Below are 115343 nucleotides of genomic sequence, written 5' to 3' on the forward strand. Positions count from 1 at the left end.
CCCAACCAGGATGACCGCGGCACCCACGTTAATGTTGGCGGCGCCGGTGTCGTAGAAGGTGCGCCTAACCGCGAAAACGCGGTGCGCTTCCTTGAGTACCTGGCTTCCGACACCGCCCAGGAAATCTTTGCCTCTGGCAACAACGAGTTCCCGGTGGTTGAAGGCATCAAGAAAGACCCAGTCCTGGAATCCTGGGGCAACTTCAAAACAGATGACGTCAACATCAGCGTACTAGGTGAGAACAACCCTGAAGCGATCCGCATTTTTGATCGCGTCGGCTGGCGTTAAGTGATTTAACGCGTACTAAAAACCCCCGCAGCGTAGCTGCGGGGGTTTTGCGTTATAGCGCGTCTAAACAGGCGAGCACGGGGGACTGCAGGGGGCGGCCATCTTCCTGGATATAGAGGCTACGAACCCGGCTTGCTGGCAGCTCTAAGGGCACGTGGCTGACAATAACCACGATCCCATCCCTTGTACGGCGCGCAAGGCTAGCAACCACTTGCTGCCGTGTCATGGCATCCAGCCCGGCTAATGGCTCGTCAAGCAGTAGAATCGGCCGTCGCGCCAGCAGCACACGCCCCAGGGCGATACGCCGCGCCTGCCCGCCGGAAACGGCAGCACCATACTCACCCAAAGGCGTCTCCAGGCCCTGGGGCAAGTCGCGTGCCCACGCGCCCAGCGCCAGATCGTCGAGAATGCTCCATAGCTCGCTATCGCTGGCATCGCGGTCACCGAGGCGTAGGTTTTCCGCCAGGCTCATATCAAACAAGTCCCACTGCTGGGGCAGGTAGCCAACGATACGGTGAAACGACCACTGCTCAATAGAGTGGCCGTTAAGGCAACACTCCCCGCTAAGCGGCACCAGCTCGCCGGCCAACACCTGCAACAGGGTCGATTTCCCGCAACCTGAGGGGCCATGCACACAAAGTATTTCACCGCTCTGCAACGCCAGACTAATACGCTGCGGCCCCACCAGTGCACCGGGCAGGCTGGCGGTTAATTGGTTGACGTTGAGATGCCAAGCAGGCGGTGTGGTGTCAGCGAACTCAATGCCAGCTTGCCCCCTTGGCGCTACCTCCACCAGGGCATTGAGACGATCCCGTGCGGCAAGGCTCGCCCCCAAGGCTAGAAAACTGTTGGCCAGCGGCGCCAAAATCTCCCCTAATGCCAGGATCGCCAATACCGCGGCTAACAGCATCGGCACCGTCAAATGGCTAGTCGCCAATAGCCCTTCTGCCTGCCATAGCACGCCCACAATGGCGCCTCCCAACGCTACCTGCTGCAACGCGATGGTCAGGCTAGCCAGCAACTGCTGCCGCTCCTGGTGGGCCAGATAGTCGGCATCGTGATTTTTCACGCGTTGCGCCATATCCGCCCAACGCCCCCACAACACCAACGAGGTAATCGCTGCCAAAGGCTCAATCAGTGCCACCCGACGATGCTCGGCAAACTCAGCCCTCTGGCGGGCCTGACCCATACCGCGCCATAACGCCAGTAACGGCAGCCCCAGCCAGGCTAACATTAACCCCGGCGCGGCGGCCCAAAGTAGGGTTTCACTCAACCAGTAAAGGCCAGCCATAACGACCATCACCATTAGCCCGGCCCAGCCCCAGGGCAGCAGTGCTCGCAAGACTACCTGATCAAGCTGGTCGATATCACTGACCAGCCGATGCATGGTACTGGCCGTGCCGTAGTGCGATGAACGGGAAGCCGGCTGTAAAGGCGTTTGTCCCAATGCCATAAAAAGCCGACAACGCAGGTCTTTTAGCAACCCCAGGGCGGCATCGTGGGAGGCTAGGCGCTCACCATAGCGCCCGGCCGTGCGAACGATGGCACACAGACGAATCAAAGCCGCGGGACGAAAATAGTCGAAGCCGAAGGCGCTCGCTGTCACCGTTCCGGCCACCGCCGCGGCGGTAATAAACCAACCTGAAATGGCCAGCAAGCCGATAACGGCCAGCAGCGTGGCGGCGCCCAGCAAGAACGCCAGCGACCAACCGCCGCGCCGAAGCAACAGCAAATCACGCAGCCGGATAGTGGGAGGTTGTTCCGCGGAGGAGGTCTTGTTTAGCCGCAGCATGCCATGGCCTCTCTTGATGTCAGCTCTATTGTACGGTCGACCCATTCCAACCCCGCCGACTCGTGACTGACGATAATCACGCTACGCCCGAGGCTAAGCTTTCCAATCAATGCATTGAGTTGCCAGGCGGCATCCGGATCGAGATGGGCCGTGGGCTCATCGAATAGCCATAGCGCGGCATCCCGAAGCAGTAACTGCGCCAACCCCAGCCGTTGTAGCTGGCCACCGGAAAGCCCCTGCCCGCGCTCACCCAACTGCGTGGCAAGCCCATTACCACGAACCAGAATTGGCCAAAGTCCGACCTGGGTGAGCACTTCAATAAGCTCTGCATCAGATTTGTCTGGGGCCGCCAAACGCAGATTCTCCGCAATGCTGCCAGACTGTATCGGCGGTTGCTGACTAAGGTAGCCAAGCTGGCGTTGCCAGGCGTCGCGAGGCCATTGGGAAAGTTCACAACCCTTCGCCTTGAGGCTGCCCTGGTAGGCGGTAAACCCCAGCAGCGCTTGTAAAAGACTCGACTTGCCCGCACCACTCTCGCCCTGCACCAACAGCCGTTCGCCCGCGGCCAGCGTCAGATTAAGCGGCGCCAGCCGAAGCCGCCCGCCCTCACCGCTAACGCTTAACTCGCGGCATTCAACAGCAAGAGACTCACCGCTTACCGCTGTTGGAGAGAGCGGCAACCCTTGGGGCTGCCAAGTATCCGCTTCCAGCAGCGGCGACAACGCCTGCATGGCGCCCAGCGCTTCGGCACGGGCATGATAATCGCTGCCCAATTGGCGTAGCGGCGCATAGAACTCGGGCGCCAGCAGCAAAATAAACAGCGCTCCCTGATACGGCACCGGAACGTCTGCTTTCGCCCAGGGCAATAGGCCAAGCAAGCCCAAGCCAAGATAGAGCGCCACCAGGGCAATCGCCAGCGCGGCAAAAAACTCCAGCACCGCGCTAGATAGAAAGGCCAGTCTAAGCACCCGCATGGTACGCCCACGGTAGGCGTCACTTGCCTGGGCGACCTTGGCCTCCGCCTGGTCGGTCGCCCCCATGCGCTGCAGCGTCGCCATCCCTCGAACCAGGTCGAGAAAGCGGCCACCCATACGCGCCAGCGCCGTGAACTGCTGCTGACTGGCACCCGCAGCGGCACGGCCCACAAGGATCATAAACAGCGGCACCAAGGGTGCGGTCATCAGCATTAATCCCGCGGCCAACGGGCTATGCAACGCCACCACCGCCGCGATCAGGCAGGGAACGACAACGGCCAGCAGACTCTGTACCCGATAGCGACTAATGTAGCCGTCCAGGGCGTCCACCTGCTCCAGCACCTGAGTGGCCAAGGCACCATCGCTGCCAAATTGGCGCCTCACCGGCCCAAGACGGCCAAGTTGCGTTAATAACTGGCTGCGTAAGGCGACACGGGCATGCCGACTGGCTTGGCGAGATACCCCTTCACGGCCGGCGTGGAGCAAAGGGCGGAGCACCATGCACACTGCCAGCCCTGCTAACCATGCCGACGGGTGGCCCAGCGACTCCCGGCCCTGCCAGAGCAGTAACCAGTGATGGAACAGTGCCGCCAGCAGCCAACTCTGGGTAATCAGCAGTACCACGCCGATCAGCGCAAGCAGTGTGGCGCCCCGCAACCACCAGCGTTGCGGGGCCAGGCAGCGGTTCAGCCGCTGCCCCGGGTCAATAACGTCAGTCGCTCCGCTCATGCTCGGCTTCGCCTTCATAACCATTCACTTCAAGCCGCATGGCGATAAGAACAGTGACGACAGCTGCCAGCGTGACACCCAAAATCCAGGCGAAATACCACATAGGATCATCTCCTCAGTAAAGTGCTTTGTCGTTATCACGAATAAACTGCTCATTTAGGCGACCGCGCATGACCCAATAACTCCAGGCGGTATAGAGCAATATCAACGGCACGAAGATACACACCACCACAAACATGATCTTGAGCGTCAGCTCACTCGCCGTGGCATCCCACATGGTGAGGCTATGATTAGGGTTGAGTGTCGACGGCATCACGAAAGGGAACATCGTCACGCCAGTGGTGACCACCACCATGGCCATAGCAATGGCCGAACTGGTAAATGCCAGCGCATGCCGCCCCAGTTTCATGGTCAACGAGCAGAGCACAAAACCCAATACGCCTACTATCGGCAGTAGCCATAACAGCGGGAAGCGGCTGTAGTTGGTCATCCAACCGCCAACACTGACCGTGACGATTTTGCCAGTGGTATCGTTGTAGCCCTGGGTGTCGATCACGCTGGCCACCTGGTAGCCATCAACGCCCCATAGCAGCCAGACCCCACCCAGCACGAACAGTGCCGCGCACACCAATGCGGTGAGGCTGCCGATGGCCGCACTCCGCCTGCGTAGCTCACCCTCGGTTTTGAGCTGCAGCCAGGCCGCGCCGTGGGTGACAAACATCAGCAGGCTCAACAGCCCGGCCAACAGCGCAAACGGATTCAATAGCCCCAGTAAGCCGCCCTGATACTCCAAACGCAGATAGTCATCGAACTGGAAGGGAACGCCCTGGAGAAGATTGCCAAAGGCGACACCAAAGATCAGCGCAGGAACGGCGGAGCCGATCGTCAGCCCCCAGTCCCAGCGACTGCGCCAGGTGGGGTTGTCCAACTTGGAGCGGTAATCAAACGCTAAGGGGCGCAGGAAAAGCGCGAACAGCGTCAACATCAAAGCGAAATAGAAGCCGTTGAAAGCGGTTGCGCAAACCGGCGGCCAGGCAGCGAACAGTGCGCCCCCGGCGGTCACCAGCCAGACCTGGTTGCCGTCCCAGTGAGGCGCCATGGAGTTGATCATCACCCGACGTTCAAGATCGTTGCGGCCAACGACCTTAAGCAAGGTGGCAACGCCCATATCAAATCCATCGGTGACCGCGAAGCCGATCAACAGCACACCGATCAGCACCCACCAGACAAACCTAAGTGTTTCGTAGTCCATCATCATGCCTCCCGTGGCGGGGTGGAAATTAGGTAGCCGGAATCGGCTTCATCATCCAGGTAACCGCTACCGGAAGGCCCCTTGCGGGCAAAGTGCTGCATCAACCACATTTCGATGATGACGAAGGTGGTGTAAAGGATGCCAATGGCAATCAGGGTAGTGAGCACCTGCTCAGCAGTCAGACTGGAAATAGCCAGGTGCACCGGGAGGATCTCGCCGATGGCCCACGGCTGACGGCCGTACTCAGCCACGAACCAGCCCGCTTCACAGGCGATCCAGGGCAGCGGCAGGCTGAATAGCGCAAAGCGCAGTAACCAAGGGGACGTCTCAGGCTGACGGCGCAGGCTATGCCAGAGGGCCAGGGCAAACAGCAGCAGCATGCTAAAGCCAGCGGCTACCATGGCCCGAAAAGACCAGAACAGCGGCCAAACCTTGGGAATCGACGCCTCTACGGCCTGGTTAATCTCGGCGGCCGTCGCATTGGCCACATCGTCGCTATAGGCGCTAAGCAGCAGCCCATAGCCGAGATCGCTGCGCACCTGCTCGAACCGGGCCTGATCCCCTTCGCGCTCTTCACCGCTGCGCAGGCGCTGCATAAGGGCATAGGCTTCCTGGCCGTTGACGATGCGTTCGCGGTGCTCCGCCTTAAGCTCGCGGATCCCCATCACTTCGGTATCCAGCGAGCGCGTAGCGATCAAGCCCATCACGCCAGGTATCTTGATGGCTAGGTCGGTGCGCTGTTCAGCCTCATTGGGCAGCCCAAACAGGGTAAAGGCGGCCGGAGCGGGATGGGTTTGCCATTCGGCCTCGATGGCGGCCAGTTTGACCTTTTGGACGTCTCCCAGCTCATAACCAGACTCGTCGCCCAGAACAATCACCGACAGTACACTAGCCAAGCCAAAGGCAGACGCAATCGTGAAGCTGCGCCGGGCAAAGGCGATCTCGCGACCCTTGAGCAGGTACCAGCTTGAAATCGCCAGCACGAAAACCGCGCCGGTGACGTAGCCCGCCGACACGGTATGCACGAATTTGACTTGGGCAACGGGGTTGAGCAGCACTTCAGCAAAGCTGGTCAACTCCATACGCATGGTGGCAAGGTTGAGCTCTGACCCCACGGGATGCTGCATCCAGCCATTGGCCACCAGAATCCACAGGGCCGACATATTGGTCGCCAACGCCATCAACCAGGTAACCGCCAGATGTTTCTCTTTTGACAGACGATCCCAGCCGAAAAAGAACAGCCCGACCAGGGTCGACTCAAGGAAGAACGCCATCAAGGCTTCTATCGCCAGCGGCGCGCCGAAGATATCGCCGACATAATGAGAGTAGTACGACCAGTTGGTGCCGAACTGAAACTCCATAGCGATGCCGGTGGTTACCCCCAACGCAAAGTTAATACCGAACAGCTTGCCCCAGAACTTGGTCATCTGACGATAGATGGTCTTACCGGTCATCACATAGACCGTCTCCATAATCGCCAGCAGTATCGATAGCCCTAGCGTTAAAGGTACAAACAGGAAATGCACCATCGCCGTAAAGGCGAACTGCAACCTGGATAATTCAACAATGTCCATGAGTGACTCCCGATGGATAGCGTAAACACACCCTTCGCCCCACCGGGAAGCCACTGACTGGCGCTCACCCAGGCAAAGGCGATGGGTATAAGGTTATGCCTCCACCCGAGCCAAAATTTTGATCCTGGTCAATTCCTTATCTATGCATGGTGCGGTTGCGACAAAATGCCCTTATCACCTGGCTAGTGCGCCTCATCCCAGTTCGCGCCGCTTTCCGCTTCGACAATCAGCGGCACTTTCAACTCCGCCGCGCCCTGCATGCGTTTTTGCACTTGCTCGATAAACGCTTCGACCTGCTTCTCGGCCACTTCAAACACCAGCTCATCGTGCACCTGCATCACCATCAGCGCATCGAACTCGCCTTCCGCTAACCACGCATCCACGTCGATCATCGCCTGCTTGATGATATCGGCGGCCGTGCCCTGCATCGGCGCGTTAATCGCGGTGCGCTCTGCGCCTTGGCGACGGTTACGGTTCTGCGAATGGATTTCCGGCAGGTAGAGCCGCCGACCCAGCACGGTTTCGACAAAGCCATCTTCACCTGCCTGGGAGCGAATACGCTCCATATAACGGGCCACGCCGGGATAGCGGTCAAAGTAGCGATCAATATAGGTTTGTGCCTGATTGCGCTCGATATGCAGCTGGCGCGACAGCCCCCAGGCACTCATGCCGTAGATCAAGCCGAAGTTGATCGCTTTGGCACTACGTCGCTGGTCGCCAGAGACCTTATCAAGGGAGGTGCCAAACACTTCTGCCGCCGTGGCGGTGTGGATATCGCGTCCTTCGGCAAAGGCTTCCAGCAGCCCTTTATCTTCGGAAAGGTGCGCCATAATACGCAGCTCAATCTGCGAGTAGTCAGCGGCGACAATGCGGTAGCCGGGGCGGGCGATAAACGCCTGACGAATCTTGCGCCCCTCTTCGGTACGAATAGGAATATTTTGTAAGTTCGGGTCCGACGACGACAGCCGCCCGGTGGCGGTGACCGCCTGGTGGTAGCTGGTGTGCACCCGGCCAGTGGCTTTATTGAGCAGCCTAGGCAACTTATCGGTATAGGTGGACTTAAGCTTGGCCAGCCCCCGGTGCTGCATAATCACCTTGGGCAGTGGGTAATCCAGCGCCAGCTCTTCCAGCACACCTTCCGCGGTAGAGGGCGCACCTTTGGGCGTTTTCTTAAGCACTGGGATCTTCTGCTCTTCAAACAGAATCTGGCCTAGTTGCTTGGGTGAGCCCAAATTAAATTCCCGCCCGGCCAGTTCAAACGCTTCGCGCTCTAGCTCGCCAATACGCTTTTCTAACTGCTGGCTCTGCTTGTGCAGTAGATCCGCATCCACCGCCACCCCATTACGCTCAATGCGCGAGAGCACTTTGATCAGCGGCAGTTCGATATTATCCAGCACTTCGGCCAAGCGCCCCTCGTTTTCGACCTGTGGGCGTAGCGTTTGCTGCAGCCGTAGGGTGATATCGACATCTTCGCAGGCGTAAGGCGCCGCCTGTTCCAGGGCAATCTGGTTAAAGGTCAGCTGCTTGGCGCCCTTACCGGCAATCTCTTCAAAGGAGATGGTCTTTTCGCCCAAATACTTCAGCGCCAGCGAGTCCATATCGTGGCGGGTGGCCGTGGAGTTGAGCACGTACGACGCCAACATGGTGTCGGCAAACGGGCCCGCCACTGAGATGGCGTAGTTGGCCAGCACCGAAATATCGTATTTGAGGTTCTGGCCAATCTTGGTTTTGGTCGGGTCTTCCAGCAGCGGCTTTAGCGCCGCCAGCACCGTTTTGCGGTCAAGTTGCTGGGGGGCATCCAGATAGTCGTGGGCCAGCGGAATATAGGCCGCCTCCCCCGCTTCCAGCGACAAGCCGACGCCGACGATTTCTGCATCCATATAGTTGAGGCTGGTGGTTTCCAAATCAAAACAGAAGCGCTCGGCGTTTTGTAGCCTATCCAGCCAGCGCTCAAAGTCTGCCTGTTCGAGGATGACATGATCTTCACGGGCGGCGCTCCCATTGGCAGGAGCCTCCGTGCCCTCGGGCTCGCTATCGTCAGCGCTGGCAGGGACAGGTTCGCCGCCTTTCACATCATCTACGCCTTCATCTTTGCCTTCCAGCAGCTCACCTAGCCACTGCCGGAACTCCATCTCTTTATACAGCGTGACCAGCGCTTCGCGGTCGGGATGAGCGATATCCAGGTCATCCAGGCCCACCGGCAAATCGCAATCGACCTTGATGGTCGCTAACTGATACGAAAGGAAGGCCTGATCGCGATGCTCTTCAAGTTTCTTGGGCAGCGTTTTTGCGCCCCGAAAAGTAAGCGTTTTGACCCGTTCTAAATCGCTATAAATGGTCTCCAGGCCGCCGCCCATGCCTTGCAGTAGACCAATCGCAGTCTTTTCACCCACGCCGGGCACGCCAGGAATGTTATCGACCTTGTCGCCCATCAGGGCGAGAAAATCGATAATCAGCGCAGGGGGCAGGCCGAACTTATCCTCCACGCCCCCCTCGTCCAGGGTTTCATCCTTCATGGTGTTGACCAGCGTGATATGGGCATTGACCAGTTGCGCCATATCCTTGTCGCCGGTGGAAATGACCGCATCGCGCCCTGCTTGGGTGGCGTGGTGGGCCAGGGTGCCAATCACATCATCCGCCTCCACCCCTTCAATGCACAGCAGCGGCAGGCCCAGCGCTTTCACACAGGCGTGCAGCGGCGCAATTTGGCTGCGCAGGTCATCGGGCATGGGGGGGCGGTGGGCTTTGTAGTCGCTGTACATCTCATCGCGGAAGGTTTTGCCCGGCGCGTCGAAAACCACCGCCATGGGGCTTTCGGGGTAATCCTTAATCAGCCGCTTGAGCATATTCAACACGCCCTTCACCGCGCCTGTCGGCTGACCACTGGAGGTCGTTAGCGGCGGTAGCGCATGAAAGGCACGGTAAAGATAGGAGGAGCCATCGACGAGGACGATCGGAGCGCGAGCCATAACCAAGTTCCTAAAGAGAGTCATAAAAAAATAAGTGCTAAAAAGAGTTACTCACATGATACCCGCTGCGCAGGCGGCCTGCAGAGTCAAACTCTATTCTGTTATCACAACAACGCTGCCAACTCAGCGACCAAGCCGCTACAATAATGGGCTTAGCAACCTGGGCGAGACTCTCATGGCTGTATTTACCCCGCTTAGCGACGCACAGGTCGCCGCGTTTTTAGAAAAATTTGATGTTGGCAGTTTCGTTTCCCTACAGGGGGTGGCGAGCGGCACCGAAAACTCGACGTTTTTTGTCACCACTGACCGCCGCGAGCTGGTGTTAACCCTGTTCGAACAGGGCGAGCATGAAGAGCTGCCGTTCTTTGTCGAACTGCTCGACTATTTAGACGAGCACCGCCTGCCGGTGCCCGGCACGATTCATGACCGCGAAGGCGTTGCCCTGCATAGCCTGGAAGGTAAACCGGCGCTGCTGTTTCCACGCCTGCCCGGCCGTCATCCGGAAGCGCCCAACTTGGCTCAGTGCCACGCCCTGGGCGATACCCTGGGCCGCCTGCACGTGGTTTCAAAACGCTTTCCCGGCCACCGTCCGAATCCGCGGGATATCAACTGGCTGCATGTGATGCACCACAAGGTGCTGAGCTATCTAAGCCCAGCAGATCAAACCTTGATGAAGGATGAAGTCGACGATTTTGAGGGCGCCTTTATTCAGCACAATGAGCTGCCGCAAGGCGCTCTGCACGGCGACCTTTTCCGCGACAATACCCTCTTTGAGGGTGATCAGTTGGGCGGTATTATCGACTTTTATAACGGTTGCACCGGCGATCTGCTGTTCGACCTGGCGATTGTAATCAACGACTGGGCTTCCAACGACGACGGCACGCTTAACGCAGAGCGCTATGACACGCTATTGAGCGCCTATCTGGCACGCCGACCATTAACGGCGGATGAGCGCGAGCTATGGCCCACCATGCTGCGCATGACGGCGCTGCGTTATTGGTTATCACGTCTGCTGGTGGTTTACGTTGACCCGCCAGCGCATGATTTAACGCCCCACGACCCGGAGCGTTTCCGTACTATTTTAACCGCGCGCATTGCCCACGGTGCGCTGCCGCTGCCTGAGGTAACTGCATGAGTGTGACGGCCACTACTAGCCCTGCGTTGCGTGCTCGGCGCACCTGGAATATCGATCAATGGGGCAGCGGCTACTTTGATGTCGATGACCACGGCCAAGCCCTTGTCCGCCCGCTGGGTAGCGATGCAGAAGGCCCGGCGCTTCCGCTGAGTGCGCTGGTGCGTCAACTACAAAGCGCCGGGCTACGCCTGCCGGTACTGGTGCGCTTTAGCGATATTCTCCATGACCGGGTCGAACAGCTGTGTGGCGCCTTTGATGCCGCCATGAGTGATTGCGACTATCAAGGTGGTTACACCGCCGTTTACCCCATCAAAGTGAATCAACAGCGCCGCGTAGTGGAAGAAATTCTGGCCACCGCCGAGCGCGGGAGTGGCCGCGTGGGGCTAGAAGCGGGCAGCAAGCCGGAGTTGCTGGCGGTGCTGGCGCTTTCCGATGGCGGCTCCTCGCTAATCGTTTGTAATGGCTACAAAGACCGCGAGTACGTGCGTCTGGCGCTGCTGGGGGAGAAGCTCGGCCATAAGGTTTATTTGGTGGTCGAGAAGCTCTCAGAGCTGCAGATGATCCTGGAAGAGGCCCGCGAACTCGACGTTACCCCGCGTATTGGCCTGCGCGCCCGCCTTGCCTCGGTGGGCAAAGGCAAATGGCAGAATACCGGCGGTGAAAAATCCAAGTTCGGGCTGACCGCCAGCCAGATTCTCGAGGTGGTCGACACCCTTCGTCGCGAGGACGCGCTGGAAAGCCTGCAACTGGTGCACTTCCACTTGGGCTCGCAGATCGCCAACATCCGCGATATCCAGCGTGGCCTGCGCGAGTGCGCCCGTTTCTATCAAAACCTGATGCAGCTGGGCGCGCCCATCGATACCGTGGACGTTGGCGGCGGCTTAGGAATCGATTACGAAGGCACCCGCTCGCGCAGCTTCTGCTCGGCCAACTACTCGATGCGCGAATACGCGCGCAATGTCGTCAGTGCCTTTGCCCAGCTATGCCAAGAGGCCGACCTGCCCCAGCCGCATCTGATCAGCGAGTCCGGCCGCGCGCTAACCGCCCACCACGCGGTGCTAATCACCAACGTAATTGGCGAAGAGCGTATTGATAACACGCCGCCTGAACGCTATTCGCTAGGAAAGGGCCAAGAAGAGAAACAGGAAGATGCCCAAGTAGAGCTTTTCTGGCGGGTGTTTGAGCAGTTGGCAACGCACCAAGAGCCACGCATGCTGGTGGAAGCCTGGCACGACCTGCTTCAGGCGGTCAGCGAACTGCAGGACCGTTTTGTCATGGGCCTGAGTGACATTACCGCCCGCGCGGAAGGCGAGCGTGTCTACATGGCTGCCTGCGCGAGGCTGCGTACCCAACTTGACACCCGTAACCGTGCCCACCGAGAGATCATGGACGAGCTAGCGGAGAAGCTGGCCGACAAGCTGTTCGTCAACTTCTCCCTGTTCCAATCGGTGCCTGACGTGTGGGGCATCGAGCAGATATTCCCGGTGCTGCCCCTTAGCGGGCTGGATCAAGCGCCAACGCGTCGAGCAGTGATTCAGGATATCACCTGCGACTCCGATGGCCGCATCGACAGCTATGTCGATGGCCAGGGCGTGGAGAGCACCCTGCCTCTGCCCGAGTGGGCATCTGATGACGAGCGTTGGTTAGGGTTCTTTCTGGTAGGTGCCTATCAGGAAATTCTTGGCGATTTACACAATTTGTTCGGCGATACCGACTCTGTCGATGCCGCGCTTAATGCCGATGGCGAGTGGACGCTCTCCAACCCGCTAGCGGGTGATTCAGTGGCGCAGGTGCTTGCCTACGTCAACTTCAATGCCAACGTGCTTAAGCAAAAGCTCACCGACCAGTTAGCCGCCAGCGGCTTTACGGCCGATGAACAAGCCCGCTTTGCGGCAAGCTTGAGCGAAGGGCTGGAAGGCTATACGTATCTTGAGTAACGCGGCTTGAGCCACTTGGCCCTAGCGAACGTTTTTGTCGGCTAAAACAAGAAACGCCACCCTGATTACGGGGTGGCGTTTTCTTTGATCGTCACAATTTACAATAACCTTGGTGATCGCGTACTCAACATATACCTCGAGGGTCTCGCAACTCGTTTAACTACTCGACTACGCTGGTTTCGATTTTCAAACCACCAGTCAAGGTTAAGCACAGTGACGAGCCGCGAACGAGTTTTCCAACGCCTGAAGGCGTACCGGTCAAAATGACATCACCCGGTTCAAGGGTAAAGTGGCGGCTCATTTCGGCCACCAAGGACGGGATAGCAAAAATCATATCAGCCCCCTCGCCGTGCTGGCGCTCTTCACCATCAATCTCAAGCGTGAAAGCCAGCGCATTCCAATTGGGCACCCGGCTTAATGGCAAAAACGACGAAAGCGGGCAGGCGCCATCAAAGGCTTTGGCGATTTCCCAAGGATGCCCCTTCTCTTTAAGCGTCGTCTGCACATCACGTAGGGTTAAATCCATGGCCAAGCCGATACCGACAATCGCCCTTTCGGCTTCATCCATAGTGGCATGGGTTAAGGTTTCGCCCACTAACAGAGCAAGCTCTGCTTCATAATGAACATCGCCCCGTGAAAATGGTGGATCCAAGGGCTTGCTTAGATCCACGACGCTGGTGGCCGGCTTAATAAACAGCAACGGCTCTGTAGGAACCGGATTATCCAACTCTTTCGCATGGTCGGCATAATTACGGCCGATGCAGACAACTTTGCCCAACGCGTGGGGAAACTCCTGGCCATCGGTGAACTGTAGAACAAAACGCATGGCGGGTATTCTCCTTCTCATTATGCGTGCCGCATTCGCAACGACAGGCGCAACAGTTTACCCCACCTAGACGAAGGTTCCACAACCTTCAGCCAGCAATTTGTTTCCCCACCATTCGTTAGCGATACTGCTGCGCCTGCTGGTCAAGGCTGTGAGCCAAGAAGTCAGGACGCTGCTTAGCTGCCGCATAGGGCGCTTCACAACGGTTATCGCGACGATTAAAAACAAAGAACACGTTGCTACGTGGGTCAGGCGAAAGATTGGCATTCGACGCATGTAGCGTATTGCAATCGAACAGCAGCAAGCCGCCCGCTTTACCCTTCGGCGCTTCAATACCGTGTTCAGCCACTAGCTCGGTTAGCGCTTCCGGGCTTGGTACGCCCACTTCCTGCGCTTTCAGCGAGCTTTTGTGGTTATCCTCTGGCGTTTCCCCCAGGCACGGCACAAACTTGTTGTGTGAACCGGGAATCAGCATTAACGGCCCGTTGAACTCGTGGTTGTCGGTCAAGATTAGCGAAGCACTCACTGCATGCATCGCCGGCATGCCATCTTCCGCGTGCCAGGTTTCAAAATCGGAGTGCCAGTTAAAGCCCTTACCGGCAAACCCCGGCTTATAATTGATCCGCGACTGATGCACATAGGGGTCATCGCCAATAATTTGACGCGCAGCGCCCGCTACCCGCTCGTCGCTGGCCAGTTCACCTAAGCGTTCAGAGAGGAAATGCACCGCAAAGAGTGAGCGGATTTCCTGGCTTTCTGGCTCTGTCACGCTGAATTCTTTATTGCGGTACTCATCGTTACTCATCAGCGCCGTCATTTCTTGACGTAGCTCATCAAGCTCCGCGCCTTCAATGAGGTTGGGAATAAACAGAAACCCTTTGCGCTCGAACTCATCAAGCTGCGCTTGGCTTAAGGGGCCGGAAAGCTGACGACCTTTCACGACCGCTTCTTGACGCGGCAGCCAGCTGGTTGCAGAGATGGTTTCAGGCGTGGTGGCCAAGCGCGACGGGTAGGCATCCTGGACCTGTTTGCTTTGGACCTGTTTGCTTTCAGCCTGGGCGCGCTGAGCTTCTGTTGTGCGCTGAACACTAGGGGAATCCGCCATTTCGCTATATTGCTTATGGGCGTTTACCGCATTTAGCGGTGTGCTTTTGACTGTCATCTAATCCACTCCTTGTATGATTAGGTTTCAGATCGAATGATGTTGCAGGGCACAGCGTAGACAAACAAAATCAGCATGCAAGGGTTAATAACGTTTTTCATAACGTGTGTTACGTGAAAAAAATTGAAGCTTTTTTATCTGCGTTTATCTGTGCTAGTTAAACCTTCTACGAATGCCTAGAAGCGACTAATAACTTCTTATCTGCTCCATAAAAATCATCAAGATTATAAACTTCTTCATCAGCACCCCACTAAATACTAAAGAATACATTTCTTACATAAACGGGCTCAGCCACCATATTTGTAAAAACTAGCTCACAGCCAGCGCTTAAACGTTAGAAAAAATAAGTGGGCAAAAACCACCCAGATTAAAAAAGTGCTTCTTTAAAAAAACACCAACACCAATTCATAGTAGCCTTTAATCATATTAATACACTTATTCAAAAACAAGAAAATTCAAAAAAAGTGAAGATGCCCATAAATTATACTTTCATCGAACCCAGTGCACTCTGCCAATAACTCTGGCTCTAATAGTTTAACAGTATTACGACTTTTCCTAATTAGCTTTTTTTGTTCTAAAGCAGTCATGCACCTGCTAACGTGAACGCTTGTGATACCTAACAGCTCGCCTACCACCTCTTGAGTAATAGGAAAAGAAAACACATTTGAATCAATCAGCTTTTTGAAATTATATCTTGCATATATTTCAAGCAAAAAATGCGCAACGCGCTCTTCAGCCTTATGGTGAGTACAACTTCTAAGCCTTTCAATAGTAATATTGTCATTCACCATGATATAAGAAACGACAGCTCTTTTTATATCTGCATTTTCTTTAAATAAATCATGCACTTCGTTAACAGAAACTTTATCTAATTGACAGTTCTGCAACCCCAGTATTGTAATATCATGATTATCGAAAAAGCTTTCTCGCAAGCCAACAATATCGCCCGGCATGTAGACATTACATATATCTTCCCCATGACTTTTAAAAGTATGGCACAAGCTTACCCAGCCTTGTTTTACAATAAATATTTCTGCCCTTCCTTGACACAACGAGTATAACTTATAGTTTCTTTTCAACTCCATATTTTTGACATTTACACGCGACAAAATCTCTAAAGATTCAGACCCAACCTCTGCATAATGGCTGAGTATATTGCCAAGATTAATGTCCTTGGTTTGCAAGCCTGTCACGCTGGGTAACTGAGCATAATGGTCGCTCCCTTTAAAAACTTCACTGTGCATATCAATTGCATTGCTCATCTTCTCTACACTCCTTTGTAGTTAGACAAAACCTATTTCGCAAAGAAAAACCTTACAATCTACGTACATATAAAAAGTTAACCGAGAGGTAGAATAATAGTTAACACGTCGCGTTTCCACAAGCTCAGCCACCATTTTTAAAAGTCATTTCTTAACATACGTTAACTCTCATTGCATAAAAATTAGCAGGCTAAATAAAATATTAGCATAGGGTTATAACGTGTAAATATAAGTTATTATTGATATTTATTAAATATAAAAATAGCCGAGCCAGTTATAACATATGTTATTAATAATGAAAGAAATGATTTTGAAGCTCTATAATCCTTATGCACTTTTTTAAAGTTAATTAGTGCTTCATTACGTCATTATTTTATTGCTACTGTTAACTTTCAAGGACGTCACCATGCAAAGGAATATTTTCATAGTAGCCTTAGAAGATAAGCAAAAGCCATGCTTGAAACGTTGCGCCAGTCAAAAGAGCTGGAGATACACGGCCTGCTCACGGTCGATACAGCGGTTGAAGCAGAAAAGTTCTCTTTTAACGAAGTGCTGGAATCCGCAAGAGAAGAACTCGCTAGCTATCCAGGCACCGTAGACGCCATTATTGCACAATGGGACTTTCCTACCAGTGTTTTAGTCCCCATTCTATGCAAAGAGTATGGAATCCCCTTACCTTCTGTGACCAGTGTTTTAAAGTGCGAGCATAAACTCTGGAGCCGAATAAAGCAGCAAAAAGTTATTCCAGAAGTAGTGCCTCGCTTTTGCGGCGTTGACCCCTTTTCAGAAACGCCATTTGATCAAGTCACCTTAAACTATCCCTTCTGGATTAAGCCTGTAAAAGCTTTTTCCTCCCACCTTGGCTTTAAAATTGAGAATTTCGAGCAGTTTGAAGCAGCGATAGAAGAGATAAGAGAAAATATTAACCAGCTAGGCGATCCATTTAATGAGGCGCTGGAATACGCTGATAGCCCGGAAGAAATTAAGCAATTAGGTGGCAATGCTTGTATCACAGAGGAAATTATCAGTGGTGTACAAGGCGCCCCTGAAGGCACCATGTTTCAAGGTGAATTCAGGTCTTAAAAGCTAATTTTTGAACTAATAGCCAGGCTCACAAGCCGTTGCTTTCACACCTCGCCGCCCGAGTACATCCTTAAAGGGCGGCGTAGTTTTTAAGCCTATTCAGTGAGCGTTTCAAGATACGCCGTTATATCCCTGGCGTCCTGCTCCGTGACCTCCAGGTCTGGCATCGCAGTAAGAGGGTCCACTTGGGTGGGATCACGAAGCCAACGCACCCTATTATCGTTGTTATTGGAAAGCACCCCTGCGATGTAGCGGCGCTCTCCCATTCCCGCCAAAGGTGGACTAACATCGGCTTGTGGCCCAACTAACCCTGGAATCCGCTGGCAGGCAATACAGGCATAACCATACATCGCCAGGCGCCCTCGTTCGGCATTGGGAAACTTGACGCCTATCGCCAACCACCGCTTGTTACCGCGATTGACCCTTGGGCCAGCAGCATCCATGGTGATACAGCTCAGTAATGGCAACCAGTGCTGGGCCATAAAAGCGGCGGCGTCTCACCCGAGGGCGGCCAAGCTGCGGCATGCGTAGCCAGATACAGGCTGATCGGGAAAAATTTTCTGTAGTGTCTATCCTTACCAATGTGCTGCTATTTAGGAGGTGTAATGGGGGAGTTCGACAGTAGCCTTGCTTATCTGCTGCCTTGGGAATTCTCCCCTAGCTGGACTCTCGCCTGCCTCGCTAGCGCAGGTCTCTATTTCCGCGGCCTGCTTCATCGGCGGCGCTGTGGTCTGCATGAAGGATTCTGGCGCCCTTTCGCCTTTTTCTTGGGTATCGTGGCTATTTATACGGTGTCTCAGACACATTTCGATTATTTAGCGCAATACATGTTTTTCGTCCACCGCGGCCAGCATCTAGTGCTGCATCATTTAGCGCCATTTCTGATCGCCTTATCGGCCCCGCTGGCAATACTCACCGCAGGCATACCGCATCGGGTGAGAAATTTGCCAACGGTTACTTTCGCTGCGCAGATGCTCAGGCCTGGTTATCGACTTTTGCAGCAACCGGTAATCGCTCCACTGCTGTTCGTGGGCCTGATCTACTTCTGGTTAATTCCCCAGGTTCATTTCGACGCGATGCTGAGTCATCGTCTCTACCAGTTGATGAACTGGAGCATGCTGGTTGATGGGCTACTCTTCTGGTGGTTAATACTCGATTCCCGTTGGCCCGCAAATGGCGGGCTCAGCTATGGCGTACGCATTACCCTGTTGCTTGCCGTGGTGCCGCCCCAGATGTTGCTGGGCGCCTACCTCACCTTCAGCCATAACGTGCTGTTTGACGTGTATGCCGTTTGTGGTCGTGCTTGGCCACTGGCACCATTAACGGACCAGCGGCTCGGCGGCCTGATCACCTGGATCCCAGCGACCATGATGAGTGTGCTGGCGGTGTTGATCATTATCGGCCGTTTGCTCGGTAAACGTTCGTCCATGTATCGCTATGGATAACGCTATGTATAAAACAGGATGCAAGACCGCGCTGTTGTCAGGAATGCTATGGCTGGTCGGCTGTTCTGACCCAAGCTGGCAGACCAAGGATATCTCCGGGCTTATGCCACCATTGGATTTCGAGCTAATCAGTGAAGAAGCCCGCTCGGTCACTGAAGCCGACTATGCTGGTAATGTCACCCTGCTCTTCTTCGGATTTACTCATTGCCCGCATATTTGCCCCACCACCCTGGCAAATCTGGCAGCGATCTCGCAGGAATTGGGGGAAGAGGCCCAAAACGATTTGCGAATACTGTTTGTGTCTGTCGACCCTAACCGCGACGACCCCGCCAAGTTGCGAGAGTATACCGACGCATTCGGCCCTGAGTTCACCGGCTTGACCGGTGATGAAGAGGCTTTACAGGCCCTGACGCGCCGCTACCGCGTCACGTACGGTTATGGTGAGAAAGACGAGGCTGGCAATTATGATGTATCGCACTCCAACGCCGTCTTCGCTTTCGACCGTGATGGCGACGCTCAGTTGCTGATTCGCGAAGATGACCCTAAAGAGGCGGTGATGGCCGACCTGAGCCGCCTTCTAGCGCATTGAACGGCGTTGCAGCAGCCAGCCGGGCATTCCATCATTGAATCGGCTGGCAGAAAAAACCCCAGCATTATAGCTGGGGAATGGGCTTTGCTCTGATGGGAGAAAGAGCAAAAAAGCGATGTCTCAAAAGCTAGGCCTTAGCAAAAGCTAAGTCTTAGCGCGCAAATCATCATCCTTATCACGCGCTAAAAATTGCTGAGTAGTATCGTCCAAGTGCTTACTCAGCCAATCGGCCATGGCTATTTCTTCCTGAAGAATCTCTTTACAAACTTGGGAGACCTCAGGTTGTGACGCCATATCAGCCGCTTTGATAATGGCTTTATAACTAGCTATCTCAAAATTTTCGAACGCGTAACTCGCAATACCACCTTTCACCACCTCATCTTCCGCCATCATACCGCCCACTGCTTGGCCAAAGGCGGTTAATTCAGCGCCCATATCTTTGAACGTGGAGGTATCAGCGCCCAAGAGCGTTAAGCAGTGTTCAAGCTTTTGCGATTGGTTCTTGGTTTCTTCAATGTGCTCTTCAATACGCTTTTGCAGTTGCGGATAATGCTCTAAGCGATGTGCTTGGGATTGCAGCATTTTCTCCGCTTGCTTCTCCATTGCATGCGCATCTCGAAGCCAATCTACCAAGTGTTTGCTTTCCATTGCAGACTCTCCTTTTTAAACCTACGCGTTCATATGCTTACATTCGTTTAGCTAGCTAAACTCAGATTTGCTCTTTTTGAGCGCCTGAGCCTGGCTTAGCATTACCAAGTTTTGCTTCCTGACCTTCAGGGGCAGGTTGATTGACGACAGAATACTCACTCTTACCATCTAGAGAGGGGCCTTCAGCCCACCGACCTTTCGGTGCTTCTTTGTCGAGCAGCGTATTCAGGTAGTAGTAGGAGTGTTGCATATTCTCATGATCTTCAGGCGTCGAGTTGGGAATAGGCAACTGCGATTTCATACCGCCCATCTCTTCAATAACAGCTAACCACTGCTGCTGATGGTAAGTATCGCGGGCAATGAGGAAAGATAAGAAATCTTTCATGCCGTGGTCATCAGTCCAGTTATATAAGCGCGAGGCAAGTACCCTGCCGCCAGCTTCCGCGGTGGCGTTTGCCAACATATCAGCGCCGATATTACCGGTTGCATAAACATGGCTCATATCAAACGGTACGCCATTGGCGTTGACCGGCATAGCGGACAGGCCAGAGGATAATAAATGGCGTGGATTGGCACCGCCTAGAATGGCATTCATGACTGGGTCTTTCGCAGTGGCTTCCTGATAAGAAACCGGCGCCCCTTCTAAATTAAGCGCAACCGCGTGCCCCAACATCTCGATATGCGATAACTCTTCTGTCGCTGTCGACATCAGCATGTCACGAATACGATCATCGCCACGCGCGCCCATTGCCTGGAAAAAATACTGCATCGCAACGCGGATTTCGCCTTCGATACCCCCAATGGCCTGCTGAAGCAGCATCGCAAACTCAGGGTTAGGCTTATCGACTTTCACTGGATACTGCAATTTTGCGGAATGATGAAACATAGGTTGCACTCCTTGTAGGTAGACTGTCAGGAATTCCTTTCCCTGACAGTATGCTTAAGGCTCTTCCTTAAGTATGTTGGTAGCTTCCAATGCGATAACCATTAAGGGTTCCCTCCCTTGTTGGTTAACTTCCTCTCATCCTTGAGCCTTTTCTAATCGAGCAATATGGAGAATAGTCACCAAGCTGAGCACTTCAAGCTATCTGAACTTTAAATAGTCCTTTTTAATATTTATCAAAAAAACCGCTTAAAATAAATCAAACACAAACGGCATTTAAACTTTTTTTAAAATACGGCTTAAAAACAAAAAATATTTAACAACATACGTTATAAAACAACTATTTATCAGCAAAACTAATTAGTTATTTTTTTAGCTTTATAATAGCGTTACTGAAAGGGTGACTGCTCACCCACTGGAACAATAACCGGAAAGCCACCACTGCTTCTGTCAGCTCACCAATGTAAAATATTAACGCTTCCCTTGAGGGAGCATGACGGGGAGGGGCGAGTAGCAATAAAATTGTAGAAAATCTTCTACTTATGTTAAAGATAACTTTTACTTACCCAGCAGCTGGACGCCACACCCACCTAATGCCTACAGTATTTTAGGTATGATTACATGCTCGCAACTAGTATTTAACTCCTCTTAAATATTTGTAATGGTTGATTTATAGGTTTGAACAGTAACGTATATTGCTTCAGATGGGGTAGTTGACTAACAGAGCACATTTACCACTATATTGGCTGTTTAGCTTGCGCCAGTTTATAGAGAGAGTTTTGACGTTTATGTAAAGCCGTAGGTAGCAGCACCGTCTCCTTTCTGCCTGTTACCACCACCAAAGAAGGCCCCTTAATTTCAAACATTTTTTAATAACGGTTACCTAAACTAACCACCACGGTATGAGATAGGAGGTCAGGGATGACACAAGAAGTCAGCGACTTCATCATTGATAGGCTGAAACAGTGGAAGGTATCGCATATTTTCGGCTATTCCGGGGACGGTAATAATGGATTGATGGGCGCGCTCAATCGCGCTGACGACTCGATTACCTTTGTGCAGCCACGGCATGAGGAAATGGCAGCGTTCATGGCTTGTGGCTATGCAAAATATACCGGCGAGGTGGGCGTTTGCATGGCTACCTCCGGGCCGGGCGCGATACATCTACTTAACGGCCTTTACGACGCTAAAAAAGATCACATACCGGTCGTCGCTATCGTAGGCCAGCAGGCCCGCACAGCGTTAGGTGGTGAATACCAGCAAGAAGTGGACTTGGTCTCTTTATTTAAGGATGTGGCAGGTGATTTTGTACACCTGGCGACTAGCCCTGGGCAGGTTCGTCATTTGATTGATCGCGCCATGCGCATCGCCGCCGGTGAACGTACCGTTACCGCCATTGTGGTACCCAATGACTTACAGTCTCAAAAAGCGGTTGAGATCCCCGCACATGCCCATGGCACCGTTCACTCTGGCGTGGGTTATACGTCCGCCAACGTGATACCCGACGAGCACTCCCTGGCCCATGCGGCAGACATACTCAACGCCGGGGAGCGAGTGGCTATTTTAGTCGGCGCGGGGGCTAGAGGTGCCGAGAGAGAAGTTGAAGAAGTTGCCACCCGCCTCGGCGCCGGTGTTGCTAAAGCCTTGCTGGGGCGAGATGTGCTGCCTGATGATCTTCCTTACGTAACAGGCTCGATTGGGCTGCTAGGCACCAACCCCAGTTGGACACTCATGGCAGAGTGCGACACGTTATTGATGATTGGCTCTAGCTTCCCCTATTCGGAGTTTTTACCGTCCGAGGGCCAAGCAAGCGGCGTGCAGATTGATATCGAACCCCGCATGTTGAGCATGCGTTACCCCATGGACGTCAACCTCACCGGCGATACTCGCCTGACGCTCCAGGCCCTGATCCCTCTGCTAACGCATAAAAGTAATCGTGATTGGCAGCAGGCGATTGAAGCCGATGTCGCCGAATGGTGGGAGCTGCTGCGTGAACGCGCGATGTGTGACGCACACCCCATCAACCCACAACGCGTGTTTTGGGAAGCCTCACAGCGCTTGCCCGACAGGTGCCTGCTCAGCTGTGACTCCGGCTCGGCTACCAATTGGTATGCGCGCGATCTTAAGTTTCGTACCGGTATGCGCGGCTCGGTTTCCGGCGGCCTGGCAACCATGGGAAACGCGGTGCCCTACGCCATCGCAGCCAAATTTGCTTATCCTGAGCGTGTTTCAATCGCTTTTGTGGGCGACGGTGCCATGCAAATGAGCGGCAATGCTGAACTGCTCACTATTGGTAAATATTGGAAACGCTGGGATGATCCACGGCTCATTGTCATCGTCCTTAATAACCGCGATCTTAACCAGGTTACCTGGGAAATGCGTGTTCAGGATGGCGACCCTAAATATGAAGCATCACAGGACTTGCCTGACTTTTCCTACGCGCAGTATGCCGACTTGGTTGGCTTGAAAGGCATTGAAGTAACCGATCCAGAGCAGATTGGTAGCGCCTGGGATCAGGCCATTGCCAATCACTGCCCCACCGTTATTGATTTTCATACAGATCCTGACATTCCCCCCATTCCACCTCATATTTCCAAACAACAGGCAAAGGCCTATATGTCAGCAATGCTGCATGGGGATCCGGATGCTCTGGAGACGATCAAAGCGTCTTTAAAACAGTTCTCGAAGAGCTTTATTGCTAAAGCGCCTCATCTCAGGAGGCATTAATGGGGTAGAAGGCGCCGCCATGGGCTCAAAGCATTAGGCAAGCCGGCGCGCACGCCGCCAAACTTAAAAAATGCGCTGCAAGAAAACCGTTAGTCAGCATTTCTTAGGACCATTGATATAAATCTTACGGCGACATTATCCAGGAGGGAAATCATGAACCGTCAATCCACTGATAAGCGCGAAGAGCGTCAGAAGGCCAAGCAACTGCTAGATAAGGACATGCCTACTGACAATCAGCAAGCTGGGCATGAAGGCTCCCATCATGAAGAGCCCCAGCCCTTTCGACCCGACGAAAACGTCGATAATCAGAAAGCTGATAAAAACTCTTCACCAAGCCATAACACCTCTCTTGAGGCAGCCCCTTTTTCTGGCGCACAGCTGGCGAAGGAGAAAAAAGCGCATAAAGACAATATTGATAAAAAAACAGATGAGGTCGATCCAAAGAGCAGCGAATAGCCTCGATCTCAGTCGAGCATTGAGCCTTTCTTGACCGCTATGGTTACGTTTACCTGATGAGGTAGTTACCGTGAAAAATCCAGTTTATGATGATAAGCAACAGCTTATCGGCCACTTTATTAAAGATAAGTACCTAAAGCGGGTAGCGCTTGAAGCCAGCGATGGCAATACCTACAGCGTGCCTAATCAGGAATTAACCCGCCAAGACGAGCACTGGGTGCTAGCAAAGCCATTGAGTGAATTCGTAAAGCTCAATGCTTTTCGCAAGCAACAGGAACATGTCGATGAAATGAGCGATGAAAGCTTCCCGGCCAGCGATCCGCCGGATTTTACGCTCGGGAAGAATGACCCTAATTAGCAGAGGCGCCCCATCAGTTGTGATTAACGGCTAACGGGCACTTACTTTAGCTGAACTAAATAAACATTAATTACCATTAAGGCATTGACGCTGCCTAGCCGTTATCGCTGGGCAGCGTCAATGTTATCAGGGAGTTCGCTATGAAAACCAAAAAAGGGAAAGGCTTTTTTGGGTCTCAGCGCGCACTTTTAATCGTTGTATTAGGCGTATTGTTAGCGCTGGCCTTACCAGGGTGCCGCTATCCCCAAGACATAGAACATACGATGGAACGACTCCAAGGAGGGGCGCTGGAAGTCGGATTGACTGAAAACCCGCCTTGGGTGATCCGCCGTGAAGACGGCCCTGCTGGCCTGGAACCAGACATCATCCGCTCATTGGCGGAACGGCTTAATGCAGAAATCCGCTGGCATTGGGGCAGTGAAGATAGGTTGCTAGCCGCTCTGCAGCATCGTCAACTTGACCTGGTAATAGGGGGATTAACGAATAGCTCCCGCCTGAGCCAACAAGCGGCGCTGACCCGCCCCTATTATCAAAGCCGCTATACCGTCGGTTTTCCGTCAGGGATACCGTTGCCCACTTCGCTAGAGGGTCTTGAAGTCGCTATTCCTCCTGTTAATCATATGTATACAGCCCTTAAAGAAAGAAATGCCAAGCCGATCAAAGTTGCCAATATCACCCGTGCCGAGGGACCCGTTGCCGGGCCTACTTGGTGGTTATCGGCGCACGGGTTGGTAGCCGGCCCCTGGGAGATCATTACCGATAAGCAGGTAATGGCGCTGCCCAAAGGTGAGAACGCTTGGATGCTGGCATTGCAACGCCACCTTAATGGCTACTCCAACATTGAGCAGCGACTGCAGCAACTGGAGGCGACGCAATGAAAGTAAGGCAAGCGTATCAACTGCCCCCTGATAAACAGAAAGACCTTGATTACCTCGTGCGGCTTGAATGGTGGAACCTGGGGTTTCGCATTTCCATCGTCGGCGTACTGGCTTTAGTGCTAGGCAGTAGTCAGGCCATGCGAGTAGCTTGGTTTGAAGACATGCTCTCTTTAATTCCTCCTATCGCTTTTCTGGTCGCCATGCGTTATCGCAACCGAGCGCCTAATGAAGTCTTTCCCTATGGCTATCAGCGAGCTACCAGTATCGCTTTTCTCTGTGCAGCCACGGCGTTGGCGCTACTCGGCAGTATCCTGCTGCTTGATTCGCTGCTGAAGCTCGCCAAAATGGAGCACCCCAGCATTGGCGCCGTCGAGTTCTTCGGCACTACTTTCTGGATGGGGTGGTTAATGATTGGTGCGCTGATTTATAGCGTCATCCCACCGGTCATCATCGGCCATTTACAGATGAAAGCCGCTAAAAAAGTGCATGAAAAAACGGTGTTTGTGGATGGCAAGATGAGTAAGGCGGATTGGATGACGGGGCTTGCCGCTATCGCAGGAATCGTCGGCGTTGGCGCTGGCCTATGGTGGGCGGATGCGTTGGCAGGTGCGCTTATCGCGCTTGATGTCACCAAGGATGGCGTGACTAATGTGAAGGAGGCTGTGGGTGACCTTCTCGACCGAAGACCCCGTTTTACTTCTAAAGCTGAGCCGGAACACCTTGCTGAAGAGCTGGAAGAACAATTATGTGCCATGGGGTGGGTCGCCAGTGCCGCCGTGCGCTTACGTGAGGAAGGGCACATCTTTAGCGGAGAAGCGTTTGTGGTGCCCCATAGCGATGAGAATTTGGCTCAACACTTACGCGACGCTGCTCAGTTTTTAAACCATTACGATTGGCGTATTTATGAAGTAGTGGTGACGGCTTGGCCCAGCGAAAACTGAATCGAATCGCCGATATTGTAAAGCTTTTCACCATTAACGAAATCCCGAGACGAGATACCCTGACCGGGTTCATTTATGCTCACATTACTTAGTGATATGTCGCTAACTGCCGCTTTTGCACTGCTCAGCGTTTGCGCAGTCGTTATTGGCATCATTGGCACCCGGCTTGCGCGGATTGTCGACGACCTCGCTGATCGTACCGGATTAGGTGAGGCGATAGCTGGTGCTGTCTTACTTGGGATGGCTACCTCACTATCAGGCATTGTGGTATCGGTCTCTTCCGCCTGGACCGACAAACCTGAACTGGCAATGAGTAATGCGCTGGGTGGTATCGCTGTTCAAACGCTATTTTTAACAATCGCTGATATGGTATATCGGCGCGCTAATCTCGAACACGCCGCTGCCTCCCTTGGCAACCTGATTCAAGGCGCCCTACTGCTGTGCTTACTCAGTCTGTTGCTGTTAGGTCGCTTTACGCCCGAATGGACTTTCTGGCAGGTACACCCCATCACACCGCTGTTATTTATTGCTTACCTGTTTGGGCTCAAGCTGGTTAAAAATGCCCAAACCCGCCCGATGTGGTCCCCGACTCGTACGCGTGAGACACGTGAAGACCAGCCCGATGAGTCGCCTGGAAAGCTAACGCTGGTGCGGTTATGGCTGCTGTTTTTGGGTCTCGCGCTTATGATCGGCATTACCGGCTGGCTACTGGAACGAAGCGCTACGGTGATTGCGGCAGAAACCGGCCTTAGCCAGGCGGCTGTCGGTGTCCTGCTGACTTCGATAGTGACATCACTACCTGAGCTGGTAACGACGGTCGCGGCGGTGCGCCGTGGGGCGCTAACACTCGCGGTGGCAGGGATTATCGGCGGCAATGCGTTTGATACCCTGTTTGCCGCCGCATCAGATGTGGCTTACCGAGGCGGCTCGATTTACCACGTTATTCCCGATCAGGTAATGTTATGGGTTGCTCTCTCGGTGTTAATGACAGGGGTATTAATGCTTGGCCTGCTGCATCGCCAAGAGCAAGGACCTGGCCGTATTGGCTTTGAAAGCATGGTCATCATCGGCCTCTACTTGGCGGGAATAGCCACATTAATGGTGAACTAGCCGCCGCAAGGTAGCGGCACATTTATATCTAAGGAGCATTGGTAGTGATTGGAAGCACGTTAATGGGGGTCATAGGCACCTTACTTATTTTGCTGGTGGTTTACGACGCTATTCGCACCACATTATCGGTATCCAGTTCCGGCCCACTGACTAACCGGTTGGTCAGTGGACTATGGTTTATGCTACTAGGTATTCATCGTCGGCGAAAAAGCCATACCATGTTGTCCTCTACGGGCCCATGGATAACAATGGCACTACTGCTGACATGGTTTCTAGTTGCTTGGCTGGGTTGGTTTTTACTGTTTTGTAGTTCACCGCAGGCCGTGGTGCTGTCTTCTTCAAACGCCACCGCCAGCTTAGTTGAGCGCGCCTACTATACGGGCTATACCCTCACAACGTTGGGCTATGGTGACTTTGTTGCCGGTAATGATAATTGGCGTCTTCCACCTGTTTTGGCTGCAGCTAACGGCTTTTTCCTTTTTACGCTATCGATTACTTATATTTTGAATATCATCACCAATGTTATTCAAAAACGCCAAACGTCCCTGACCATTAGCGCACTGGGCGAAAATCCACAGCAAATACTTGCGTCTACAAGCGGCGACGGAAAATTTGCAACATTAGTTAGCCAACTCCAGCCGTTACAACAGTCCATCAGTACCTTAGGCCAGCAACATTTAGCCTATCCAATCCTGCACTATTATCACAGTGAGACCAGTAGCAAAGCGCTTTCGCTAGCCATAGCACGCTTATACCAAGCCATTGCCATTGCCTGCTTTGCCAGCGCCAGACTAGACCCCACTTCGCGTGAGCAGTTATTGATCACACGAAAAGCAATTGAGCACTTTCTGGATACGCTTGGCAGTGCGTTCATTCACCCTAGCCAACATATCCCTGATATTCCTGCGTTTAAGGGCTATGCCGACTTACCAGGCGTCGAGACATCGAACATCGAGATCCAGGACTATTTAGCCTCACTACCCTACCAGAAAATATTGGTGGCCTACGTTCATAAGGACGGTTGGCAGTGGCAGGATGTATGGCAAACAGAGAATGGAAGGTGTGCTTAGCGCATGCAGCGACTGAAATGAAATCGATGATCATAGGGTGGACAGCCCGATAAGTTATCTACCTAACCAAGCAAAACCCAAATACACCGCCACCTGAATAAGGAGTATTGCGTTGATTCGGCAGCTAACGCTTTACGTATTGATCAGTATTCTCTTTGTCGCCGCTGGCTGCTCATCGACGACATTTGGTAACCACGAGACAATGGAGGCCCCGGGTGAATCGTTAATCAATACGTATTGGAAGCTGGTGAGGCTTGATGGCGTGCCGGTCATCGCCCAAGAGAACTTTCGAGAAGCCCACATGGTGCTGCACCAAGATGCTTCGCGCTTAGCAGGTGCCACCGGCTGTAATACGCTAATGGGCAGCTATCAAGTAGAGAACGAACACATTGCGTTCAACCAAGTCGCCACCACCAAAAGAGCCTGCCCGGCGCCTCAAATGGAAACTGAACGCAATTTTCTAGCCGCCCTCAAACAGGCAACCGCATGGCGTGTGGAGGGCGCAAGGCTTGTACTATCGGGTGATAACAATGAACCGTTGGCTAGCTTTGAAGCGGTGCATCTTTATTAACATATTGTTGGTAATTCGAAGCGCCGTTTTGCAGTACTGATGATGTTTCCGATTTCGATGTGCTCAAGGGGTAACGTTGGCAACACCGAGTGCCTCTTGCTTAGTTCATGTATAAAAAAGCATAAAATCTATGCATATCGGAGCTAACATACAAAGGAAAAAGCCCTTTTCTTTGCATGTGAAACTGCCAATGAATAGCAGCAACCTTTGCGTATTTCCATGCCCCTCAATCGATGACCGAATACTTTACAAGCTGACACAGAGTATTCAAACACACTTACGCCCACATCATTAGCGCCATAAAGCGCGTCCTGCCTCGCTGGTTTAGTGATACTGGCTGGCCATATGAAAACTCCCTATAATTACTAACTGTATACCACTTTATAAATATTTGGTGACGCCATGATGACGCTTATCAATATCGATCACCATACGCTTGCACGGCTGGCAAACGAACGCTCAATGCAAGACACGGTGGCGGTGGGTCAGCCCGGCGGATGGTTCGTTGAGGTGGATCTGAACGGCACAAAGGGCAGGCTAGTGTCTCGACGTGGAGCTGTACGAGTATTCAGCCGTTTTGAGACACTGGCGCGCTACTTGAAACAGCTTGGCATTGATCATTTCAGTGTTAACGCTGAGCATTACGACGCCACACCAACACGCTCAAGACCTGACGCTGCCAACCGCTTAACCCGCACACATGAGGCCGCTGAACACGATGCTTGGTTTAGAAAGCAGGTGGCCACCGCACTGGCAGAAGCTGACAGCCCTAATGCTGAATGGATTGATCACGCGCCTGCCATGGCAACGCTACGCCAGAGAATCAAGGAAGAAAGTGCAAAACGAGAGCTAAATGCAGATTAAATGGCTTAGAAGCGCATTTAACGACCTCAAAAGCATCGCTGATTATATTGCGCTTGATAGCCCCACCGCCGCGCTGGCGATGATCGATACAATCGAACGCATGACAGATGGATTAGCCGAACACCCCAAGCGAGGCCGTGATGGCCGACTGCCAGGAACACGTGAGCTAGTGATACCTGGGACCGCTTATATCAGCGTTTACCGCTTTAAACCCGACTGTGTTGAAATTCTTCGCGTGTTGCACAGCGCTCAAAACTGGCCTCCTATCGAATGATTTTAGATCGCTGTCTCGGCGATTAGACAGTAGCAGGCCCTACATGAAGTTGTTGGAAACAATGACAGCTACCAAAGCGCACCATTACTTTCCCCAAATGCTCCAAGTATTTGAGAAAGAGACATTGCCCAAGGATGCCACCGCGCCGTCGCTCGCTTCGCGTTGGTCTCTCTTGCTGGTGAATACGCTACTACCTGGGTGGCAACGGGCAGGCCTTCCAATACCGCATGGAATGCGGCCAAGGCTTGTTTTGCTGCTTGGCTGGCGGAACGAGGCGGTGCTGGCAACCAGGAAGAAAGCAAGGTGTTAGATTCGCTCTACCATCTGATTGAAACCCATGGTGAAGCGCGATTCTCTCGCCTGAATGTCGATTATTAGCAGGACTGCCACGCCCCGCGCTCCGTTAACAAATTGGGCTATAGACGTACCGAAACCTTTGTCAGCGGTACCGAGTTACGCACCGTCACCACGTATTACATCACCCCGGCAGCATGGACCAAGGAAGTATAGGGCCGCCCTGGACTTCCAACCGCACGGCAAGCAAACAAGGTGCTGAAGGCCCAGGATGGGTTGCAGCACGACCATGAAGGCAAAACGTCAATCAAGGTGCCCGGCATCAATGGCGGCTCAGCACGTTATGACGTGTTCACTGACGAAGGACTCTATAGGGTTCAAGGGGCGGCTAATGATGAAGAGGAAGCCAAGGCGGCTTTATCTAATCAGCACAGAGACTGGTTGACAAATACTCATTATCGCCATATATTTTGGTTGACAAATCTCAAAATAAGCCAGGAAATCACATGACCTCATCACATCCTTCTGCTTTCTACGCCGAACTTACAGATGACCGCTTAACGACCATTGCAGAGCTATTGCTAGACATCAGGTTCAACACTCGAAGAGAGCTAAACTCCGATTTTGATGACTCATACACTCGTGAAACTGCTACCTTTGGGCGATCACGCAATGCCCTTATTCAGCTTTGCCAAAGCAAGCGATTCGATTGGCTGAAATTGGCAAGTCCTGGCATGGATGTAACCTTCTTTATTGGAAACGTTCCTTGTCGTTTTTTCCGGGATGATCCCGAAACCCCTTCCAAAAAGGGTTTCTTTCGACGCAACCAAGTAGACGATTTATTTGCTGGTGACGACCAGCAGCCAGTCATGTGGCGCTTCATTGTAGAGCGTGCAATGACCGAAGAAGATGAAGATCGTGCTTTCTTTATAGGCTACAACGAATATCAAGAAGAGGTAAGTAATTGGGCGTATGCCACTAGCGCTACCATTCTACATTCAGTCGACAAAGAAACACCCCCTGCTACTGTGCTTCTGCCAGCTGATGTTGATGTTCTTGATGATGCAGATAGCGGTGAAGAAGCCGATAATATTCCATTTCAACAAAGGCGTTCTAATGACGCTCTCGATGAGTAATAACGATGAGCTTTATTTTTGATGGATCATCTTTAAGATTAGCACGGATATTTAATGACTTTGCCTTGGAAGAGGTTGCTGAGAAGGTTGGTAAAACACGCCAGTACTTGCATAAGCTCGAGACGGGCCAAAGTTCGCCCACGCCAGAATTATCCGAGTCTCTAGCTCATGCTCTGTATGTTCTACCTAATTTTTTCAGCAAAAAAGAGTACCGACTGAACGAAGATCAGTTTCATTTCCGGAAGTTATTCACAACTAAAAACAGTATCAAACAGGTCGCCATTGCTCGAGGGGAAATGATGCACCTGCTTATCAAGGAGCTTGAGAAAGAGCTAAAATTTCCACCTGTTAACATCCCTAGCTTTCAAAACATTGTGAGAAATGATGATATTGAACAAATAGCTGAGACCTGTAGAAAGCACTGGGGGTTAGGTTTAGCACCTATAAATAATATGACTCGCTTAGCAGAGAACATAGGAGCAATTGTCACCAATTTTAATGTCGTATCGAAAGAGGTCGATGCTTTATCTGTTTCTGTTGAACGCCCTTTTATTGTGCGAAATACAGCAAAAGAAAGTGTGTGTAGACAGCGTTTTGATATTGCTCATGAAATTGGGCATTTGGTAATGCACGAGGGCGTTGTTACCGGCGACAGGACAACAGAAAACCAAGCTAATCGGTTTGCAAGTGCTTTATTACTTCCAAGGCCAATGATGCTTAAGCTATACCCTCGCCCAAACGGAAACAGGCTTGATTGGAAGGGAATGAGAGAGTTTAAGCTAAACTGGAAAGTCAGTAAAGCTGCTATATTATATAGAGCTAAGCAACTTGATCTTATAACAGAGTCACAGTACAAAACAGGTGTGATCACTCTTAGAAAATATGGCGAAACCCAGGGTGAAAAGGAAGATCATCTAATAGCATCTGAGCCACCAGAACTATTAGAAAAATCATTAAGAGTTTTGTTACAGAAGAAGAATCTTGGCTTTTCTGAAATTGCCGAAAAGTTGAATGTGCAGCCAATTTTCATTCAGGAAGTCACAGGACTTAGCTTAAGAGAAACCTCAAAAAAACCAACCCTGATGCTAGTACAGTAAAAAAGTTGCATGATATTAATCATCATGCAATCACTATCTATTCGTACTTTCTTAGTGTATTGTTGACTATTTGCTCAGCCTCGTAACACACTGGTGGCTGAGCATTCTTCTCTAGAAGCTAGCAACCTTTTTCTCAACTGACGACATAAATTCGATGGCATTACCAACTAATCTTTATTAAAGTATTTTTCTATTTTTACCACTAGAAATAGATAGAATACCATGCTCACTAAAGAGCAATAATAAAATTTATTTTTATAATAGGAAATCGTTTGCATTATTAAGATAACAGCCCCTCATTGCCGAAGTTGGCATAGTAACCCGCCCGTCTTAAGATGTATCGAAGAGAACCGGGTTACTACTGCATCAACACCGTATACCGCTAGCCGATGGCGACTTGGTAAGCATGGGCGACTTTAAGCACGGTCGCTTCATCCCAGCGTCTACCCACTAATTGCATACCTACGGGCAAGCCCTCCGAAAAACCGACCGGGACGCTCATGGCCGGATGACCACTGACATCAAACGGGGCCGTGTTGTGCAGGTTGCTAAGCGCACCAGCAAGTGTGCTATTAAGACTTTTATCAGCCGGTCTCTTTACCGCTTTCATAGCGGTGGTAGGCATGATTAACAAGTCATATTCCTGCAGAGCGTTGTCATAATCGCGCGCGAGACGCCTACCGATATTCTGGGCTTTACCATAGTAGTGGCGATTGTACTGTTCAGACATGTAGTGCCCGGCGAGGACCGTCATCTTTACTGTGTCGCTAAAGTCATGACCACGAGCGCGGCGAGCCCTGCCGTAAAAGTCCATAAGCTGTGTGCTGTAATGCCCCCGCCAGTTTGTGCCGTAACCATCGCCCCTGACCATGAGTTCGGTGGCGCCCTCAAAGGCAATCGCACTCCACAGTGCAAGCCCGTCGTTATGCATGGGTACCGATACCTCCGTGGCACGAGCGCCGACTTTTTCCAGCACGCTGATGGCTTCTTTAACGGCGGCGTCCACGTCAGATTCACTGACCCCGGCAATGCCAAACCCTTCACGTAGGATGCCAATGCGTATGCCAGTGAGATCTTCACTTAGCGATTCGGTGTATTTCGCGGTACGCACGTCGTATTGGCGTGGATCTAACCCATCCGAGCCAGCAAGTACCTCCAACATACGGGCGCAATCTTCGGCGGTGCGCGCCATAGGGCCTACGTGATCAAGAGTAAGCTCAATGGGAAAAATACCTGTATAAGGCACTAGGCCATGCGTTCCTTTGATCCCGTAGCAACCGCTCCATGAGGCGGGTAGTCGAATAGAGCCTCCCTGATCACCTCCCAGCGCCATATCGACTTCTCCGTTGGTCACCACCACGGCGCTGCCGTTGGAAGAGGCGCCAGCTAGACGCTCACGGTCATGGGGATTAACCGGTTGGGGTTCGGGATAGCCGGTACAACCTCCACCGTCAAAACAGAACGCAGGAACGGCTGTCTTGCCGATGATGTGCGCGCCAGCGTCGAGAAGCCGGGTGACGACTGTGGCATCCTCCCGGGGCACAAAACCTTCCATGATCGGCGAACCATTCATCATCGGGATGCCTGCCAGAGCGATGTTATCTTTTAGCGCTACCGTTCGGCCCGCAAGTGGCCCCTCTTCTGCCCCGGGCACCGAACACTTCCAAGCCCAGCCATTGAGTGGGTTGTCGTCACCGACGGGGCGATAACCCATATCTGCTCGCGGGTAGTTTACTGGTAATGATTCATCCGCCAGTTCATCCAGGCGATCATAAATGGCCATTGAGCCAGCAACGGCGGACTGGAACTCACCCAGTTCTTCAAAGGAAAGGTCAAAGCCGTAATAATCGGAAATGGCTGCCAACGTATCAATGCCGGGTCGCTTCACACTCATAGTCAACTACTCCTATACACGGACGATTGCCTGAAAAGGCATTTAGCGAGGGAAATACAAGCTATCGCTCCAACAGTTTCGGATAGTGATGTGGCAGGCGCATCACCACTAGGTCCTTTCGGCGTACAGCGCTGTTTGGGTAAGCCGAATCCAGGTTGCTCGTGTCGATAGCAAGCTGAACGCAGCCAGTGGCGCTGGTTAACAATGCTTCTTGGCGAGGAAAAAGAAACGTATCCGGGCCGAATATACCGCTTAGCCCCGGTAAACCAGCGTCGGGCATATGCACGTTGGCGAAAGCGAAATAGCAGTTGTTCTCTCCACCGCGTACCCGATAATGGTGCCAATGGTGATCGTCTGGGCCGGTGGGAATAGGTGCTGGCTGACTTATATCAGTACCGGGATGGGCACAGTGAAATGGCCCTGGCAAGGCAGCAGGACAAGCGATGACATCGCATCCCCGCAGCGCCAGGATGCGTCCCGCTTCGGGAAAATCAGCATCATGGCCAATCAATAAGCCTAGCCTTCCTAGCGGCAGATCGAAGCTTACCCACCGCTCGCCAGGCGTCGCCCATTGTCGGTCTGCCTCGTTTAAGTGAATCTTACGATAAACCGCCATAACGCCCTGCGCCCCTACCAGAGCGGCAGCATTATAGAGATGTTCCTCCGACTGTTCCGCGAAACCTACTACATAGTACTGTTGACGCTCCTCAGCGAGTCCACGCAGTGTGTCGAAAACACTGTGACGCTGTGAGATGGGATTGATACCGCCAGTGTCTAACCCGGTAAGCGCCAGCTCAGGAAAAACAATCAGCTCGGCACCCTCTGCTTGGGCAATCAAATCAGTACATTTGGAAAGGTTATCGTCGAGATTATTCGATGGGGAAAATTGAGCAACGGCGATGGTGCTTGCTTTTCCATTGGGCAGTGGCTGATGGCCATAAAGCCTGAAAAAGTCTAGCGGGTTCCAAGCGTGTGTTTGATGAAGTAGCTCATGATAAAGGTCTGGTCGACGCTCACTGGTCAACGGTCCCGTTACTCGTTCAGTATCAATCTCACCAAGCACGATGCCATCACCGTCATCGCGGCTAGCCTGGATATGTCCATCTGGCTCAATCACGCAGCTACCGCCGCTGAATTGAACGCCGCGCTCCACCCCCCAGCGATTGCTCTCAATAAGATAGCAGCCGTTTTCTTTGGCACGACTGATCCAATAGGGTGCTGGCGCTCGCTCAGCCAGCCAATTACTCAGATGGCAAATGACCTCGGCACCCTGCAGCGCGACCAACCGTGCAGTTTCAAGAAAATGAATATCCATGCAGATGAGCAGCGCAATACGCCCCAGTGACGTATCAAACACTTGATGGCCAGTGTCGCCTGAAGCTGCCCATTTTGGCTCGGCGATATAAGGATGGCTTTTACGGTGTTTTCCTAAATAGCCCTCAGGGCCAACTAAAACAGCTGTGTTGTAGTAAAGCCCATTGCCAGCATCAACTTCTGGCAGCCCGATAACGATATAGCAGTCAAGCTTCGCCGCCAGAGCGGCGAAGCTTTGGGTTGAGGGCCCTGGCACTTGTTCGACGTAGGGTGCAACCTCCTCTCTGTCATACCAGCAATAGCCGGTAAGACCCATCTCAGGCGTTATGATTAGCCGCGCACCAGACGCAGCCGCCTCTTCCACTAACCGCGTTAGAGCATCAATATTTCGCTCTTTAGCAAACATCTCAGGCTCAAACTGCACTGTGGCGGCAAGGTATTTCATATTGTCCTCCCCGCTCGCTAGCGTGCTTGCCCAACGATGGACTTGAGGATGGAAGCGCCTAATGTATATTTTGGATCCACCATGTTACCCAGCCGCACTCGTCCTGCCTGGGTAAGAAGCATGTAAGCATCTATTTCATCGAAATCAAACTCAGCAGCCAGCCAGCGTACCAGCTCTCTGTAGGCAATCCGGGTGGCATCTTCCATGGGACGCGCTGAACCAATGGTCATATAGAACTGTTCATTTTCCAGACGCGGCCATTTGAACGTCCAATCTTTAATCAAGTCGACCTGAACGGTCGTCACGGTAGGATGCTCGATCGCCACGCCGCACAACTCACCATCACCCTGCGCCGCATGGCAGTCACCTAGATAAAGATAGGCACCTTTGGTATGCACCGGCAGATAGATCACCGCACCCGGTGCTACATCAGGTAAATCCATATTGCCGCCGTAATAATCGGGAACCAGCGAGCTAATCGACTCAATTTCTGGTGATACCCCAATGGTGCCGATAAAAGGCTGGTAAGGAAGGGTTATTTTATCGCTCCACTTCACGCCGGTTTCCGCGTCAACTTCTACCTTCTTTACCCGCTCCGGTAGCGGTGCGTTGAGTAGCGCAGTATCACCGGTAGCCACTAGTCCACCAAACTCGGTAATCAGTGCTGTTGTACCGCAGGGCTGGGGGCCACGAGGTTTCATGTCTCGGATATAAACTGCCAGGCAATCGCCCTTCTCCGCCCCCTCTACGTAGATCGGTCCGTTCTGCGGATTGAGATAAGGTAAATTAAGCAGCTCGCTGGGCTTGTCGCTTTCCGAGCGAAGTTTTCCTTCGAAAGCATCATGGGTTTCAGCACTAACGATATCGCCCGGTTGGATGTGCAGAACGGGCTTGGGGTTAGGTCCAAGCGTATAGTGATACTGACCTTGAGCCGCCTCAGTTAGTTGGTGTGTAGTACCCGGCTTACCTTTGGCAACGGCGCGACGCGCCATGATGGAATGATCAAACCAGTTCATTGTTCTACTCCTTTTTAGGTGCTTTCAGTCATCGCTCCAGCAATTGCAGACGGGAGCTTGAGTCATGGTTATACAGCCAGAATTCGACGCATTGCGTCACGATCACGGAGTTGCTCCTTCACAAGCTCATGGGTAATTTTCCCCTTATCCATGACGTAGCAGCGTTGCGCCATGGTCATGATCATGTCCAGGTTCTGCTCTACGAGGAGAATGGTTACACCCAGCTCGCGATTGAGCTTGAGAATGTTGCGTGAAATGTCCTTTACGATGTTGGGCTGAATACCTTCCGAGGGTTCGTCGAGTAGCATAAGCTTCGGCTTGCCCACCATGGCACGGCCGATCGCAAGCTGTTGCTGCTGCCCGCCGCTGAAGGTGCCCGCTCGTTGATTAGCCCGCTCTTTCAAGATGGGGAAGAATTCATAAACCCGCTCATAGTCAACACCCTCGCCAGGCTGTTGGAGCATTTCGCCGACCTTGAGATTTTCCCAGACGGTCATGCGCGAGAAGACCTCACGACCTTGCGGGATATAACCAATGCCCAAACGCGCACGTTCGTGAGATTCGAGCGCGCTAATATCCTTACCATCGAAACGGATAATGCCTTGTCGATTCTTGATAAGACCAATCAGCGTTTTCATTAATGTCGTCTTGCCGACGCCATTTCGACCGATGACGGCTACCACCTCACCGCGACCAACACTCAAGCTGACTTCTTGCAGCACTGAGGTGGTACCGTAGCCAGAAATGACGCCCTCCACGCTCAACAGATTTGTACTATTCGTCGTCATCGGCTGTCCCCAGGTAAATACGTGCAACCTCTTCGTTAGCCTCAATCTCGTTGATCGTGCCTTCCGCAAAGATTTCACCGAAGTTCAGTACAGTGACCTTGTGGGCAATCTGGCGCACAAACTCCATGTCGTGTTCAACCGCCAAAATCGACATACCTTTGCGATTGAGCTCCTGGATCATCTCGCCCGTGCGCGCCGTTTCTTCTGGTGTCATGCCAGCTGTCGGTTCGTCAAGAAGTAGTAAACGCGGCTCTGTACTCACCGCCATACCGATCTCAAGCCACTGCTGTTCCCCGTGTGAGAGTTCTCCAGCAAGTTCTCCGGCTTTATCGGTAAGCCTTACAAAGGCGAGTGCTTTATCAATAGCCGATGTCATGGAATCACCATGCAGGTGGTTTTGAACCGCGATTTGCATGTTTTGCCAAACGGAGAGTTCGGAGAAGATACCCGGCACCTGGAACTTGACGGCAATTCCCTGCTTCACGCGCTCGAAGGAACGAAGCTTGGTAATTTTTTGATCTGAAAAATAGATCTCACCTGAGCTTGGTTGATGCTCACCGAGTACAAGCTTGAAAAACGTGCTCTTCCCAGCACCATTCGGACCAATCAGGCATCGAATCTCACCATGCTCCATTGAGAAGTTCACATCCTGAGCAACTTTGACGCCGTCGAAATGCTTATATAATTTCTCAGTTCGCAATATGGTCACGACATGCCCTCCTTACGCTTACGAAGGCGACCAAAGAACTTGACCAGCCCTGGGATCAACCCTTCCGGCAAAAAGACCACAACGACGACCAACAGCAATCCCATAATGACAAAGGCGTAGTAGCTGCCGTAAATAGTTAGGTTCTGGAAGATGCCAAGCACTACCAAGGTGCCCACCAGCGTTGCGGTGAGGTCTTTACGCCCGCCCACTGCCACCCAAATAATAGGTAATGCGGCGGCCGCTAAATCCATATTGGATGGGCTGATGTACTGCCCCCAAGCGGTATAGAGCACACCTGATAGACCCGCTAAACCGCTGCCAATAACAAAGGCAATTAACTGATAGCGGCGTATGTCGTAGCCAAGCATTTCAGCGCGGTGCGGATTTTCACGAATTGCGACTAGTACATTGCCGAGTCTCGAATTGACGAGAACCCGTAAGCCCAGATAGCAAACCACCAGCATGGCCAAAAGAAGGTAATAGAGTGGCACGCCCGAATACAGCGCGATATCTCCTCCAGCCCAAGGGATTGTTAACGGCGGCATACCGGTCATGCCATTGTCGCCACCCAGTCGGGCATCGCCGATTGCCCACTGGGACCCAGCCGTCTGTGCCATAAAGGTGGCAAATACCAGCGTGGTCGACAGCGTGACAATACCGAGGAATACGCCGCTAATGCGTCCATAAAAAAGAATGTAACCAAGTACAGCCGCTCCCAAGCAGGACATCCCAACGCCTAGAAGCACGCCTGCGATGGTCAAACCGTAAGCTGCGCCAAAGTTGATAGTGACGACACCATACGTGTACCCGGCCAGCCCGAAGAAAGCAGTCTGACCGAAACTGAGCGACCCGGCGTATCCCCAGATGAGCGACAGCCCAAGTGCCATAAACACCCAGCAAAAGAAGTAGGCCGTATTACCTACACTCCAGGCATCAGTGAAAGCGGGATATACAATTGCCGCCCCAATCGTTAAGACAAAGACAATCCAAAACACTGGGCCACGCCCCAGCGTTTGCGGGCCATTGATAAGGCGCATCCAGCGGGGCATTCGACCGTTCGGAGGCGGTGCCTTCAGCCCTTCTCGTTGCAACATACCCATTTATGTACGCCCCTTGAGTAACCAGCCAGACAGGCCTTGTGGGAGAATACGGATGACCACCATCACAGTGATTAACAACCCCACCTGGCCCATAAGCTGCCCTTGCCACCCAGTCAAAAAGGCCTTAATAACCGCGAGCGTGGCTGCCGCTGGCGCCGTACCCAAAAACACATCAGCCCCACCAACAACAACCGTCACGAAGCTTTCAACCAGGAAGTTGGCGCCCAGCGTCGGGACGATGGAGATCGTGGGGGCATAAAGCGCTCCGGCTAAGCCCGCCAGGGCTGCGCCGAGACCAAAGGTGAGGGAGTACATACGTCCGGTGTCGATTCCCGCGGCTTTCGCCATGTGCGGTGCTTGAATTGTTGCCCGTGAGTGGATACCGAATGTCGTATGATGAAACAGCACATACAGCCCAATAAGCAGTAGCACTGCGACACCCAGCAGCACCATTCGATAGGTAGAGTAGCTGTAGCCACCCACCGAAAAACTGCCGAGTGGCGTGCTGATACCCGCCATACTGGATCCAAGTACGATCAGCGTGCCCTGGGTAAGGATCAAACTAATCCCCCATGTGGCAACAATGGAGTCCAACGGACGGTGATAGAGGCGATGAATAATTGTGCGTTCAAGCACAATGCCAAGTATCCCGGCGGCAAGGCTGCCACATAGCATCGCGATAGGCAGTGGGACCCCTAGGCGTGCCGTTGCCACCGTTACGTAGGCGCCGCACATGATAAATTCGCCGTGTGCTAGGTTGATAATCCCCATCATCCCGAAAATCACCGCCAACCCCATGGCGGATAGCACCAAGAAGGCAAAAGCATCCCCAAACTGATAGAACGCTGTAAACGCTAAATGTATATATTCCATATCCAGCTCCTAGGCAGGAAACGCCAGCGAGATTTCCCGCTTAATGGAAACTCACAGACCAGGCAGGGTGAATCTCACCACCCTGCCGGTACGATGCGTGATATTTACTCGTTTGGAGGGCTAGAAGGAGTGTACTGAGCACTTGGGTCGTTCTGGGTCAGGTCGCAGCCGTTTTCACCCAGCCAGTAAGGCTCAATATTTTCCCAAGTTTCGGGGAAAGATATCTCGTGGTTCGCATCCACTTGCGCCAGAAAGATATTGTGAGACATGTGCTGGCTCTTGGGATCGAGACACACCCTGCCCGAAGGGCCGTCGAAGCAGACATCGCCCTCGGCGATGACGTTGCGAAGGTCTTCTTTATCGGTTGAGCCGTCAGCACGCTCAACCATCTGCTTATAAAGGTACATCGCGATATAAGAGTTCGCTGCTTCTTGATTCACGTAGGGCGTATCGGGGAAGCGCTCATAGAACTTCTCAACGAACGCATTCGCTTCAGGGGTATCGACTTCTTCAATAAAGTTCGTCGTCACGAACATGTTTTCAAGGCTTGGCGGCGCAAAGCGCTTATGCTCGTAGCCCTGCCCAACATTTACTGATGAGGCCATGGGAAGCCCCAGGTCGGCAGATGCTGCCTGCTCGTAATAAGACGCCTGATTGGAACCGACCAGCAGTGTGACGACGAAGTCCGGGGACTCACCCTGGATATTTTGGATGGTTTGCGAGAACTGGGAAACATCCAGAGGGATGAACTCCTCACCCACGATTTCACCACCTTCCTCTTCTACAATCTGCCGCACCCATTCCGCCGAAATCTGACCAAAGTTGTAGTCTGCAGCGATCGTATAGACGTTAGGTCCGTACTTTTCCATCATCCAGGGAATCAGCGTCGAGAACTGCTGTTCAGGGACTGCCCCAGTGACAATCATGTTGGCGTCACACACGCCGCCTTCATACTGATTGTTATAAAAAGCCAACCCATCAAATTGGTTAACAATCGGTCGATACGCTTCTCGTGATGACGAAGCAAAACCCGCAAAGACGGTATCCACCTGATCACGCTGGAGAACCCGCCGCATCAACTCCTGGTAACGACGATCATCAGACTGAGTATCGTAAATAACAAGTTCCACCTCGCGACCAGCGATACCGCCCGCCTCATTTATTTCCTCAGCCGCTAACTCAATGGCATTCACCTTAGCCTGCGTCACCGCTGCAAAGTTGCCAGACTGATCTTCAAGCACACCGATCTGGATAGGATCATTCGCTGAAGCGGTAGTGACTAATGAGCCCGCTAACAACGTTGATAAGGTTGCCGTTCTCTGAATTGTTGAGTATTTCATTTGTATACCCCTGAGTAAGTTTTACTTTTTTCTTCCTCGCCGTCCTGCAGCAACACAACTCCCTTGTCGCCTCTTCATAAAATGAGAGACGACCTTTTGCTCTTGAAGCCTGTCCGACATATTCCGCTTCGATTAACCTCAGTGAATCAGCTATGAATAACGGTTCAACCGGGATTCCCTAAGACGATGGATGGTGTCGGCATCCTCCTTTAATGCCGCCACAGCGATCTCACCCGAGACGATCATTGCCGCGAAATCCTCAAGAGACAGGCGTCGGTTCATGCTCGCCGAACGCAACAGGGAAAAGGCGTCATTGACCGAAATCCCCATATCTTCAATGAGCTTGATCGCCGCCGTGCATACGACTTGGCGGGCACGAACCTGCTGTTCCAAACGGTGGAGTTTTTGCTCCGTCTCATAGCACTGATTAAACGTTTGGTAAGCAATAATAAGACTCGCGAGAATGCCGGCCTTACGTAGCGGTTTGGTGAGATAACCAGACACTCGGCGCTCAATGAACCAATTAACCGAGCTCGGGGCATCTGAACCGATAAGTGCAATCGCCGGCCCCTGCACGCGATCTATCATGTGCGTGATGTCGCCAAACTGACGTCCCAACTCATCGTCGAAGAACACCAGATCAAACGGCCTATCAGACCCAGCCTCATCCTGGTTTTCATGAATGACTGGATTGACGCCAAGCTCCACCAGGAACTGAGTCAGCACTTCTCGATCTCTTTCGGCGGCACATACAATCAATGCACGATGGCCCCTGAAATTGCGTCGTGTGGTAACCGTCATCGCACGATCCTCAAGCCAATATTGTTTTGAGCAATGGGCGTTTCCGTCTGAGCAGAACTCTCACCACATGCTTCAGCCCAAACGAGATAAGGATCCGGGCGAACGGGGGCCTTTGCTTCTGAGATCACCTTAAACGTCGCATCTTCGCGGGAGATTCCTAACCGGACGGTTAAATAACTGTGATTGCTCTCAGGATCGACATGGACCTTTCCCTGAGGTGCTTGGAAGGACGTTCCATGCAGCGCTTTTTTCACCCGGTCAATATCAACGGAATCGGCGCCAGCCAAGGCAAGGGCAAGTAAGTGAACGGTGTTGTAGGAAGCCTCTGCATCTGCACTAGGTAGGGCATCATGGCCGTAGCGTTTGCGGTAGCTAGCAACAAACTTCTTGTTAACTTCTGTCTCAATAGTGGAGAAGTAAACGCTGGATGCGAGATGCCCAGCACACGCCTGCGGACCAATTTGAGCAAGTTCCGGTTCGCAAAGCGTGCAGCTGCCTACCACCGTTTTTTGAAGGGCTGCGTTCTCATCGCGCGCCTTGGCCAACGCGCGGTAGAACGCATAGCTAGACTCCCCGATCAGCATGTTCATAATGAAGGCAGGCCGCTTTTCGTGAATCTCTTCGATGATACGCGCCACATCCAGGTCACCGACCTGCAGGTAACGCTCAGCGATCATCTTCCCGCCATGCGCCTTGGTCAGCTCTCTGATAATGCGGCCATTTTCCCAGGCCCAGACATAGTTAGAGCCCACGAAGTAAACATCGCGAGTGATATGGGCAAGCACATGGTTCATCAGCGGTAAAACATGTTGGTTCTGAACAGCGCCTGTATAGATGACATTGTTATTAGTCTCGAAACCCTCGTAATGAGACGGATACCACAGCAAGCCATCGTATTTTTCAAAAATCGGGATAACTTCTTTGCGGCTGGAAGATGTATAGCAACCGATCACGTGCTTTACGCCTTCATGGCGTAGCAAACTCCTCACGTGTGTGCTGTAGGCAGCGGTGTCACCGGCTGGCTCGCACTCGATGGGCACAAGCTCAAAGGGATATCGTTTGTCCTGATTGACTTCTTCCAGCGCCAGCATCGCCCCATCACGCATTGAGCGGCCAACGGTGGCGTAGGGGCCTTGGGTGGAGAAGAGTATGCCAACCGGGATACGACTGTTCATTGACTGACCGTCCTATTTCCAGACATAAAAAAAGGGCTCACAACGCTACCTGACGGTAACGATGGGAGCCCTATTGCTCTGTGCCCTTTCGGTGTATGCCGACGCACAACATGTCAATTGCTAAACTTAGATTGTGACCCCTAAACGACTTTGTCAATACGTTGACGCTATTCTTAAGTCGAAGGCCGTTATCACTAAACAACTATAAATAAGATAAAGCAACAAGCGTGCCAATTAAGCAAAGCGCCACAATAGCGGCTTTTAAACACGATTAATGTAGGTGAGGCGCCTCTTTTTGAAACATGCAGAAGAATTTATGCTGCACAAAGGTGCATTCAGATTTTCCATGCTTGCACCACTGTGATAACCAGACAGGCAGAAAATCAGTTGCAAGCGGGATCACAAGAACACAACTACTCTTTAATCCTAAGAGAGAGAGCCATAACAGACAGAGGATGAAGAGTTTTGTAGAATCTGCCGAAGGCCACCAACAAATAAGGCCATTTCGACTACTCAGATACGATTTGCAAATCTGATTAGAACAGGCAGAATTGGCCTTGAGAGAAACGGCACGCAATACGGCACGCAGATACGGAATGTGGGGTATGAAACAAAAAAGGCCACCGTTGAAGGCAGCCTTTTTAAGTCTCTAACGTGTTGTTTTTAACCACTTTTTTAGTGGTGCCGACACCAGGAGTCGAACCCGGGACCTACTGATTACAAGTCAGTTGCTCTACCAACTGAGCTATGTCGGCGCTTCACGTTTTCTTGAGAACATGATTGCTTCGCTGTTAGGCTTTGCAATCAACAAGAAATTTTGTTGGCAATGGCTGGGGTACCAGGATTCGAACCTGGGAATGCCGCTACCAAAAAGCGGTGCCTTACCACTTGGCGATACCCCAGCAGTGTGGTGGCCAGAGACGGAATCGAACCGCCGACACGGGGATTTTCAATCCCCTGCTCTACCAACTGAGCTATCTGGCCGCTGCCAACGGTGCGTATTAAACTAAAATCGCCGCTTTTCGTCAACACCTTTGTGAAACTTTCTTGCGAGACGGATGCTTAGGAGTGTTCTGCTCTACACCGGTGCGATGAGAAGCATGCGCTGCGGAGTCTTCCCATCTAAGCCTGGCCCTACTCATTACAAGTCAGTTGCCCTGCTTTTCACATGGCAGAGAAGCGATAGCGGACCTGCAAAGTCATGCCTGAGTGGGCGGTACATACCCTTCGGCCTGATCGGTTTCCTGATTGTCCAGGAAGCGCTGCATCTGTTCCATCAGGTAGGCACGTGATTCAGGGTCGAGCATGTTGAGGTGCTTCTCATTGATCAAACGCGTTTGCAGCGACTGCCACGCTTCCCAGGCGGGCTTGGAAACGGTCGCCTGAATCTCCTGGCCCTGCTTACCCGGCAAGGGCGGAAAGGGCAGCGCTTCGAGCTCTTTCTGGTACTTGCGGCAAAAAACCGTGTTACTCATAACGTACTCCTCTTGAAGTGACTGGTTACTTATAGCCCCAGATAACGCTTAGGCGTGGCCTGGGGTGGGATTGAGGGTAAATGGCGTTAGCTGGCTGAGCAGCGCTTTAACCGGGGCTGCCAAGCCCAGCGCGGGCGGATGGTTGATGTCGTACCATACGCCACTTTCGCGTACACCACCCAGCCTATCGCAGGTCACGGGTTGCGGGGTAATTTCCAGGCGAAAATGGCTGAACGTATGGTGAAAACTGGGCGCCGCACGTTCACGCGCGGGGTTAACGGCATGAGCTTCCAGCCAATCGTTGAGCTCGCTATGCTTGTCAAACTGCGGCAGGCCCCACAGCCCACCCCATAAACCGCTAGGAGGGCGCTTTTCCAGCCATACCCGGCCTTCCGGGTCACGCAGCATTAGCATGATCGTTTGTCGTGTGGGCAGCGCCTTTTTGGGTTTGGATTCCGGGTAGCGCTGGGGCTCACCGCGCGCATAGGCCAAACAAACATCGTTAAACGGGCAACTTGGGCAATCTGGCTTGCTGCGTTTGCATAGCGTGGCGCCAAAATCCATGATCGCCTGGGTGTAATCCGCCAGCCGCGCTGTTGGCGTGTAGTACTCGGCCAGCGCCCACAGTTTTCGCTCCACGGTAGGCTTGCCCGGCCAGCCGGGCAGTGCATGCAGCCGGGTGAGCGAGCGCTTTACATTGCCATCCAGAATGGCAGCCCGCTCCCCTCTACTTTGCGCAATGATAGCGCCTGCGGTGGAACGGCCAATGCCGGGCAGTGCCACCAATTCGTCAATACTGTCTGTTGGCAATTTGCCACCATGCTCCGCCAACGCAACTTGGGCGGCTTTATGCAAGTTGCGCGCACGGGCGTAGTAGCCAAGCCCTGTCCAGAGGTGCAGCACTTCATCCTGCGGCGCGGTAGCGAGTGCCTCCAGGGTGGGAAAGCGCGCCATAAAACGCTCGAAGTAAGGAATGACGGTGGTGACCTGGGTCTGCTGCAGCATGATTTCCGACACCCAGACGCGATAGGCGCTGCGTGGCGACTGCCACGGCAGGTCGTGACGGCCGTAACGGTCGAACCAAGCCAGTAGGCGTTGTTGAAATTCGTCTGCCGCCAGCCGCGGTTTGGGCATATCTGCCATGCACGCTCCTTAAACAGAAAGGGGGATCAAAGGGGCTAATAAAAAAGCGCCGGCGGTTAGGCCGGCGCAGCACTTATCGGTTCAGTTTGCTTGGGGTGAGAATGCTCAGTTAAACAGGCCGCGCAGCCCGTCACGCAGCTCCTTCCCAGCGCCTTCGCCTAAACGCTCATCCAACTGGTCCAATGTATCGCCTAAACGCTCCTCCAGCTCTTCATTGACGCGCTCGCCAGCTTCGTTGCGCAGCAGGTCGACTACCGCCGCCTGGAATGTTTCACGGTCAAAGCGGCACCACTCAGTGCGCTCACCGCCTAAATGTCCTTCACAACGAACGGGCAGCGGCAGTTGCTCCAAGCGGGGATTCACCTCACAAGCCGCGTCGGCGGTGTCTACTAAGCGGGCATTCGCCTGGGTGTTAAAATTCATACTGGTAAGATTGAGTTCGCCCTCCCCCTGAACATCAATGCCGGGCAGAGTGATCAGTAGATCGTCGCTCTCGACTAAACCATTGCTGATTTGGAAGGTGGCATCGAAACGCTCAAAGCGGGTATCGGTGTGCCATTCGCGCAGCGTGCCCTCGCCTCCTAACTGGGCTACCAGTTCACACATTTGCTGGGAAATGTTGGTATTTAAAATAGCCCCATCGTTCAGACGAGCCGTCAGGTCCCCATTAAGGTTGCTGATGAGCGCTTCGCGGCTATTGCCTTGACTCGTAAGGCCGCCAGATAAATTAAAGCGACCGCGCAGTGGTGACGGCTCCTCTCCTTCGCTGATGGCTTCAATCAACGGTGCCACCTGAACGCTGTTAATGGTTGGCGAAAGCGCCCATTCCAGAATAGAGCCCGTGGCATCGACTTGACCGGTAGCGCTGAGCTCGCCTTCGTAGAAGCCCGACTCAAATGCCGTTAGCCGGTGAATACCGTCGTCACCACGCAGTTGTAAGCTAGGGTTATTGAACGTTAATCCTGCCAAGATGAGGTTATCGACGCTTAAATCACCCTCAAGTGACAGCCGAGTAAGAAGCGATTGCGGCACTAATGTGCTGGAAACCTGAGCAAAGGCTTTACGCAGCAGGCTACGGCTAGCCTGCTCGGCGGTAGCGGCACCGGGTAGATAGCGATCCAGATCCAATTGATCACCGGCTAAATCAAACGCTAGGCGCGAGCCATCCAACGCGGCGGTCAGCTCGCCAGTAAAGGTGCTTTCATCGACCACCAACGAGAGGCTAGACAAAGAGAGTTGCTCAGCATCCCCTTCAATAGGGCTGGTCATGGCCACATCGCTAAGTGCGGCCTCGCCCGCTGTGGTGAGCGTAATGCCAGCACGAGTCAGCCAGGGGCGCAGCGTAAACGGGGCCGCGGTTAACTGACCGCGATAGCGTGGGGCATCGCGCAGTTGCTCAACATTGAGGTGGCCACTAACTTTTAGGCCATCCGGCCCGGTGAGCTGCAGGTTTTTTAACTGCGCCGTTTGTGCTTGCCAATCACTCTCCAGACCAAAGGCAAGTGCCAGCGCCAGGCTACCTTGCCAGTTATCCGCGTTGCGCAGGCCTGCTTCAAGCACCCCTTCTGTGATCGAAAGCTGTTGCTCCCCCATGCGGGCGACCAATTCAGCCGCTTTTAAGCTGAGCTGTTGTGGTTCGCTCCCTGCACCTTGCGTCGTTCGCGTGGTTAGCGCCATATTTTCCAGCACGAAAAGCTCGTCTGCCAAGCCAAGCCGCACGCGGGTTTCGAGATTGATCTCGCTGCTCAGGTCAGGGGTGCGCTCCAGCACTTCGGCATCCAGCCGGTTATGCTTGGTCAGCGTAAACATTGCCTTGAGCGGGAAGGCGCGCACCGGGTTGACGTTACTGCCTGAAATATTGAGTTGCTGCATTCGCCACAGCGCTTCGGTTTGTGCATCGCGGAAACGAATATCGGCATTCTTCACTTCGACGCTGGCGATGCTCAACACCACTGCCAGACTTCCCGCATCAGCATTAGGCCCTGCACTGGCGGGCGCCAACACCGTTTCAGCGGTGCCGTCGTTATGCTCGGAGAGTCGCTCCAGCAAGGGTTCCCAGTTGCCTTCGCCTTGAGCGTCGCGCTCTAAATTAAGGCGCATACCGTCCAGCGTGAGGCCGTCTACAGCAATTTCTCCACGCAGTAGCGGACCGAATGCTACGCTGACTTCGGCACGATCAATGGCGGCGAAGGCGGCACTTTCTTCAGCTTGCTCGGGCAACCAGGCACGGGCCTGTTCTACACTCACACCGATACGAGGATAGAATGACCACGTAATAGGACCTTCCAGCGCAAGATTGAGCCCGGTTTGCTCTTCCACGACAGCCGTTAAACGAGGTTTGAAATCTTCGGGGTCCAGGAAAGTGGTGACATACACCACGGCGGCGACCGCAACGATGGCAATAATACCGACCGCTGCCAGCAAAATACGTAATAGCTGTTTCATTTACCCTTTCCCTTGTGGGTCTAACTCAACAAAATCGCTGGTGGCGGGCATTCCCGGCACTGGCGTTTCTGGATTGGTCATAGGCCGGTAGCCTAATTTGGAAAGCAGCACGCGGTCAGCCAATGGTAAGGTGGAAGTTTCTATCCGCAATACACGGCCTTCCTGTTTGGCTTGCTCGCCAAGCAGCGCCATTAAGCGCGAACCGACGCCACGGCGGCGCGTAGTTTTACGCACACAGAGCTCAGACAACCACCACGCCCGGTCTTCGCCTTCTTGCACGGCGACAGCCCCCAGCAGCCGATCATTGAAATGGGCACAGGCAAAAAAATGCTGACCTTTAAAATGTTGTTCAATAAATGGCTCAACCGTTGGGGTGGGCATGCGCTCTTGGGGCGCATCCTCATAAATGCGCATTAGGTCAAGGCGCACTTGCTCATCGGCTTCCCAACGGGCCTGGTCGACGTGGTGCAGTGTCACCGGCATGGTGAAATCCTCTTCGCCAAAGCAGCCTGGCTGCTATTTCTGCTGCAATTGATTGCAGCTACATTTCGCGCATTGTAGCGGATGAGGGCGCCAATTCACTATAATGGTTGCTTCGCCACAGGTTATGCCCTGATCCACAGTGGTAAGTTGATACAAAGCCACCGGCCATTTCACAGGATCGTTCCTCAGGGTAATCCCTCAGAGTGCGCCTTAGCGCAGGAGATGCAACATGTCAGCGCGTATTGCCACGGTTAGCCGTGACACCAACGAAACCCAGATCAACGTCAGCGTCAATCTCGACGGCGAAGGCCGTCTTAGCTGCCAAACCGGCGTTCCGTTTTTGGATCATATGCTTGATCAAGTTGCCCGCCATGGGATGATCGATCTCGACATCAATGCCACTGGCGACCTGCATATTGACGACCACCATACCGTAGAAGACCTGGGTATTACGCTAGGCCAGGCTTTTTTTGAAGCCATTGGCGATAAGCGCGGCATTTACCGCTATGGTCACGCCTATGTACCCCTTGATGAAGCACTCTCTCGGGTGGTGATCGACTTTTCCGGCCGGCCGGGGCTTTACATGAATGTTGAGTTCACCCGAGATACCATCGGTAGCTTGGACACCCAGCTGTTCTGGGAGTTTTTCCAAGGCTTCGTCAATCACGCTCGCGTGTCGCTGCATATCGACAACCTCAAAGGCTTTAATGCTCACCACCAGGCAGAAACGATTTTTAAAGCCTTCGGCCGAGCGCTACGTATGGCCGTGGCGGAAGACCCCCGCATGGCAGGCCAAATGCCCTCCACCAAAGGGAGCTTGTAATGCTGCGCTATGTGACGAGCTATGTGACAAGCGATGCCGCTAGCTACTATCCCTCTACCTCCACAAGGAGCGCTTCATGACCATTGCTGTGATCGACTATGGAATGGGCAACCTGCATTCCGTGGCCAAGGCGCTGGAGCATGTGACGCATGAGAATGTAGTCATCACCCGCGACCCGCGACGTATTCTTGGCGCGACGCGCTTGGTGCTACCTGGCCAGGGAGCTATTCGTGACTGTGTTGGCGAGCTTGAGCGCACCGAGTTACGCGGGCTGGTGGAGGATATTCTCACCCGTCAGGCCAAACCGCTGCTGGGTATCTGCGTGGGTCAGCAGATGTTGCTGGAGCGCAGTGAAGAGAATGGCGGCGTTGAGTGCCTGGGCTTTTTTAAAGGCAGCGTGGACCGTTTCCCTGGTGATATGCGCGACGCCCACGAGCAGCGTTTGAAAGTACCGCACATGGGCTGGAATGTTGTCGAGCAGCATCACGACCACCCTCTGTGGGCAGGTATTGATAACCGTGAGCACTTCTACTTCGTGCACAGCTACTACGTAAATGCGGATGACGATGCCCAGGTGTTTGGTACGACCCAATACGGCAAGGTAAACGCCCATGTCGCGATTGGTCGAGATTCGACCTTCGCGGTGCAGTTTCACCCGGAAAAAAGTTCTCGCGCGGGCCTTCGCCTGCTTGAAAACTTTGTCACCTGGACGCCCTGAGAGGATTTTGTATGTTGGTAATTCCCGCTATTGATCTCAAAGACGGCCAGTGTGTCCGGTTGAAGCAGGGTCGCATGGAAGATGCGACCTCCTACGGTGATGACCCAGTAGCCATGGCCGCACGATGGGTAGAGGCTGGCGCCCGCCGCCTTCATTTAGTCGATTTGAACGGTGCTTTTGAAGGCAAGCCGGTGAACGGTGACGCAGTTACCGCTATCGCCCGTGCCTACCCGAACCTGCCGATTCAAATTGGTGGTGGCATTCGCAGTGCGGAAACCATCGAGCACTATTTAAGTGCCGGTGTCGCCTACGTGATCATCGGTACCAAGGCAGTAAAAGAGCCCGACTTCGTTGGCGAAATGTGTCGCGCCTTTCCAGGCCATGTGATTGTTGGGCTTGATGCCAAAGATGGCTATGTCGCCACCGACGGCTGGGCTGAAGTATCAACGATCAAGGCGACTGAGCTGGCCAAGCGCTTCGCTAACGATGGTGTCTCCAGCATCGTCTACACCGACATTGCTCGCGACGGCATGATGCAAGGCGTCAACGTCGAAGCCACCGCTGCGCTTGCCCGTGAAGGCGGCTTACCGGTGATTGCTTCCGGCGGTGTGACCAACCTGGACGACATCAAAGCACTCTGCGAAGTTGCCGATAGCGGCATTTTGGGTGCGATTACCGGCCGGGCAATTTACGAAGGCAGCCTGGATGTCGCCGAAGCACAGCGATTGAGCGACCAGCTAACGGGAGGCGGTTCATGAGCCTCACCAAACGCATTATTCCCTGCCTGGACGTCGATGCCGGGCGCGTAGTCAAAGGCGTCAATTTCGTCGGTATCCGCGATGCCGGTGATCCGGTGGAGATTGCCCAGCGTTATAACCAGCAGGGCGCCGACGAGATCACCTTTCTTGACATTACCGCCAGCCACGAAGACCGCGACACAACGGTGGAAATGGTTGAACGCATTGCTGGCGAAGTGTTTATTCCGCTGACTGTGGGCGGCGGGATTCGTAGCTGTGACGATATTCGCACCATGCTGAACGCCGGGGCGGACAAAGTCTCGATCAACACCGCCGCGGTCACCAACCCTGAGTTTGTGCGCGAAGCTGCCGAGCGTTTCGGTAGCCAGTGCATTGTGGTGGCGATCGATGCCAAGCGCGTCTCGAAAGAGGGCGAAACACCCCGCTGGGAGATATTCACCCACGGTGGCCGCCGCCCCACAGGCCTTGACGCCGTTGAGTGGGCGAAGAAGATGGTGGAGTTCGGAGCGGGCGAACTACTGCTCACCAGCATGGATCGCGACGGCACCAAGATTGGCTTTGACCTGGGCGTGACTCACGCGATTTCTGAAGCGGTGAGCGTGCCAGTGATTGCCTCTGGCGGTGTAGGCAACCTGGATCACCTGGTGGATGGCGTACTGAAAGGCGGTGCCGACGCGGTGCTGGCCGCCAGTATTTTCCACTTTGGCGAATACACCATCCCTGAAGCAAAGCGCTACATGGCCGAACGCGGTATCGAAATGCGGCTTTAGTTTTTTAGAGCTTTGTCTTTAAGAACATAGCCTTTAAGACGTAATCCTACCGGGGCTTTAAGCCCCGGTATCTTCAAGCGATAAGCCAAGATTACTGACCCCACCGTTGCGCCCTAATTCACGCACCTCTTTTAGTGCCGCTTTATCCAGCGGTTCGCTGACCATTTCCAATACGGCATCCTGGAAGTCGTTCTCGTCGGCCATCAGCGGATGGTCGCGAATAATCAGCGCCAGTTTTTGTGCGTCAACCTCACCTTCAGTGAGCTCTATAAAGGCACGCACGCCCGCTCGGGATGTGCGGCTAACATCCAGCACGGCCTCTGGGGAGTCGCCTTGTAGGGTGTCCAGCAGCGCCGAGACCGATACCACTGCATCCAGCGCACGCCGAGCGCCAAAGCTGTCATCCTCTTCGGAAGGCTCACATTCGGCGAGCTTCTCCGCTTGGCGAGCAAAGTCGATACTGGCATTGGGCACATTAAGCCGTTCCCACACCAAACTCAGCACGGTACGCAGCGTATGGCTATCGCCGTGGCCTGTGGTTTGCTCATACAGCACATAGTTAGGCAGCAAACGCTCACACAGCGCCGCCATAAAGGCTTGCTGGGCCGGTAGTGGGAGTTCTTGCAGCCGTAAATAAAAGCCCTGAGGTTTCGGCACCATACTGATTTCCTGGATCGCTTTACGTGGGATATTGGTGAAATGTGGCGGGTACGTTATCGTCTCTCTACGCTTGGGGCGATCCCCTAACGCTTTGATGATTGTACGGCCGGCGAGGAGATTACCATGCATATTCATCTGCTACAGCACGGCCCTGACCATGGCCCCGCCCGTTTAACTGACTGGCTTACCAGTATGGGCCATAGTTACACCGTTTTTCATCTCTATGCTGGCGAGTTAACGCCCCGCCCAAACGAATCTGATGCACTGATTGCACTTGATGGGCCTGAAACGCTACTCAGCCAATCACCAGCGTGGTTTAAAGCAGAAGATAAACTGATCAACCGCTACTTGGATGGTCAAAAACCGTTATTGGGGATTGGCATTGGCGCTCACTGGATAGCACAAGCGCTCGGCGCAGTGGTAGCTCCCGGCACTTACGCTGAAACCGGGTGGCATACGGTCACCCTGGCACCGGAAAGCTCACTGGATTTGCCCGAGTCGTTTTGCGCCTTTATGTGGCATCGTTATGTCTTCAGCTTGCCCGATGATGCCTTTGCCCTGGGGGGCAGTGAAGCCGCACCGCTGCAGGGGTTTACCTGGGATAGCGGCCGCGTCATCAGCCTGCTATGCCATTTGGAAGCCACGCCTGCCAGCGTTAACCACCTGTTGAGCGAGGCCGAGCGGCCCAGCGCCTCACCTACCGCCGCCCGCTATGTTCAGGACGATGCGCAAATCCTTGAGGATGCCAATCGCTTTATTCATCTAGCACCGCTGCTTGACCGCGTGATGACCCAGTGGTTAAAAACGAACTAACAGCAGCCCGTGCAGCCATTATCGGTTCCACTGCCTGGCAACCGCCAGGCAGCTCTCCCAATCACCGACATGGATTTCTGGTGGTGTGCTCTCGCGCTGCTTGTCTAAATGATAGCGGTAGAGCGGGTCGTAGTACTCGGTAAGCAGTGGCGCGAGCCACGCTTCATGGGCCTGAGGATTACCGTGGGCATGCTCGTTAAACGCCAGTGCCTGAAGCCGCTGCAAACGCTGCAGCCGTGCATTACCCAAACGCTTGCCCAGACGGATCAGCGCATTACTTAACTGCGCCTGCATCAACTGCCAGCCCTGATAGGCGCCATAGCGAGCGGCATAGGCCTGCTCTAAATCGATAATGTAATCCTGCTGAATTTGAGCAAGGCGCCAATCCAGCGGCATTTCGATACGCACACGGGGCGCTTGCTGCAATGCTCGCCAGAAGCTCAAGGGAATATTGGCACTGCCAATCTGGCGGGACTCATCTTCGATAACCAGCCTTTCAGTTAAGCTGATTAATCGTTTGGCCAGCGCATGCTCAAAATTGATTTGGGTAGCAGGCTCTTCCGGCCTGCGCCCGAAAGCAGAGCCTTTATGGTGCGCGAAGGCTTCGAGATCAACGCCGTTATCGAGCTGATTAATCAACGTCGTTTTTGCACACCCAGTCAGCCCTGCGACCACCAGTATCGGCTGCAGCGCGGCCGTCTCAATACGCTCACATAGCGCTTGGCGCATGGCTTTCCAACCACCCTCCAAGCGTGGTCTTGAGATGCCGGCATCTTCTAACCACTGCTGAGCAATTTGTGAGCGCAGCCCACCGCGAAAGCAGTAAATCAATGCATCTGGACGCTCGGCTAAATACGCCTGCCACGCTGCAATTCGAGCTTGCTTGACCTCACCGCTGACTAAGCGTTCGCCTAACGCAATCGCCGCGGCTTGGCCCCGCTGTTTATAGGCGATACCTACCTGATGACGCTCAGCGTCAATCATTAACGGCAGATTGACGGCGCCAGGCAGTGCGCCCTGGGCAAACTCGACCGGGGCGCGCACATCTATTAGCGGCCGCTCTTCTTTGATTAGGCTTAATACCGCTGGTCGGGTGGCTAGCGTCACCCGACCACCTCAATAGAGGCTTTACCTTGGCGCGCTTTCATTACCCCGAATGAGTGTAATGACAGACCGAATTCGCGGCCAATGCGCTCAACGTCATCTTCCCAGGCAGGATCGACACTAATGAGCAGTCCGCCAGAGGTTTGTGGATCACACAGCCACTGCCAGTGGGCTTCATCCATGGCGGGCAAGCTCTCCCCCAGCGCATCACGATTGCGCAATGTGCCGCCAGGCACTGCGCCTTGGCGACGGTAGGACTCTGCCTCGGCTAAGCGCGGCAGCTTACGGAAATCAATCTGGGCCATCACATTACTGGCCTGGCACATTTCGGCAAGGTGGCCGGCCAAGCCAAAACCGGTCACATCAGTCATGGCGTTCACCCCTTTCACATCGGCAAGCTTTATGCCAATGCTATTAGGCTTGAGCATGGTTTCGCGGGCAAGGCCATGGTGGCCCATTTCCAGCAAGCCACGCTTTTCGGCGGTGGTTAACATACCGATACCCAGCGGCTTGGTTAAGAACAGCAGATCACCAGGTTTGGCGGTGCTATTAAGCTTGAGCTTGTCTAGATCGACCAAGCCGTTAACGGCCAACCCGAAAATGGGCTCTGGGGCATCAATAGAGTGGCCACCGGCCAGGGCAACACCTAATTCCCGGCACACCGCCTGCGCGCCGGCCATCACATCACCAGCCACTTCAGCGCTAAGCTTATCCAATGGCCAGCCTAGAATGCCTAACGCCATTACCGGCGTGCCGCCCATGGCGTAAACATCGCTGATCGCATTGGTCGCCGCGATACGCCCAAAATCAAAGGGATCATCGACAATTGGCATGAAGAAATCCGTGGTGGCGATCATGCCGCGGCCATCGCCCAGATCATACACGGCAGCATCTTCGCGTCCTTGATTGCCGACAATAAGCTGCTTATGACCCGCAGCTGGCCCCGCTTTGGCTAGAATCCCATCCAGCACGTCCGGGGCAATTTTGCAGCCGCAGCCGGCGCCGTGGCTATATTGGGTCAAGCGAATCGAACTCATCGTGGCTCTCCTTGGCACTTAGGGGATATCATCAGTTTAACGCAGTATGGCACATGCTACAGTGCTTCCAGCGCATCGCTGAGCTTATCCACGGCGATCACTTCCATGCCTTTTGGCGCCTGCTTGGGTGCATTGGCCCGCGGCACGATGGCACGCAGAAAACCGTGTTTGGCCGCCTCGGCAATACGCTCTTGGCCACTAGGCACTGGGCGTATTTCGCCAGAAAGCCCAACTTCACCGAATACCACTAACTCTTTGGGCAACGCGCGGTTTTGCAGGCTAGATACGACTGCCAGCAGCACTGCCAAATCGGCGCTGGTTTCAAGCACTTTGACACCACCGACAACGTTCAGAAATACGTCTTGGTCACCGGTAAACAGGCCACCGTGGCGGTTGAGCACTGCCAACAGCATGGCCAGGCGATTTTGATCAACGCCAACAGCTACCCGGCGGGGATTGCCAAGCGCAGACTCATCTACCAGTGCCTGCACCTCGACCAGAATTGGCCGCGTACCTTCCCAAACCACCATCACCAGGCTACCGGGCGCTTGCACTTCTTGGCGGGAGAGAAAAATCGCGCTGGGGTTTTTGACTTCTTTAAGACCCTGCTCAAGCATCGCGAAGACGCCTAGCTCGTTAACGGCACCAAAGCGGTTTTTCTGACCCCGCAGGGTGCGAAAGCGTGAGTCTGCGCCGCCTTCTAATAACAGCGACGCATCAATCATATGCTCAAGGACTTTAGGACCCGCCAGCGAACCGTCTTTGGTCACGTGCCCCACTAATAGCAGAACGGTATTGGTCTTCTTGGCAAAGCGCGTTAACGCGGCGGCTGACTCGCGCACCTGAGCAACGCCACCAGGCGCTGAGCTAATGTCTTCCAGATGCATGGTTTGGATCGAGTCGATCACTAGGATTTCCGGCTTTTCACGCTCAGATACCGCCAGAATAGTTTCCACACTGGTCTCGGCCAGCATTTTCAAACCGTTGGTGGGCAGTTGCAGGCGGTGGGCACGCATGGCTACCTGAGAGAGCGACTCCTCCCCCGTCACATAGAGAATACGGCGCTGCTGGGCTAGCTTACAGGCCGTTTGTAGTAGCAGCGTTGATTTACCTGCACCAGGATTCCCGCCCAACAGAACCGCCGAGCCGGGTACCAGCCCGCCGCCTAACACGCGGTCAAACTCAGCGAACGTGGAACTCATGCGAGGAACCTCGCTGAGATCAACATTGCCAAGATCAATCACTTCTCGCGAGAGATCACCTGTGTAGCCTGAGCGCCCAGAGGCTGCTCCGCCACCAGGGCGCGCACTCTCTAAACGCACCTCGCTTAGAGTGTTCCACTCTTGGCAACTACTACACTGCCCTTGCCATTTGCGATATTCAGCGCCGCACTCAGTGCATACAAAGGCGCTTTTAGCTTTGGCCACTGCCATTACACTCCTACTGTTGCTGTCGCTATTTGACAACATTCACTACGTTGCCACCTGCATTAAAAGCCACTGACCATTGCCACTCGCGTCAGGCCTTGCCTCGACAAACACAAAAGGCGGCCAGTGGCCGCCTTTGATACTGCTGACTAGCGCGTTATTGGCGCTTTAGCTGCAGCATTTCACCGTTTTCAAAACGACGACGTTCTGGGTCAATCAATTCCAGCGTGCTCTCATCAATACGCATGAAGTAATAGATTTGGCCATCGCCATCTGGCGTCAGCTCGTAAACGGTGGCGTCTGGGTCAGACGGCGTTCCGGTCAGCACTTCCCAGTTACCCGCATAATTTTCATCGGGAGGGGTTTGGGGATGGTTCCGGTAGGTAGCGTTCAGTGTGAAAGTGCGCTCTTCCGTCGCGCTCATCTCTTCACCCATCATCGTGACATCCAGATCGATACCATCGCAGTTGCGGCAAGGTAGCGAGCCCTGGTAATTAGCCTGTGCGGTCGCTGCTTCCTCTTGCTGCTGTTCCATCGGACCGCTTGCACAGCCAGCTAATAGTGCCAACATAGCCGAACCGGCTAGCAAACTCTTAAGTTGCATAGAGTGTCTCCTTCATCTCGTGTTGGACATCACATTCATTTACGCGCACTTGTGACAGCATAACCGCTTCAAGGTGCAACGCACACCCCTAGCGCGATGCGAATGCTTGCGCTTAGTTGGCCTTCAAGCGACCATGGCATACCTTGCTAGGATAATCAGGTTACCCTCATGAGCCAATACTGGAGTCCGGCCGTTCGCGAACTTACGCCTTACGTGCCCGGTGAGCAGCCACGCGAGAAGCTTGTTAAACTCAATACCAATGAAAACCCTTACCCACCTGCTCCAGGCGTCGGTAAGGCACTGCGCGATTATGCAACAGACCATCTGCGCCTCTACCCTGACCCTACCTCTAAAGCACTGCGTGAAGCGCTGGCGGAGACATTTAAGGTAGCCAGCAGCCAAGTGTTTGTCGGAAACGGTTCCGATGAAGTGTTGGCGTTCGCATTTCAGGCCTTCTTTTGCCATCAGGCGCCGCTTGACGTGCCTGCCATTACCTATAGCTTTTACCCTGTTTACGCCAATCTTTATGGCGTTGAGCTGCGTAAGCATCCGCTCAATAAGCAGTGGGAAGTCGATATTGATGCGCTTGCGGCGGCTACTAACCGCAGCGGCGTTATTTTCGCTAATCCAAACGCCCCTACCGGACACGCTCACTCGCTCGCGACGATAGAGGCACTGCTTAAGCGCGTCACAGATCGCGTAGTGCTGGTGGACGAGGCGTATGTCGATTTCGGTGCAGAGAGTGCTGTAACGCTGATTGATCGCTACCCTAACCTGCTTGTCACCGGTACGTTTTCTAAGTCCCGCAGTTTGGCAGGCTTGCGGCTGGGTTATGCGGTGGGCTCTGAGGAATTGATTGATGGCTTACTGCGGGTAAAAGACTCTTTCAACTCTTACCCAGTGGATAGCTTAGCAAGCTTAGTAGGCATCGCCGCTCTGAAAGATGTCGAGCATTTCGAAGCCTGCCGCGAGCATGTCATTACCACGCGTGAGCGTACCCATCAGCGTCTTGAAGCGCTAGGCTTTGAGGTATTGCCCTCGAAGGCTAACTTCGTGCTTGCCCAACACCCTGATTATGCAGGTGCTCAGCTATTTATGGACCTACGTGAGCGGGGTATCCTGGTGCGCCATTTTAATACATCAGACCTCAACAACTTCCTACGCATCACCATCGGCACCGATGATGAGATGGATAGCTTGATTGAAGCACTAGAAACAATCTTGGACTAGCGCAGAACCAACCCGTAGCAGGGGTCATTCGCCATGGCCGAAAAAGGCTCCATGCTATTCCGCATCCATATGGCGGTCCGATGGCGAATATAGCGACCATAACCGGGTTTGCAGCGTCCTCGCCAAAGGTTGTTCTGACCTGATAATTTACTTTGTTGTAAGACTTGAGCGCCATTTTTTGTCGGCTGCTTTTCTTCCGCCCAACAACCCGCCCCTGCAAGCATAGCTTGCAGGGGCGGGTTGCGTTGATTGCCGCTTATATTACAGCGTCAGCGGGTGCGTTTAGCCGAGCAGGTGCTCGACGGCTGCACGCTCTTCGCGCAGTTCTTTCTCGGTGGCTTTCATCTTCTCTTGACTGAACTCGTCAATTTCGAAGCCTTGAACAATTTCATACTTGCCACCCTGGCAACGCACTGGGTAGGAGTAGATGATGCCTTCGTCGATGCCGTAGCTGCCGTCAGAGGGAATCGCCATGCTGACGATGCCTTTGGAGCCCAGCGCCCAGTCGTGCATATGGTCGATGGCGGAAGAGGCAGCAGAAGCGGCAGAGGAAGCGCCACGTGCTTTGATGATCGCCGCGCCGCGCTGCTGCACGGTGGGGATGAAATCGTTTTCGTACCAGTCACGCTCAACCAGATCGAACGCTGCTTTGCCGTCGACTTTGCACTGGGCCAGATCCGGATACTGGGTGGCACTATGGTTGCCCCAGATGATCATGTTTTCAACGTCAGTGACGTGCTTGCCGGTTTTCTGTGCCAGCTGGGTTAGGGCGCGGTTGTGGTCCAGGCGCGTCATGGCGGTGAACTGACCAGCATCCAGATCCGGCGCGTTGCAGGAAGCGATCAGCGCGTTGGTGTTAGCCGGGTTACCCACAACCAGCACTTTCACGTCACGGCTAGCGTGGTCGTTCAGCGCTTTACCTTGTACGGAGAAGATCGCGGCGTTGGCTTCCAGCAGGTCTTTACGCTCCATGCCCGGACCACGCGGACGTGCGCCAACCAGCAGGGCGAAGTCGGCGTCTTTAAACGCGACATTCGGATCGTCGGTAGCAACGATGTCTTGTACTAGCGGGAAGGCACAGTCATTGACTTCCATTACCACGCCGTTCAGGGCGTCCATTGCCTGGGGAATTTCCAGAAGCTGGAGAATGACAGGCTGATCCGGCCCCAACATGTCGCCAGCGGCGATGCGGAAAATAAGAGAGTAGCTGATCTGACCGGCGCCGCCGGTAATCGCAATACGTACTGGATCTTTCATCATTGCTCCTTGATAGGTTCGCCTAGGGATGGTTCCTGAGGAGTGGCTCAACAGAACTCAAGACGCAAAGATGGTATGCCCAGTCGAGCAAAAACTCAATCAGACATGAGACTACTACCCATTTACCACGCTTGCCATTCGCTCAACGGCTTGCTGCTCGCTGAAAAGGCTGAGTTGCGCTATGGTATCTGCGGCTTTATGCCCTCCTTTCTTGTTTTGCTAAGGACATGGACGCTCCATGCGGAAAATCCCCTTCTCTTATGCGTTGGCTAGCTTACTGGTGCTGGTGCTGGTGCTATGGCTCGCCTTTGGTAATTTTCAGCGCTTTCAAACCAGTGCGCCGGAAGCCTCTCCCCGCAACGACACGGGGCCACGGGTCGAAATTGCGCTGCAGCGGAGTACGCCGTTTATTCCCCAACAGATCATCCAAGGCCAGTTGACCGCTGAACGCGAAACCACCCTGCGTGCCAACGTCGCAGGCTTTGTGGCCGAAAAGCCGGTGGCCCAAGGCAGCCGCGTTGAGGCGGGCGACAGGCTGCTGGTACTGGATAACGACGCCCTGCCTGAACAACTTCAGCAGGCCCGTGACGAGCTAGCGGTCGCTGAGGCGGAGTATGCCGGGGCGCGCAACCTGCGCCAGCGGGAGTTGATTTCACAGCCCGAGCTTTTGCGCCTACAGAGTTCCCTCAGCGCCAGCGCCGCGTCGGTGGCCCAACTGCAGAAGCAACTGGATGACAGCCGCCCTACTGCGCCTTTTGATGGTGTGATCGATCGCGTGCAGGTAGAGGTAGGCGACCTATTACAGCCCGGGGAAGAGTGGGCTCAGCTGGTGGATGATCGCCGTTTGAAGGGTATAGCCTGGGTGTCCCAGCAGCAGATAGGCGAATTGAGCGAGGGCTTGCCGGTCACCGCGCGACTGCTGAATGGCGACCATCTGGAAGGCGAGCTGACCTTTATCAGCCACCGTGCCGAAGAGGCCACGCGCACTTTTTACATCGAAGCCACCCTCGATAACCCGGCGGGTAAACGTCTAGCCGGTGGTAGCGCGGAACTGACGATTACGCTGCCGCCCCGCCAGGTGCACACTCTGTCGCCTGCGCTGCTTAGTTTGAACAGTGAGGGCCAACTGGCGGTCAAGCACCTGGATGAGAACGATCAGGTGCAGCAGACCGCCGTAGAACTGGTAAGCGCCGATATACAGCGCGCCTATGTGACCGGCCTACCCGACCCGCTGCGCCTCATTACGCTAGGCGCTGGCATGGTGGATGCCGGCGAAACGGTGACACCGGTGCCGGTTGAAGACGCCATTATTTCGCAACCGCAAGCCGGACAGGATAGCGTTCATGCGCCAGTTGATTAATGCGGCGCTAGACCACACCCGCACGACACTACTGCTGTTAGTGAGCCTACTGTTGGCGGGCATCACTGCTTGGCAGATGATCCCTAAAGAAGCCAATCCCGACGTCACCATCCCGATGATTTACGTTTCGCTGTCGCTAGAGGGTGTGAGTCCCGAGGATGGTGAGCGGCTGCTGATACGCCCCATGGAGCAGGAACTGCGCGGCATTGAGGGGCTGCGCAAGTTTACTGCCCAGTCCAGCGAAGGCCATGGCTCGATTACGTTGGAGTTCGACCCTGGCTTTGACCCCGATACCGCGCTAACCGACGTGCGTGATCGCGTAGATATCGCCCGCAGCGAGCTGCCTGACGAGGCCGATGAGCCACGGGTCATGGAAGTCAATGTGTCGGAATTTCCGGTGTTGACTATCGGCCTCTCCGGGCAACTGGATACCCGCGAACGCATGACGATCGCACGGCGCCTGCAGGAAGAGATCGAAGGCATCGCCGATGTACTGGAAGTGGACATCGCCGGTGAGCGGGAAGACCTGCTGGAAATTGTCGTTGATCCGCTGGTGCTTGAGAGCTATGGAGTCGATTTTGATGCGCTGTTTAATCAGGTATCGCGCAATAACCGCTTGGTCGCAGCAGGCAGTTTGGATACCGGCGCGGGACGCTTGGCATTAAAAGTCCCCGGCATTATTGAGTCCCTTGAGGATGTCATGAACATGCCGGTCAAGGTGGATGAGGATCGCGTCGTTACTTTTGGTGATGTGGCGTGGATTAACCCTACCTATAAAGAGCCGGAGGGCTTCGCCCGTATTGATGATCAGCCTGCGGTGGTGCTGGAAGTTTCCAAACGTGCCGGGGCCAATATCATCGCCACCATTGGTGCGGTGCGTGAGCGTCTGGCGGAAGCCGATGATTTATTGCCTGAGCAGCTTCGCTTCACCACAATTCTGGATGAGTCGACCACTGTTGAAAATATGCTCTCCGAGCTGCTCAACAACGTACTCACCGCCGTGGTACTGGTACTGATTGTGGTGGTCGCGGTAATGGGCTGGCGCATGGCGCTGTTGGTAGGCCTGACCATTCCCGGCGCCTTCTTGACCGGCATCCTGCTGGTGTGGGCATTTGGTTTCACGCTCAATATCGTGGTGCTGTTCGCGCTGATTCTGGTGGCGGGCATGCTAGTGGACGGCGCGATCGTGGTCAGTGAGCTTGCTGATCGCCATTTACGTGATGGTCAAACACCCCATCAGGCGTGGCTTAACGCGGCTTCGCGCATGAGCTGGCCGGTCATCGCCTCGACCGCCACTACGCTCGCGGTGTTTATTCCCCTGCTGTTCTGGCCCGGCGTGGTCGGCCAGTTTATGAAGTACCTGCCCGCCACGGTGATTTTGTGCCTTTTAGCATCCTTGGCCATGGCACTGATATTTTTGCCCACGCTGGGGCGCTTGTTTACGCGATCGGAGGCCAAACAAACAGACGCGACACATGCAGATAACAACCATGAAGAAGCGACGACGTCGTTTGGGCGGGGTTATCGCCACCTGTTGTCCAGGCTACTCAAGCACCCAGCCTGGGTACTGCTGGTGACGGTGCTGTTAATGGCGCTGCTGTATACCGGCTATGCACGCTTCAACCACGGCGTCGACTTTTTCCCCAGCGTGGAACCTGACAGCGCCCAGGTGCTGGTACGCGCCCGGGGCGATTTTTCTGCCGTCGAGACCGATGCCATCGTTCAGCGGGTGGAAGCGCAGCTATCTGGCATGAGCGAAGTGAGGGCGCTGTATGCGCGCTCGTTTGCGGTGCCCAACGAACAGATGGGCAATGACGTGATCGGCATGCTGCAGTTCCAGTTTATCGACTGGCATGAGCGCCGTCCTGCCCAGGCTATTTTGGACGATATGGCAGAGCGCGCAGGGGATATTCCCGGTATTACGCTGGAGTTTCAGGAGCAGGAGATGGGCCCTGGTGGCGGCAAACCGATTGTGCTGGAAGTGAGCGCCACGAATCCTGACGTTGCCGATGCAGGGGTTAACCAACTTACCCAGTTAATGCGCGATCTGGGTGGCTTTACCGACATTCAGGATAACCGTAGCGTGCCGGGGGTGGAGTGGCGGGTTAATGTGGATCGTGAAGCAGCGGCGCGCATGGGCACTGATGTCACCACCATTGGTAGCGCGGTGCAGCTGCTGACTACAGGCCTGCAAGTGGCGAGCTATCGCCCGCCCGAAGTCAGCGATGAGGTGGATATCCGCGTGCGTCTGCCGCAAAACTGGCGTTCGCTGGATCAGTTGGAGCGCTTGACCATCAATACCCAGCGGGGGCAGGTGCCTATCTCGCATTTTGTAACCCTGGAACCGGCCCCCAAAGTGGGCACCCTGAACCGTATCGACGGCCGCCGGGCGATTACCGTCGATGCGGATCTCGCTCCCGGTTATCTTGCCGATGAGCGCCTGCGGGCGCTGTTAGAGGCGGGTAGCGATAGCCTGCCTGATGGCTTAATGGTCAATGTGGCGGGCGAGCAGGAGGATCAGCAGGAGTCGATGCAGTTCCTGGCCAGCGCGTTCATGATCGCTATCGGTTTGATGGCGCTGATTCTGGTGACCCAATTCAACAGTTTCTATCAGGCGGGATTGGTGCTTTCGGCAATTGTCTTCTCCACCGCGGGGGTGCTGATGGGGCTGCTGATAACCGGACAGGCTTTTGGCATTGTCATGGTGGGGATGGGGGTGATTGCTCTGGCGGGCATTGTGGTTAATAACAATATCGTGTTGATCGATACCTACAACGAGCTGCGCGGGGAAGGCATGACGCCCGGCGAGGCCGCACTGGAAGCGGGCTGTTTACGCCTGCGCCCGGTGCTGTTAACGGCGATTACCACGGTTTTAGGTCTGATGCCGATGGTGCTGGGAATCAATGTCGATCTGTTTACCCCTGCCCTCGGCTTTAATGCGCCCTCCGCCCAGTGGTGGACACAAATGTCGAGCGCCATCGCTGGCGGCCTCACCTTCGGCACCGCACTCACGCTGCTGCTTACGCCTTGTATGTTGGTGATTGGAGGGAAGCTGCGTAGACATCATTAATGGCGGATAAACGTGCCATTGCCAGCCCTCATGTCATTGCAAGTGAAGCGAAGCAATCTCGGGATTGAGCTACAGCCAAAGAGATTGCCGCGTCGCTGCGCTCCTCAATGAAAGGGACTCCTCCCCTCTCGAAGCTTCAGAGAGCTACATTGATAGTTGAACCACTTCAATGCGGAGGGGAAGAGTCATGAACAAGCATAAGATAATCGGTATTGATCTGGCAAAGCGTGTTTTTCAAGTGTGTGTTGTCGACACACACTCCTCGCGTGTTCAGGTCAACAAAGAGCTTAAACGGCATCAGGTCTTGGATTTTATGCGCCGCCAACCGGCCTGTCGGGTGTTCATGGAGGCGTGCGGTGGATCGCATTATTGGGCGCGACAGCTGCAGGCCCTCGGCCATACCGTTGCCCTCATTTCGCCCCAGTTTGTGACGCCTTTTCGTAAAGGGCACAAGACAGATGCCAATGACGCCCTCGCTATTGTAGAGGCGGGTTTGCGCCCCGACATGCGCTTTGTACCACTCAAAAGCGTAGAGCAGCAGGATATTCAGAGCCTGCACCGCATTCGGGAAAGGTACATTCATCAGCGCACCCAGTTGATCAACCAGGTTCATGGGTTATTGCAGGAGTACGGGATTATCAGCGGTCGGGGGCAGAAAGCGTTAAAGCAGCGCGTCTGGCTCGCCCTGGAAGATGCCGAAAACGAGCTCTCAATGCTAATGCGTGACTTAATCGCTGAGCAAATGACGGAGCTGGATCGGCTCAATGAGCGTATTCAGTCACTGGATAAGCGGGTGGAGCAGATGAGTCACGCCGTGGGGCCTTGTCGCGAACTCCTGGCGATAGAGGGAGTGGGGCCGGTGGTCGCCACGCAGCTCTATAGCGCCCTCGGTAACGGCGACGCGTTCAAGAAAGGTCGCCAAGCGTCAGCCTATCTGGGGCTAACGCCGAAGCAACACAGTAGTGGTGGCACCGCGAGCATCAAGGGCATTGGCCGAACGGGTCAAGTCTCACTGAAAGCCGCTCTGATACGTGGCGCGCATTCGGTCATCAACACCATGGGTGACAAACAGGATGCTAAAAGTCGTTGGCTACGATCCCTGGTCGCTCGCGCTGGCAAGAACAAAGCGGCGGTCGCGTTAGCGAACAAGACAGTACGAACCGCCTGGGCGGTTCTGCATAGTGGTCAATCCTATTGTAAAGCGTTTAACGACGGTTCAGCGCTGATGGTGAGCTAAGCGGTAACACCATCAGCGCCTAAGCGCCGACAGGCGGCTACCTTGTTGCCGGGCAACGATCGATGAAAAACAGGTCAGACCGACCTTCTCGAAACCTGCTCATTGCGATGGCTGAAAAAGCCTACGCCTCGTTGAGGAGAGAAGGTGCGCGACGTTCATCAGGGTCAGGGGATAGCGTCCCCATTAAGAGACCGACTATACGCACGCATCGGCTTATGTTGTTCATCATCGGAGCTTGCAACCGGGGAGGAGTCCCTATACGCAATGACATAGAAGAGGCTCATCGCATAAGCCCCTCATTACATGGCAAGAATTAGTTAAGCAGGTGCTTTGGTGCTTTGCGGGCTGTGCGCAGCGTGTAAGCGCGCAATTAACTGGTCTTCCAATGCAAAGCGTTCGGTGAGGCCACGGGCCAGGCGATCGATCCAGGCCGGTAGCCGGGCAATATTTTGTTCGCAGCTGAGGGTTGAACCGAAGTCGGTATCGAACTCCAAGACCATCTCAGTCGACATTTCTAAACGTTCGAGCAACTTCTCTGCAATGACCAGCGCGGCCTCATCGCCGAAGGCCTGCGCCTCTTCCGACAGCTGAGGATAAATTTCAAAGTGACCAGCGCTGATATAGTCCATTAATTGCTCACTGAACGTATCAATAGGCGCTTTGCTGACGGCTTCCAGTTCAGCGTCACATGCTTCTTTCAGTTCAATAAAGCTGACTAACAGCTGACGACGCTGATCTAACCAGCGGTCAATCAAAACATGCACGCCTCCCCAGCGCTCCAGGGCATTTTTGCAATCTTCGAGCATGGGGCTTTCTCCTTAACTCACCTTTTAACTACTAATCTTTTAAGTACCAGTGCCGCTCAGGACAATGAATAGGCTTAGAGTCGCGCCTCCCACTATCGCTGTCAATCCCGGCAAGTACGGTTTCCTTGGTACTAAACGTTTATTACCCATAACGCTTTCTTCTATGGCTGATAACCAGCGTTCTCAAACAACTGGTCTTGCCACGTTTTACCTATATTTATGCTCTCATCTTCCAGCCAGCATTGCGAGCAAAGCCGCTTTACGGTCACCAAGTGTCTGCATAGAAAAGTATTTTAAACATAAACAGTTTAAGCTTGAATTTTATTAACACCTCTCCTATCTTCAGAAAAGAGCCTGCTTTCCTGTGGAGAACAAAAATGAGAATTGCCTGCCTGGGTGGAGGGCCTGCTGGCCTTTATTTCGCCATCAGTATGAAACTGCAGGACCCTTCCCATGAGATCGTGGTGTTTGAGCGTAACCGTGCAGACGATACCTTTGGCTGGGGCGTGGTGTTATCAGATGAAACCCTAGACAACCTGGCAGCCAACGACCCGGTTAGCGCAGAGCGAATTCGTGAGCATTTCGCCTATTGGGATGATATTGCAGTTGTTCATAAAGGCGTCAAAACCGTCTCCACCGGCCACGGCTTTTGCGGTATTGGCCGCCGCCAGCTGTTAATTCTGCTCCAGGAGCGCGCCCGCGAACTCGGCGTAGACATGCGTTTTGAAACCGATGCCACAGAAGACGCCATTGAACAGTACCGGCAAGAATATGACTTGGTGTTGGCGGCCGATGGCCTGAACTCCCGCACCCGCCAAACCTATGCTGAGCATTTCAAACCCGATATTGATGTGCGGGCGTGTAAATTTGTTTGGTTGGGCACGCACCAGACCTTTAACGACGCTTTCACCTTTATTTTCGAGCACACCGAGCATGGCTGGGTGTGGGCCCACGCTTACCAGTTTGATAACGATACGGCGACTTTTATTGTCGAGTGCAGTGAAGCCACCTGGCAGGCGTTTGGCTTTGGTGAGCTGAGCCAGCAGGAATCGATTGCAGTCTGCGAGCGTATTTTTGCCAAGCATCTTGATGGCCATGCGCTGATGACCAACGCCAACCATATACGCGGCTCGGCGTGGATCAACTTTCCACGGGTGCTTTGCGAGCGTTGGAGCTATGAGAATGTAGTACTGATGGGCGATGCCGCAGCGACTGCCCACTTCTCGATTGGCTCGGGCTCCAAACTCGCCCTGGAAAGCGCCATAACGCTGGCTAACTGCTTACACAGTGAAAGCAGTAGGGAAGCTGCCATCGCCCGCTACGAAGAAGACCGCCGTTTCGAGGTGCTGCGCTTACAGTCCGCGGCACGTAACTCCACCGAGTGGTTTGAGCAGGTAGAGCGCTACCTGGATCTCGACCCGGTGCAGTTCAACTACTCGTTACTGACCCGCTCCCAGCGCATCAGTCACGAAAACCTACGGGTGCGCGACCCCGAGTGGCTGGAGAGCGCCGAGCGCTGGTTTCAAACCCAGGCGGGCAATCCAGACAGCGCCCGCGCACCGATGTTTGCCCCCTACCAACTGCGAGAGATGACGCTGATTAATCGCGTCGTGGTCTCGCCCATGGCCCAGTACAAAGCCGTGGATGGCTGCCCAACCGATTGGCACTTTAGCCACTACGCCGAGCGGGCCAAAGGCGGTGCGGGACTGGTGTATACCGAAATGACCTGCGTCAGCCCCACTGGGCGTATTACCCCCGGCTGCCCAGGGCTGTACGCCCCCGAGCATGAAGTAGCCTGGAAGCGCCTGTGTGATTTTGTTCACGCGGAAACCAACGCCAAGCTGTGTGCCCAAATAGGTCACTCCGGCCCTAAAGGCTCTACCCAACTCGGCTGGCAGGAGATGGATGCCCCGCTGGCGGAGGGCAACTGGCCAATACTGTCAGCCTCTGCTCAACCTTGGGCAGCGCGCAACCAGGTGCCGAAGGCGATGGATCGCGAGGATATGGATCGCATCCGCGACGAGTTCGTCAGCGCAGCGCAAATGGCTGACCGCGCGGGCTTCGATATGATCGAGATTCACGCCGCCCACGGCTACCTGCTCTCTTCGTTTATCACACCCCTGACCAACCATCGTAACGATGAGTATGGCGGCGCTTTAGATAATCGGCTGCGTTACCCGTTGGAAGTGATCAACGCCGTGCGCCGCGTTTGGCCCGCTCATAAGCCGCTTTCGGTGCGTATTTCTGCCAACGACTGGTGCGGCGAAGAAGGCATCACCCCGGACGATGCGGTGGAAATCGCCAAACGGCTGCGCGATTCTGAGGTGGATATCGTCGATGTCTCTGCCGGGCAGACCTCGACTCAGGCAAAGCCCGTTTATGGGCGCATGTTCCAGACCCCCTTCTCTGACCGGATTCGTAACGAAGCATCGATTGCCACCATGGCGGTGGGCAATATCTATCAGGCCGACCATGTGAACTCGATTCTTATTGCTGGGCGCGCTGACTTAGTTTGTATCGCCCGCCCTCACCTGGCTGACCCTTATTGGCTACTGCACGTTGCCGCTGGCTTAGGTGACAGCGAAGTGGAGTGGCCTGCCCCCTATCGAGCAGGCGCCGATCAGTTGCAGCGCTTGGCTGAACGTGGCGAGGGTTGGATATGAATTTGACCGGCAAGAAAGCTGTGATTACCGGCGGTGGCAGCGGGATTGGTGCCGATATGGCCCTGGCCTTTGCCCAAGCGGGCGCCGAGGTCACGATTACCGGCCGCCGGGAAGCTGCCCTGCAAGCGGTCGCCGAGCAGCACGAAGGCATCCATGTCGCCGTGGTGGATGTCACCGATGAGGCCGCCATGGTGGCGCTCTTCGAGGAGTTGGGCAGCGTCGATATCGTGATCGCCAACGCCGGGGCCGCGGAAAGCGCCCCTTTCGCCAAGACCTCTTTCGAGCAGTGGCAGCACATGCTGAACGTCAACCTCAGCGGGGTGTTTCTAACCCTGCGTGAAGGACTGAAACAGCTGAACGATGGCGGCCGACTGATTGCCGTGGCTTCCACGGCTGGCCTGAAGGGCTACGCCTACGTGGGCGCTTACTGCGCGGCCAAACACGGTGTGGTGGGCCTGGTGCGTTCACTAGCGGCTGAAACCGCCACCCGCAACCTGACCGTCAATGCGCTCTGCCCCGGTTTTACCGATACACCGCTGCTGGCCGCCAGCGTCGAGAACATTGTGACCAAAACAGGTCAGTCCGCCGAACAGGCTACCGCGCACTTTCAATCTACCAACCCCACCGGACGTTTAGTCACTCCTGCTGAGGTCTCCGCTACCGCCCTATGGCTATGCGGGCCTAACAGCGGCGCGATTAACGGCCAGGCGATTTCCATCTCAGGGGGCGAAGTATGACGGCAGAAAGCTTAAGTAAAGAACGCCTGCGCTTATGGCTGCGCATGCTGCGGGTTACCCGTCAGGTGGAGTCCGAGCTGCGTGAGCGACTGCGTACCGAGCACGACTCCACACTCCCCCGCTTTGATGTCATGGCGGCCCTGTACGCCAGTGCGGAGGGCCTAAAAATGAACGAGCTCTCCAAGCGGCTGCGGGTTTCCAACGGCAATGTCACCGGCATCATCGATCGCTTGGTGGAGGATGGCGCCGTGGAACGTATTGCCATTGAGGGCGACCGTCGCGCCACGCGGGTCTGCCTGACCGGCGCTGGCCGCGAGAGCTTCAGTGCCATGGCCATTGAGCATGAGCGCTGGATCAACGCGCTGTTCGAAGGGGTGACCGAAGAGGATGCCCATCATATCGGCGAGCTGCTCCACCGCTTACCGGCTTCTCTTGACGATACCCACTAATCACTGACAGGCGAGAACAACAATATGAAGAGCATGGTTGACCTGGCCCCCGAGCACTTTATCTGGGAAATGCGTGGCGATGTCGCCGTTATTCGGCTCAATCGCCCTGAGCGCAAAAATCCGCTGACCTTTGAGAGCTACGCAGAGCTGCGCGATACCTTTCGTGATCTGGCCTACGCCGCGGATGTGCAGGCCGTGGTGTTTACCTCCAACGGCGAGAACTTCTGCTCCGGCGGCGATGTACATGAAATTATCGGCCCGCTAGTGGGCAAAGATATGAAGGGCCTGCTCGAATTCACCCGCATGACCGGGGATCTGGTCAAGGCCATGCTGAATTGCGGCAAGCCCATTATCGCCGCCGTAGACGGCATTTGTGTGGGGGCGGGGGCGATTATCGCCATGTCCTCGGATATTCGCTTTGCCACCCCTCGCGCCAGCACGGCGTTCCTGTTTACCCGGGTGGGCCTGGCGGGCTGCGATATGGGCGCCTGCGCGATTCTTCCACGCATTATCGGTCAAGGCCGCGCCGCAGACCTGCTCTACAGCGGCCGCAGCATGAGTGCCGAAGAGGGCTTCCAGTGGGGCTTCTACAACCGCGTGGTCGAGCCGGATGCCCTTGAAGAAGACGCCATTGCCTACGCCACCCGGCTGGCTCAGGGCCCGACCTTTGGCCACAGCATTACCAAGACCCAGCTAAACCAGGAGTGGTCGATGAGTCTGGAGCAGGCCATCGAATCGGAAGCCCAGGCCCAGGCAATCTGTATGCAGACCAACGATTTCGAGCGCGCCTACCACGCCTTTGTAGCCAAACAAAAACCTGAGTTTAAGGGGGACTGATGAGCGACAAGAGTTTTCTAGCGTGGCCCTTTTTTGAGGCCCAGCATCGCGAACTTTCCGAGCAGCTTGAGGCGTGGTGCCATGCTGAACTACCCCGCGATCACAGCGATGTGGATGCCACCTGTATCCAGCTAGTGCGCGACCTGGGCAAAGCGGGCTTTTTGCAAGGCACCGCTGGCGAGCATATCGATGTGCGCAGCCTGTGCCTGATCCGTGAAACCCTGGCCCGCCATGATGGCCTGGCCGATTTTTCGTTTGCCATGCAGGGGCTGGGAACCGGTGCAATCAGCCTATACGGCAGCGATGAACAGAAGCAGTGGCTGGAAAAAACCCGGCGTGGTGAAGCAATTTCCGCGTTTGCCCTGAGCGAGCCGCGCTCCGGCTCCGACGTAGCCCAACTGGATACCACCGCCGAGCGTGACGGCGATAGCTACCGGTTGAATGGCGAAAAGACCTGGATCTCTAACGGCGGCATTGCCGATATCTACACGGTCTTCGCCCGCACCGGCGAAGGGCCCGGCGCTAAAGGGCTTTCGGCCTTTTTAGTGCCTGCCGACACCCCAGGGCTGGAAATTCGTGAACGCCTGGAGTCTGTGGCACCTCACCCACTGGCGCGGCTGGGCTTCAACGACATGGCGCTGCCTGCCAGCGCGCTGATCGGCAAGCCTGGTCAGGGCTTTCGGATTGCCATGTCAGTGCTGGATGTTTTCCGCTCTACGGTTGGCGCGGCAGCGCTTGGTTTCGCCCGACGGGCGCTGGAGGAGTCGCTCACCCGCAGCCGCTCCCGGGAGCTGTTTGGCGCAACCCTTTCTGATCTGCAAATGGTGCAGGGTCACTTGGCGGATATGGCGCTAAACGTGGATGCCGCCGCCCTGCTGGTTTACCGCGCTGCCTGGACGAAAGATCAAGGCGCAGAGCGCGTCACCCGAGAAGCCGCGATGGCCAAGCTGTTTGCCACCGATCAAGCCCAGCAGGTGATCGATCAAGCCGTGCAGCTACACGGCGGCGACGGGGTGCGCAAAGGCCACATTATCGAAAGCCTCTACCGGGAAATCCGCGCGCTGCGTATTTATGAAGGCGCATCAGACGTCCAGAAAGTGGTCATCGCCCGCAGCATGCTCGCGGAAGAGTAAACAGCAAAAAGTCGAACAAGGTTTTACACCAAACAATAAAACACAACGCCAGACACCGTATCCCTGCCCCAGGGCTATCACAGTTGGAAATGACTTCTTTGAATATCTCCGTTAACGGGAGAAGAGAGCAGGTTGGAGCGAGGGTCTTTTGACAGGGATGTCAAAAGTAGCGCCCAAGGAAGGGTTCACAGCGCCCTCGCGGAAGCCTGCTCTCGAGACCAAAGCGGTGCAGATCACCATCTGAGAAAGACCTGACTTCTATATGGCTCGGGCAGGAATAAACAACGACTCTAAATACGGAGGTTGGTCATGTACATCCAGTCGGCTCATGCTGATACTTTTGCGCGGGATAACCTGCCACCCATTGATGGTCAGCCTGAGTTTCTGCTCGCGGGCTACGATTATCCTGAACGCCTGAATGCAGGCGTCGAACTGTGCGATCGGCTGCTCAACCTGGGCCACGGTGAACGGATTGCCTTAGCGGGCAATGGCCGACGGCGAACCTATCAAGAACTCACCGAGTGGACCAACCGCCTTGCCCACGTGCTGGTGGAAGACCTGAGAGTCATTCCTGGCCAGCGAGTGCTGATCCGCTCGGCCAATAACCCGGCCATGGTGGCCTGCTGGCTGGCCGCTACGAAAGCGGGCGCCGTGGTGGTCAACACCATGCCAATGCTGCGCACCAAAGAGCTGTGCCAGGTAATTGATAAAGCGGAAATCAGTCTCGCCCTCTGCGATACCCGCCTGCTCGACGAGCTGGTTGAATGCCAAGGGCAAAGCCCGGTACTCAAGCGTATTGTCGGCTTTGACGGCACCGCCAATCATGATGCGGAGCTTGATCGTTTAGCCCTCAGTAAACCCGCCACCTTTGATGCCGTGGATACCGCCGCCGACGATGTGGCGCTGCTCGGTTTTACCTCGGGCACCACCGGCTCACCTAAAGCCACCATGCATTTTCACCGTGACCTGCTGGTGATTGCCGATGGCTACGCTAAAGAGGTGCTGCAGGTAACGCCGGAGGATGTGTTCGTCGGCTCCCCCCCATTGGCGTTTACCTTCGGCCTGGGTGGATTGGCGATCTTTCCGCTGCGCTTTGGCGCCACCGCCGTGCTGCTCGAACACGCCTCCCCGCCCAACATGATGGATATCATCCGCGAGTATCAGGCCACGGTGGTATTTACTGCGCCGACGGCCTACCGGGCGATGCTCTCTGCACCCACGCGCCACGAGGATTTGAGCAGCCTGCGCGTTGCCGTCTCTGCTGGCGAAACCCTGCCCGCGCCGATCTATCATGACTGGATCAAGCAAACCGGCACACCGATACTCGACGGTATCGGTGCAACGGAAATGCTGCATATCTTTATTTCAAACCGTCTGGATGACCATCGCCCCAGCTGTACCGGTAAACCAGTGACCGGTTACGAAGCGCGTATTGTTGATGACGAGATGAATGATGTGCCTCACGGAACGGTGGGCAAACTGGCAGTACGCGGCCCCACCGGCTGCCGCTACCTGGCCGACAAGCGCCAGCAAAAGTATGTGAAGGCAGGCTGGAATATCACCGGCGATGCGTTTTATCAGGATGAGGAGGGCTACTTCCACTTCGCCGCCCGCAACGACGACATGATCGTCTCGGCGGGCTACAACATCGCGGGCCCCGAGGTGGAAGCAGCGCTGCTGGCCCACCCCGCCGTTAAAGAGTGCGCGGTGATCGGAGCGCCTAGCCAAGAACGTGGCCAAATTGTCGAGGCTTTTGTTGTTCTAAACGATGGTTTTCAGCAAGATGAAGAGTGTCAGCAAATGTTGCAAGACTTCGTGAAGCAGTCCATTGCGCCGTATAAGTACCCTCGCTCCATACGTTTTATCGAGGCACTACCTAAAACAACCACGGGTAAGGTTCAGCGCTTTCGGCTGAGCCAGGAACATTACCCCAGCGCTGGCTCTCCCTGCACCAATATAAATAGCACCAACGTATAACCCTCTAAGCAATAAAACGATTAAAAATGAGGAATGATCCATGAAAATGATATCCCGCTTTGGCCTTGGCTTACTGCTCTCCTCCAGCCTGGTAACAGCTCACGCCGACGACGTTAAAATCGGCATGATCACCACCCTGTCAGGCGGCGGTTCGCACCTGGGCGTGGACGTTCGCGATGGCTTTATGCTCGCTCTTGAGCAGTCAGGCCGCGACGATGTGGAAGTGTTGATTCAAGATGACGCTAACCGTCCTGACTTGGCGCGCAGCCTGGCCAATGAGTTTATGCAGCGTGATGAGGTCGATATTCTAACCGGCATTATCTGGTCCAACTTGGCAATGGCAGTGGTGCCTACCGTCACACGTCAGGGCACCTTCTATCTCTCCCCTAATGCCGGCCCTTCCGACCTGGCTGGCCGTATGTGCCACGAGAACTACTTCAACGTGGCCTACCAGAACGACAACCTGCACGGTGCCATGGGTGCCTACATGCGTGAACAGGGTTATGAGCGCCCGATCATCATGGCGCCCAACTACCCTGCGGGTACCGATGCGCTGGCGGGCTTCAAGCACCTTTATGAAGGTGAAGTCGTCGGTGAGCTCTACACCCAGATGGGCCAGACCGACTATGCGGCCGAAATCGCCCAGATTCGCGACAGCGATGCCGACAGTCTGTTCTTCTTCCTGCCCGGCGGCATGGGTATCTCATTCATGAAGCAGTGGGAGAGCTCCGGCGTTGATATGCCGATCTTTGGCGCCGCCTTCTCGTTTGACGAAATTCTGATCAAAGCGGTAGGCAGTGCAGCCATTGGTGCGCGCAATACCTCGCTATGGGCTTATGACCTCGAAAATGACACCAACGCCCGCTTTGTAGAGGGCTTCCAGGCCGCCTATGACCGCATGCCAACACTGTATGCAGCGCAGGGTTACGACACCGCTAACCTGATTCTCAGTGCGCTGGAAACTGCCCACCCCGATGACAAAGACGCCTTCCGCGAAGCACTGCGGGCCGCCGATTTTGATAGCGTGCGCGGCGAGTTCCGTTTTGGCCCGAACCATCACCCTATCCAGGATATTTACGTTCGTGAAGTCGTGGAAGGTGACGATGGTGAGCCTACCAATCGCCTAATTGGTATCGCGATTGAAGATATCCAGGACGTCTATTACGAGCAGTGCGAAATGTAAACTCGCCTCGGCTGGGTGCCTGCACCCAGCCATTTTTCTTCCCCTTCGTTAAGGTTAACTAACGTGTCCGTTACCCTGCTAATTGAGCAATTACTTAACGGCGTGCAGCTCGGCACGATGCTGTTTTTGATGGCCAGCGGCCTTACCTTGGTGTTCGGGGTGATGGGGCTCATCAATCTTGCCCACGGCTCTTTTTATATGGTGGGGGCCTACGCCACGGCGGCGGTCACTGCTTCAACGGGCTCTTTTTTAATTGGCCTTGGGGCTGGCATGGCTGCCGCCGCGATGGTCGGCGCGTTGGTAGAGCTGTTGGTGATCCGTCGACTGTATCACCGCCCTCACCTTGACCAGGTATTAGCGACCTTTGCACTGATACTGATTTTTTCCGAAGGCACGCGCTGGATTTTCGGTTCGTCGCCTATGCGGCTTAGTCCGCCTTCCTGGCTAACTGGGTTTGTCACCCTGCCTGGCGATACTCGCTATCCCATCTATCGGCTGATGCTGATTGGCGTAGGCATTGTTATTTCGATTGCCCTTTACGTTTTGATCTCGAAAACGCGCTTAGGCATGCGCATTCGGGCCGGTGAAAGTGACCGCGAAATGATTGGTGCGCTGGGGGTGAATATTTCAAAGCTGTATACCGTCGTGTTTGCCTTGGGCGCGGGCTTGGCAGGCTTAGCCGGTGCATTGGTCGGTGCGCTGCAGTCGGTTCAAGTAGGCATGGGCGAGCCGGTGCTGATTCTGGCCTTTGTCGTCATCGTCATAGGCGGTATCGGCTCAATCAAAGGGGCGCTACTGGGTGCCCTGCTGGTGGGCGTGGTCGATACGTTGGGGCGCGTCTACTTGCCCATCTTTTTCCGAGCGTTTATGCCACCCTCTGAGGCGACCGGGGTCGGGGCGGCACTGGCCGCGATGCTGATCTATATCCTCATGGCCGTTATTCTCGCCTTCAAGCCTAAGGGACTGTTCTCTGCCCATGACTAATAACACTTCCCTGTCGAATAGCGCGTCGCAAGGCACCACCGCTGACGCTGCGCCAGCCTCTAAAGCGGACCGCCACTTTGACCGCCAAGGGTTGGTTCAGATGACCCTACTAGGCCTGCTATTACTGCTACCGGTGGTGGCTTATTTCTCAGGCCAAATTTATTACGTCAATTTGGCCTCGCGGATCACCATTATTGCCATGGCAGCCGTCGGGCTAAACCTGGCGATTGGCTATGGGGGCATGGTGAGCTTTGGCCATGCGGCCTATTTCGGTCTAGGTGGCTACGTGGCGGGCATCAGTGCCTATCACGCTTTTGATATGACCCCTTTTATGACGTGGCCTTTCAGCGTGCCGGGCAGCGACAACTTATTAGTGATATGGCTCGCCGCTATGCTGCTGTGCGGACTGCTGGCGCTAGCCATCGGCGCTATCTCACTGCGCACTACGGGGGTCTATTTCATTATGATCACCCTCGCCTTTGCGCAGATGATTTACTACTTTGCCAACTCCTGGCCGACCTACGGCGGCGAAGATGGCCTGCCGATTTATATACGCAATACTCTTCCGGTGGTCGATAGCAGCGATGCACTCACCTATTTTCTGATCTGCTTCACCGGGCTTGTATTGGCGATGGCGATTACCTCGCGGTTGATGAAATCGCGCTTTGGGGCTGCCTTAACCATGGCACGACTTAACGATGTGCGCCTTGCCACTGCTGGGATTAGCCCCTACCCCATTCGCCTGGTGGCGTTTGTGATTTCTGCGGCAATTACCGGGCTTGCCGGTGCGCTCTATGCGGATCTAAATGGCTTTGTTAGCCCCACCATGCTCAGTTGGCACTTCTCCGGTGAACTGATGGTGATTGTGATTCTGGGCGGCGTAGGGCGCCTGTATGGCCCGCTGGCCGGTGCAGTGCTGTTTGTAATGATGGAGACATTCCTCGGAGGCGTCACCCAGTATTGGCAGCTTTTCCTCGGGTTTGTCCTGCTTGGCGTGGTGCTGTTCGCCAAACACGGGGTGATGGGTTGGTTAGCTGGGAGGGAGCGCAATGAGTGATATCGTTCTTTCACTGCAAAACCTGAATAAACGTTTTGGGGCGTTGCAGGCAACCGGTGATGTCTCGCTGGATCTTAAGCCAGGAGAAATCCACGCCCTGATTGGGCCCAATGGGGCGGGTAAATCGACGTTGATCGGCCAAATTGCCGGCAATATACGCCCGGATGAGGGCCGCGTTTTTCTAGCTGATACCGAAATCACCGGTATGAGCATTGCCCAACGCGCCCGTTTGGGGCTGGGACGTAGTTTTCAGGTCTCCTCGCTGGCTGAGCCGCTTTCGGTGATGCGCAACGTGATGATGGGCGTTCAGGCGCTGCAGAGTCATAGCTTTCGCTTCTGGAAACCCGTCGCCCGTGACCGGCACCTGCTTGAACCCGCTTATGCGGCCCTGGAGCGCATGCAGCTTAGCCATCGCGCCTGGACGCCGGTCTTTGAGCTTTCCCATGGTGAGCGCCGTCAGGTGGAAGTCGCCTGCGCATTGGCGCTCAAGCCCCGCGCCCTGTTGCTGGATGAGCCCATGGCGGGCCTTGGCCCTGAGGGTTCGGCGAAGCTGACCGAACTGCTGGAAACGCTAAAGCTGGAAGTGCCCATTTTGCTAATCGAACACGATATGGAAGCGGTGTTTCGGCTTGCCGATCGCATCTCGGTGCTGGTCTCTGGCAGCGTTATCGCCCACGGCGATAGCCAGGCGATTAGGCAGGATCCACGCGTTCGTGAAGCCTACCTGGGAGATTCTGATGCTTAAGGTTGCTGATATTGAAACGTTTTATGGCCCCTCCCAGGCGCTCTTTGGCGTCAACCTTGAGGTGAACGCCGGGGAAATGGTGGCGTTGATGGGTCGTAATGGTATGGGTAAAACCACTACCATTCGCTCGATATTTGGTCTGACGCAAGCTAGCCGCGGCACTATTGAATTTGAATCTCAAGAGATACGCCGTTTGCCCGCTTACCGCATCGCTAAGGCGGGGTTGGGCTTGGTGCCTGAAGGGCGCCGCTGCTTTCCCAATTTATCCGTACGCGAAAACCTGCTGGTCACCGCTCGCCCTGGCGAGTGGACGCTGGAAAAAGTGGCCACGCTGTTTCCTCGTTTGGAGGAGCGCCGGGCGCAAATGGCCAAAACCCTTTCTGGCGGAGAGCAGCAGATGCTGGCCATTGGCCGGGCGTTGATGACCAATCCGCGCTTGCTGGTGCTTGATGAAGCCACTGAAGGGTTGGCACCAGTAATTCGTCAGGAGATCTGGCGGGCGATTCGACTGCTCAAGGAACAGGGTCAGGCTACACTGCTGGTGGATAAGTCGCTCAGTGAAATACTGCCTATTGCTGACCGCTGCACCATCCTGGAAAAAGGCTGCACGGTGTGGGACGGCAAACCTGCCGCGCTGGACAGCGTCATTCGCGACCGATACTTGGGCGTGTAGTTGAGAATAATAATAGGGGGAAAACAATGGCGTTTACTACCCAGCGAAAAGTTCGTTTTCAGCACTGCGATCCGGCGGGAATCGTTTTTTATCCGCGCTACTTCGAGATGATTAACTCCGTGGTGGAGGACTGGTTTGAGGAGGTCTTGCACCACGACTTTAATCAGTTGCATGTGGAGAGCGGCACCGGGGTTCCCACCGCCGCTATCGATACTCAGTTTCATGCGCCTAGCCGGTTGGGCGAGCTGCTAACGTTCGAGTTGTTGGTGCAGGCGCTGGGACGTAGCAGCCTGACCCTTCAGATCACCGCTTATTGCGGTGAACAAAAACGCTTAACGAGTTGTTCCACCTTAGTGTTTATGGATTTAAGTAGCGGTAAGCCGATGCCATGGACAGAGGCAATACGCCAGCGCATTACCGTTGATAACCTATAAGGATAGCCATAATGAGTGACGCCACCTTTCATCAGCTTCTTCACCCTTCCCACTGGAAACCGGCCATTGGCTACGCTAACGGCGTGCTGGCTTCGGGCCAAACTGTGTTTGTAGGCGGCCAGATTGGCTGGAATGCCGACCAGGTATTTGAAAGTGATGACTTTGTCGTGCAAGTGAACCAGGCGCTGCAGAATATCGTGGCGATCTTGAAAGAGGCCAACGCAGGCCCGGAGCATATCGTGCGGTTAACTTGGTATGTGACGGATAAGCGGGAGTATTTGGCCCGACTTAAAGAAGTAGGCGGCGCTTATCGCGAGGTACTTGGCAAGCATTTTCCGGCGATGACGATGGTTCAGGTGGCGGGGCTGGTTGAGGATCAGGCCAAGGTAGAAATCGAAGCGACGGCGGTGATTCCAGCTCATTAAAGATAATCAAAAGTGCCTCTAGTAGAGTACAAAGAGGTGCACCGGATCGAAACAACCTTCCGCGGGGGCGCTGTGAACCCATCCCTGGGCGCTACTTTCGCCATCTGACCGCCATGGATGGCGGAAATGCCGGAATTGTTGGGAACATTTTCCGGCCATGGCGAAAGACCCCCGCTTCAGGCTGATTTCGATCCTGTATTGAGAAGCTTCGTTAGTTTTTAATCATATCTTAACGCTAGCGTGAAACCCTTTAATCCACTCAACGAAGCAGCCATCGTTTAGATAGTGCTCAAGAATCGAGAAGTGGTCTACGTTGGGAAGAAGCTGCTGAGTCACTGTTTGGCCTTGCTGGCTTAAATGCTCAGCATAGCTGCTCATCTGGCGCTCGAACTCCTCAGACTCCAGGTTCCCTGCTACCAGCTTGATAGGCGCAGGCACTCGGCACGGTAGCCATAAGGGGCTGAACTCCTGCACATCGCGCCCGCTAAGCTGAAGCTTGGGCTGCAGCCATGACCAAGGAAATGGCCGCAGGTCGTATAAACCGCTGATACAGAGCGCGCCGCGAATCAACTGGTTGGGTAAGCCAAAGGTGCCTTCCCAGTCCGTCGACATTAACATCGCGCATAAATGCCCGCCCGCCGAATGTCCCGAAATACTCAGCTGCTCAGGATCAACTTCCAACTCAGCGGCATGGCGATAAATGTAGGCCACCGCTGCTTGGCTCTGCCGCACCAGTTCGCTAAAGCGAACCTGTGGGCAGAGCGCGTAGTTGACCACCGCGACGGTGATACCGGCATTCACCAAGTCATCGACAATAAAGCTGGATTCACGATGGCTCAGCGAGCGCCAGTAGCCGCCGTGGAAGAACACATGCACCGGGGCTTTTGGATGCTCGTCATGAGATGCATCGGCATGAAAGAGATCCATGCGCTCAGCAAGCGTTGGGCCATAAGGCAGATCGAGCGTTGTGCGGTTGTTAACTCTTGATGCTTCACTGCGCTCACGCCAATCCTTTACCAACACCGCCGGGGCACGACCCATCATCGGGTCGTAGGCGCGATCGATCTCTTCTTGAGTCGCAAAATGTTGATAAAGCATGTACATCTCCTTATCGCTGACGCCCTACTAACCCCGGCTTTTCATCAACAGCATACGCAGCGGGGCGATTGCCAGAATGGCAAATCCGATCAGCGTCCAGGCGGGCAGTGATAGGCCGAGCAGCGAGAAATCGATATTGGCGCACTCGCCCGAGCCCGTTAACACCATGGCCACGACATCCTGCATGGGGAGGATGTCCATCATGTAATCAAGCCCGGGACCACAGGAAGGCACTTCATCGGCGGGCAAGCCTTGCAGCCAGACGTGACGCCCGGCGATAAAGGCACCGGTGCCTACGGCAGCCAGCGCCAGCACTGCGTAAATTACTTTACCGACCCGCCCGGCCGGGCTGTGGATGGCAGCAATGGCAAACACAATGCCCGCCGCGATGACCGCGACACGCTGGAAGATACATAGCGGGCAAGGCTCAAAGCCACCGATATGCTCCAGGCCAAGCGCCACCGCCATCATTAGAACGCAGAAGGCCAAACCGGCCAGGGCAACCGAACGATATGTATGCAGGATCATTGATGAGCCTCAGATGGCAGCGCGGACAAAGCGCGGGACTCGCGAGCCTTAGCGAAATAGGCCTCTAGAAACGCTTCAAAGGTTTCCTTATCAGCGGCTTCAATATCGCGCTGCTGCTGGTGCGAGGTTTCAATCAGTTGAGCAAGTAGCGCTTCACGGCTGCGCTGCATCGGTTCTGCTTTCAGCTGCTCCGCCTGCTCCTGGGCCAGGCTAAGCATTAAATCACTTAGCGAGCCGCCGTTCGCTTTGAGACGTTCGAGCACCTGGGCTGATGGCGTTAGCGAAGGGTCCGCTAGGCGTGGAGCGAGCTCTGCCAGTGCGTCAGCATGAGGGCTGCCCTCTTCGACGGCATCTAACAGGCGGGCGACTTCCCCCATCTCGGCGAATATTTGTTCGCCCCACTCACGCACCGACGTCGTTTCACCGTGATTAAACAGCTTAAGCTCAGGGTCGCGGCCACGCTCGACTACCCAGCGACGGTTGTCGTCCAAGCGGTCACACTCTTCATCGGAGATCCACGGGCTGTCGCTGAGCAGGCACCACATCAAGAAAGTATCCACAAAGCGCATCTGCGTTTCCGTTACGCCAAGTGGATCAAAAGGATTTAGATCCAAACAGCGAACTTCGATGTACTCCACACCACGGGCTTCGAGGGCCTGGCTAGGGGTTTCGTTGTGCTTGGCGACACGCTTGGGGCGAATATCGCTGTAGTACTCGTTTTCGATCTGCAGAATATTGGCGTTTAGCTGCCGCCATTCGCCATCGACATTAACACCCATTTTTTCGTAGTCAGGCCACGGCGAAGAGATCGCGTGGCGTAGGGTGTTAACGTAATTCGAGAGCGAGTTAAAACAGATTTTGAGCTGCGACTGCACCTTGTTCTGATAGCCCAAATCGGACATACGTAGCGTCGTCGCGTAGGGCGCAAAATAGGTGTCGTCGCTGAGTGACTGCAGCTTTTCAGGCACTTTTTTGTCGTCAGGCAAAAAGCTTTTATCGATGGCCGGTGAAGCGCCGAAAAGATACAGCAACAGCCAGCTATGGCGGCGGAAGTGACGGATCATGCCGAAATAGCGGGTAGAGCGGTAATCGTTAAACGGGATATTGGTGGCTTTTTCCATTTCGCGCAGGGCGTGCCACATATCATCCGGCAGCGATACGTTGTAGTGAACGCCGGCAATCGCCTGCATGATGCGGCCGTAGCGCATGTCTAGCCCTTTGCGGTAAACATGCTTCATGGTGCCCACATTGGAGCAGCCGTAGTCGGCAATCGGCACGCTGTCATTGCCTGAGAGCCGTGACGGCATGCTGCCGGGCCAGATCCACTCATTTTCTAAGTGGTGATAAGTAAAGGTATGCAGGTCAGATAAAAAGCAAAGCGCTTCACCCGGCTGCGAGTATACCGGCGTGATGTACTCAAGCAGCGACTCAGAGTAATCGGTGGTGATATGCGGGTGGGTTAACTTGGAGCCCAGCGCGTGCGGGTGCGGCGTTTGGGCAATGTGACCATTGGCATCAACCCGCAGCCCCTCTTTTTCAAGCCCACGACGCAGGCGGCCCAACCGACCAAGGCGCGCACTGGGAATCAGGCGCTCGACTTGCGCGGTCAGCGCAGATGGCACAGTGAGTGGTTCAGGCAAGGTGAACACTCCTTGTCAGTAAAGCCCGCTGTGAGCGGGCCTTGGTGTAGTCAGGTGGCATCGCCATCATCGCTGTCTCAAAATAGACAACAGGATATGGCGGCAACCGTGGTTTTTTCAAGGCGCGCGACTATTTGCCGCCGCGTGCTTTTAGCAACGCAGCACCGAGTGCGCCCATGGGCGCTTCCGCTTCGGCAGATTTAGCACTATTGCGCTGCCCCCGAGAATGCTTACGGTTAGCGCTGGGTTGATCTTTAGGGGAGCCATTGTCCTTATTAGCGTTTTCGGCCTCCGGCTGGTCATCCAGACGCATGGATAGCCCAACCCGCTTGCGGGGAATATCGATGCTCATGACTTTCACCGTCACAATATCCCCCGCCTTTACCACGCTGCGCGGGTCGTCAATAAAGCGATCCGATAGTGCTGAGATATGCACCAGGCCATCCTGATGGACACCGATATCCACAAAAGCACCAAAGTGTGTCACGTTGGTGACCGTGCCTTCGAGCACCATTGAGGGCTTAAGATCGTTAAGTGTTTCGACACCTTCGCGGAACTCGGCGGCTTTAAATTCCGGGCGCGGATCGCGGCCAGGCTTATCCAGCTCTTTCAAGATATCGCTCACCGTGGGCACACCAAAGCGCTCATCGGCAAAGTCGGCAGGCTTTAACGCTTTTAGCGCAACGCTGTCGCCGATCAAACCGCGAACTTCCCGGCCGCTCTGCTTGGCGATCCGCTCTACCAAAGGGTAGGCCTCAGGGTGAACGGCGCTGCCATCCAGGGGATTGTCAGCGTTATGTATGCGCAAGAAACCGGCGCACTGCTCAAAGGTTTTCGCGCCCAGCCGGCTCACTTCTAACAGCTCTTTACGGCTCTTGAAGGCACCCTTGACGTTGCGCTGAGCAACGATATTTTCAGCCAACGCAGCACTTAATCCAGCCACCCGTGAAAGCAGTGCACTGGAGGCGGTGTTCAGATCGACGCCGACGGCGTTTACACAGTCTTCAATCACGACTTCCAAGCTACGTGATAGCTGTACCTGGGAAACATCGTGCTGATACTGACCCACACCGATGGATTTGGGTTCGATTTTCACCAGCTCGGCCAGCGGGTCTTGGAGACGACGGCCGATGGAGACAGCGCCACGAACGGTAACGTCGAGATCCGGCATTTCTCGTGAAGCGTACTCGGACGCAGAGTAAACCGACGCTCCCGCCTCCGAGACCATCACTTTGCTTAAGCGATAGTCAGGCGCCAGGGCTTTAAGCAACTCGCCCGCCAGCTTATCGGTTTCGCGGCTGGCAGTGCCATTACCCACGGCAATGAGTTGCACGCCATGCTGCTTCGCTAATTTAGCTAGCACGCTGAGAGACTCGTCCCAGCGGTTTTGTGGCGCGTGCGGGTAGATTGTGGTGTGGTCGACAAACTGCCCGGTGGCATCGATCACCGCGACCTTACAGCCGGTGCGTTGACCGGGATCGATAGCAAGCGTCACTTTCTGCCCCGCCGGTGCGGCTAGCAGCAGGTCTTTTAGATTTGCCGCGAACACTTCAATGGCGGTGAGCTCTGCCTGTTCACGTAAGCGACCCAATAGCTCGGTTTCAAGCGCAGTGTAGAGCTTCACGCGCCAGGTCCAGCGTACGACTTCGGCTAACCATTTATCCGCTGCACGACCCTGGTCGCTAATACCAAACTGCTTGGCAATCGCTAACTGGGCAGGATGAATAGGGGCGTCGTCTTCGCCGGGTAGACGAATCGACAGACTCAATACGCCTTCGTTACGGGCACGGAACATTGCCAAAGCGCGGTGAGAAGGCGCTTTGGCGAGCTTTTCGTCATGCTCGAAGTAGTCGGAGAACTTGGCGCCCTCCTGCTGCTTGCCTTCCAGCACGCGGGCGCTGAGTTCGCCCTCTTGCCAAAGCCGTTCACGCAGTTGACCGATCAGTTCGGGGTCTTCGGCGAAGCGCTCCATTAGAATCTGCTTGGCGCCATCCAGGGCGGCCTTGGCATCCTCAATGGCGGGAATATCACCCTCTGCCGGTCGCAGGCACTTTTCTGCTTCGCTTTCTGGAGTAAGCGTTGGATCGGCTAGCAGCGCATCGGCCAGTGATTCGAGCCCCGCCTCGCGGGCAATCTGCGCTTTGGTACGACGCTTCTTTTTGAAGGGCAGGTATAAATCTTCCAGTCGCTGCTTTGTTTCAGCAGCGTCAATGCTCGCTTTCAGCGGGCCGTCCAGCTTGCCCTGCTCATCGATGGCGGCGATCACGGTGGCACGGCGCTCTTCCAGCTCGCGCAGATAGCGCAGGCGTTCATCTAACTGACGCAGTTGAATATCGTCCAGCGCGCCGGTGACTTCTTTACGGTAACGGGCAATAAACGGCACGGTGGCGCCGCCATCCAGTAGCTCCACCGTGGCGGATACTTGCTCGGGACGAACGCCTAGCTCAGTCGCTAGGCGGGAAATAATACGCTGATTGACATCCATAAATTGCAACTAACTCATGCAGCATTTTTAAGTGACAACAAGGTATCACAAACGCGTCACGGCTGGCATGGCTTGAGGCGTTAGCGGCGCCAGCCACTGTCATCCCAAAACGGGCGGCGTGCTTCCCGCTGAACGGCTTCGCGGCTGATGCCAATGTCTTTTAACATATCGTCGCTCAAGTGGCGCAAGGCATCACGCTCACGACTAAGCTGGCGCCAGCGATTAAACCTAGCTCGCCATGTTACGCAGCATGGGTGCTGTTCAACTTGTTGATGTTGATCAATCTGCTGACGGCTATCGACCTGCTGGTTTTGTAGTAAGCATTCCATTTCAACCCCTCCTATCTGCGGTGCTTGCCTGCTTTATCGCCCTACTCATTTAGCGCGGTGATAAAGTGTTGGAACAAGTATTGAGCAGCACCTACAATCAATCCAACGAATACTCTTTATGCACTACATCAATAAGATTGATACCTATGGCGATGCTACCCACGATTGATCACGAACTGCTGCGTACCTTTGTTGCCATTGTTGACCAGGGCGGTTTTACCCGTGCTGCCCAAACGGTGAACCGCACGCAATCCGCCGTGAGTATGCAAATTAAGCGGCTGGAAGAGGACGTTATTCAGCGCCCGCTGTTTGTGCGTCAGAGCAAGCCGCTGCAACTGACCAGCGAAGGACATACGCTGCTGGGCTATGCGCGCAAAATTCTTTCGCTGCAGGGAGAGGCGCTAACGCTTCTACGCCAACCCGATATGGTGGGTCGTGTCCGCCTGGGTGTGCCGGATGATTATGTGATGCGCTTTCTGCCCGGCATTCTGAAAACCTTTTCCCAAGCTTGGCCGCTGGTGGATGTCGATGTGCACTGCGCACCCTCATCAGTGCTCTCCCAGCAGCCGCAGGGGAGCCTAGACCTGATTATTATGACGCGGGAGATAGGCGACGAAATTGGCACCATTTTAAGGCGTGAGGCTACCGTGTGGGTCTCGGCTGAGAGTCATTGCACACATTTACAGACGCCGGTGCCGCTTGCCCTATTTGAGGCACCCTGTTTTTGTCGCCGCCATGCCTGTAATGCGCTGGATCGCGCTAACCGGGCCTATCGCGTCGCTTACAGCAGCCCGAGCTTGGCGACGTTACAGGCGGTTGTGGGGGCGGGGTTGGCTGTGTCTGCCTGGATGCGCAGCTTAGTCACCGCCGATATGCAGATATTGGGTAAAAAAGAAGGATTTCCCGAATTACCCGAATCATCCATCGTTTTATTGCGCACCTCCCCAACCCAGTCACCGATTATTAGTAGCTTGGCCGAGCATATTGTTGAAGGGTTTAGGGTATAAGCTGCGTCGGTTTAAGAAACGTTAAGGGGAGGCACAAACCTGAGCGTAACTACATTGTTATACCAATGTAGTTCTGTAGACTCGGCTCATATTAAAATATATACCATTATAGTCCTGGGCAGAGAACTCCATGGTATTCAGTCCACGGCCAAATCAGTTTAAAATCCAGCTCGGTCAGCATATGTCCTTTTACATGCTCGAAAAAAACTTGGCCAACCCGTGCCAGAGAGTTTCTTCATCTCGCTAGTAAATCGCAATAGTTCACAGCCGACAAAGCGATGATTGCTATCTTCCACTCTTTGTCTAAAGAGCTTGAAAAGCGGGCTTAGTTTCATAGTCGCGAAGTACATCAAAACTTCACCAAAACTTCACCGGATGGATGGGGCAGTACCGCAGCAGCCCATGAAGAGCATTAAGCCCGCCTCATAAATAAGTTGGACTCAAAGGTGCTACGCGTCATGCATGCCTAACGCCCAACAAAAATCAGCCATTCGACTGATTTTTGTTAAATAAGTGGCTGACGATGATCGGGCCGGCCATCCGGAGGGCGGCTCCCCGCTGCTCTCCATGGGGAGACCCTTACTTTTCTTCCGCGCAAACAAAAAACCCAGCCGTGTGGCTGGGTTTTCTGCGGTATAGGTGCCTGACGATGACCTACTCTCGCATGGGGAGACCCCACACTACCATCGGCGCTAAGCGGTTTCACTGCTGAGTTCGGCAAGGGATCAGGTGGTTCACGCGTGCTATGGTCGTCAGGCGTAACTGGCGGTATATCATGCTGACTCGTTAATAACGAGATCGTTATTAACTCATTTGTGAGCGTCTTACTGCCTGCCGCCCTGGCAGTCTATTGCCTGGGCCACACGCTGCGTATCCGGCTTTCTGTTGATCTCTCAACCTTAACGTCATCATCACGACCAGACCCCTTGGGTGTTATAGGGTCAAGCCTCACGGGCCATTAGTACACGTTAGCTCAACGCCTTGCAGCGCTTCCACACCGTGCCTATCAACCAGCTGGTCTCGCTGGGCCCTTCAGGAGGCTCTAGGCCTCAGGGATGTCTCATCTTGAAGGGGGCTTCCCGCTTAGATGCTTTCAGCGGTTATCCCGTCCGACCATAGCTACCCGGCAATGCCACTGGCGTGACAACCGGAACACCAGAGGGTCGTCCACTCCGGTCCTCTCGTACTAGGAGCAGCCCTTCTCAAACATCCAACGCCCACGGCAGATAGGGACCGAACTGTCTCACGACGTTCTAAACCCAGCTCGCGTACCACTTTAAATGGCGAACAGCCATACCCTTGGGACCGACTTCAGCCCCAGGATGTGATGAGCCGACATCGAGGTGCCAAACACCGCCGTCGATGTGAACTCTTGGGCGGTATCAGCCTGTTATCCCCGGAGTACCTTTTATCCGTTGAGCGATGGCCCTTCCATACAGAACCACCGGATCACTAGAACCTGCTTTCGCACCTGCTCGACGTGTCTGTCTCGCAGTCAAGCACCCTTATGCTCTTGCACTCAATGCACGATGTCCGACCGTGCTGAGGGTACCTTCGTGCTCCTCCGTTACTCTTTAGGAGGAGACCGCCCCAGTCAAACTACCCACCACACACTGTCCTCGATCCGGATAACGGACCTGAGTGAGAACGCCAATGATGCCAGGCTGGTATTTCAAGGTTGGCTCCCTCCGAACTGGCGTCCAGAGTTCAAAGCCTCCCAGCTATCCTACACAGGCAACATCAGCGTCCAGTGTGAAGCTATAGTAAAGGTTCACGGGGTCTTTCCGTCTAGCCGCGGGTACACCGCATCTTCACGGCGATTTCAATTTCACTGAGTCTCGGGTGGAGACAGCGTGGCCATCATTACGCCATTCGTGCAGGTCGGAACTTACCCGACAAGGAATTTCGCTACCTTAGGACCGTTATAGTTACGGCCGCCGTTTACCGGGGCTTCAATCAAGAGCTTCGCGCCCTCTACAAGAGAGGGGCTAACACCATCATTTAACCTTCCGGCACCGGGCAGGCGTCACACCCTATACGTCCGCTTGCGCGTTAGCAGAGTGCTGTGTTTTTAATAAACAGTTGCAGCCACCTGGTATCTTCGACCGGTTCGGGCTTAGAGAGCAAGTCTCATCACCCTACGCCGGCGTGCCTTCTCCCGAAGTTACGGCACCATTTTGCCTAGTTCCTTCACCCGAGTTCTCTCAAGCGCCTTGGGATTCTCTCCCTGACCACCTGTGTCGGTTTGGGGTACGGTCGCACATGATCTGAAGCTTAGAGGCTTTTCCTGGAAGCGTGGCATCAGTGACTTCCTGACCGTGGTCAGTTCATCTCGTGTCTCGGCCTTAAGGGTCCGGATTTACCTAAACCCTCAGCCTACTCACTTTCACCAGGACAACCAACGCCTGGCTCACCTAGCCTTCTTCGTCCCCCCATCGCAACCATGTCCGGTACGGGAATATTGACCCGTTTCCCATCGACTACGCCTTTCGGCCTCGCCTTAGGGGCCGACTCACTCTGCTCCGATTAGCGTCGAACAGAAACCCTTGGTCTTCCGGCGAGGGTGTTTTTCACACCCTTTATCGTTACTCATGTCAGCATTCGCACTCGTGATACCTCCAGCAGACTTCTCAATCCACCTTCATTGGCGTACACGACGCTCCTCTACCGCGAATTCCTATCGAAATAGAAACTCACCCGTAGCTTCGGTACCTGGTTTAGCCCCGTTACATCTTCCGCGCAGGCCGACTCGACTAGTGAGCTATTACGCTTTCTTTAAAGGATGGCTGCTTCTAAGCCAACCTCCTAGCTGTCTGAGCCTTCCCACATCGTTTCCCACTTAACCAGGATTTCGGGACCTTAGCTGACGGTCTGGGTTGTTTCCCTTTTCACGACGGACGTTAGCACCCGCCGTGTGTCTCCCACGCGTTACTCACCGGTATTCGGAGTTTGCCTCGGGTTGGTAAGTCGGGATGACCCCCTAGCCGAAACAGTGCTCTACCCCCGGCGGTACTACGTGAGGCGCTACCTAAATAGCTTTCGAGGAGAACCAGCTATCTCCGAGCTTGATTAGCCTTTCACTCCGATCCACAAGTCATCCAAATCTTTTTCAACAGATCCTGGTTCGGGCCTCCAGTTGATGTTACTCAACCTTCACCCTGCTCATGGATAGATCGCTCGGTTTCGGGTCTATATCCAGCGACTGTGTCGCCCAGTTAAGACTCGGTTTCCCTACGGCTCCCCTATACGGTTAACCTCGCCACTGAATATAAGTCGCTGACCCATTATACAAAAGGTACGCCGTCACCCAACAAGTGGGCTCCGACTGCTTGTACGCACACGGTTTCAGGATCTATTTCACTCCCCTCTCCGGGGTTCTTTTCGCCTTTCCCTCACGGTACTGGTTCACTATCGGTCAGCCAGGAGTATTTAGCCTTGGAGGATGGTCCCCCCGTCTTCAGTCAAGGTTTCTCGTGCCCCGACCTACTCGATTTCACATGATCAGATTTTCGACTACGGGGCTATCACCCGCTACGGCCAGACTTCCCAATCTGTTCGCCTAATCAGTCACATGCTTAAGGGCTGGTCCCCGTTCGCTCGCCGCTACTAGGGGAATCTCGGTTGATTTCTTTTCCTCAGGGTACTTAGATGTTTCAGTTCCCCTGGTTCGCCTCGTACCCCTATGTATTCAGGGCACGATACTCATCTTATGATGAGTGGGTTTCCCCATTCAGAGATGTCCGGGTCACAGGTTGTTGCCACCTCACCGAACCTTATCGCAGGCTACCACGTCTTTCATCGCCTCTGGCTGCCTAGGCATCCACCGTGTGCGCTTCATTGCTTGACCCTATAACCCGAAGGAGTCTGGATGTCGCAATGATCACGTTTCATTTTGCCGGATACGCTGACGCGTATCACAATTTAAGACCACTTCTTGCGAAGTGTTCTTGTCAGCATGATATACATTGTTAAAGAGCAGCTGTTCAATGAACAGTGATAAGGCGGCGTATAATAAATACAACCACACAGCGACTTATCAATGGTCACGAAACATTCACAAACGGTATTGAGGTTAAAACAGGATAGTAAAGGAAATGGTGGAGCCAAGCGGGATCGAACCGCTGACCTCCTGCGTGCAAGGCAGGCGCTCTCCCAGCTGAGCTATGGCCCCAATACTAACATCACGCAAATTTGTGTAAGACTAGGCGCATTATTGCGACGCATAGCCTGCTATGCGAGTAATAATGCAACGACGTATTACGCAAATTTGGTGGGTCTGGGCAGACTTGAACTGCCGACCTCACCCTTATCAGGGGTGCGCTCTAACCAACTGAGCTACAGACCCGGTTATTCAGCCATTGCAGATCATTAGAAGCTGCGACAACCAAACTAACTACCGTTTGCTCTATATCTGATCAGGTAATTCATTGTGGACGCTTACCGACTGTGACGCATCGTTTAAGGAGGTGATCCAGCCGCAGGTTCCCCTACGGCTACCTTGTTACGACTTCACCCCAGTCATGAACCACACCGTGGTGATCGCCCTCTTGCGTTAGGCTAACCACTTCTGGTGCAGTCCACTCCCATGGTGTGACGGGCGGTGTGTACAAGGCCCGGGAACGTATTCACCGTGACATTCTGATTCACGATTACTAGCGATTCCGACTTCACGGAGTCGAGTTGCAGACTCCGATCCGGACTGAGACCGGCTTTAAGGGATTCGCTGACTCTCGCGAGCTCGCAGCCCTTTGTACCGGCCATTGTAGCACGTGTGTAGCCCTACCCGTAAGGGCCATGATGACTTGACGTCGTCCCCACCTTCCTCCGGTTTGTCACCGGCAGTCTCCTTAGAGTTCCCACCATTACGTGCTGGCAAATAAGGACAAGGGTTGCGCTCGTTACGGGACTTAACCCAACATTTCACAACACGAGCTGACGACAGCCATGCAGCACCTGTCTTACAGTTCCCGAAGGCACACCAGAATCTCTTCCGGCTTCTGTAGATGTCAAGGGTAGGTAAGGTTCTTCGCGTTGCATCGAATTAAACCACATGCTCCACCGCTTGTGCGGGCCCCCGTCAATTCATTTGAGTTTTAACCTTGCGGCCGTACTCCCCAGGCGGTCGACTTATCGCGTTAACTTCGCCACAAAGTGCTCTAGGCACCCAACGGCTGGTCGACATCGTTTACGGCGTGGACTACCAGGGTATCTAATCCTGTTTGCTACCCACGCTTTCGCACCTCAGTGTCAGTGTCAGTCCAGAAGGCCGCCTTCGCCACTGGTATTCCTCCCGATCTCTACGCATTTCACCGCTACACCGGGAATTCTACCTTCCTCTCCTGCACTCTAGCCTGACAGTTCCGGATGCCGTTCCCAGGTTGAGCCCGGGGCTTTCACAACCGGCTTATCAAGCCACCTACGCGCGCTTTACGCCCAGTAATTCCGATTAACGCTTGCACCCTCCGTATTACCGCGGCTGCTGGCACGGAGTTAGCCGGTGCTTCTTCTGCGAGTGATGTCTTTCCTAGTGGGTATTAACCACCAGGCGTTCTTCCTCGCTGAAAGTGCTTTACAACCCGAGGGCCTTCTTCACACACGCGGCATGGCTGGATCAGGGTTGCCCCCATTGTCCAATATCCCCCACTGCTGCCTCCCGTAGGAGTTCGGGCCGTGTCTCAGTCCCGATGTGGCTGATCATCCTCTCAGACCAGCTACGGATCGTTGCCTTGGTAAGCCATTACCTTACCAACTAGCTAATCCGACATAGGCTCATCCAATAGCGGGAGCCGAAGCCCCCTTTCTCCCGTAGGACGTATGCGGTATTAGCCTGGGTTTCCCCAGGTTATCCCCCACTATCGGGCAGATTCCTATGCATTACTCACCCGTCCGCCGCTCGTCAGCATCTAGCAAGCTAGATCTGTTACCGCTCGACTTGCATGTGTTAGGCCTGCCGCCAGCGTTCAATCTGAGCCATGATCAAACTCTTCAGTTTAAGATCTATGCGGTTCTTGCCTGTCACCGAAGCAACAGAAGCGAACCAAACTTGGCTCAAGGTTCAAACGAATTCATTCAAAACAGATCCCAAAGGACGAATCCTTTAACACCCTATTGCTTGAGTCGCTTGCCTTGATATTTGGTGACTTGTCACCAACATCAGCAAGCGCCCACATGAATTACCTGATCAAATTGTTAAAGAGCGGTTTCGCTGCTTGGTTACTGTGAAAGCAACCGGGCTACCGTTGAACTGGCTTGCCTCAGCGAGGAAGGCGTATTCTACGCAGTTCCTGGTGTTTGTCAATCGCTGTTTTTTAGCGAGTGAGGCGAACGCTACTATCTGCTCTAACCTCCTGACAAACCAAGGCTTTTACACCTTATGCACCGCTGGTAACGCTTGGCGTCCCCGGCAGCGGATGCGTACTTTACGGTTTCGCTGCCGGGTTGGCAAGGGCTGTTTTGAAATAACTGTCAAAAAAGTGGTGAAAAGTACTATCTACTCGTTTTAGCTTTACGCATTACGGCTAATACAGGCCCCGAAGCGACATAAGTACCAAACAGTAATAGCAGCATTACTGAAGGTTCAACCGAAATCATCACAAACGCCAACACAATGGCTAACAGCACAACAAAAGGCACTGGCTTTTTAAAATCAAGGTCCTTAAAGCTGTAATAACGGATGTTACTCACCATCAGTACGCCTGCTGCTGCCACGACTACCAACATCAATAGTTTGAAACCAAAAGCATCAGCGTCAAAGCTATGGAAGGTCCATACACACGCGGCTACCAGCGCTGCGGCAGAGGGGCTCGGCAAGCCGATAAACCATTTTTTATCCACACTGCCAATCTGTACATTGAAACGCGCTAGGCGAAGCGCGGCACAGGCAACATACAGAAAGGCGACTACCCAACCAGTTTTGCCGATGTCCTGCAGAATCCAGGTAAAAGCGACTAATGCAGGCGCCATCCCAAACGAGATCATATCCGCCAAGCTGTCGTATTCGGCCCCAAACTCACTTTGCGTATTGGTCATTCGCGCAACACGCCCATCCAAGCCATCCAGCACCATTGCAATAAAGATCGCGACGGCAGCTGAGGTAAACTCACCATTAATGCCAGCGACAACCGCAAAGAAGCCGGCAAAAAGCGCCGAAGTGGTAAATAAATTAGGGAGTAAATAGATACCACGGCGGCGAATCTTTTTGCCGTCTTCAACAGTCTCTTCAACCACTTCGGTTTCACGCAAGAAGGCGGTCGCCAAATCCTCGTTGCCAACTACTTCTGATTGATCAGTACTGTCTTGCTGTTCAGCCTTATCAGGCTGGCCTGGTTTTGTCTGATCTGAGCCTGAGTGCTCTTGATCGCGAGCGTCCTGTGTCATAGGTTTCATCCATTAAAAGTGAAGTCACGGGAACAGTAGTCGCTTTCATTCTACACGGTGAGTGCCACTCAGCCAGCCAATTGCTGCATTGATGCCCGGGGAACCTGCACCGAAGAGGGTTAACTAAAAAAGCGCCGCTCCGGGAAAGAAGCGACGCTTATGCTTACGTTTAAGTCTTTCTTTTAAGGGCTAGCTGCAAAGGCTGCGTACTTGCGTGCTTAGAGCGACAAAACCTTATCACCCCGGGCAATACCCGAAACCCCTGTACGGGCGACTTCAAGAATACCCACCGGTGCCATGGCCTGAAGGAAAGCATCTAGCTTGCCCGCATCGCCGGTAATCTGCACCGTGTAGAGGCTTGGCGTCACGTCGACGATCTGCGCACGGAAGATATCCACCGTACGTTTCACTTCATCACGCGCCGCACCAAGCGCCTTCACCTTCACCAACATCAATTCGCGTTCGATATGGTTACCTTCGGTGAGATCCACCAGTTTCACCACATCGATCAGCTTATTAAGATGCTTGGTGATCTGCTCTATCACCCGGTCATCGCCCACAGTAGTGACCGTTAAGCGCGACAGCGATGGGTCTTCAGTAGGGGCAACGTTCAACGTTTCGATGTTGAAGTTACGCTGAGAGAACAACCCGACTACACGTGACAGCGCACCCGGTTCGTTTTCTAACAGAATCGAGATGATATGACGCATCAGGTACGCTCCGTTTTAGACAGCAGCATGTCGCGCATGGCACCTAGCGGTACCTGCATCGGATAGACGTGCTCAAAGGGGTCGACCTTCACGTCAAGAAACACCAGCTCATGCTTATCAGCAAACGCACGCTCTAGCGCTGGCTCAAGCTCGTCAAGCGTATTGACGGTAATCGCGGTGAACCCATACGCCTCAATCAACATATGGAAGTCGGGCAGCGACTCCATATAAGAATGTGCGTGACGTGACTTATAGTTCAAATCCTGCCACTGACGCACCATGCCCAGCGATGCATTGTTAAGATTAACGATCTTAACGCCCACCCCATACTGCTTACAGGTAGAGAGCTCCTGCATCATCATCTGGAAGCTACCTTCACCGGTGACGCACACCACATCATCATCCGGGTAGTTCTGTTTAATACCCATCGCGGCGGGGAAACCAAAGCCCATGGTGCCCAAACCACCGGAGGTAATTAGTCGGTTGGGCTTGTCGAACTTGTAGTACTGCGCGGCAAACATCTGATGCTGACCGACATCGGTGGTCACATAGGCTTCGCCGCGTGTGACTCGACACAGCGCCTCAATCACTTCCTGAGGCTTGAGCGCTTCACCCGGCTTGGAGGGCTCATACAACTTGCCCTCGCGGTCGGCGCGCCAGCCGTCAATTTTTTCCCACCACTCCGTCAGCGCTTCGGGATGGGCAATTTTATGCCCCTGCACCAAACTGATCATCTCATTGATAACGCTGGAAGCCGGGCCCACGATCGGCACATCGGCACGCACCGTTTTAGAGATCGAGCTCGGATCAACATCCACATGAATGATCTTGGCAGTGGGGCAGAACTTCGACGTGCTATTGGTCACCCGGTCGTCAAAACGCGCGCCAATGGCAATGATCAGGTCGGCGTGGTGCATGGCCATATTGGATTCATAAGAGCCGTGCATACCCAGCCAGCCCAAACACTGTCGGTCACTTTGGGGATACGCGCCGATGCCCATCAGCGTAGTGGTAATCGGGTACCCCAGTTGCTTGACCAGATCAGTCAGGCCTTCGCTGGCTTTACCGGTGACCACACCGCCGCCGGTATAAAACACCGGGCGCTTGGCCTTCAGCATCATCTCGACGGCTTTTTTGATCTGACCGGTATGGCCACGCGTTACCGGGTTATACGAACGCAGTTTGACCTTTTTCGGGTAAACGTATTCGTAGCGCTCAGTGGGAGCCGTCATATCTTTAGGGATATCGACCACCACCGGGCCGGGGCGACCGGTCGAGGCTAGGTAAAACGCCTTTTTCAGCACTTCCGGGATTTCAGACGGGTGACGGATCGAGAAGCTATGCTTCACGATCGGGCGTGTCACACCGACGATATCGGTTTCCTGGAAGGCGTCTTCACCGATCAGATGGCTGGCCACTTGGCCACATAGCACCACCATGGGAATGGAATCCATGTAGGCGGTGGCAATGCCAGTGACGGCATTCGTGGCACCGGGGCCGGAAGTGACTAGCACGCAGCCCGCTTTGCCCGAGGCGCGGGCATAGCCATCGGCCGCGTGCGTCGCCGCTTGCTCGTGACGCACTAGGATGTGCTTCACTTTGTCCTGGCGGAAGAGTGCATCGTAAATATGCAGCGCTGCACCGCCGGGGTAACCATAAATGTATTCGATGCCCTCATCTTGCAAGAAGCGGGCGATCATATCTGCGCCGGAAAGCAGTTCCACTGTATTTCTCCCCTGGAGGTCTCGAGTGCGATCCGCAGGACATCCTGCGGTGTCGAGTGCGGCGGTATGCCGCTGCCGGCCCAAGCCGGCACCTGATGCCAAACCCTGGCAAATGGCCCTGTTAGGGCCTGCACTCTCATCGGGAATGCTGATTTATGCCAACATAAAGCAGTCATTCCCTTTCACGGCGGTTCGCCGTGTCGGGGCGTTGGCCAGGTTGAGCGGTTAGCCCAAGCCCGGAAGTCCTTCGGCGGGTAGAGGCCTTCGCCTACCCTTCGCGCGGGAATTAGGGGTTACCCGTGAGTCCGCGCCCGCAAATCAGGAACCGACAAGATTCCATTAGCGCCCTCAGCCTGTCAACCTCCGATCAGGCCAAACGCAACAAAGGTCGCAGGAAGCCATTAAAAAAGCCCCGCCAGCAACGCTAGCAGGGCTTTTTCCCTATTCAATTGCGCAAAAAGGCGTTGCCAATAATCAGCTGAACACCAGCTTGCCCTCTTCTGCGGTGATATGGATGGTATCACCAGGGGTAAATTTGCCCCCCAGCAGGTCTTGCGCCAGCGGGTTTTCAATACGGCTTTGAATCGCCCGTTTGAGTGGCCGCGCCCCATACACAGGGTCAAAACCGACTACCGCTAATTGCGCCATGGCTTCAGGGCTAACCTCAAGCTTCAGATCATGCTCGGCAAGACGTAGCTTCAAGCGTTCCAACTGGATACCGGCAATGGCTTGAATTTGCTCTTGGCCCAGGGCGTGGAACACCACCACTTCATCAATACGGTTAATGAGTTCAGGCCGGAAGTGGTTGCCCACCACCTCCATGACCATGTTTTTCATTACTTCATAGTCACTATCGTCACCGCCCATGCGCTGGATAATGTCCGAACCCATGTTAGAGGTCATCACGATCACGGTATTACGGAAATCCACCGTGCGACCCTGTCCGTCGGTTAAGCGGCCATCCTCCAACACCTGCAGCAGGATATTAAAGACATCCGGGTGGGCTTTCTCCACCTCATCCAGCAGCAGCACCGAGTAGGGCTTGCGTCGTACGGCCTCGGTTAAGTAGCCGCCCTCTTCGTAGCCTACGTAGCCAGGAGGCGCACCGATCAAGCGGGCCACGGAGTGCTTCTCCATAAACTCGGACATATCGATACGCACCATCGCCTCTTCGGTATCGAACAGGAAGTTGGCCAGCGACTTACACAACTCGGTTTTACCCACCCCGGTGGGGCCGAGGAACAGAAATGAGCCGTTGGGGCGGTTAGGATCGGAAAGTCCCGCTCGCGAGCGGCGCACCGCGTTGGCTACAGCCTCGACAGCTTCATCTTGTCCAATCACCCGCTGATGGAGTGCCTCTTCCATTCGCAGCAGTTTGTCCCGCTCCCCTTCCAGCATTTTGGAGACAGGGATGCCGGTCCAGCGGGAAACCACTTCCGCGATCTCCTCTTCTGTCACGTTGGAACGCAGCAGTTGGTGGCTAGAGGTATCCGCTTCTCCTTCGCCGCTTTCAGCAATTCTCTTCTCGAGTTCTGGAATCTTGCCATACTGAATTTCTGACATGCGGCCTAAGTCGCCCTGGCGGCGGGCCTGCTCCAGATCAAGCCGCGCTTGTTCCAAATCGGCCTTAAACTGCGCTGCCCCCTGAATACTGGCTTTTTCAGCTTTCCAAATTTCATCAAGATCAGCGTATTCGCGCTCTAACTCGTGAATCTGGGCGCTCAAAGCTTCCAAGCGTTTTTTACTCGCCTCATCGGTCTCTTTCTTAAGTGCTTCGCGCTCCATCTTGAGCTGAATCAAGCGGCGATCCAGACGATCCATCGACTCTGGCTTGGAATCCAGCTCCATACGGATACGCGATGCGGCTTCATCGATCAGATCGATGGCTTTGTCAGGCAACTGCCGATCGGTGATATAGCGCGTCGAGAGCTTGGCCGCGGCAATGATAGCGGAGTCGGTAATATCCACGCCGTGGTGAACTTCGTAACGCTCTTTCAGGCCGCGCAGAATCGCCACAGTGTCCTCTTCGGAAGGCTCATCTACCAACACCTTCTGGAAGCGACGTTCTAGAGCGGCGTCTTTCTCGATGTACTTACGATACTCATCCAGCGTGGTCGCCCCCACGCAGTGCAGCTCGCCGCGCGCAAGAGCCGGTTTGAGCATATTGCCTGCATCCATGGCGCCTTCGGCTTTACCGGCACCGACCATAGTGTGCAGCTCATCGATAAACAGAATTACCCGCCCCTCTTCCTGGGAGAGCTCCTTGAGCACGGCCTTCAAACGCTCCTCAAACTCGCCACGGAACTTGGCACCCGCCAACAGCGACCCCATATCCAGCGAGAGCACGCGCTTATCTTTGAGGCCTTCCGGCACTTCACCGTTAACGATGCGCTGGGCCAACCCTTCGACAATGGCGGTTTTACCCACACCCGGTTCACCGATTAATACCGGGTTGTTTTTAGTACGCCGCTGCAGCACTTGAATCGTACGGCGAATTTCGTCGTCGCGACCAATCACCGGATCCAGCTTGCCGTCCAGCGCACGCTGGGTAAGATCCATGGTGTATTTGTTCAACGCTTCACGCTGATCTTCGGCATTCGCATCGTCGACGGTAGCGCCGCCGCGTAGGCTATTGATAGCCGCTTCGAGGGATTTGCGATTAATACCTGCGTCTTTCAGCAGTTTGGTGAGAGCCGAATTCATCTCGAGCGCTGCCAGCAGCACTAGCTCACTGGCGATAAACTGATCGCCGCGCTTCTGCGCTTCGCGATCGGTTAAGTTAAAAAGCTTGATGAAATCCCGCGATGGCTGCACTTCGCCGTCGAACTGCCCCACTTTGGGCAAATTATCCAATTGCTGCATCAGTCCATCGCGCAGGCGCGAGGGATTGCCCTCGGCTTTTTCAATCAGGGCCTTAATACCGGTATCTTTGGTGTCGAGCAGGGCCAGCAGCAAATGCGCTGGGTCTAGCTGATTATGACCGCGACCAACGGCCAGCGACTGCGCTTCGGCAATCGCGCTTTGGAGCTTGGCGGTAAATTTATCAAAACGCATGGAATTCCTCCTGGGGGTGCCGTGCGCTTGGACGCACCGCGTAACCCGATAACGTGTCATTAGGCGTACTAATCACGATTAGCTTGACAAGTTAAATGGCGTCAGTTCCATGCTTTTCAAGAGGTGTGTGAATAAACCACTGGTTTAATTGATCCAGATCACACTGGCCATGCGGCCGGTTTTACCGCCATCGCGACGGTAGGAGTAGAACCGCGACTCGCAGGCAGTACAGAAGTGGCCACCACTTATATTGTTTACGCCGAGTGCTTCCAAACGAAACCGCGCCAACCGGTACAAGTCGGCCATGTAATGACCCAGCCGGTAGGGACTATGATCAAAAGCGTCGGCGATGTCAGGATGCACTGCCACAAAGGCACCATAGACCTCCGGGCCAACCTCAAACTGAGCGTTGGAAATCGCGGGGCCCAACCACACAAGGATGTCCTCGGGATCGGTATTCATTGCCGCAATCGTCGCCTCCAGCACGCCACCTGCCAAACCACGCCACCCCGCATGGGCAACGGCGACCTGGGTTCCAGCGCGATTACACAGCATGACCGGCAGGCAGTCGGCTGTCAGTACCACACAGGCGTACTCATTAGACGTCGCAATGGCAGCATCCGCATCGGCGGCGTTAGGTTCAAAAACCTGCTGAACGCGGGCACCGTGGGTCTGGTTAAGCCACAGTAGCGGTCGCTCATCCCCGATCTCTTTTTGCAACAGCCGGCGACACAGTGCGACATGGTCGGGGTTATCGCCAACATGAGCAGCTGTGTTAAAAGCGGCGAAATATCCCTGACTAGGCCCTGATTCACGGGTGGTCACAAAGGCTCGTACATTGGCCGGCGCTGGCCAGTCAGGCATTAAAAGCGTCGGCCTTAAATTAATGGCATCGCTCATCTCATCGTCTCATTATCTTCGCGCAGGTAATCCAACAACATTAGCAAATCATCAGGAAGATCGACCTGAAAAGTAACGGTTTCGCCATTGACCGGATGTTTGAAAATCAACTTCCGAGCATGTAGCGCCTGACGCGGAAACTCGCGCAAGATCTCTTTCAATGGCTCCGCAGCGCCTGGCGGCAGCTTGGCACGGCCGCCATACATGGGATCACCAATCAATGGGTAACGGGCATGGGCCATGTGCACACGAATTTGATGGGTGCGCCCTGTTTCCAGTTTACAGCGTACATGGGTATGGGCACGGAACCGTTCAACCACGCGAAAATGCGTAATCGCAGGTTTGCCCGATGTCGTTACCGCTTGGCGCTTACGGTCTTTCGGATGACGGCCAATAGGCGCATCAATGGTACTGCCAGAGACCGGCTTACCAATCACCACCGCATCGTACTGGCGCGACACGCTGCGTGCCTGCAACTGATCCACCAGCACAGTTTGAGCGGGCAGCGTTTTCGCCACCATCATCAAGCCGGTGGTATCTTTATCCAGGCGGTGAACGATACCCGCGCGTGGCACTTCAGCAAGCGCCGGGTGATGGTAAAGCAAGGCATTGAGCAGCGTGCCATCCGGGTTGCCTGCAGCAGGGTGAACGACCATACCCGCCGCTTTATTAATGACGATTACCGCGTCGTCTTCATACACGATATCCAGCGCGATATCCTGCGCCTCAAAGCGCGTATCGTCTTCGATGGTGGCCTGCAGTGCCAACACTTCATCACCGTGCAGCTTGGCTTTCGGCTTGGCTTGCATGCCATCCACGGTTAATTCACCGGCATTAATCCACGCTTTTAAGCGTTCACGTGAGTAATTGCTGAACAACTCCGCCGCCGCTTGGTCTAATCGCGCACCGGCCAGTGTAGCGGGCACACGCTGCGTGTCTTCAACTATTCGAGACATGAAAAACCTCTTTAAAGCGCGAAAAAAACCCCAGCAAGGCGAAAAATCAGCCTCAGCATGGAAAAATCGATATTGACGGCACCTGACGAAACGTCGCTAAGCCTGCGTTTTATGTCGAGGTGTTTTATAGTGGGCGGACTGCGACCTATTCTACCATTTCTACTTATGGCCATCGCCGCTTTTTGGTGATTGAGGCTTGTTTGCAACGAGGATGAAGATGCGCGTTTTTTCAGCTGCCAACCGCTTTGGTGCTCTAGCCCTAAGCCTTGCCCTTTTAGCGGGCTGTGCGAGTAACAACACCAGTGAAGAAGAGGAAGATGAATTTGCTGGGGTGCAGGAGCGCGAGCTCTATGAATTGGCCCGCACGGCCTTAGACAGCAACCGCTACCCGATCGCGATAGAGCGTTTAGAAGCGCTTGATACACGCTATCCTTTTGGCGCCCATGCTGAGCAGGCACAGCTTGAGCTGATCTATGCCTACTATGAAAATAGCAATTGGGAAGAAGCCCGGGCAGCGGCTAGCCGCTTTATTCGCCTTCACCCCGACCACCCCCAGGTTGACTACGCCTACTACCTTCGTGGCCTCTCGGCGTGGCAAGCAGGACGTTTCAGCTTAGAGCGCCTGCGCCTAATTGATATCTCCAAGCGCGATTTGGGCGCCTCGCGGGATGCCTACAATGATTTCCGTGAGCTGATCCAGCGTTACCCACAGAGTGAATATGCGCCGGATGCCCAGCAGCGCATCGTCTATCTACGTGAGCTAATGGCCCGCCATGAACTACATGTCGCCGATTATTACCTGCGCCGCGGGGCCTATTTGGCAGCGGTTGAACGCGGCCGCTGGGTCGTCGAAAACTATCCTGAATCAAGCGCCACCCGGGATGCCCTAGCCACCATGGTAGAAGGCTATCAAGGCTTGGACATGGATGATCGCGCCAATGAGGTGTTAGCTGTACTGCGCGAAAACGCGCCTGGCCACGAACAGCTGCAGGGCAGCCGTTTTGTCCCCAAGCATTTAGGCCAAGATGATTAAGCCTATGAACATGCTGCAACAATAAAAGCGGTACACATCCGCAAAAAAACCACGCTTCGGCGTGGTTTTTTTGTGTTTGCTTTAGCGCTAGGCCCGGCTTATGCGCCGGGCTGCCAGCCATTAACAATCGGGTAGCGGCGGTCCCGGCCAAAACCGCGTGGCGTCACCCGCACGCCAATCGGGGCTTGACGGCGCTTATACTCGCAGCGGTCAACGAGCTTAACCACTTTATAAACGTCTTCCTCGTCAAAACCAGCGGCAATAATTGCCTCAGCGCTCATATCGCCTTCAATGTAGCTGACTAAGATCGCGTCGAGCACATCGTAATCGGGCAAGGAGTCGCTATCCTGTTGATCAGGCGCCAGCTCGGCACTGGGTGGCCGCTCGATCACCCGCTCAGGAATGGCAGGTGATTGCGTGTTGCGCCAGCGGGCAAGGCGATAAACCCAGGTTTTATACACATCCTTAATAGCGTTATAGCCGCCCACCATATCGCCATACAGCGTGGCATACCCCACCGCCATTTCGCTCTTGTTGCCGGTGGTCAGTACCATCAAGCCTTTCTTATTGGAAATCGCCATTAGCAGCACACCGCGGCAGCGCGACTGCAGGTTTTCCTCGGTAGTATCGCGTTGCGTACCGGCAAAGCTTTCAGCAAGCGTCCCCATAAAGGCGTCGACCATGGGTTCAATCGGCATGATCTCGTAGTGCACGCCGAGCATATTGGCCTGCTCTGCAGCGTCCTGCTTGGAAATATCCGCCGTGTAGTGGTACGGCATCATCACCGCCTGCACCCGTTGAGGGCCCAGTGCGTCAACCGCAATCGCCAGCGAAAGCGCGGAATCAATGCCGCCGGAAAGCCCCAGCACCACGCCCTCAAAACCGCTCTTGTTGACGTAATCGCGCAACCCGGTCACGAGCGCACAGTAAAGGCTCTCTTCCGGCTCTACCTCAGGGTCAATCTCTCCGGCTTGGGGTTCCCAGACCGTCGCGCTGGTTTGCAAAAACTGAACCGGCATCAGGCCCGCCTGCCAATACGGCGCCAGCACTTGCAGCTCACCGCTGGCGTTAACGCAGCAAGAGCCGCCATCAAAGACCAGTTCATCTTGGCCACCGATGGTGTTCACATACACAATTGGAAGCTGCGTATCCCGGGCGTGCTCCTCCAACAGGCGCAGCCGTTCCGCGGGCTTGTCCTGGTGATAGGGAGAGGCGTGCAAGGAGACCAGCACCTCAGCGCCCGCTTGCGCGGCGGCCTTAACCGGCGCGCCATCCCAAAGGTCTTCGCAGATCACGATGCCCAGTTTGGCGCCTTTATGCTCATACACCAGCGTCTCAGTGCCGGGCTTGAAATAGCGCTGCTCATCGAACACCTGGTAGTTAGGCAGCGCCTGCTTGGCGTACTCGGCTTCCCACTGGCCGTTGTAAAGTAGGCCCGCCAAATTGTAACAGTGGCCTTCCCGCACGCCGGGATAGCCGATGATCACCAACACATCACTGGCGACCTTCGATGCCATTAGCGCGCGAGCTTCACGCAGACGGGTTTCCATTGAGGGGCGCAGCAGCAAATCTTCCGGCGGGTAACCCGACAAAAAAAGCTCTGGAAAGACAACAATATCCGCCCCATGCTCAATCCGCGCTTCGCGCACTGCTTCAATCGCGCGTGCGGCATTGCCGGGAATATCCCCGACCAGAGGATCGAGTTGGGCCATTACCAGCGTTAAGTCTTGCATGGGCGTCAAAATCTCTTGAGAATCTTTGAAATAGGGTTACACCGTCATCGTCGTATTGTCCCGCAAGGGCCGCCAACTGGCAAAGGCCATGCGTCAATCCCAAGCCTAGTTCCCTCATTCGGGAGACAAAATAAGGATGAACCTCTTGATCATTCGGCTGATTATCTTCGCCGTTGTATTTTATGCCGGTTTAAAGCTCTACGGCATCTACCGACAACGTAAGCTTGAGCATGAAGCACAGCATAAACAAGTCAATCGCCATGAAGGCGGTAAAATGGTGCGCTGTCGCTGGTGTGAGGTGCACGTACCCGAAGATGAAGCGCTGCGCGACCACGAGCAGTGGTTCTGCTCCAGCGCCCATCGTGACCGCTTTTTGCAAGAGCAGCAGGATAAAGACGGCGCGCCTTAAACCTGGATAAGCCGCTCGGGCGTAGGCTGGTAAGGCGCGGGGTCGATCAATGGCTCGCGCCCAAGCAGTTGATCTGCCAATAAATGGGTCGAGGCAGGCGCCAATACCAAGCCATTACGATAGTGCCCCGCATTGATGTATACGTTAGGCCATTCTTGAAGGGCGCCGATAAAAGGAATGCCCGCTGGCGAACCAGGGCGAAGCCCGGCCCATTGATGCGCTACCGGGCAGGTTGCCAAGGCAGGCAGAATGGCTTCGGCGCTGTGTTTTAGCGATGCCAGGGCTGCCGCGTCGGTGGTCTTATCAAATCCAGCTTCCTCTAATGTAGAACCGACCAACAGCAACCCGTCTGCACGCGGAATAATATAACGCCCATCTTTTAACACCACACGCTGCACTAACCCTTTGGGTGCCTGGTAAGCGATCATCTGCCCCTTTACCGGCCTTACCGGCAGTTGCACATTCAGCTGCGCCAATAGTTGAGCAGCCCAGGCACCGCCGCACACCACAATGCGCCCAGCGATTAACGGCCCTTGTGAGCTAACCACGCCCTCCACCTGGCCCTCCTTTTGGATAAAGCCACTGACCTCGCACTGCTCTCTCAGCGTTACCTGCGGCATCGCCGTTAGCCGCGCCTTCAACGCTTTGGCTAAGCGCGGGTTACGCACACTGCCCAAGGTCGGCATCCATAGCGCACTGTCGCCCGCCATTGCCACGCCAGGCTCTTTATCGCGGACGAAATCTGCCCCTACCCGCTCTAGCGGTTTGCCCAGCTGTCGAGCCCAGCACAGAGCACTATCGGCGTCATCTACGTTCAGGTAGAGCAGCCCTCTTTGGCGATACTCAGGATCAATGCCTGTCTCTTCCAGCAAGCGTAAAGCCAACGAGGGGTAAACCCCTTCTGACCAGCGGGATAGTTGCGATATCGCAGCATCGTATCGCCATGGATAAAGCGGTGAGACGATACCGCCACCGGCCCACGACGCCTCTTTACCGCACTCGCCGCGATCAACCAGCGTGACCTGCTGACCCGCATCGGCTAACTGTAGCGCCGTCATCATGCCGATCACGCCGCCACCAATAATTAAGAAATCGCTCACAACATTGTCCGTTTTGGCTTACATAAAAAATAGTGACTATCGCCTAGGATGATTAAACCACCAACTGATCATGGCCGTTGACACCGGGCCCTGAGCATAGCGCGGGCAATAACAAGGTCAAGTAAGGAGAGGCGATGAACGATGGCCATAACGGCGCGCGCACGCTACCTGAAAGCGGGTTTACGTTGCTTGAGCTAATGATCACGCTGCTATTAGTCGGCATTATGGCTGCCTGGGGGCTGCCTAATTTTCAAGCATTGGGTGAGCGAACCGCGCAGACCAGCGAAGTCAATCGATTACAAAGCGCGTTTTCATTAGCGCGCAATACGGCCATCAGCCAGCGTCGCCAGATCACGCTTTGTCCGGCGGCTGAGGACCGCAAGGCATGCAGTAGTGAATGGAGCGGTGAGCTTATGATCGTAAAGGGGGATCAAACAGATAACATTCAAGCCGACGATATTTTGCGCGTTATGCCTGCCGAGCGAGGCACACAAGTAACTTACAGCCGGGGCTGGTCGCGCATTCGCTACAGCTCATTGGGCTATACCAGCGGTTACAACGGCAGTTTTGCTATCTGTTCAGGCAACGGTGCCGAAGAATCGCAGGGGAAAAAGCTAGTGCTGAGCCAGTTAGGGCGCCTGAGAATCGATGAAGCGCCTATCGATTGCTAGGCGCTTCAGAGCAGAGTGCAACGTTACCCGGCAATGCCGTCTAAATAACGCTCGGCATCCAGCGCCGCCATGCAGCCGCTACCCGCCGAGGTGATCGCTTGGCGATAAATGTGATCCATTACATCGCCGCAGGCAAACACGCCGGGCACGCTGGTGGCGGTGGCATTACCTTCAAGGCCTGCGTTCACTTTAATATAACCACCGTTCATGGCTAACTGACCTTCAAAAATACCGGTGTTGGGGCTATGTCCAATGGCGATAAACAAACCAGGCGCATGGATCTCTTTGCTGGCACCATCTTTAGTGGACTTAACTCGCACCCCAGTAACGCCCGAGTTATCGCCGAGTACTTCCTCGACTTCCTGGAACCACTCAAGGACGATCTTGCCGGCGGCGGCTTTCTCAAGCAGTTTATCCTGCAGAATCTTTTCTGCCCGCAGCGTATCCCGGCGGTGTACCAACGTTACTTTGGAAGCGATGTTAGAGAGATAGAGCGCTTCTTCCACGGCGGTATTACCACCACCGACGACAATGACTTCCTGATTGCGATAGAAAAAGCCATCGCAGGTCGCACAGGCAGAAACCCCTTGACCCATAAACTGCTGCTCGGTGGGCAAACCCAGATAACGGGCACTGGCGCCGGTGGCGACAATGAGCGCATCGCAGGTATAAATGCCGCTGTCGCCTTTCAACGTAAAGGGTTTTTCGCCTAAGCTGACCTCATTGACATGATCAAACAGCACTTCGGTATTAAAGCGTTCAGCGTGCTGTTTCATGCGCTCCATCAACTCAGGGCCTTGAACACCTTGCGCATCGCCCGGCCAGTTATCGACATCCGTTGTGGTGGTCAATTGTCCACCCGCCTGGATACCGGTGATCAGCAATGGCTTCAAGTTTGCCCGTGCGGCATACACAGCGGCCGTATAGCCGGCCGGGCCGGATCCAAGAATAATCAAACGCTCATGACGAGTTTCCATGACACCACCTTGTAAAGATCTGACTGATAGCTTTATTGATAGCTGGGTAAAAGCTTTATAAAAAATTAGCCACAGAGTCTGCCTGAAATGGTGCCAAGTACAAGCTATTGCAAGGTTTCATCTACGCTATTAGGCGAAGAAACCTTGAAAGAGGCGATGCAAACACCCATGTGTTATTACTAAATCACGCCATACTGGGGTAAGCCATACTAGGGTAATCAATACGACAGGAAGATCGTGACCGTCACGCTGAGGGCAACACTCAGCAATCAGAGGAGAGACACATGAGCAAGACACCCGATACGCTAAGTACCTTAGAGGTAGGCAGTAAAACATACCACTATTACAGCCTACCCAAAGCGGCAGAGGCACTGGGCAGCATTGACCGGCTACCCAAGACGCTCAAAATCCTACTCGAAAATCAGCTGCGCTTCGGCGATGACGAAAGTGTGGCTGAAGAAGACATGCAAGCCCTGGTCGACTGGCAGGCCGAAGGTAAATCCAGCCGTGAAATAGGCTACCGGCCGGCACGTGTCTTAATGCAAGATTTCACCGGCGTCCCTGGCGTGGTGGATTTAGCCTCCATGCGTGCTGCTGTCGAAAGCCTTGGCGAAGACCCAGCCAAGATCAATCCGCTTTCTCCCGTCGACCTGGTCATTGACCACTCGGTCATGGTCGATAAATTTGGTAACCCCGCCGCGTTCCAAGAGAACGTGGATATCGAAATGCAGCGCAACCGCGAGCGCTATGAGTTTCTGCGTTGGGGTCAGCAGGCATTTGACAACTTTAGCGTAGTACCGCCTGGCACCGGCATTTGCCACCAGGTGAATCTGGAATATTTAGGCAGAGCGGTATGGACCAAAGACGAAGACGGTAAGACCTTCGCCTACCCGGACACGCTCGTGGGCACCGACTCACACACCACGATGATCAACGGCCTGGGCGTACTCGGCTGGGGTGTAGGCGGTATTGAAGCCGAAGCGGCCATGCTCGGGCAGCCGGTGTCGATGCTGATACCCGAAGTCATTGGTTTTAAATTGACCGGCAAGCTACGCGAAGGCATTACCGCCACTGACCTAGTACTCACAGTTACCGAAATGCTGCGCAAAAAAGGCGTGGTAGGTAAGTTTGTTGAGTTCTACGGCGACGGCTTGAAAGACCTGCCGCTGGCGGATCGCGCGACGATTGCCAATATGGCACCTGAATATGGTGCTACCTGCGGTTTCTTCCCGGTCGATGAAGAGACGCTGAACTATATGCGCCTCACCGGCCGTGAAGATGAGCAAGTCGCGCTGGTGGAAGCCTATAGCAAAGCCCAGGGCCTCTGGCGCGAACCCAGCGATGAGCCAATCTTCACCGATGCGCTGGAACTGGACATGACCGAGGTGGAAGCCAGCCTTGCTGGCCCCAAACGCCCGCAAGACCGGGTTGCACTGCAGGATATGGCGACAGCCTTTGGCAAGTTCATGGAGGAAGACCACAAAGCGGACCCCACCGCCAAAGGAAAACTCTCCTCAGAAGGCGGCCAAACCGCGGTCGGTGTCGAGCGTAGTTTTGAACACGACACTAGCCGGGCCGTTAAGCTTAATGACCAGGACTTCAGCCTCGACCCAGGTGCGGTGGTGATCGCCGCCATTACATCGTGCACTAACACGTCCAACCCCAGCGTGATGATGGCAGCGGGCTTGCTGGCACGTAAAGCCCGCGAAAAAGGCCTGACGACACAGCCTTGGGTGAAAACATCACTGGCTCCCGGTTCCAAAGTCGTCACCGATTATTTGGAAGCCGCTGGGTTAAACGATGACCTGGATGCACTGGGTTTTAACCTGGTCGGCTACGGCTGCACTACCTGTATCGGTAATTCCGGCCCACTACCTGACGAGATTGAGCAAGCCATTAACGATGGCGATCTTGCCGTCGCCTCGGTGCTGTCTGGCAACCGGAACTTCGAAGGCCGCGTTCACCCGCTGGTCAAAACCAACTGGCTGGCCTCACCACCCCTGGTGGTCGCCTACGCCCTGGCCGGGAACGTTCAGCGTGACCTGACTAAGGAACCCATTGGCAAAGACAGCAGCGGCGAGCCGGTCTATCTAAAAGATATTTGGCCCACGCAGGCAGAAATCGCCAGCGCCGTTGAGAAGGTCAATACAGCGATGTTCCGTAAAGAGTACGGCGCGGTGTTTGAGGGTGATGAGGTCTGGAAAGCGATCGACGTTTCAGAGAGCAAGGTCTATCAGTGGCCCGAATCTACCTACATTCAGCACCCGCCCTTCTTTGAAGGCATGGGCCGTGAGCCGGATGCCATCGAAGATGTGCACGGCGCCCGCGTGCTGGCGATGCTGGGTGACTCGGTCACCACTGACCATATCTCCCCAGCGGGCGCCATCAAGCCCGACAGCCCGGCTGGCCGCTACTTGCAAGAGCATGGTGTCAAACCGGTCGACTTCAACTCCTACGGTTCGCGCCGGGGTAACCACGAAGTCATGATGCGCGGCACCTTCGCCAACGTGCGGATCAAAAACGAGATGCTCGATGGCGTTGTCGGTGGTGAAACCCGCCACGTACCCAGCGGCGAACAGATGGCCATTTACGACGCGGCCATGAAGTACAAAGAGGAAGGCAAGCCGCTGGTCGTGATCGCCGGTAAAGAGTACGGCACCGGCTCCTCACGGGACTGGGCAGCCAAAGGCACACGCTTGCTGGGCGTTCGCGCGGTGATCGCCGAATCCTTTGAGCGTATCCACCGCTCCAACCTGATCGGCATGGGCGTTGTACCGCTTCAGTTTGCCGAAGGCGAAAGCCGCCAAACGTTAGGATTAACGGGCGATGAAGAAATTTCGATTGCCGGTTTAAGCGATTTGACGCCAGGTGGCACCGTCAAAGTCGTGATCAAAAATGCTGACGGTGAACGTAGCGTTGATGCCAAGTGCCGAATTGACACGGTAAACGAGCTGGCTTACTACCGCCACGGTGGTATCCTTCACTACGTGCTGCGCAAGATGATTGGCGCAGCCTAAGGGTAAAACCTACCAATGCTTGCAGCCCCCACCTCGGTGGGGGCTTTTTTTGTTTAGAATGCGCGGCGGCGATAAGTGCGGTAATCCGGTGACCAAGACGCCTTTTCGATTAACTCGCGCAGCGTCGTACCACTGGTTTTTAACGCCACGCCGTTCTGCTGCGCCTGGGCGGCCACTTCAAAGGCAATCGACTTGCTGATATCGCGAATACGCGAAAGCGGCGGCAACAGCGCGCCCTTGCCCTCTTTGACCAGCGGTGCTTCGCGTGCCAGCGCTCGTGAGGCGCTCATCAGCATCTCATCGGTCACTCGGTTCGCACTGGCGGCAATCACGCCCAAACCGATGCCTGGGAAGATATAGGCGTTGTTACACTGGGCGATCGGATACGTGCGGCCGTTGTAAACCACCGGCGCAAAGGGGCTGCCGGTGGCCACCAGCGCTTGGCCATCGGTCCAGCGAATAACATCTTCCGGCACCGCCTCTGCTTGCGAGGTCGGGTTGGAGAGCGGCATGATCACCGGATGCTCACAGCCTGCGTGCATGGTGCGCACGACCTGCTCGGTGAAGATACCGCGCTGGCCGCACACACCAATCAATACCGTGGGCTTGATCTGCGCAATGGTCTCCTCAAGGCCTTGGCCATTCCAGCCAACCACCAAGGAGGGGTTGTGGGCCAAGCGACGCTGGAAGTCGCGCTGCCATGCCTGATCGCTGGTCATCAACCCATCCCGGTCGACCATGAAAATGCGGGCCCGGGCTTCGCTCTCGGTCAAACCTTCCGCTTCCATGGCTACCACGACCTGCTCGGCAATACCACAGCCTGCCGAACCACCGCCCACGAACACGACCCGCTGCTGCGCAATGGTTTCTTCGCGCGCTTGGCAAGCGGCCATCAAGGTACCGACCACCACCGACGCGGTGCCCTGTACGTCATCGTTGAAGCAGCATAGCTCGTCACGGTAGCGCTCAAGCAATGGTACGGCGTTGGCCTGGGCAAAGTCCTCGAACTGCAGCAGCACGTTAGGCCAGCGGCGCTTCACGGCGGCAATAAACTCCGCCATGAAAGCGTCGTACTCTTCCTGCCCTACCCGCTCATGGCGCCAGCCCATGTACATGGGGTCATCCAGCAGCGCTTTGTTGTTGGTGCCTACATCAATCATGATCGGCAGCGTGTAAGCGGGACTAATGCCACCACAGGCGGTATACAGCGCTAGCTTCCCAATCGGGATACCCATGCCCCCAATTCCCTGGTCGCCCAGCCCCAGAATCCGCTCACCATCCGTCACCACGATGACCTTGACGTTATCTTTCGTGGCGCTGCGCAGGATGTCATCCATATGCTCGCGGTCAGGGTAGCTAATAAACAGACCACGGTGGTTACGATAAATATTGGAGAATTCCTGGCACGCTTGGCCGACCGTCGGGGTATAGATAATCGGCAGCATCTCTTCCAGATGCTGAGAAACCATACGGAAGTAGAGCGTTTCATTGTCATCTTGAATGGCGCGCAGATGGATGTGTTTTTCAAGATCGCTGTGACACTGCTGGTACTGACGATAAACACGCTCTAGCTGGTCTTCAATGGTTTCCACCTTTTGGGGGAGCAAACCAATCAGGTTAAACGCCAGGCGTTCCTGTTGAGTAAACGCGCTGCCTTTGTTCAATAGCGGCATTTCGAGCAGAGAAGGACCGGCGTAAGGAAGGTATAAGGGGCGTTTACTCTGGGTAGTCATAAGCATTCTCTTTTTATGTCAATCACTGCTGCAATGCAGCAATATCGGGCGTTTGCGGCGTTTGGGCTTAATGTAACATGCTCCTGCTACAAAGGTAGAAGAGAGCGACGTTGTTAACATAAAAACGCCCCGGTTGAATGGGCTTCAAACCGGGGCGTCATCTATTTATCTACCTATCTATCTACCTATCTACCTATCTATCTACCTATCTATCTACTTATTCCTTATCTACTTGGCTACTTGTTAGCTACTTGAGGAGCGCTAAGTCAGCATTAACTCGTTTTAGCGGTTGGCTTGCGGCCTTCTACGCCGTTAAAAAAGAAAGGCCTTAATTTAACACCCAACATATTGCCGGCGAACGCAGCAACCAACCACACCCAGCCATGCAGGCTGCCAGACGCAATGCCGCTGAAGTAGGCGCCGATATTGCAGCCATACGCCAAGCGGGCGCCATACCCCAGCAGGAGGCCACCAACGATTGCCGCCAGAAGAGATTTCAATGGAATCTTGAAGTTAGGCGCAAAGCGGCCGGCCAAGCTGGCGGCGGCAAGTGCCCCCAGCATAATGCCGACGTTCATTACCGTCGTGATATCGCTCCATACGCTGGCTTCAAGCGCCGCTGCATTACCCGGCGCTTGCCAATAGCCCCATTGGCTTACATCGCCACCAACGAGCGCATAGCTCTTTGCACCCCACAGTGCGAACGCAGAGGTAATTCCCCATGGGCGGCCAGCCAGGGCCAAGGTGACGAAATTCAGCAACGCCAACGCCACGGCACCCGCCACCAATGGCCAAGGCCCTGTCAGCCAACGCTCATACCCATGCTTATTGACGATAGGCGCCTGCTCTAACTGACCATGGCGGCGCTTCTCCATCACCCAGGTGAAAGCAGCAATCGCAGCAAACAGCACCAGGCTAATCGCCACCCCGCCACTTACCCCCGCCACGTTGACCAGTGATACCGGCTGAAAGGCCGGCAAACTCTGCCACCAGGCAAAATGCGCCGAACCAATCAACGAGCCGACAATAAAGAACACCAAGGTGATCAACATACGTGCGTTACCACCGCCCGCGGTAAAAAGCGTACCAGAGGCGCACCCACCGCCTAACTGCATGCCCAGCCCGAATAAGAACGCCCCCACCAGCACGGAGATACCGATAGGCGCGACAAAGCCCGACACTTCATTACCAAAAAGCGTGCCCGCTCCCAACGCAGGGAAAAACAGCACCACCGCAATCGCCAGCATCACCATCTGGGCACGCAAGCCACGCCCTCGCCGTTCGGTAATAAATACCCGCCACGCCGAGGTAAAGCCAAAGGCAGCATGATAAAGCACCATGCCAAACAGCCCACCGACAATCATTAACAGGCCTGTATTGGCCTCAAATACCACCCCTATAAGCAACGCGCCAAGCACGATCGCCGCTGTGGCGATGAGCGGCACGCGGTAACTCTGCGGCGCAGCAACCGTCGTTGTAGACATACATTCACCTTTATCAATGCCAAAAGCGCCTGTTCACGAACAGGCGCTTCCAGACAGAATGGATCCAGTTAGTACGGATAATGATGACAAGCTTAACGCTGCTAATAATCGGCGTACAATTATTTGTGCAGCTGTATTTATGACAATTAACACTATTTACTGGCTTTCTTCCTCCCGGGTGACGTATAGCCTGTTCACCAACACAAACGCCACCACCGTCAGCGGTGCGGCCAAAATCAGGCCGGCTAAACCAAACAGAGTACTGGCTGCAAACAGTGAAAAAAGCAGCATGGCGGGCGGCAAGTGAACAGCGCGCTGCTGTACCAGCGGCTGTAAAATATTGCCCTCTACCTGCTGAATAATCGTATACGCAATCAGCACAAACAGTGTGGTTTGAGGGCTCACCGTGAAGGCAAGCAGCAACGCAGGAATAGCAGCAATCAGAGGCCCCACCAGTGGCACAAAATCCAACAACCCAGCCACTAACCCCAAGCCAAGCGGCGCTGGCACGCCTAACAGCCACATGCTGACACCCACTAAAAGCCCAGTGACCACCATGGCCACTAACTGACCGCCCAGCCAATAGCGAAGCGCCTTACCGCTCTCATCCAGCGCTTCACCCAAACGTGGACGGCTTTTAATGGGCGCGAGTAGCAATAAACCACGGCGATAAAGACCCGGCTGTGCAGCAAAATAAACCATGCCGACGATAAGCGCGAAAAAGCTGACAACACTGCCCCCCATGGAGACCACTACCATCCCCACTTGAGAAATACCGTTACCAAACAGGTTACCCGCCCGCTCAGCCGCGTTATCAACCAACGGCGCTAGCTGCGACCCTTCAAGCCTTTCCTGAAGCTGATCCCATGCCTCGGGCAATAGAACAGCCAGTGATTCCAACTCAGCAGACACCTGCGCGCCAAATGCCCAACTAACTAAGCCTAGCGCCAGGGTTAGCGTAATAATCACCGTTAACAGCGCCAGCCACCGGGGCACGCCTAGCCTCAAAAGTGGCGTCATACCCGTTTGCAATATACAGGCGCCCACCACTGCGCCAAAAATCAGGATCAGTAGCCCAACAA

The 115343-nt window shown here is 54.5% G+C and carries 96 protein-coding genes, 5 tRNA genes and 3 rRNA genes (2 of these 104 cut by a window edge); 46 read left to right on the forward strand and 58 right to left on the reverse strand.

Annotation, left to right across the window (positions count from 1 at the left end; genetic code table 11):
- A protein-coding gene (locus ACXUPB_RS17120; protein WP_179916531.1) for a Fe(3+) ABC transporter substrate-binding protein crosses the window boundary here: on the forward strand, nt 1–288 show its 3' end. Its footprint begins 738 nt before the window's first position; the window shows 288 of its 1026 coding nt (coding positions 739–1026); its start codon lies beyond the left edge, outside the window; the stop codon is at nt 286–288.
- Nucleotides 289–340: 52 nt separating this feature from the next.
- Here the strand turns inward: ACXUPB_RS17120 and cydC are convergent, their stop codons facing one another.
- The 6 genes from cydC to polA form a co-directional block, all read right to left on the reverse strand.
- Entirely contained in the window at nt 341–2080 is a 1740-nt protein-coding gene (gene cydC, locus ACXUPB_RS17125) for a thiol reductant ABC exporter subunit CydC (RefSeq protein WP_472953597.1), read from the reverse strand.
- Complete coding sequence (gene cydD / locus ACXUPB_RS17130) at nt 2068–3783, reverse strand: thiol reductant ABC exporter subunit CydD (protein WP_472953599.1); 1716 nt, start codon at nt 3781–3783, stop codon at nt 2068–2070. Before cydD ends, cydC begins: the two co-directional genes overlap by 13 nt.
- The gene (gene cydX / locus ACXUPB_RS17135) at nt 3767–3886 is read right to left on the reverse strand and encodes a cytochrome bd-I oxidase subunit CydX (protein WP_035561958.1); all 120 of its coding nucleotides are present in this window, start codon (nt 3884–3886) and stop codon (nt 3767–3769) included. Before cydX ends, cydD begins: the two co-directional genes overlap by 17 nt.
- A gap of 12 nt (nt 3887–3898) precedes the next feature.
- A complete protein-coding gene (gene cydB / locus ACXUPB_RS17140) occupies nt 3899–5041 on the reverse strand; it encodes a cytochrome d ubiquinol oxidase subunit II (RefSeq protein ID WP_472953600.1) in 1143 nt (380 codons plus the stop codon).
- A complete protein-coding gene (locus tag ACXUPB_RS17145; protein WP_179916527.1) occupies nt 5038–6609 on the reverse strand; it encodes a cytochrome ubiquinol oxidase subunit I in 1572 nt (523 codons plus the stop codon). Before ACXUPB_RS17145 ends, cydB begins: the two co-directional genes overlap by 4 nt.
- Before the next feature lie 182 nt (nt 6610–6791).
- Nucleotides 6792–9578: a DNA polymerase I gene (gene polA / locus ACXUPB_RS17150; RefSeq protein ID WP_472953602.1), complete on the reverse strand. Its 2787-nt coding sequence runs from the start codon at nt 9576–9578 to the stop codon at nt 6792–6794.
- A 175-nt stretch (nt 9579–9753) separates the two neighbouring features.
- Between polA and ACXUPB_RS17155 the strand changes: the two genes are divergently transcribed.
- A complete protein-coding gene (locus ACXUPB_RS17155) occupies nt 9754–10713 on the forward strand; it encodes a homoserine kinase (protein ID WP_035562468.1) in 960 nt (319 codons plus the stop codon).
- The gene (gene speA, locus ACXUPB_RS17160) at nt 10710–12650 is read left to right on the forward strand and encodes a biosynthetic arginine decarboxylase (RefSeq protein ID WP_472953603.1); all 1941 of its coding nucleotides are present in this window, start codon (nt 10710–10712) and stop codon (nt 12648–12650) included. The genes ACXUPB_RS17155 and speA overlap by 4 nt, the downstream gene beginning before the upstream one ends.
- A 160-nt stretch (nt 12651–12810) precedes the next feature.
- Here the strand turns inward: speA and ACXUPB_RS17165 are convergent, their stop codons facing one another.
- From ACXUPB_RS17165 to ACXUPB_RS17175, 3 genes are all read right to left on the reverse strand, one after another.
- Entirely contained in the window at nt 12811–13476 is a 666-nt protein-coding gene (locus ACXUPB_RS17165) for a fumarylacetoacetate hydrolase family protein (protein WP_472953605.1), read from the reverse strand.
- A gap of 118 nt (nt 13477–13594) precedes the next feature.
- Nucleotides 13595–14638, reverse strand: a complete 1044-nt coding sequence (gene thpD / locus ACXUPB_RS17170) for an ectoine hydroxylase (RefSeq protein ID WP_472953606.1) — start codon at nt 14636–14638, stop codon at nt 13595–13597.
- Nucleotides 14639–15093: 455 nt separating this feature from the next.
- Nucleotides 15094–15900, reverse strand: a complete 807-nt coding sequence (locus ACXUPB_RS17175; RefSeq protein ID WP_472953608.1) for a Crp/Fnr family transcriptional regulator — start codon at nt 15898–15900, stop codon at nt 15094–15096.
- A 453-nt stretch (nt 15901–16353) separates the two neighbouring features.
- Here ACXUPB_RS17175 and ACXUPB_RS17180 point away from each other — a divergent pair, with 453 nt between their 5' ends.
- Nucleotides 16354–16983, forward strand: coding sequence for an ATP-grasp domain-containing protein (locus ACXUPB_RS17180; RefSeq protein ID WP_472953610.1), 630 nt, complete (start codon nt 16354–16356; stop codon nt 16981–16983).
- 95 nt (nt 16984–17078) lie between these two features.
- Here ACXUPB_RS17180 and ACXUPB_RS17185 read toward each other — a convergent pair whose 3' ends face one another.
- On the reverse strand, nt 17079–17465 hold the full coding sequence (locus ACXUPB_RS17185; RefSeq protein ID WP_472953611.1) for a c-type cytochrome: 387 nt from the start codon (nt 17463–17465) through the stop codon (nt 17079–17081).
- Between the two features lie 123 nt (nt 17466–17588).
- On the opposite strand from ACXUPB_RS17185, the gene ACXUPB_RS17190 reads away from it, so the two are divergent.
- Nucleotides 17589–18428, forward strand: a complete 840-nt coding sequence (locus ACXUPB_RS17190; RefSeq protein WP_472953612.1) for a cytochrome c oxidase assembly protein — start codon at nt 17589–17591, stop codon at nt 18426–18428.
- A 4-nt stretch (nt 18429–18432) separates the two neighbouring features.
- Nucleotides 18433–19017 carry an SCO family protein gene (locus ACXUPB_RS17195; protein WP_472953614.1) on the forward strand — a complete coding sequence of 195 codons (585 nt, stop codon included), beginning with the start codon at nt 18433–18435 and terminating at the stop codon, nt 19015–19017.
- A gap of 144 nt (nt 19018–19161) precedes the next feature.
- Here ACXUPB_RS17195 and ACXUPB_RS17200 read toward each other — a convergent pair whose 3' ends face one another.
- Together ACXUPB_RS17200 and ACXUPB_RS17205 are read right to left on the reverse strand one after the other, a co-directional pair.
- The gene (locus ACXUPB_RS17200) at nt 19162–19665 is read right to left on the reverse strand and encodes a ferritin-like domain-containing protein (RefSeq protein WP_035565238.1); all 504 of its coding nucleotides are present in this window, start codon (nt 19663–19665) and stop codon (nt 19162–19164) included.
- Nucleotides 19666–19726: 61 nt separating this feature from the next.
- A complete protein-coding gene (locus ACXUPB_RS17205) occupies nt 19727–20551 on the reverse strand; it encodes a manganese catalase family protein (RefSeq protein WP_472953617.1) in 825 nt (274 codons plus the stop codon).
- Between the two features lie 918 nt (nt 20552–21469).
- Here ACXUPB_RS17205 and ACXUPB_RS17210 point away from each other — a divergent pair.
- The 13 genes from ACXUPB_RS17210 (at nt 21470) to ACXUPB_RS17270 (ending at nt 32324) form a co-directional block, all read left to right on the forward strand.
- Nucleotides 21470–23275, forward strand: coding sequence for a thiamine pyrophosphate-requiring protein (locus tag ACXUPB_RS17210; RefSeq protein ID WP_472953618.1), 1806 nt, complete (start codon nt 21470–21472; stop codon nt 23273–23275).
- 153 nt (nt 23276–23428) lie between these two features.
- Nucleotides 23429–23731 (forward strand): hypothetical protein, encoded by a 303-nt coding sequence (locus ACXUPB_RS17215; RefSeq protein ID WP_035555783.1) that lies wholly within the window; start codon nt 23429–23431, stop codon nt 23729–23731.
- Nucleotides 23732–23801: 70 nt separating this feature from the next.
- Complete coding sequence (locus tag ACXUPB_RS17220) at nt 23802–24089, forward strand: hypothetical protein (RefSeq protein WP_290694795.1); 288 nt, start codon at nt 23802–23804, stop codon at nt 24087–24089.
- Between the two features lie 140 nt (nt 24090–24229).
- A complete protein-coding gene (locus tag ACXUPB_RS17225) occupies nt 24230–24967 on the forward strand; it encodes a substrate-binding periplasmic protein (protein ID WP_472953619.1) in 738 nt (245 codons plus the stop codon).
- The gene (locus ACXUPB_RS17230; RefSeq protein WP_472953621.1) at nt 24964–25908 is read left to right on the forward strand and encodes a cation efflux transmembrane domain-containing protein; all 945 of its coding nucleotides are present in this window, start codon (nt 24964–24966) and stop codon (nt 25906–25908) included. The genes ACXUPB_RS17225 and ACXUPB_RS17230 overlap by 4 nt, the downstream gene beginning before the upstream one ends.
- A 75-nt stretch (nt 25909–25983) precedes the next feature.
- A complete protein-coding gene (locus tag ACXUPB_RS17235; RefSeq protein ID WP_008957655.1) occupies nt 25984–27018 on the forward strand; it encodes a sodium:calcium antiporter in 1035 nt (344 codons plus the stop codon).
- Between the two features lie 44 nt (nt 27019–27062).
- Complete coding sequence (locus ACXUPB_RS17240; protein ID WP_472953623.1) at nt 27063–28088, forward strand: potassium channel family protein; 1026 nt, start codon at nt 27063–27065, stop codon at nt 28086–28088.
- Nucleotides 28089–28200: 112 nt separating this feature from the next.
- On the forward strand, nt 28201–28659 hold the full coding sequence (locus tag ACXUPB_RS17245) for an META domain-containing protein (protein WP_339934192.1): 459 nt from the start codon (nt 28201–28203) through the stop codon (nt 28657–28659).
- Between the two features lie 402 nt (nt 28660–29061).
- Nucleotides 29062–29523 carry a hypothetical protein gene (locus ACXUPB_RS17250; RefSeq protein WP_472953624.1) on the forward strand — a complete coding sequence of 154 codons (462 nt, stop codon included), beginning with the start codon at nt 29062–29064 and terminating at the stop codon, nt 29521–29523.
- Nucleotides 29513–29797, forward strand: coding sequence for a type II toxin-antitoxin system RelE/ParE family toxin (locus ACXUPB_RS17255; protein WP_472953625.1), 285 nt, complete (start codon nt 29513–29515; stop codon nt 29795–29797). The genes ACXUPB_RS17250 and ACXUPB_RS17255 overlap by 11 nt, the downstream gene beginning before the upstream one ends.
- A 549-nt stretch (nt 29798–30346) precedes the next feature.
- Nucleotides 30347–30601: a hypothetical protein gene (locus tag ACXUPB_RS17260; RefSeq protein WP_472953626.1), complete on the forward strand. Its 255-nt coding sequence runs from the start codon at nt 30347–30349 to the stop codon at nt 30599–30601.
- Nucleotides 30598–31227 (forward strand): hypothetical protein, encoded by a 630-nt coding sequence (locus tag ACXUPB_RS17265; protein WP_472953627.1) that lies wholly within the window; start codon nt 30598–30600, stop codon nt 31225–31227. Before ACXUPB_RS17260 ends, ACXUPB_RS17265 begins: the two co-directional genes overlap by 4 nt.
- Before the next feature lie 5 nt (nt 31228–31232).
- Nucleotides 31233–32324 carry a helix-turn-helix domain-containing protein gene (locus tag ACXUPB_RS17270; protein ID WP_472953629.1) on the forward strand — a complete coding sequence of 364 codons (1092 nt, stop codon included), beginning with the start codon at nt 31233–31235 and terminating at the stop codon, nt 32322–32324.
- Nucleotides 32325–32706: 382 nt separating this feature from the next.
- Here ACXUPB_RS17270 and ACXUPB_RS17275 read toward each other — a convergent pair whose 3' ends face one another.
- From ACXUPB_RS17275 to ACXUPB_RS17355, 17 genes are all read right to left on the reverse strand, one after another.
- Nucleotides 32707–34218 carry an amidase gene (locus ACXUPB_RS17275; protein WP_218313983.1) on the reverse strand — a complete coding sequence of 504 codons (1512 nt, stop codon included), beginning with the start codon at nt 34216–34218 and terminating at the stop codon, nt 32707–32709.
- Nucleotides 34219–34279: 61 nt separating this feature from the next.
- Complete coding sequence (locus ACXUPB_RS17280) at nt 34280–35977, reverse strand: nitrilase-related carbon-nitrogen hydrolase (RefSeq protein WP_472953631.1); 1698 nt, start codon at nt 35975–35977, stop codon at nt 34280–34282.
- A gap of 17 nt (nt 35978–35994) precedes the next feature.
- Nucleotides 35995–36993: an acetamidase/formamidase family protein gene (locus ACXUPB_RS17285; protein ID WP_180091734.1), complete on the reverse strand. Its 999-nt coding sequence runs from the start codon at nt 36991–36993 to the stop codon at nt 35995–35997.
- Nucleotides 36994–37061: 68 nt separating this feature from the next.
- Nucleotides 37062–37781 (reverse strand): ABC transporter ATP-binding protein, encoded by a 720-nt coding sequence (locus ACXUPB_RS17290; protein ID WP_472953633.1) that lies wholly within the window; start codon nt 37779–37781, stop codon nt 37062–37064.
- Nucleotides 37768–38490 (reverse strand): ABC transporter ATP-binding protein, encoded by a 723-nt coding sequence (locus ACXUPB_RS17295; protein WP_180091736.1) that lies wholly within the window; start codon nt 38488–38490, stop codon nt 37768–37770. Before ACXUPB_RS17295 ends, ACXUPB_RS17290 begins: the two co-directional genes overlap by 14 nt.
- Complete coding sequence (locus tag ACXUPB_RS17300; protein ID WP_472953636.1) at nt 38487–39590, reverse strand: ABC transporter permease subunit; 1104 nt, start codon at nt 39588–39590, stop codon at nt 38487–38489. The genes ACXUPB_RS17295 and ACXUPB_RS17300 overlap by 4 nt, the downstream gene beginning before the upstream one ends.
- Complete coding sequence (locus ACXUPB_RS17305; RefSeq protein WP_180091737.1) at nt 39591–40463, reverse strand: ABC transporter permease subunit; 873 nt, start codon at nt 40461–40463, stop codon at nt 39591–39593. It abuts the gene before it with no gap.
- Nucleotides 40464–40567: 104 nt separating this feature from the next.
- On the reverse strand, nt 40568–41803 hold the full coding sequence (locus ACXUPB_RS17310; RefSeq protein ID WP_472953638.1) for an urea ABC transporter substrate-binding protein: 1236 nt from the start codon (nt 41801–41803) through the stop codon (nt 40568–40570).
- A 150-nt stretch (nt 41804–41953) separates the two neighbouring features.
- A complete protein-coding gene (locus ACXUPB_RS17315; RefSeq protein WP_472953641.1) occupies nt 41954–42604 on the reverse strand; it encodes an ANTAR domain-containing response regulator in 651 nt (216 codons plus the stop codon).
- Nucleotides 42601–43779, reverse strand: coding sequence for a transporter substrate-binding domain-containing protein (locus tag ACXUPB_RS17320; RefSeq protein ID WP_472953642.1), 1179 nt, complete (start codon nt 43777–43779; stop codon nt 42601–42603). The genes ACXUPB_RS17315 and ACXUPB_RS17320 overlap by 4 nt, the downstream gene beginning before the upstream one ends.
- A gap of 679 nt (nt 43780–44458) precedes the next feature.
- Nucleotides 44459–44534 (reverse strand) — tRNA-Thr (locus ACXUPB_RS17325).
- Nucleotides 44535–44606: 72 nt separating this feature from the next.
- Nucleotides 44607–44681: transfer RNA gene (locus ACXUPB_RS17330), tRNA-Gln, on the reverse strand.
- Nucleotides 44682–44687: 6 nt separating this feature from the next.
- Nucleotides 44688–44763: transfer RNA gene (locus ACXUPB_RS17335), tRNA-Phe, on the reverse strand.
- Nucleotides 44764–44978: 215 nt separating this feature from the next.
- Nucleotides 44979–45254, reverse strand: coding sequence for an oxidative damage protection protein (locus ACXUPB_RS17340; protein WP_008957624.1), 276 nt, complete (start codon nt 45252–45254; stop codon nt 44979–44981).
- A 48-nt stretch (nt 45255–45302) separates the two neighbouring features.
- On the reverse strand, nt 45303–46397 hold the full coding sequence (gene mutY, locus ACXUPB_RS17345) for an A/G-specific adenine glycosylase (protein WP_472953644.1): 1095 nt from the start codon (nt 46395–46397) through the stop codon (nt 45303–45305).
- Between the two features lie 105 nt (nt 46398–46502).
- A complete protein-coding gene (locus tag ACXUPB_RS17350) occupies nt 46503–48842 on the reverse strand; it encodes an AsmA family protein (protein WP_035555797.1) in 2340 nt (779 codons plus the stop codon).
- Entirely contained in the window at nt 48843–49325 is a 483-nt protein-coding gene (locus ACXUPB_RS17355) for a GNAT family N-acetyltransferase (RefSeq protein WP_008957627.1), read from the reverse strand. It lies immediately after the preceding gene.
- 229 nt (nt 49326–49554) lie between these two features.
- Here ACXUPB_RS17355 and hisB point away from each other — a divergent pair, with 229 nt between their 5' ends.
- The 4 genes from hisB to hisF all read left to right on the forward strand — a co-directional run bounded on the left by hisB (nt 49555) and on the right by hisF (nt 52394).
- Entirely contained in the window at nt 49555–50148 is a 594-nt protein-coding gene (gene hisB / locus ACXUPB_RS17360) for an imidazoleglycerol-phosphate dehydratase HisB (protein ID WP_035555798.1), read from the forward strand.
- A 76-nt stretch (nt 50149–50224) separates the two neighbouring features.
- A complete protein-coding gene (gene hisH, locus ACXUPB_RS17365; protein WP_035555799.1) occupies nt 50225–50866 on the forward strand; it encodes an imidazole glycerol phosphate synthase subunit HisH in 642 nt (213 codons plus the stop codon).
- A gap of 11 nt (nt 50867–50877) precedes the next feature.
- Nucleotides 50878–51624 carry a 1-(5-phosphoribosyl)-5-[(5-phosphoribosylamino)methylideneamino]imidazole-4-carboxamide isomerase gene (hisA, locus tag ACXUPB_RS17370; protein WP_179917037.1) on the forward strand — a complete coding sequence of 249 codons (747 nt, stop codon included), beginning with the start codon at nt 50878–50880 and terminating at the stop codon, nt 51622–51624.
- Entirely contained in the window at nt 51621–52394 is a 774-nt protein-coding gene (gene hisF / locus ACXUPB_RS17375; protein WP_008957631.1) for an imidazole glycerol phosphate synthase subunit HisF, read from the forward strand. The genes hisA and hisF overlap by 4 nt, the downstream gene beginning before the upstream one ends.
- Before the next feature lie 57 nt (nt 52395–52451).
- Here the strand turns inward: hisF and ACXUPB_RS17380 are convergent, their stop codons facing one another.
- Nucleotides 52452–53054 carry a YjaG family protein gene (locus ACXUPB_RS17380; RefSeq protein ID WP_035555802.1) on the reverse strand — a complete coding sequence of 201 codons (603 nt, stop codon included), beginning with the start codon at nt 53052–53054 and terminating at the stop codon, nt 52452–52454.
- 123 nt (nt 53055–53177) lie between these two features.
- Between ACXUPB_RS17380 and ACXUPB_RS17385 the strand changes: the two genes are divergently transcribed.
- The gene (locus ACXUPB_RS17385; RefSeq protein WP_179917036.1) at nt 53178–53867 is read left to right on the forward strand and encodes a type 1 glutamine amidotransferase; all 690 of its coding nucleotides are present in this window, start codon (nt 53178–53180) and stop codon (nt 53865–53867) included.
- A gap of 18 nt (nt 53868–53885) precedes the next feature.
- Here ACXUPB_RS17385 and mnmH read toward each other — a convergent pair whose 3' ends face one another.
- The 4 genes from mnmH to ACXUPB_RS17405 all read right to left on the reverse strand — a co-directional run bounded on the left by mnmH (nt 53886) and on the right by ACXUPB_RS17405 (nt 58039).
- Nucleotides 53886–54974: a tRNA 2-selenouridine(34) synthase MnmH gene (gene mnmH / locus ACXUPB_RS17390; protein WP_472953648.1), complete on the reverse strand. Its 1089-nt coding sequence runs from the start codon at nt 54972–54974 to the stop codon at nt 53886–53888.
- Nucleotides 54971–56008, reverse strand: a complete 1038-nt coding sequence (gene selD, locus ACXUPB_RS17395) for a selenide, water dikinase SelD (protein ID WP_472953651.1) — start codon at nt 56006–56008, stop codon at nt 54971–54973. Before selD ends, mnmH begins: the two co-directional genes overlap by 4 nt.
- Before the next feature lie 56 nt (nt 56009–56064).
- Nucleotides 56065–57435, reverse strand: a complete 1371-nt coding sequence (gene radA / locus ACXUPB_RS17400) for a DNA repair protein RadA (protein WP_008957636.1) — start codon at nt 57433–57435, stop codon at nt 56065–56067.
- 157 nt (nt 57436–57592) lie between these two features.
- Nucleotides 57593–58039 (reverse strand): copper resistance protein NlpE N-terminal domain-containing protein, encoded by a 447-nt coding sequence (locus tag ACXUPB_RS17405; protein WP_472953652.1) that lies wholly within the window; start codon nt 58037–58039, stop codon nt 57593–57595.
- A gap of 168 nt (nt 58040–58207) precedes the next feature.
- On the opposite strand from ACXUPB_RS17405, the gene hisC reads away from it, so the two are divergent.
- Nucleotides 58208–59269, forward strand: coding sequence for a histidinol-phosphate transaminase (hisC, locus tag ACXUPB_RS17410; RefSeq protein WP_008957638.1), 1062 nt, complete (start codon nt 58208–58210; stop codon nt 59267–59269).
- A 282-nt stretch (nt 59270–59551) separates the two neighbouring features.
- On the opposite strand, the gene ACXUPB_RS17415 is transcribed toward hisC, so the two are convergent.
- Entirely contained in the window at nt 59552–60526 is a 975-nt protein-coding gene (locus ACXUPB_RS17415) for a malate dehydrogenase (RefSeq protein ID WP_022519687.1), read from the reverse strand.
- A 238-nt stretch (nt 60527–60764) separates the two neighbouring features.
- Between ACXUPB_RS17415 and ACXUPB_RS17420 the strand changes: the two genes are divergently transcribed.
- The 3 genes from ACXUPB_RS17420 to ACXUPB_RS17430 all read left to right on the forward strand — a co-directional run bounded on the left by ACXUPB_RS17420 (nt 60765) and on the right by ACXUPB_RS17430 (nt 66193).
- Nucleotides 60765–61886 (forward strand): efflux RND transporter periplasmic adaptor subunit, encoded by a 1122-nt coding sequence (locus ACXUPB_RS17420; protein ID WP_472953654.1) that lies wholly within the window; start codon nt 60765–60767, stop codon nt 61884–61886.
- Nucleotides 61870–64956 carry an efflux RND transporter permease subunit gene (locus ACXUPB_RS17425; protein ID WP_472953656.1) on the forward strand — a complete coding sequence of 1029 codons (3087 nt, stop codon included), beginning with the start codon at nt 61870–61872 and terminating at the stop codon, nt 64954–64956. Before ACXUPB_RS17420 ends, ACXUPB_RS17425 begins: the two co-directional genes overlap by 17 nt.
- A gap of 187 nt (nt 64957–65143) precedes the next feature.
- Nucleotides 65144–66193, forward strand: a complete 1050-nt coding sequence (locus ACXUPB_RS17430) for an IS110 family RNA-guided transposase (RefSeq protein WP_350359475.1) — start codon at nt 65144–65146, stop codon at nt 66191–66193.
- 317 nt (nt 66194–66510) lie between these two features.
- Here the strand turns inward: ACXUPB_RS17430 and rsd are convergent, their stop codons facing one another.
- Nucleotides 66511–66999: a sigma D regulator gene (gene rsd / locus ACXUPB_RS17435; protein ID WP_179917031.1), complete on the reverse strand. Its 489-nt coding sequence runs from the start codon at nt 66997–66999 to the stop codon at nt 66511–66513.
- A gap of 377 nt (nt 67000–67376) precedes the next feature.
- On the opposite strand from rsd, the gene ACXUPB_RS17440 reads away from it, so the two are divergent.
- The 13 genes from ACXUPB_RS17440 (at nt 67377) to ACXUPB_RS17500 (ending at nt 80296) form a co-directional block, all read left to right on the forward strand.
- A complete protein-coding gene (locus ACXUPB_RS17440) occupies nt 67377–69662 on the forward strand; it encodes a bifunctional salicylyl-CoA 5-hydroxylase/oxidoreductase (protein WP_179917030.1) in 2286 nt (761 codons plus the stop codon).
- Nucleotides 69659–70399 carry an SDR family NAD(P)-dependent oxidoreductase gene (locus tag ACXUPB_RS17445; RefSeq protein ID WP_179917029.1) on the forward strand — a complete coding sequence of 247 codons (741 nt, stop codon included), beginning with the start codon at nt 69659–69661 and terminating at the stop codon, nt 70397–70399. The genes ACXUPB_RS17440 and ACXUPB_RS17445 overlap by 4 nt, the downstream gene beginning before the upstream one ends.
- Nucleotides 70396–70848, forward strand: a complete 453-nt coding sequence (locus ACXUPB_RS17450; protein WP_179917028.1) for a MarR family winged helix-turn-helix transcriptional regulator — start codon at nt 70396–70398, stop codon at nt 70846–70848. Before ACXUPB_RS17445 ends, ACXUPB_RS17450 begins: the two co-directional genes overlap by 4 nt.
- Nucleotides 70849–70872: 24 nt before the next feature.
- Nucleotides 70873–71685 (forward strand): enoyl-CoA hydratase family protein, encoded by an 813-nt coding sequence (locus tag ACXUPB_RS17455; RefSeq protein ID WP_179917027.1) that lies wholly within the window; start codon nt 70873–70875, stop codon nt 71683–71685.
- Entirely contained in the window at nt 71685–72818 is a 1134-nt protein-coding gene (locus tag ACXUPB_RS17460) for an acyl-CoA dehydrogenase family protein (RefSeq protein WP_472953661.1), read from the forward strand. Before ACXUPB_RS17455 ends, ACXUPB_RS17460 begins: the two co-directional genes overlap by 1 nt.
- Before the next feature lie 309 nt (nt 72819–73127).
- A complete protein-coding gene (locus tag ACXUPB_RS17465; protein ID WP_472953663.1) occupies nt 73128–74795 on the forward strand; it encodes a benzoate-CoA ligase family protein in 1668 nt (555 codons plus the stop codon).
- 40 nt (nt 74796–74835) lie between these two features.
- Complete coding sequence (locus ACXUPB_RS17470; RefSeq protein ID WP_472953665.1) at nt 74836–75978, forward strand: ABC transporter substrate-binding protein; 1143 nt, start codon at nt 74836–74838, stop codon at nt 75976–75978.
- Nucleotides 75979–76041: 63 nt separating this feature from the next.
- Nucleotides 76042–76962, forward strand: coding sequence for a branched-chain amino acid ABC transporter permease (locus ACXUPB_RS17475; RefSeq protein WP_335598287.1), 921 nt, complete (start codon nt 76042–76044; stop codon nt 76960–76962).
- Entirely contained in the window at nt 76955–78019 is a 1065-nt protein-coding gene (locus ACXUPB_RS17480; RefSeq protein WP_472953667.1) for a branched-chain amino acid ABC transporter permease, read from the forward strand. The genes ACXUPB_RS17475 and ACXUPB_RS17480 overlap by 8 nt, the downstream gene beginning before the upstream one ends.
- Nucleotides 78012–78764: an ABC transporter ATP-binding protein gene (locus ACXUPB_RS17485; RefSeq protein ID WP_035577882.1), complete on the forward strand. Its 753-nt coding sequence runs from the start codon at nt 78012–78014 to the stop codon at nt 78762–78764. Before ACXUPB_RS17480 ends, ACXUPB_RS17485 begins: the two co-directional genes overlap by 8 nt.
- Nucleotides 78757–79437 (forward strand): ABC transporter ATP-binding protein, encoded by a 681-nt coding sequence (locus tag ACXUPB_RS17490; RefSeq protein WP_472953669.1) that lies wholly within the window; start codon nt 78757–78759, stop codon nt 79435–79437. The genes ACXUPB_RS17485 and ACXUPB_RS17490 overlap by 8 nt, the downstream gene beginning before the upstream one ends.
- Before the next feature lie 26 nt (nt 79438–79463).
- Nucleotides 79464–79871 carry an acyl-CoA thioesterase gene (locus ACXUPB_RS17495; protein ID WP_472953671.1) on the forward strand — a complete coding sequence of 136 codons (408 nt, stop codon included), beginning with the start codon at nt 79464–79466 and terminating at the stop codon, nt 79869–79871.
- An 11-nt stretch (nt 79872–79882) separates the two neighbouring features.
- Nucleotides 79883–80296, forward strand: coding sequence for a RidA family protein (locus ACXUPB_RS17500; RefSeq protein ID WP_472953672.1), 414 nt, complete (start codon nt 79883–79885; stop codon nt 80294–80296).
- A gap of 222 nt (nt 80297–80518) precedes the next feature.
- Here the strand turns inward: ACXUPB_RS17500 and ACXUPB_RS17505 are convergent, their stop codons facing one another.
- The 5 genes from ACXUPB_RS17505 to ACXUPB_RS17525 all read right to left on the reverse strand — a co-directional run bounded on the left by ACXUPB_RS17505 (nt 80519) and on the right by ACXUPB_RS17525 (nt 86376).
- A complete protein-coding gene (locus ACXUPB_RS17505; protein WP_472953674.1) occupies nt 80519–81394 on the reverse strand; it encodes an alpha/beta hydrolase in 876 nt (291 codons plus the stop codon).
- Nucleotides 81395–81421: 27 nt separating this feature from the next.
- Nucleotides 81422–81922 carry a disulfide bond formation protein B gene (locus ACXUPB_RS17510; RefSeq protein ID WP_008957649.1) on the reverse strand — a complete coding sequence of 167 codons (501 nt, stop codon included), beginning with the start codon at nt 81920–81922 and terminating at the stop codon, nt 81422–81424.
- Nucleotides 81919–83562 carry a glutamate--cysteine ligase gene (gene gshA / locus ACXUPB_RS17515; RefSeq protein ID WP_472953676.1) on the reverse strand — a complete coding sequence of 548 codons (1644 nt, stop codon included), beginning with the start codon at nt 83560–83562 and terminating at the stop codon, nt 81919–81921. The genes ACXUPB_RS17510 and gshA overlap by 4 nt, the downstream gene beginning before the upstream one ends.
- Before the next feature lie 130 nt (nt 83563–83692).
- Nucleotides 83693–86047, reverse strand: coding sequence for a Tex family protein (locus tag ACXUPB_RS17520; RefSeq protein ID WP_472953678.1), 2355 nt, complete (start codon nt 86045–86047; stop codon nt 83693–83695).
- A gap of 80 nt (nt 86048–86127) precedes the next feature.
- Nucleotides 86128–86376, reverse strand: a complete 249-nt coding sequence (locus ACXUPB_RS17525; RefSeq protein ID WP_472953680.1) for a DUF1127 domain-containing protein — start codon at nt 86374–86376, stop codon at nt 86128–86130.
- A gap of 146 nt (nt 86377–86522) precedes the next feature.
- On the opposite strand from ACXUPB_RS17525, the gene ACXUPB_RS17530 reads away from it, so the two are divergent.
- Nucleotides 86523–87383 carry a LysR substrate-binding domain-containing protein gene (locus ACXUPB_RS17530; protein WP_472953682.1) on the forward strand — a complete coding sequence of 287 codons (861 nt, stop codon included), beginning with the start codon at nt 86523–86525 and terminating at the stop codon, nt 87381–87383.
- Nucleotides 87384–88024: 641 nt separating this feature from the next.
- Here ACXUPB_RS17530 and rrf read toward each other — a convergent pair.
- From rrf to rluD, 11 genes are all read right to left on the reverse strand, one after another.
- Nucleotides 88025–88140 (reverse strand): 5S ribosomal RNA (gene rrf, locus ACXUPB_RS17535).
- A 180-nt stretch (nt 88141–88320) separates the two neighbouring features.
- Nucleotides 88321–91230 (reverse strand): 23S ribosomal RNA (locus ACXUPB_RS17540).
- A 248-nt stretch (nt 91231–91478) separates the two neighbouring features.
- A tRNA-Ala gene (locus tag ACXUPB_RS17545) sits at nt 91479–91554 on the reverse strand.
- Nucleotides 91555–91651: 97 nt separating this feature from the next.
- Nucleotides 91652–91728 (reverse strand) — tRNA-Ile (locus tag ACXUPB_RS17550).
- 114 nt (nt 91729–91842) lie between these two features.
- Nucleotides 91843–93375: ribosomal RNA gene (locus tag ACXUPB_RS17555) — 16S ribosomal RNA — on the reverse strand.
- Together the 16S, 23S and 5S rRNA genes with 2 tRNA genes alongside form the textbook arrangement of a ribosomal RNA operon.
- Before the next feature lie 494 nt (nt 93376–93869).
- Nucleotides 93870–94769, reverse strand: coding sequence for a CDP-diacylglycerol--serine O-phosphatidyltransferase (gene pssA / locus ACXUPB_RS17560; protein WP_442905818.1), 900 nt, complete (start codon nt 94767–94769; stop codon nt 93870–93872).
- Between the two features lie 209 nt (nt 94770–94978).
- Entirely contained in the window at nt 94979–95470 is a 492-nt protein-coding gene (ilvN, locus tag ACXUPB_RS17565) for an acetolactate synthase small subunit (protein WP_007113940.1), read from the reverse strand.
- Nucleotides 95470–97194: an acetolactate synthase 3 large subunit gene (locus tag ACXUPB_RS17570; RefSeq protein ID WP_035562860.1), complete on the reverse strand. Its 1725-nt coding sequence runs from the start codon at nt 97192–97194 to the stop codon at nt 95470–95472. The genes ilvN and ACXUPB_RS17570 overlap by 1 nt, the downstream gene beginning before the upstream one ends.
- Nucleotides 97195–97668: 474 nt before the next feature.
- A complete protein-coding gene (clpB, locus tag ACXUPB_RS17575; protein WP_035562856.1) occupies nt 97669–100248 on the reverse strand; it encodes an ATP-dependent chaperone ClpB in 2580 nt (859 codons plus the stop codon).
- 144 nt (nt 100249–100392) lie between these two features.
- On the reverse strand, nt 100393–101148 hold the full coding sequence (pgeF, locus tag ACXUPB_RS17580) for a peptidoglycan editing factor PgeF (RefSeq protein ID WP_035562854.1): 756 nt from the start codon (nt 101146–101148) through the stop codon (nt 100393–100395).
- Nucleotides 101145–102104 carry a 23S rRNA pseudouridine(1911/1915/1917) synthase RluD gene (gene rluD, locus ACXUPB_RS17585; protein WP_472953687.1) on the reverse strand — a complete coding sequence of 320 codons (960 nt, stop codon included), beginning with the start codon at nt 102102–102104 and terminating at the stop codon, nt 101145–101147. Before rluD ends, pgeF begins: the two co-directional genes overlap by 4 nt.
- Nucleotides 102105–102321: 217 nt before the next feature.
- Between rluD and ACXUPB_RS17590 the strand changes: the two genes are divergently transcribed.
- A complete protein-coding gene (locus ACXUPB_RS17590; protein ID WP_472953689.1) occupies nt 102322–103137 on the forward strand; it encodes an outer membrane protein assembly factor BamD in 816 nt (271 codons plus the stop codon).
- Nucleotides 103138–103235: 98 nt separating this feature from the next.
- Here ACXUPB_RS17590 and ACXUPB_RS17595 read toward each other — a convergent pair whose 3' ends face one another.
- The gene (locus tag ACXUPB_RS17595) at nt 103236–104870 is read right to left on the reverse strand and encodes an NAD+ synthase (RefSeq protein ID WP_335598364.1); all 1635 of its coding nucleotides are present in this window, start codon (nt 104868–104870) and stop codon (nt 103236–103238) included.
- Nucleotides 104871–105006: 136 nt separating this feature from the next.
- Here ACXUPB_RS17595 and ACXUPB_RS17600 point away from each other — a divergent pair, with 136 nt between their 5' ends.
- Entirely contained in the window at nt 105007–105279 is a 273-nt protein-coding gene (locus ACXUPB_RS17600) for a PP0621 family protein (protein WP_008959223.1), read from the forward strand.
- Here ACXUPB_RS17600 and thiO read toward each other — a convergent pair.
- Nucleotides 105276–106379 carry a glycine oxidase ThiO gene (thiO, locus tag ACXUPB_RS17605; RefSeq protein ID WP_335598365.1) on the reverse strand — a complete coding sequence of 368 codons (1104 nt, stop codon included), beginning with the start codon at nt 106377–106379 and terminating at the stop codon, nt 105276–105278. The genes ACXUPB_RS17600 and thiO overlap by 4 nt on opposite strands.
- A gap of 134 nt (nt 106380–106513) precedes the next feature.
- Here thiO and ACXUPB_RS17610 point away from each other — a divergent pair, with 134 nt between their 5' ends.
- Nucleotides 106514–107050, forward strand: coding sequence for a GspH/FimT family pseudopilin (locus ACXUPB_RS17610; protein WP_179917341.1), 537 nt, complete (start codon nt 106514–106516; stop codon nt 107048–107050).
- Between the two features lie 23 nt (nt 107051–107073).
- Here ACXUPB_RS17610 and trxB read toward each other — a convergent pair whose 3' ends face one another.
- On the reverse strand, nt 107074–108027 hold the full coding sequence (trxB, locus tag ACXUPB_RS17615) for a thioredoxin-disulfide reductase (RefSeq protein ID WP_179917342.1): 954 nt from the start codon (nt 108025–108027) through the stop codon (nt 107074–107076).
- Between the two features lie 284 nt (nt 108028–108311).
- Here trxB and acnA point away from each other — a divergent pair, with 284 nt between their 5' ends.
- On the forward strand, nt 108312–111044 hold the full coding sequence (acnA, locus tag ACXUPB_RS17620; protein WP_179917343.1) for an aconitate hydratase AcnA: 2733 nt from the start codon (nt 108312–108314) through the stop codon (nt 111042–111044).
- Between the two features lie 53 nt (nt 111045–111097).
- Here acnA and ACXUPB_RS17625 read toward each other — a convergent pair whose 3' ends face one another.
- From ACXUPB_RS17625 to ACXUPB_RS17635, 3 genes are all read right to left on the reverse strand, one after another.
- Nucleotides 111098–112777: an NAD-dependent malic enzyme gene (locus tag ACXUPB_RS17625; protein ID WP_281372645.1), complete on the reverse strand. Its 1680-nt coding sequence runs from the start codon at nt 112775–112777 to the stop codon at nt 111098–111100.
- 272 nt (nt 112778–113049) lie between these two features.
- Nucleotides 113050–114261 carry a YeeE/YedE family protein gene (locus tag ACXUPB_RS17630; protein WP_179917345.1) on the reverse strand — a complete coding sequence of 404 codons (1212 nt, stop codon included), beginning with the start codon at nt 114259–114261 and terminating at the stop codon, nt 113050–113052.
- Nucleotides 114262–114417: 156 nt separating this feature from the next.
- Nucleotides 114418–115343, reverse strand: partial view of an AI-2E family transporter gene (locus ACXUPB_RS17635; RefSeq protein ID WP_472953695.1) — the 3' portion only. 46 nt of this gene lie beyond the right edge of the window; only the last 926 of its 972 coding nucleotides appear in the window; the start codon falls outside the window, past its right edge; the stop codon is at nt 114418–114420.

This window comes from Vreelandella sp. DA03-1M (genome assembly GCF_055725665.1).

Bases quoted from the DNA above. Each gene is read 5' to 3' on its own strand.
- acnA (WP_179917343.1), top strand. From the start codon at position 108,312: ATGAGCAAGACACCCGATACGCTAAGTACCTTAGAGGTAGGCAGTAAA.
- ACXUPB_RS17300 (WP_472953636.1), bottom strand. From the start codon at position 39,590: ATGGGTATGTTGCAACGAGAAGGGCTGAAGGCACCGCCTCCGAACGGT.
- ACXUPB_RS17205 (WP_472953617.1), bottom strand. From the start codon at position 20,551: ATGTTTCATCATTCCGCAAAATTGCAGTATCCAGTGAAAGTCGATAAG.
- trxB (WP_179917342.1), bottom strand. From the start codon at position 108,027: ATGGAAACTCGTCATGAGCGTTTGATTATTCTTGGATCCGGCCCGGCC.
- hisA (WP_179917037.1), top strand. From the start codon at position 50,878: ATGTTGGTAATTCCCGCTATTGATCTCAAAGACGGCCAGTGTGTCCGG.
- ACXUPB_RS17280 (WP_472953631.1), bottom strand. From the start codon at position 35,977: ATGAAATACCTTGCCGCCACAGTGCAGTTTGAGCCTGAGATGTTTGCT.
- ACXUPB_RS17270 (WP_472953629.1), top strand. From the start codon at position 31,233: ATGAGCTTTATTTTTGATGGATCATCTTTAAGATTAGCACGGATATTT.
- ACXUPB_RS17195 (WP_472953614.1), top strand. From the start codon at position 18,433: ATGTATAAAACAGGATGCAAGACCGCGCTGTTGTCAGGAATGCTATGG.
- ACXUPB_RS17600 (WP_008959223.1), top strand. From the start codon at position 105,007: ATGAACCTCTTGATCATTCGGCTGATTATCTTCGCCGTTGTATTTTAT.
- ACXUPB_RS17595 (WP_335598364.1), bottom strand. From the start codon at position 104,870: ATGCAAGACTTAACGCTGGTAATGGCCCAACTCGATCCTCTGGTCGGG.
- ACXUPB_RS17355 (WP_008957627.1), bottom strand. From the start codon at position 49,325: ATGCCGGTGACACTGCACCACGTCGACCAGGCCCGTTGGGAAGCCGAT.
- rsd (WP_179917031.1), bottom strand. From the start codon at position 66,999: ATGCTCGAAGATTGCAAAAATGCCCTGGAGCGCTGGGGAGGCGTGCAT.
- ACXUPB_RS17190 (WP_472953612.1), top strand. From the start codon at position 17,589: ATGGGGGAGTTCGACAGTAGCCTTGCTTATCTGCTGCCTTGGGAATTC.
- cydD (WP_472953599.1), bottom strand. From the start codon at position 3,783: ATGAGCGGAGCGACTGACGTTATTGACCCGGGGCAGCGGCTGAACCGC.
- ACXUPB_RS17145 (WP_179916527.1), bottom strand. From the start codon at position 6,609: ATGGACATTGTTGAATTATCCAGGTTGCAGTTCGCCTTTACGGCGATG.
- hisH (WP_035555799.1), top strand. From the start codon at position 50,225: ATGACCATTGCTGTGATCGACTATGGAATGGGCAACCTGCATTCCGTG.
- ACXUPB_RS17405 (WP_472953652.1), bottom strand. From the start codon at position 58,039: ATGCAACTTAAGAGTTTGCTAGCCGGTTCGGCTATGTTGGCACTATTA.
- ACXUPB_RS17265 (WP_472953627.1), top strand. From the start codon at position 30,598: ATGACCTCATCACATCCTTCTGCTTTCTACGCCGAACTTACAGATGAC.
- ACXUPB_RS17340 (WP_008957624.1), bottom strand. From the start codon at position 45,254: ATGAGTAACACGGTTTTTTGCCGCAAGTACCAGAAAGAGCTCGAAGCG.
- cydX (WP_035561958.1), bottom strand. From the start codon at position 3,886: ATGTGGTATTTCGCCTGGATTTTGGGTGTCACGCTGGCAGCTGTCGTC.
- ACXUPB_RS17495 (WP_472953671.1), top strand. From the start codon at position 79,464: ATGGCGTTTACTACCCAGCGAAAAGTTCGTTTTCAGCACTGCGATCCG.
- ACXUPB_RS17425 (WP_472953656.1), top strand. From the start codon at position 61,870: ATGCGCCAGTTGATTAATGCGGCGCTAGACCACACCCGCACGACACTA.
- pgeF (WP_035562854.1), bottom strand. From the start codon at position 101,148: ATGAGCGATGCCATTAATTTAAGGCCGACGCTTTTAATGCCTGACTGG.
- ACXUPB_RS17305 (WP_180091737.1), bottom strand. From the start codon at position 40,463: ATGGAATATATACATTTAGCGTTTACAGCGTTCTATCAGTTTGGGGAT.
- ACXUPB_RS17485 (WP_035577882.1), top strand. From the start codon at position 78,012: ATGAGTGATATCGTTCTTTCACTGCAAAACCTGAATAAACGTTTTGGG.
- ACXUPB_RS17210 (WP_472953618.1), top strand. From the start codon at position 21,470: ATGACACAAGAAGTCAGCGACTTCATCATTGATAGGCTGAAACAGTGG.
- ACXUPB_RS17285 (WP_180091734.1), bottom strand. From the start codon at position 36,993: ATGAACTGGTTTGATCATTCCATCATGGCGCGTCGCGCCGTTGCCAAA.
- ACXUPB_RS17445 (WP_179917029.1), top strand. From the start codon at position 69,659: ATGAATTTGACCGGCAAGAAAGCTGTGATTACCGGCGGTGGCAGCGGG.
- ACXUPB_RS17465 (WP_472953663.1), top strand. From the start codon at position 73,128: ATGTACATCCAGTCGGCTCATGCTGATACTTTTGCGCGGGATAACCTG.
- ACXUPB_RS17440 (WP_179917030.1), top strand. From the start codon at position 67,377: ATGAGAATTGCCTGCCTGGGTGGAGGGCCTGCTGGCCTTTATTTCGCC.
- ACXUPB_RS17155 (WP_035562468.1), top strand. From the start codon at position 9,754: ATGGCTGTATTTACCCCGCTTAGCGACGCACAGGTCGCCGCGTTTTTA.
- ACXUPB_RS17255 (WP_472953625.1), top strand. From the start codon at position 29,513: ATGCAGATTAAATGGCTTAGAAGCGCATTTAACGACCTCAAAAGCATC.
- ACXUPB_RS17275 (WP_218313983.1), bottom strand. From the start codon at position 34,218: ATGAGTGTGAAGCGACCCGGCATTGATACGTTGGCAGCCATTTCCGAT.
- ACXUPB_RS17625 (WP_281372645.1), bottom strand. From the start codon at position 112,777: ATGACTACCCAGAGTAAACGCCCCTTATACCTTCCTTACGCCGGTCCT.
- ACXUPB_RS17490 (WP_472953669.1), top strand. From the start codon at position 78,757: ATGCTTAAGGTTGCTGATATTGAAACGTTTTATGGCCCCTCCCAGGCG.
- ACXUPB_RS17420 (WP_472953654.1), top strand. From the start codon at position 60,765: ATGCGGAAAATCCCCTTCTCTTATGCGTTGGCTAGCTTACTGGTGCTG.
- ACXUPB_RS17185 (WP_472953611.1), bottom strand. From the start codon at position 17,465: ATGGCCCAGCACTGGTTGCCATTACTGAGCTGTATCACCATGGATGCT.
- ACXUPB_RS17510 (WP_008957649.1), bottom strand. From the start codon at position 81,922: ATGATCCTGCATACATATCGTTCGGTTGCCCTGGCCGGTTTGGCCTTC.
- ACXUPB_RS17380 (WP_035555802.1), bottom strand. From the start codon at position 53,054: ATGGTGCCGAAACCTCAGGGCTTTTATTTACGGCTGCAAGAACTCCCA.
- ACXUPB_RS17525 (WP_472953680.1), bottom strand. From the start codon at position 86,376: ATGGAATGCTTACTACAAAACCAGCAGGTCGATAGCCGTCAGCAGATT.
- ACXUPB_RS17520 (WP_472953678.1), bottom strand. From the start codon at position 86,047: ATGGATGTCAATCAGCGTATTATTTCCCGCCTAGCGACTGAGCTAGGC.
- ACXUPB_RS17415 (WP_022519687.1), bottom strand. From the start codon at position 60,526: ATGAAAGATCCAGTACGTATTGCGATTACCGGCGGCGCCGGTCAGATC.
- hisB (WP_035555798.1), top strand. From the start codon at position 49,555: ATGTCAGCGCGTATTGCCACGGTTAGCCGTGACACCAACGAAACCCAG.
- ACXUPB_RS17180 (WP_472953610.1), top strand. From the start codon at position 16,354: ATGCTTGAAACGTTGCGCCAGTCAAAAGAGCTGGAGATACACGGCCTG.
- clpB (WP_035562856.1), bottom strand. From the start codon at position 100,248: ATGCGTTTTGATAAATTTACCGCCAAGCTCCAAAGCGCGATTGCCGAA.
- ACXUPB_RS17250 (WP_472953624.1), top strand. From the start codon at position 29,062: ATGATGACGCTTATCAATATCGATCACCATACGCTTGCACGGCTGGCA.
- mutY (WP_472953644.1), bottom strand. From the start codon at position 46,397: ATGGCAGATATGCCCAAACCGCGGCTGGCGGCAGACGAATTTCAACAA.
- ACXUPB_RS17480 (WP_472953667.1), top strand. From the start codon at position 76,955: ATGACTAATAACACTTCCCTGTCGAATAGCGCGTCGCAAGGCACCACC.
- ACXUPB_RS17530 (WP_472953682.1), top strand. From the start codon at position 86,523: ATGGCGATGCTACCCACGATTGATCACGAACTGCTGCGTACCTTTGTT.
- ACXUPB_RS17610 (WP_179917341.1), top strand. From the start codon at position 106,514: ATGAACGATGGCCATAACGGCGCGCGCACGCTACCTGAAAGCGGGTTT.
- ACXUPB_RS17385 (WP_179917036.1), top strand. From the start codon at position 53,178: ATGCATATTCATCTGCTACAGCACGGCCCTGACCATGGCCCCGCCCGT.
- hisC (WP_008957638.1), top strand. From the start codon at position 58,208: ATGAGCCAATACTGGAGTCCGGCCGTTCGCGAACTTACGCCTTACGTG.
- ACXUPB_RS17225 (WP_472953619.1), top strand. From the start codon at position 24,230: ATGAAAACCAAAAAAGGGAAAGGCTTTTTTGGGTCTCAGCGCGCACTT.
- hisF (WP_008957631.1), top strand. From the start codon at position 51,621: ATGAGCCTCACCAAACGCATTATTCCCTGCCTGGACGTCGATGCCGGG.
- cydB (WP_472953600.1), bottom strand. From the start codon at position 5,041: ATGATGATGGACTACGAAACACTTAGGTTTGTCTGGTGGGTGCTGATC.
- speA (WP_472953603.1), top strand. From the start codon at position 10,710: ATGAGTGTGACGGCCACTACTAGCCCTGCGTTGCGTGCTCGGCGCACC.
- thpD (WP_472953606.1), bottom strand. From the start codon at position 14,638: ATGACAGTCAAAAGCACACCGCTAAATGCGGTAAACGCCCATAAGCAA.
- ilvN (WP_007113940.1), bottom strand. From the start codon at position 95,470: ATGCGTCATATCATCTCGATTCTGTTAGAAAACGAACCGGGTGCGCTG.
- ACXUPB_RS17455 (WP_179917027.1), top strand. From the start codon at position 70,873: ATGAAGAGCATGGTTGACCTGGCCCCCGAGCACTTTATCTGGGAAATG.
- ACXUPB_RS17315 (WP_472953641.1), bottom strand. From the start codon at position 42,604: ATGACGGTTACCACACGACGCAATTTCAGGGGCCATCGTGCATTGATT.
- ACXUPB_RS17350 (WP_035555797.1), bottom strand. From the start codon at position 48,842: ATGAAACAGCTATTACGTATTTTGCTGGCAGCGGTCGGTATTATTGCC.
- ACXUPB_RS17200 (WP_035565238.1), bottom strand. From the start codon at position 19,665: ATGGAAAGCAAACACTTGGTAGATTGGCTTCGAGATGCGCATGCAATG.
- ACXUPB_RS17175 (WP_472953608.1), bottom strand. From the start codon at position 15,900: ATGAGCAATGCAATTGATATGCACAGTGAAGTTTTTAAAGGGAGCGAC.
- ACXUPB_RS17590 (WP_472953689.1), top strand. From the start codon at position 102,322: ATGCGCGTTTTTTCAGCTGCCAACCGCTTTGGTGCTCTAGCCCTAAGC.
- ACXUPB_RS17450 (WP_179917028.1), top strand. From the start codon at position 70,396: ATGACGGCAGAAAGCTTAAGTAAAGAACGCCTGCGCTTATGGCTGCGC.
- cydC (WP_472953597.1), bottom strand. From the start codon at position 2,080: ATGCTGCGGCTAAACAAGACCTCCTCCGCGGAACAACCTCCCACTATC.
- ACXUPB_RS17310 (WP_472953638.1), bottom strand. From the start codon at position 41,803: ATGAAATACTCAACAATTCAGAGAACGGCAACCTTATCAACGTTGTTA.
- ACXUPB_RS17235 (WP_008957655.1), top strand. From the start codon at position 25,984: ATGCTCACATTACTTAGTGATATGTCGCTAACTGCCGCTTTTGCACTG.
- ACXUPB_RS17630 (WP_179917345.1), bottom strand. From the start codon at position 114,261: ATGTCTACAACGACGGTTGCTGCGCCGCAGAGTTACCGCGTGCCGCTC.
- pssA (WP_442905818.1), bottom strand. From the start codon at position 94,769: ATGAAACCTATGACACAGGACGCTCGCGATCAAGAGCACTCAGGCTCA.
- ACXUPB_RS17320 (WP_472953642.1), bottom strand. From the start codon at position 43,779: ATGAACAGTCGTATCCCGGTTGGCATACTCTTCTCCACCCAAGGCCCC.
- selD (WP_472953651.1), bottom strand. From the start codon at position 56,008: ATGAGTTCGATTCGCTTGACCCAATATAGCCACGGCGCCGGCTGCGGC.
- ACXUPB_RS17500 (WP_472953672.1), top strand. From the start codon at position 79,883: ATGAGTGACGCCACCTTTCATCAGCTTCTTCACCCTTCCCACTGGAAA.
- ACXUPB_RS17460 (WP_472953661.1), top strand. From the start codon at position 71,685: ATGAGCGACAAGAGTTTTCTAGCGTGGCCCTTTTTTGAGGCCCAGCAT.
- ACXUPB_RS17230 (WP_472953621.1), top strand. From the start codon at position 24,964: ATGAAAGTAAGGCAAGCGTATCAACTGCCCCCTGATAAACAGAAAGAC.
- ACXUPB_RS17430 (WP_350359475.1), top strand. From the start codon at position 65,144: ATGAACAAGCATAAGATAATCGGTATTGATCTGGCAAAGCGTGTTTTT.
- polA (WP_472953602.1), bottom strand. From the start codon at position 9,578: ATGGCTCGCGCTCCGATCGTCCTCGTCGATGGCTCCTCCTATCTTTAC.
- ACXUPB_RS17505 (WP_472953674.1), bottom strand. From the start codon at position 81,394: ATGCTTTATCAACATTTTGCGACTCAAGAAGAGATCGATCGCGCCTAC.
- ACXUPB_RS17165 (WP_472953605.1), bottom strand. From the start codon at position 13,476: ATGCGTTTTGTTCTACAGTTCACCGATGGCCAGGAGTTTCCCCACGCG.
- ACXUPB_RS17470 (WP_472953665.1), top strand. From the start codon at position 74,836: ATGAAAATGATATCCCGCTTTGGCCTTGGCTTACTGCTCTCCTCCAGC.
- ACXUPB_RS17290 (WP_472953633.1), bottom strand. From the start codon at position 37,781: ATGACGACGAATAGTACAAATCTGTTGAGCGTGGAGGGCGTCATTTCT.
- rluD (WP_472953687.1), bottom strand. From the start codon at position 102,104: ATGTCTCGAATAGTTGAAGACACGCAGCGTGTGCCCGCTACACTGGCC.
- ACXUPB_RS17215 (WP_035555783.1), top strand. From the start codon at position 23,429: ATGAACCGTCAATCCACTGATAAGCGCGAAGAGCGTCAGAAGGCCAAG.